This window comes from Exiguobacterium sp. s127 (genome assembly GCF_018618695.1).
GTDB lineage: Bacteria > Bacillota > Bacilli > Exiguobacteriales > Exiguobacteriaceae > Exiguobacterium_A > Exiguobacterium_A oxidotolerans.
Window position 1 is genome coordinate 1 of the sequence record NZ_JACSMO010000002.1, and the last position, 115,343, is coordinate 115,343.

The following is a 115,343-nucleotide window of genomic DNA, read 5'->3' on the forward strand; positions in this document are numbered from 1 at the left end:
CATTGACTATTACAATAGCGAACGAAGACAATGGAAACTACAAAAGATGACTCCGGCACAATACCGAAGCCATCTCATAGCAGCTTAAAACAATAAAGGTGCTTTTATTAAATTGTCCAAACTATAGGGCGCAGTTCAATAGAAAACGGAATCATCGGCGTTTTTTGATTACTGCTGTTGTTGCATCATTTGTTGCTGCATTTGTTCTTGTTCTTGTTTATCGAGATCAAATGCGTCTTTAAAGTCTTTATTTTCGACTTTGACATCGTACTCTTTCATCAATGCACGGTAGATATCGTTCGGATTGACTTGTGCTGCTTTTTCTTCAGCAAGTTCTTTTTTGATCCGGTCTTCTTCTTTTTCAAGTGTAAAGTCCTTTTGTTCTTTACGATCCGTTACCTTGATGATGTGGTAACCGAATTGTGTTTTGATTGGATCAGAGATTTTACCTTCAACGCCATCTTTGAAGGCATACGTTTCGAATTCCTCGACCATTTTACCTTTTGTGAAGTAACCGAGGTCTCCACCTTTCGTAGCGCTACCTGTATCTGTCGATTTCTCCTTAGCGATTTTTGCGAAGTCTCCACCGTCATCTAACTCTTTTTTGATTGCTTTTGCTTCTGATTCTTTTTCGACAAGAATGTGGCTTGCTTTTACTTCAACTTTTTCTTGATTGAAACGTTCTTCAATTTCTTTATCTGTTACTTTAGATTTCGCAGATTTCGCTTCTGTTAGGAGCATTTGTGTGCGAAGAACTTTTTCGAATTCTTTTTCACTTTTAATACCGGCTGTTTCCAATGTAGAGTTGAATTGCTCTTCATCCGGGAATTGGTCTTTTGTTTTTTTGACTTCTGCCTCTACTTCTTTATCCGTTACTTTTTTGCCATATTCTTTTTCAAGAAGCTCGTTCATTGTTTGTTGGAAAGCGATTTGCGCACCCGCTTTTTCATAGGCCTCTTCCTGGACATCAGCCTTGTTCACTTCGCCACCTTTATAGTTGATGACGGCTTCATCATTTGACCCACACGCTGCTAGTGTGAAAACACTTGCGACTGCTGCTGCACTTAAAAATTTCTTCTTCATACATACACCCCTAATTTACCATTTATTTCAACCGTTCTATCATATCATATCCTGGCTAGGTTGACAGCTGCACACCTTTTCAAAAGATGTTTGCTCTTTTCTATGCTATCACATTCATCATCAACAGCGTCGACTATTTTTATGGGAAATTGTGATGGGAATTCTGTCTTTGACACAGACTAGTAATGTGACCGTCACTCCACAAAACAGACAAAAAGCGTTCTAGGAAGAGGCTAGAACGCCTGATTTTTAAAAGCATCGAGTTATGCCTTTTTGATTGAATCGATGACAGGGTCTTGCGGGCGACGATCAGCTTCTTCTGTAATCATTTTCGACGTTTCAGCGAAGATATCCATGAAGCTGTCCCCGTATAAACGACGAACGATTGCAGAGATGTCCGTCAGCTCAGGAAACTTCCCGTATAATTCTTGAAGCGGGAGTGAGGCACGGAAGACACCGTTCTCTTCCGGACGGAACGCTTGGATGGTCTCAAGTAAAAGCGTTTCGCCAGCCGGTGTGAGTTGAACGTAGGTATTTCGTTTATCCGTCTCTTTCTTAGAGAATGTCAACAGACCACGGTCTTCTAATTTTTTAGAGAAGTTAAACGCCGTTGAAACGTGCATGACACCGTACTTCGCGATCTCAGAAATCGAAGCACCACCTAAAGCATGTGAAATCCAGAGGATATGATGCTCATTGATGTTTAAATCAAAGGGCTTAATCCAATTTTGCCAATCTTTTTCTACCGTTTTCCATAGTGCTTTGCTCAGCTGGACAATTTTATGACTGTATAACAGTGCTTCTTGTCCAGGATATAATTTTTCATGTTCCATATCTGACTCATCCTTTCGAAAGGTGACGATGGCTAAAAAACGCAAAATGCAAACTATACAAAAAACAAATCGAAGCAATGGACCTTACTTTTGAGGAGAGAGGTGATCCGCATCTTGTTTCGCCTCATCAGCTAATTCTTGGATACGCGAAATGGATTCTTGAATCTCGGCTTGATACACAGAGACATCTTTCGTAACTTCATCTTTGAAGGTTGTACCGGAAATTTTAGCTGTCTCTATTAAGTTCTTGCCCTCCTGTGTTAAATCCTGCACGTTCGTTACGATTGTAGAATAAGAATTTCGACGTTGTTTACCATTCGAAGAGTCACTTTTAGTACCTTGGCGAAGCGCCTTCAAACCGTAAAAAGTCACAAGCGACAGCGTAGCACCAAAAGCGACCCAGTTACGTTGGGGACGCTTCGACATAGTTTACCTCCTTCTTTAATATTAAAATATTTGTTTCATATTATTTTACCGAAAATCCGATATTGGAAACCTATTTTGACAATATTTCTAAAAAAGGGTGTATGGAATAATGCATTCGAAGGTCTTTTTACAGGTGAGTCGAGATTGAATTTGCTAAAATGGCAAGCTCTTCAGCCGTGTAGTCTTCATTATGAACTTCCCATTTTGCGCCAAAACCATCATGTTTATCATGCCGTGGGATTAAATGAATATGAAAGTGTGATACGGACTGTCCAGCGACCTTGCCCGTGTTCGATAGAATGTTGATGCCAGCAGCTTGTGTTTCCTTTTGTAAGGCACGACTAATTTCCGGAACTACGGCAAAGACTGATTGAGCATCTTCGACCGATAAATCGTATACGTGATCTGCATGTTGTTTTGGAATGATTAATGTATGACCTTTTGTAACTTGAGAAAGATCGAGGAATGCAAGAACCTCATCATTTTCAAACACTTTATGGCTAGGTACTTCGTGCTTAGCAATTTTGCAGAAAATACAGTTATCTTTTTGCATAGGGATTACTCCTTTTTTAAAAATAGAATTATCTCCATCTTAAGTGTGATTGACAACGTAATCAAACGTTTTTACACTTAGATACACAAGATTAAAGAAAGTAGGGAACTCACGATGCCGTCTCGTATGACGTTACATGAACAAAGGAAAAAACGAAATCAGCGTTTGCTCATCATCGGAATCGTTCTCCTCTTAGTTGCAGGGGGAGTCTGGGGGTACGTAAGCCAAATCAAGCCGGCTGCTGAGCGAGAGCGTACAGAAGCTGTTTTTGTGAAAGCCGTGAACGATCAGGACCGGGCTGCGTTCCAAAAACTCGTCTATGAAGACGATCAGGTTGTATCGATTGCGGAAGCAACTCGTTTGATGAAATGGTTTCAGGCAGAGGACGGACGTCTCAGCCGAGCAGCGGCGGAGATTAAAGCCGATCAGCAAAATTACCCTGAACCTACAGCAGAGAAAAATGAACAAGATTTGTTCGAGCTAAAAAAAACAGCAGGGCGCTTTTGGTATGACGAATATGTGCTTCATCTAAATAAACAGCTACTTCAAGTAACGAGTGATGTACCAGAGACGACTGTCTTCATAGATGATGAAGAAGTAGGCGTCCAGGAGGATGAGCCGTTGAAAATCAAACGTTTTCCGGGTGAGTACGATGTACTTGCAAGTGTCGAAGCCAATGGTAAGACAGGACGAGACCGTCAAACCGTTCAACTGGGAGACGAAAAAACAACGGAAGTAACGTTTAAGTTAGCGAAGCAAATCAAACCAGACGTCACGGAGCAGTATGGATTAGACATCGAAAAATTGTTAGAAACTGAAGTCGAGGCACGAACAGGCAAGTCGATCGATACGATGACGACTTATCTAGGAGGCGACCGTACGTCGTTCGAAAAAGAATTTGGTCCTCCAGTATCGCCTCCAGCATCAAATGTAGCAAATCGTGCAGTGTACGACGGTTTTGAAGTGACGTATGCAAACAATGATGTAAAAAGCATCATGATTGATTTAAATAAGACGCCGTCTGAGCTTGAAGCAGTCGCCGGTAAACCGGAATCGAAAAGTAATGAATCGATCGGGACCGTCTGGGAGTACCCGACGAGCTTCTTTGAAGATATACTAGGTTGGCTTAACTTGCGCTCAGAAAAAAGAGTGATCGAGCGTTCGGATAAAATGTGGTTAGAATTACGCTGATGGTACAAAAGAAGCACCGGTAACGACTTTGAGAACTTCGAGTCTGTTACCGGTGCTTTCATTTATTATTTTTTGTTCACTGCACGAAGAATGAACGAAACGATTAGAATCAAGATGATTGCTCCGAGTAATGCTGGAATGACGGCGAATCCTCCAAGATCAGGTCCCCAACTACCGAAGAGAGCTTGACCGATCATGGCCCCGACGAAACCTGCGATGATGTTACCGATGATACCACCGGGAACGTCTTTACCAAGAATAAGACTTGCCAACCAACCAATGATACCACCAACGATTAAAGCCCATAAGAATCCCATTTAAAACACTCCTTTTTTAGTTTGAATAAGGTCTCAAGTAATTAGTTTTTATTACCGTTTACGAACTGAACGAAGAACGAGTGATACGATGAAGATTAAGATGATTGCACCGATGATTGCAGGAATGACTGCGAAACCGCCGATGTCAGGTCCCATGTCTCCGAAAATTGCTTGTCCGATCATTGAACCGATGAAACCAGCGACGATGTTACCGATGATGCCGCCAGGAACGTCTTTCCCGATAATTAAACTCGCTACCCAACCAATTAAACCGCCGACGATTAAAGCCCATAAGAATCCCATTAAAATACACTCCTCTGAATTAGTAGTTGTAGTTACTGTTACTTATTTTTTGTTTACTGAACGAAGAATCAACGATACGATGAAGATTAAGATGATTGCACCGATGATTGCAGGAATAACTGCGAATCCGCCGATGTCAGGTCCCATGTCCCCGAAGATGGCTTGTCCGATCATTGAACCGATGAAACCTGCGACGATGTTACCGATGATGCCACCAGGAACGTCTTTCCCGATGATCAAGCTCGCTACCCAACCAATCAAACCGCCAACGATTAAAGCCCATAAAAATCCCATTAAAAAACACTCCTTTGAATTACTAGTTTTAGTGGTTACTGCTACTTACTTTTTATTTACTGAACGAAGAACGAGTGACACGATGAAGATTAAGATAATTGCACCAATGATTGCAGGAATTACCGCGAAACCGCCGATGTCAGGTCCCATGTCACCGAAGATAGCTTGTCCGATCATTGAACCGATGAAACCTGCGATGATGTTACCGATGATGCCGCCCGGTACGTCTTTCCCGATAATCAAGCTCGCTACCCAACCAATTAAACCGCCGACGATTAAAGCCCATAAAAATCCCATTTAAAAACACTCCTCTAATTTAAATTGTTATTCGATGATAATGATTACTTGCGAATGGCACGAAGAATCAATGACACGATGAAGATTAAGATGATTGCACCTAAGATTGCAGGAATGATTGCGAACCCGGCAAGATCAGGTCCCATTGAACCGAAGATTGACTGTCCGATGATTGCGCCGATGAAACCAGCAATGATGTTACCGATGATGCCACCAGGAACGTCTTTCCCGATGATTAAACTTGCTACCCAACCGATTAGTCCACCAACGATTAAAGCCCATAAGAATCCCATTTGAAACACTCCTTTTCATACTTAGATTTACCTGTTTTCAGGTTGTTATAAACACTTTGAAAATGAATGACTCATAAACGTAATTTTTGATGAGAAGTAAAACAATACAAGTAGATAAGATAGCTAGACGATTAGACCAGTTACTTCTCTATAAAACGTTTGATGTGACATACACTTTCAATTTTTGTAAATCGTTTTTCATATATTGATGTAACGATTACACTTAGAGTAATTGCCGTAATAAGATGTATTGAAACCTTTTCTTTTAAAAAAAATCATCAATAGTAGAAAAACAAGGATGAATTGTCTAGGATAGTTAATGAGAGGAGTGGCTAGATTTGTTATTAGAAATTAAAGATCTTTCAGGTGGATATGGATCGAAAACAGTGTTGCATCATATTGATATAGCAGTAAAGCAAGGGGAGTTAGTTGGACTGATTGGATTGAATGGTGCCGGGAAATCGACGACGATTAAGCACATATTAGGATTGTTACCTATTAAGTCAGGTGAAATCTTGATTAACGGTGTCAGTCTGTCAGCTGATGAACAAACGTACCGGAAACAAGTGGCATACATCCCGGAACAGCCGATGTTATACGAACAGTTGACTCTTCGAGAGCACCTTCGCTTAATGGCGCAAGGGTATGATGTCGATGAGAAAACAGCACAAGAACGAATCGAACATTACACAGAGCGATTGCGGATGACGAAACAGCTGGAATGGTTTCCAAGTGTATTTTCTAAAGGAATGAAACAAAAGGCGATGATTCTCTGTGCTTTAATCACAGGCAGTGAGTTATTGATTGTCGACGAACCGTTTGTTGGTCTCGATCCACTAGCGATCCGGGAATTGTTGCATATTTTTAGTGAATTAAAAACCGATGGAAAAGGTATTTTAATGTCCACACATATTTTAGAGACTGCGGAGCGGCATTGTAATCGATTTATTCTCCTTCACGATGGACATATCGCAGCAGAGGGGACGACCGAGGAATTGCGGAAACGTTTTGATTTAACGGGTAGTTCGCTTGATGACATTTATGTAGCTGCCATCGAGGAGGCAGAAGGATGACGAGTGCTACCTTATGGCGAGAACGCTATCAAGCTGCGATGTCGGAAATGACCAAGTACATGAAGTACATGGCGAACGGTGGATTGTTATTTACGGTCTACTTCGTCATCTTGTATGCTCTCGTCGTCTATGGGCGGTTTCTGAATCAAATCAATGGCGACTTTCCTGGAAATCTGCTGATGGGCGGTTTATTCATTATCATCGCCTTTTATCGGACGGCACGAACGTTCTTAGTCGAGGCTGACCAAGTATTTTTATTGCCGAACTTGCCGCAACTTCGTTCTTATATGAAGCGGGTCCGACTGTACAATGCTTTTTTAGGAATGGTTCGAGTTGTCATTCCGTTTTTAGCAATCGCTGTCCTTTATGTAAGAACGGAATCAACGAGTCCGCTTGAGATGATCGTATTATTTTTCGCTCTCGCGATGATTGGTGCGAGCGCGAACCTATCGAAACTAGAAGCGATTCCGCACCGGCTTGTCGTTCTGTATGCAGTGGGCGCAGGGATTTTAGTGATGATTGATATGCCGCTTTTCAGTATAGTGATTACGAGCTTACTGCTCGTCACGCTGCACTTAAAAAAATATCAGCAGTTACCGCTGATGGAATGGATTGCAATCGAGCAGGAGTCGCGTGATCGTTTCTACCGGATTGCGAACTGGTTCGTTGATGTTCCACGCTTATCGAAGACGTATAAACAACGCCGTATCTTAAGCCAACTCGTCGAAAAAATTCAATTTGATAAAAAACAAACGTTCGACTACCTTTACATGAAGCAACTCATTCGTAGCACAGACGGAATTGGATTGATTGTTCGGCTCACATTGATTGGAGCAGTCTTCATTTGGCTCGGAAAAGATAATCCATGGCTTGTCACGTTTGCAATTCCTGCCTTCAGTGGTTTGACAAGTTTCCAATTGGCACCGTTCACACGAGCGATTGACTCACACCTCTTAACGCGCTTGTTGCCTTTTGGAGATGCGAATAGCTCTCGTAAAAAAGTCATCCGGGTCGCGTCAATCCTTCAGATTATCGCATTAGCATTAATCGCTATGTTAATGAACGGACAACCTATCGTCTTGGTTGGGGCAATCATCGCCATTGCCGTTAGTGAAATGTATCTCAGAAAATGAAATGTAATGTAATGTATGACAGACTAACCCCCGATTTCTCGTTCCTAAGTAGGTACGAGAAATCGGGGGTTAGTTTCTTGTTTAAGAAAACGAGATGTTAATTCACTTTTTCAGAAGTTTCAGCATCATACGTTGCTTTTAGTTCTTTACTGATTGGAGCGGGGAGGTCATATGAAGCTTGTCCGTGTTCAGCGACATCAAGTCCGCGGAGTTCATCTTCTCGCGTGATCCGAAGGCCGATCGTTACATCGAGGAGTTTGAGGAAAGCATAACTTAAGACACTGACGACGATGACAGCGAAGACAACACCGAGTGCTTGGACACCGAGTTGACTAAAGCCACCCCCGTAGAATAATCCAGCTTGTCCAATCCCTGTGATTTCAACGAGGCGTGGTGAGGCGAAGAACCCGGTAGCAAGTGTGCCCCAAATCCCGGCGACACCGTGAACAGAGAAGGCACATAATGGATCATCGACACGGCGCGCGAGTAAAATGCTTGTTCCGTACGTGATGATACCTGCGAGGAAACCGATGACGACGGCACCCCACGGTTCAACGAATGCACAGGCTGCAGTAATCGCGACGAGTGCTGCAAGTACGCCGTTGATAATCGAAGGAATGTCTGCCACACGACGATGCCAGAAAGAAATAGCGAGTGCGCCGAGTGCGCCGGCAGCTGTCGCAAGTAACGTCGTCAAGGCGACATAACTGAAGAACCCGTCGGCAATCGTCAATGTCGATCCAGCGTTGAAGCCGAACCAGCATAACCAAAGAATGAAGGCGCCGACGACAGAATAGATGACGTTGTGACCAAGGAGCGGCGTTTTTTCAGCGCCAATCCGCTTTTTCAAAATTAACGCGGCGACGAGAGCGGCGATTCCACCTTGTAAGTGGACGACGGTCGAACCGGCGAAGTCTTGCATACCGAGTGAACCGAGGAAACCACCTGCCCAAACGGAGCGAGCGATGATTGGATAAATGATGGCGACAAAGAATGTTCCGAACAGCAGATAAACAGATAGTTTAGCTCGTTCAGCAAACCCGCCCCAGGCAATCGCTAAGGAAACAGCGACGAATGAGAGTTGGAAGAGGAACTTAACATCGATTGTAACATTTGACCAGTCGAGACTTGAGAACCCTCCTTGTAAGAAGAATCCTTCCGTTCCGATTAGACCAGGTCCGTCTCCGAACGTCAGTCCAAACCCAATCGCCCAAAAAGCTAACGCGGCGACGGAAAAACTAATGAGCTGTTTGACGGCGACGTGCCCTGCATTTTTGGCGCGTAACATTCCCGTTTCAAGTAATAGGAAACCGATTTGCATCGTAAAGACGAGTAGCGTAGCGAATAAGACATAAAACGTATCAACTGAAATGATCATTTCTTCAAGATTCATCGTCGTTCCTCCTTTATCAATTTAAAGTATGTGTTTACTTTAAACGGAAATTGTTTTTAAGGAACGACTTGTGTCAGAAAATCTGACATGGTATTTTTATCAAAAGGAGTGACGAAGATGAGTTACCGTGAAAAGAAAGTGATGTCGATCGGGATTGTCTGTGAATTGACAGGGTTATCGGAACGTCAGATTCGTTACTATGAGGAGCGGAAACTTATTTTCCCGGAGCGTACGAACGGGAAAACACGAAAATATTCATTTACAGATATTGAACGACTAGTTGAAGTTGCAGAAAAAATCGAAGATGGTTGGCGGACGCATGAAATCCGTGAAAAAGAGCGGAAAGTAACGGAGCAGCAACGAACTGATTTAATTCGGGGACAATTGAATGCTGCGTTTGGTCTTTACAAGAAACGGTGAACATTTAATGAACTGGATAAGGAACTGTAATTTTGTAACCGATTTATTGGCACAGACTTCTTCATTTCAGATATAATGTTTCTGTGTTCACAAACTTATCGTACGTTATTTTGGGGCGTTAGTAAGAGTATAAAGGGGTAGTTATGATGAAAAACTTCAATGATACGTTTTTACGGGCGGTCCGTGGCGAACAAGTGGGCCACGTACCTGTCTGGTACATGCGACAAGCAGGTCGTTATCAAGCGGAATATCGTGAAATTAAAAAGACGCGTACGCTGTTCGAGATCACACATGATCCAGAACTATGTGCATACGTCACTGAATTGCCGGTTAAACAACTTGGTGTTGACGCAGCGATTCTGTACAAAGACATCATGACGCCATTACCATCTATGGGTGTTGATGTTGAAATTAAAAGTGGCATCGGTCCGGTCATCGCGAATCCGATTCAAACGATGGAAGATGTACAGGCGCTACAACCGTTTAAAAAAGAAGATATTCCATATATCTTCGAGACCATCAAGTTATTACGGGAACGATTAGAAGTACCATTGATTGGGTTTTCAGGCGCACCGTTTACACTTGCCAGCTATATGATTGAAGGTGGACCTTCAAAAGGCTACCATAAAACGAAAGCATTGATGTATGGACATCCGGATGTATGGCATGCATTAATGGAGAAACTCGGAGACATGGTGATTGACTACATTAAAGCTCAAGTTGATGCTGGGATTCAAGCGTTTCAGATTTTTGATTCATGGGTCGGAACGACAAGTCAGAAAGATTATGTTCTCTACATCAAACCGACAATGGAGCGGATTTTCACGGAATTAAAAGAAACGGGCGTTCCGATGATTATGTTTGGTGTCGGTGCAAGTCACTTAGCAGAAGAGTGGCATGATTTACCGCTCGACGTCGTTGGACTTGATTGGCGTCTGTCGATCGACGAAGCACGCGAACGCGGGTTGACAAAAACGTTGCAAGGAAACCTTGATCCCTCTTATTTACTTGCACCATGGGAAATCTTAGAAGCGAAAGCAACAGAGATTCTTGACATGGGAATGAAACGTCCTGGATTCATCTTTAATTTAGGACATGGAATCTTCCCGGAAGTCGACCCAGAAGTCTTAAAACGCTTGACTGCATTTATCCATGATTATTCGAAAGAAAAAATGGAGGTAGCAAAATGAAAACACTTGGATTACTCGTAATGGCATACGGAACACCGTATAAACCGGAAGATATCGAACGATATTACACGCACATCCGTCGTGGGCGTAAACCGTCACCTGAAGCACTCGCTGAACTGACGGAGCGTTATGAAGCAATCGGCGGTGTCTCGCCACTTGCACAAGTCACGATTGACCAGGCGGAAGAATTACATCGTCAGTTGTCTGCAAAATATGCGGGCGAAATTGAGTTCAAACTCTATCTAGGTCTCAAGCACATCGAACCGTTCGTCGAAGATGCGGTCGAGCAAATGGCAAAAGACGGCATCACGGAAGCAGTGACGGTTGTTTTAGCACCACACTATTCGACATTCAGCATTCGTTCATACAATGGACGAGCAAAAGAAGTCGCGGACAAACACGGAATTCAGCTTGCTTCTGTCGAATCATGGTACCAAGAAGAAGCATTCATCAACTGGTGGGGACAAGCGATTCGTCAAACATTCGATGCACTGCCTGTAACAGAAGAAAAAGCGGTCCTCGTCGTGTCAGCGCATAGTCTTCCTGAGAAAATCATTGCAAACGGTGACCCGTATCCGGATCAATTGAAAGAAACGGCAGAGTTGATTGCAAAACGTGCTGGTGTCAAACATATGATTACAGGATGGCAATCGGCAGGACAAACACCTGAACCTTGGCTCGGGCCAGACGTTCAAGATTTAACGCGTGATGTTTATGAAACAGAAGGGTATGAAGCATTCGTATACGTACCAGTCGGATTCGTCGCTGACCATTTAGAAGTTTTGTTTGATAATGATTACGAGTGTAAAGTCGTATGTGACGAACTCGGTATCCACTATGCTCGACCAGGTATGCCAAACGCGGAGCCGGCTTTCATGGAGGCAGTCACGGAAGCCGTCGCAAAACAAGTTGGTAGCTATGTCAAGTAAACGTCTCGTTATCGTCGGCGGGGGTATTACTGGTCTTGCCGCTGCCTATTTCGCAGAACGTTTATTTCCTGATTTAAATATCACCGTCCTAGAAGCAGGTGAGCGACTTGGTGGTAAAGTCGCGACCTATCGAGAAGACGGCTTCATGATTGAGCGTGGTCCGGATTCTTACGTCGCACGAAAACACATCTTGACCGATTTAATTGAAGCGGTTGGATTAGGCGATAAGTTGGTTCGAAACAACACGTCGCAAGCATTCATTTTAGATCCAGGTGGTCTCCATCCGATTCCGAAAGGGTCTGTGATGGGGATCCCGACCGATTTAAACTTATTTTCAGAGACGACGTTGCTGACAGATTCGGAAAAAGCGGAGGTTGCACGATTGTTGCTTCATCCTTCTGATCAATTGACGATTCCTGAAGAAGATATTCCGCTCGGTAGTTACTTGCGTCCTCGCCTCGGGGATGCGCTGGTCGAGAAGTTGATCGAACCGTTATTGTCGGGAATTTATGCCGGGAACATTGATCAAATGAGTACGTTCGCGACATATCCGCAGTTCGTTGCGAATGAACAAAAAGCGGGATCGTTATTCGAAGGGATGCGTTTGATGCGTCCGACTGCTCAAGTTCAAGGACAAACGAAACCAGCGACAGGACAGTTCCTGTCACTTTCAACGGGACTTGAATCGCTAGTCGAACGTTTAGAAGAAGTGCTTGAACGGACTGAAATTCGTCTAGAAACGCCTTTACTCGAAGTTGCGCGTGAAAATGAACGGTATCGCTTAAAAACAGATCATGGTCCTGAGTATGCCGATTATGTACTCTTGACGATTCCTCATCCTCAAGTCGTCAGTTTACTTCCGGATGCCGATTTACGGGAACTTGAGCAGTTGAAGACCCATTCAACGGCGACGGTTACGCTGATTTTCGATGAGCAAGCGACATTACCCATTGAAGGTACAGGTTTTGTCGTCAATCGACGTGCCCCGTATTCGATTACGGCATGTACGGCGATCGATCAAAAGTGGAGTCATTCTGCACCAAATCATACGGTTTTACGCGCTTTTGTCGGTCGGCCAGGTAATGATGCGCTCGTTCACGAGACGGATGATGTCATCAAGGAAACAGTATTAAAAGATTTGGAACAAATTTGTGGTCAAACGCTTGCACCGAGACAAGTCATCATCAGCCGGTTAGTTGATGGTTTACCAGCTTATACGGTTGGTCATGCAGGACGGATTCAAATTGTCCGTGACGAAGTCATGAGTAAGTATCCTGGTGTGTATTTAGCGGGATTGGCTTATGATGGCGTCGGTTTACCGGATTGTGTTGCCAGTGCGAAAACGATGGTTGAAGAAATCGCTATACAGCACGGACACGAACAGTCGAACGCTTAAACTAACATGCCTGAAATTCAGTTACTACTGAATTTCAGGCATGTTTTTTAATGAACGGCAAAGGGACTAAAGAATGGATGCTGGGGAATAGAAGGGAGAGGAGGGATGGATATGATGGATGTACTTAGCACGTTTACAGTTGTCTTACTGTTTGGACTGGGAATCATGAATTTACTTGCAGTGTTGACGGTCATCTTCTTGGAACGGCGTGATATTGGTGCGACATGGGCCTGGATGCTCGTCCTCTATTTCATTCCGATCGTTGGATTTTTAATTTATTTATTTTTTGGACGCCTACTCAAGAAAAAGGATTTTTATCATGTTAAAGAAGAGGAGCGGTTGGAACAGTCACGACGTGTCGAGCTACAGATTGCAGAAGTGAACCATTTGGGTGACCTTCGACGGACATATCCGTTGATCGAACGATACAATCAATTGATTCAAATGAATCTGAAATCAAACGGGTCATTACTCAGCCTGAAAAATGAAGTGACGATTCTATCAGATGGTGAACAAAAATTTAATCGAATGATGACAGACATCATGAATGCCAAACATGAAATCAATATCCAGTATTACATCATCCAAAAAGATTCCCTTGGCTTAGCATTGATTGACGCATTGACGAAGATGGCGCGTCAAGGAATCAAAGTCCGTTTATTGTATGATGCAGTAGGCTCTCGTGATTTGAAACGACAAGATTTTAAAGACTTACTTCATCATGGTGGAGAAGTGTTTGCGTTTTTTCCACCGATGTTTGGAGTCATTAATTTTCGAATGAACAACCGGAATCATCGTAAGTCTTGTATCGTCGATGGGCAGATTGGTTACATCGGAGGCTTTAATGTCGGAACGGAGTATTTTGGAATTGATGAGAAATTCGGCTATTGGCGTGATACACATTTTCGGTTAGAAGGTGAGGTCGTTCACAATCAATTGGATCGATTTATTTTGGATTGGAATCAAGCGAATGACATCTACACGGATAAAACGCTCTTTTATTATGGATCTCACGAAATCAATCAGCCGTTACCCATGCAAATTGTCACATCAGGACCAAATTCTGAGACAGAACATTTAAAAAATGTATTGATTAAAATGATTTCACTTGCTAAGAAATCAGTAATGATTCAGTCGCCTTATTTCATACCAGATGCCAGTTACATGGATGCGTGTAAGATGGCGCTATTGTCTGGTGTCGATGTTCGAATCATGATTCCGAATAAACCGGATCACCCATTCGTTTACTGGGCGACGACAGCCGCAGCGGGAGAACTGATTGCCTATGGAGCGAAAATCTATACGTACGAACCAGGGTTTCTTCATGCAAAGACAATTGTCGTCGATGGAGAGATTGCTTCAGTCGGAACGACGAACATTGATGCCCGGAGTTTTCGATTGAACTTTGAAATGAACTCGATTGTATATGACCGAGCGACTGCGCTCGAGTTAGAACAATTATTTCTCGCTGATTGTGATGTATCAAAGTTGTTAACTGCTGAAATATATGCAGAACGGTCGAGGCTGATTAAATTTAAAGAGAGCATTTCTAGATTGTTGTCTCCGATTTTGTAAGGAAGAAAAAGTAAAGGTATGACTTTGATCACGATTCGTTCGAAACAGGTTTGAGAAGGCAAAGAAAAAGAGAAATGGTATAGTGGGATTGAAAAAGATAAAGGAGAGTGGAAGAAGTGGCAAAAGCAATCAAGTTATTGATTTCCGACATGGATGGTACGGTTTTATCGAGTAATCAAAAAATCGAACAGGAAACGATTGATGCGATTAAGGCGGCAAAGGAACAAGGCGTCGATTTTGCGATTGCAACAGGGCGGAACTACTTAAATGCGAAGGAATTAACGGATCAAGCAGGAATCGTTTGTCCAATCATTGCATCGAACGGTGCACGTGTCATGACGCGCGATGGTGAACAACTGAGCGCAACGACGTTGACGGCTGAACAAGCGCAACAAATTTATAGTATCATCAGCCAATATGAAGTGTTTTTCGAGATGTTCTGTGATCAAGGTCTCGTAACAGCGCAAGGCGCAACAATCGATGCAGCGTATGACTCATTAAAAGATATGAGTCGTGAAAGTGACCGTGCGAAAGAAGTTCTCGACTTTTTCTATAAACGCTATTACGTCAATGAAGATGTAAAAATGATTGATGGGTTCCGTTCCTTCATCCGGAATCAGGCGGGACAAGTCTTTAAATTCATCTCATTCTCGTTCGATCAAGACTTAATGAATAAGATTTGGAAAGAAGTCGAAGAAAAAGTTGACGGTATTTATGTGACGTCGTCTGGTCACGATAACATCGAAGTCATGGCAGTCGGTGCCGATAAAGGAACAGCTGTCAAAACGTTAGCGAAGCACTTAGGTGTATCAATCGATGAGGTCGCAGTCATCGGTGACAACTTAAACGACGTTCCAATGTTCAAAGTCGCAGGTGTTGCGATTGCGATGGGAAATGGACATGAAGATGCAAAAGCGATTGCCTCTCACGTCACAAAAACAAACGATGAACATGGTGTCGGTCATGCAATCAGTCAACTTGCAGCCGGAACATGGTCTTAACGGGAGGGTAATATGTTTAAAGCGTTTAAAGAGTTTGCCTTTCGCGGAAATGTCGTTGATTTAGCGATTGGTGTCATCTTAGGGGCAGCATTTAGTAGTATCATCAAGGCACTCGTCAACAGTATCTTCATGCCGTTGATTGGCATCGTAGTTGGTGGAGTAAATGTAAAAGGATTATCAGTGTCCGTCGGGAGTGCAGAATTATTGTATGGACAGTTTCTTCAAGCAACGATTGAATTCATCTTAATTGCCTTTGCGTTGTTTTTATTCGTCAAAGCTATCAATCGTTTTCGGAGTAAAGAAGAAGTTACGGAAGAAGTCCCGGAACCGACGACGGAAGAAAGACTGCTTACAGAAATTCGAGATGCACTCGTCAGTCGAAACGATGATCGTATTTAAGTAGAAAATTAAATCAAGAAAAAACCCGTCAGCTTTTCTACTCGTCGTAGCAGTAGAAAATGCAGCGGGTTTTTCTTATAAAATGGAAATGAGTTGATTCTCTGAACAAACTTGAAGGGAAAATTGTTTTTCGACACCTTGATCAAATTGAACATCGAGAACGTCTCCTGTTAAATGAAGAACAGTCCCTTCGCCAAATGATTTATGGGCAATCCGCATCTTTTCCTCGATTGGTAATAGTTCTACGGGAGGACGCATACTCGGTCGAACTTGTGCTTGCTGTTTCTGTCGTTTAGCGGCATCTGGATTCAGGATTTGTCGCACGTTGCCAACAAAAATCGATTCTTCGACGACTTTTGATTTGTAGCGATACGAAATCAAATGGAGTTCATGACGTGCTCGTGTCATGCCGACATAGAACAACCGAGCAGCCTCTTCCATTTCTTCGAGCTGACCATCTTTATAGGATTTGATATTATCTGATGATGGTAAAACGCCATTGATTAAATCAATCATGAAGACACGATTAAATTCGAGTCCTTTTGCACTATGGAACGTGGAAAGCGTGACTGCGTTTTGATGTTTATTGGACTTGGCATCACGCATCAGTTGCTCTAAGTGAACAATACGCTCCTTGAATGCGAGAGCGGTCGGTAAGTCACTGGCGACATTTTCAATCGTGTTCAACATCTCAAGTAAATAATCGATACTGAATCCAAGACTGTCACTCATCTTACGTAAGTTTTTTTCGTATCCGAGTTCATTACGAATCAAAGCAAGAGCAGCAGCCGGACGGGCAGTTTGAATCGAAGCGAAAACAGTTTTCATCGTTTTTAATTGTTTCTTTTGGTAAAACTTCATCTCGACATGTTGAAGTAACAAGTCAAACGCATGTTCACCATTACGTAATTCATAGAGGCGTTGCAACTGGACTTTAGAAATATAGCCGGCAAACTTCGTATGAATTTGTGCCAATACATCGATGTCGGAAGGATCCTGGGCGAATTCGATAAAATGTAAAATATCTTTTAGGACCCAGTGACTGAAGAATTTATGATCGACATCTTTAATGTAAAATGGAACATTTGCTAAATCGAGTGCATTCATGACATTGATTGACGATGCATTGTTCCGGTAAAGAATCGCGACTTCCTCAAAGTTCGTTTCCTGCCGCAACTGATTGATGACATATCGCGTTTGATCTTCATAAGAAGCAAGCTGTTCAATCGTAATCGGACGGACGGATGGATTTTCTGTGAACATTTTTTTCGGATGTCGTACTTTATTCCGTTGAATGAATTGATTCGCCGTTTCGACGATTTCTTTTGACGAACGATAATTTTGTTCCATATACAAAACCGTTGCATCCGGGTACGTGTCCTTGAAGTGGATAATCTTCGAAACATCGGCACCACGCCAGCTATATAAAGTTTGGTCATCATCAGCGACAACACAGAGATTGTTATGCGGAAGAGCCAATTTTTCAACGAGTTGATGCTGGACGAGAGAGGTATCCTGACTTTCATCCGTCAATATATATTCGAAACGTCGTTGATAGTTAGCTAACAAAGAAGCATCGTCAGCAAGAATCGTATTGGCATACGTCAACATGTCATCAAAATCCATCAAAGGATGTGAGGGATCACGCAGTTTAAATTGTTCATATGCAAGATAGATTTCTGTGAAGTTTTTAATCGTTGTTTTTAATGTACGAATATCTTTTTCGACGAGGAGGCGGTTTTTGACAAAAGAAATCATCCGTAACAACTCGTCCATTTGATCTTCTGTGATGACGCTACGGTTTATTTCCTGGAAAATACGACGTAATACCATTCGTTTATGCATCGGCTGATTCGCTGTCTTTTCCAAAGCACCTTCGATGATCGTATATTGTAACTGATTCAATGACGCATAATCTCGCACGACCTGAAAAGCGAAACTATGGATGGTGGAAAAGGACGCAGTCGTCCCAATAAGATGATGAAACCAACCGTGAAACCGTTCCGCCATTTCATGGGCTGCTGCTTTACTAAACGTCAAACCTAGAATCGCTCGTGGATTTACTTTCTTTTCTAAGATTAAATAAGCAATTTTAAAGTTTAAGGTAGTTGTCTTACCAGACCCGGGGGAAGCAAGTAACAGAAGCGGACCTTCATCATGCTCAATCGCAGCACGTTGGACGGGGTTCAACTTCGTACCAGTTTCAAGCTCCATTTTTTTAAAGAAATCATCGGACATGTCAATCTTCACCTCTAACATCTGTAAACTCGATTTTCTTTCCCTAGTTTAGCATTTCCGACATCATAATTGATTAAGGAAGTAAAAGAAGTGGAATAATATTAGAACGAAACAGAAAGTATGATATGAGAAAAAATGAGAAGTGACTTCGTTTTTCGATGAGTTATGTATAGGATAAAACTTAAAATCAGTGTAAAATGGGAATTGATGTAAGTCTAGTGAGCTAAAGTAGCTCTTTTTGAAATAGACGGAAGGATGAAAAAAACCATGTCTCAAATCAGATTATTTATGTATACGGATGAACACTATGAGCAATGCGATGCCTTTATACTTCCGGAAGAACAAGTTCAATTTACGACTTTCCCGACTCGTGTCGTAACGGAAGCGTTAGAAAATCCAGATAAGTTTCCTGTCGTCATCAAAAAAGACTTGGAAGTCGTCGGCTTTTTCATCTTGCACTTAAACCCCCCGAAAACGCATCGGACAGAAGAACAAAGTGTTCTCTTACGTGCATTTTCGATTGATGCTAAACATCAAAAACAAGGGTATGCCAAAGAAGCGATGTTGCAGCTACCAAAATTCGTTCAGCAACACTTTCCACAAGTAACTGCCATTACATTAGCTGTCAATAAAAAAAATATCGCGGCTAAATCGTTATATTTTAAAACCGGTTATGTAGATACGCTCCAATCAGTCATGGGACCAATCGGCGAACAACACATACTCGCTTTTAGCTTGCAAAAAGAAACGCAATTAGAGCGTTGAGTACCATCGAAAAGGCTTGAGATACAATCGGATGATTTTGAACAGGACGAAATTAAAGAAGGGATTGCGCATCGATTTTAGATGGCAATCCCTTCTTTAATTTTTTTTAGAGCAAATCACGTGTTTCGGACTCTCGGTCTAAAAGTGCTGTGCTTTTTATATTTACAATTCGTAGATCGCAATATCCGCTGTCAAATCACCGATTAACGTAATATCCTGACTCGTTGATTTCGGGAAAATGCGAGTGGAAGCGACAGCTTCACCGTCATTCAAAAAGATTTCGATTGATGAGCGATCAACGAATAGCCGTAGTTGATGTAACGGTTGTTCTAATTGAACAGTACGTGTCGTACCGTAATCGACAGCAGGAACTTCAGCGCCAGAACGACTACGATCAAGCGTAAAGCGTTGTGTCATCGCATCATAAGTTAGGACGGTTGCTTCCTGGTCAGCGGCTCGAACATGTATCTCGAACTGCGTTGTTTGAAGTGCTAAGTTTGATAGATCGAGTTCAAATGTCTCTGCTTGGGCCATCACCATCGCATGATTAATTTCAGTAGATTGCGCGTAAATTGTACGTTTTCTAAGAAGATCGAGTTCACGGACAGGCAATTGTTTCAAACGTCCTTCCTGCAACGTCAGTTCACGTGGAAGTGTTAATGCATGAGCCCAGTTATACATGTCGCTCGGGTATGAAATGTCTGGTAAGCCCATCCATCCGACTAAAATCCGGCGTCCATCTGCTGCTTGCGTCGTTTGGGGGGCATAAAAATCAAACCCGAAATCGAGTTCTGAGAAGGCATGGTGTTGATACGTTAACTCAGGCAAAGCTAGTTTTTCCCCAATCATGTATCCGGATTGGAAAATGTTTTGATAAGCGTCCCCGTCCGGCTCAATGCCTTGTGGGCTGAATAATAAAATACCTTTATCGTCGAGCTCGAAGTAATCAGGACATTCCCACATGTAGCCAAAGTCAGGGTATTGTGTCTTCAACTCTCCGAGGAACGTCCATGTTTCAGTATCTTCCGACTGATAGAGGACGGTGCATCCCGTTAAATCGTCGCGCTGAGCTCCGATGATGCAATACCATGTACCAGACGCTTCCTGGAAGACTTTCGGGTCGCGAAAATGTTCTGTATAACCTGCAGGAACGTTCGGAATCGCAGGAGGTAAGTGTTTGTCGATGCGACCATCCGAACGCAAATGACCGACGATTTGACTTGGATGCCGTACCCAATCTGCATCGCGTTTGTTTCCTGTATACATAATATGGACAGCATCATCCTTAATGAAGCCGCTACCTGAGTATGCACCATGGGAATCTGCATCATCGTTCGGAATAAGTGCCGCGCCTTCGTCAAACCAATGGACTAAATCTTTTGATGTCATGTGGTACCAATACTTTAGACCATGAACAGGTCCAAGTGGGAACCACTGATAAAATAAATGATACGTTCCGTCGTGATATACAAAACCGTTCGGATCGTTTAGGAGACCGGTTGGAGGTTGGATATGGTAAGAAAACCGCCAAGGAGAATTTCTTACTTCTTCCTTCATTGTTTGATAAACTTCCGGTGCGATATCTGAGAGGGGGCGATAGCGTGCCTCGCGTGTCCACTGATTCATGCTGACAGCTCCTTATGCATTTATTTATATTTTTTCTTCTATTTGCTTACATTACGGAGAGCGTTCCCTCTTGTCAATGTCTAATGTTAGCGATGGAACGTCAATCGACCTTTACCAAGTTTTTTAGAATCATATAGTGCAATATCAGCACGGTGGATGACTTGTTCAACCGATTCGTTTAATCGTCGCGTCGCAATTCCGATACTTACCCCAATCTGAAGTGTGGATTGATTGATGACATAGGAATCTGAAAGATACGCTATGATTTCTGTTCCGTACTGATCGAGTAAATCAAAGGATACGACATCGTTCAAAACGATTAAAAATTCATCTCCGCCAAGTCGTGCGATCATACTGTTCGGGCGTCTCATCTGGCTTAAACGTTCAGCTACTTCTTTTAATAATACGTCACCTGTCTGATGTCCAAATCGATCATTGATTGCTTTGAAGCCATCTAAATCAATATAAAGATAGATTTCGGGCGTTTCATTTAAAGAAATCTCATGTAAGTAGTTCGACAGTCCGTTTCGGTTCGGTAAACCGGTCAGCGGATCGATGAGCGCTAACGTCTCATACGTCGTTCGTTGCTGTTCTGTATCAGACAGCTGAGCAATCAGTTGACGTAAGGCAACCGATAGAACGGTGATTTCTCGAATTCCTTTATGGGACGGGATTGAGATTGAATGATCGTGTTGCATCTGCTCAGCAGCCAATGTAATTTTCTTGAGTGGTTTCGTAATGAGTTGCGCGATGAACCAACCGATGACGGCAGTAACGATGGAAGCAATCAGTCCAGCGAAAAAAATAAATTTCTTCAATAGGATGGCGTCGTTAAAAGCGATTTCACTTGGTTGACGGACAAGAATCGTCCAGCCGAGACCATCGTAGTTTTTGTAGCCTTGGCTTTTAGTCGAGCCGGTCAAATAGACATTTCCATCAGACCATTCCGATACATGATAACCGGACTCGACGGGTTCGACGAGATTCTGTGGGAGCGCTTTACCGCGCCACTCATTCGGTCCGAGTAAAACAGTCCGTTGATTTTCGCTGACGATGAAAAATTCTAAACCCTCGATTTGTTTGGTTGAACTCTTAAAGCTTTGTTCGATTTCTTTTGCCCAGGCGAAGCTCAGGTGCGCTGCAAGGACGCCAGTCAATCGACCATCAGTGAATAAAGGGGTGCTGATATCAACGAACTGTAAAGGTTCATTACTCGGATTGGGAAGCAGTTTTGCAAGCAAGACGGCATCATGGACATCACCAATGAATGGGCGTTCTGTCGCTTCTTGGAAGACGGGGCGTGATTGAATCGATTGCCCTTCTAAGATTTGATCCGTCGAAGCACGCACTGTACCGTTCGCATCGAGTAGACCAATCCAAGAGAAATCAGGAATTTGTTGCTGAAGTTGTTCTAACGTCGTTCGCGTGACAGGGAGGTCTGCTGAATTTTTAAGCGTCGGAAGCGTAGCAAGTAGATTAACTTCTGCTGCCCGTGACCACATGTAATGGTCGAGTTTATCAGACAACTGGTAGGCAGTCGCAGACAACGTCATTCCGACTTCTTCTTTTAGGCGATCTGTTGCACGGTCACTAATAAAAAAGGTTAAACATAAGGTCATTGTAAAAAAGAGTAGGGCAATTAGCATTGCAAGTAACACATCAAAACGAATTGATAACTTTTGCATCTAGTGAGCTCCATTTCACCTGTAAATATACGATGACGTATTCTACTTTATTTTATCATAGTTCCTCGACAGGTCTTGAAATTTGACGAAAACTTCGACCTCCTGGTTCGTATTAGAAATACTTTTCTGTTCGAAAATATAACTTAGTTTCCGCCAAAAAGATTGTCCGATTTGATTTTTTGGAAGAACAGCTAAACGAATGACGTCTTTGTTCTTTAAATAGCGTTCATGAAAAGTATGATAAAGGATTGTACCGACTCCCTGGTGATGATAGCGGCCATCAATCAAAAAGAGACCAATCCAAGTTGATCCGTCCCTTGGATGTTCAGGCAAATAGTCGATAATTGCAAAAAATCCCGCATCACTTCGACATAGAAGACTGACGGTTTCGGGGTTAAGGAACTCTTCTGTGAATGCTTGACGAGTTAAAGGAAGTTGACGATTTTCTAGCTGAGCATATGCCAGGTTGTGATTAAAAATGGTTTGAACATCTTTAAAGTGGTCCGGGGTGATTTCAATAAACGTAACGTCCATGTCGAACCTCTCTTTCATCAATTTCGTAACATTCAATGCTTTTATTATACAAAGAGCAAGTGGGTTTTGATTACATAATTGTAAGAAAAGGAACTTTTTCTTTTATTTCCCGTACAATGTAAAGGTAGAGTAAAAAAATGAGGAGGCGAAAAAAATGTTGAAGATTGAACATATCTCGAAGCGGCTCGGAAAAGAGCAAATCCTAAAAGATGTCAGCTTTGAAGTTGCACCCGGAGAAGTCTTTGGATTTTTAGGTCCGAACGGTGCAGGGAAAACGACGACAATTCGAATCATTACAGGGTTGTTAGAGCAGGACGAAGGTAAAGTGACCGTGAATGGACATGATGTCGTCGAGGAGCGTTCGAAAGCATTGACGCAAATTGGAGCGATTGTCGAAAATCCGGCATTTTATCCGTATATGACAGGGAAGCAAAACCTCGTTCATGCGAAAAACTTAATTCCAGGTTTAGGTGAAGTCGACTACGAGGCACTTTCCCGTCTCGTTGGGCTGGAAGGGAAGCTGTCGAAAAAAGTCGGCGAGTATTCTCTTGGGATGAAACAACGTTTAGGAATTGCCCGCGCTTTATTACATAATCCGCGTGTTCTCATTCTCGATGAACCGACGAACGGGCTTGACCCAGCCGGAATCGCAGAACTGCGTGAGTATTTACGGGCGATGGCTCGGGATCAACAGATTGCGATTTTAATATCGAGTCATATGTTGGGTGAAATGGAGCAGATTAGCGACCGGTATGCCATCATCGATCAAGGTGTCATCAAATCTGTCGAATCCGTCCGCAATGAGACGGGATCGAAAATTTTATTACGTGTTGCGACGGAAGAAACGGAAGACGTACTTGAAGCACTTAAAGCAGCAAACTATCAAGCGGATCTGTGGAATGATCGAATCGTCGTTACGGCTCCTGAAACGGCATGCCCGGCAATTGCTCGCCTAGTCGTTCCGATTGCTGATTTACACGAGTTAACCATTAAACGGATGACGTTAGAAGAACAATTCTTGCAAGTCACGAAAAAAGAGGGGGATTCACATGCTTTCACTCATACAAAATGAATGGATGAAATGGTGGACGATGAAAAAATCGAAAATCGTATTGGCCTTGTATGTACTCGTTACGATTGGAATCATCATAATCGCAAAGACAAATGATATCGATTTTACGCGAAGTGAATTTTATTCAATCACGTCGATGGTTTTAATTGCACTGCTTGGTATCATCACAATCGTCTTCACAGCTGAAGCGATTGGTAATGAAGTCCGGTATGATACGATGAAACATTTATTGATGAGTCCATATTCTCGGATGACGATTTATTTCTCGAAATTAGCGTTTTCCGTTCTCATCATGCTCGGTCAGTTCCTGTTTATCGTCCTGCTTTCATACGCATTGTCATTTACGTTCTCTGAAGCTGGAGACCCACTCGTCATGCGGGATACCTGGTTACAACTGGTAGGTCCAATCTTTACGATTTTCATGACGTTATTCTTTTCGCTCGTTTTCCGCTCCGTCGGAATGATCATCGGTTTTACTGTACTTGCTCAGTTCTTTACTTCGATTGCCGGGAACGTCTTGCTTGCCTTTAAACCAGAAATCGCGAAATGGATCGTCTTCATGCACCTCGATTGGTCGATGTACTTCGATGGTTCACTAATGGCAGAGATGGCTAATCAAATGGATACGACATTGACATTCTCCGTGCTCTTTGTACTTGCGCATATCTTAGTATTGCTCGGTGGATCAATTTTAATCTTCCAAAAGAAATCATATACGTAAAAAAATCCCGTCCTCATATGATTCGTGAGGGCGGGATTTTTTTAATTACTTCACTCGATTGGAAATCGGGAAAATCCGCTGGAAAAACTCGATTAATGGACCATTCAATAACAAGAACACAAAGGTTCCGACACCAATTCCAATCAATTCGTGTTCGACGATGGAAAGAACACTTGCGATGAGGAAAGGGATTGCTAAGCTGATCGTCGCACCGATTGTCGTACTGTTAAAACGACTGATTAACGATTTCATTAAGTAATCAGGCGGCATTAAGACGAAACCGATTTGTAGATAAAGGGCGAGACCTAATGAAATCATCGGCATCCCGATTATCATATAAACCGAACGGGTTACAAGGTTCGATGGCACATAGAGTAACTGATGAATAGCTAAGAAAAAGTCAATCGCAACACCAAATAAAACGACGAGCGAAAAACTTAAAATAATTGTCCACCAACTAAAACGACTTCCTAAAGCGAGAGCGCTGGCGAGCGCGAAGATATGCAGACAAACGATTGCTAACCCGACCGTTAAAGGTGAAATTCTCGCTAAAGCTTCGCTGGCGGAAGTCCAAGGAGCACTCCCGATTGCGGCGGTGACCATAAAGCTGTTCCCTAAGGCGTTGATGATGATAGAAAATAAGTAAATCGTAATTCGTTTTTGTTGACTCATGGTGGAACGTAGCAAGTGATGCTACGCTTCTCACCTCCTTTTCAGACAGTTTTACGTTAAGGTATACCCTAAAAGTGTTGACTCTTTTCATGGAAATTCAGGAAACCCCATTGCGAAACCTTTACTGGACACGACATACTGAAAACAATTCAAAGAAATGGGGAGTGACGATGACTTATTTTGGTCAGAAAATTTTACCGTCCGTCAGGAAACTTGAGGACTTTGAAAAAATGCTGAAAAGTCCGTATGAATACGGAGTGTTACTCGAGATGCACGTCTCGCGTTTGAAGTCGGTTTATGAATTAGCCAATCGATATGATAAAAAAATGTTTTTGCATATGGATTTAGTTCAAGGACTAAAAAATGATGAATATGCGACGGAGTACGTCTGTCAGGAATTAAAGCCATATGGTGTCATTTCAACGAAAGCGAGCGTCATCTTAAAGGCGCGTCAAAAGAAAGTTAAAACGATGCAACGGATGTTCCTGCTCGATTCCAGTTCACTCGAAAAAAGTTATCAATTGATGGAGCGGACTCAGCCTGATTATATCGAAGTGTTACCCGGATTGATGCCAAAATACATTGAAGAAGTTAAACGAAAAACGGGACGACTCGTTTTTGCGGGTGGGTTGATTGATACGGTCGAGGAAGTAGAACAAGCGATCGCAGCGGGTGCGTCGAGTATTACGACGTCCAATAAAGAGTTGTGGCGACATTTTGAACCTGAACGATGAAAGCGCTATGATAAAACGCACAAAAAGTGTTTGACAGCGTTTTCATCGATTGTTATAGTGACATTAAGTTAATACACAGTGACGGAGAAATCGGAGATTCACGCTTTTATTCCCTTTGAGTAATTCTCAAGAGGGAGGAAGTGTGAATCTCTTTTTTTTGTTGCTATTTTTATAAAAGGGGGAATAGAACATGTCAGCAGTACTAGCAGAATTTTTAGGGACAGCCTTACTTGTTGCGTTAGGTAACGGAGTCGGGGCAGGGGTTTCGCTATCAAAGTCGTATGCTAAAGACGCTGGATGGATTGTCATTACGTTTGCTTGGGGATTTGCGGTAGCGTTGTCCGTCTATGCCGTCGGTCAGTTCAGTGGAGCCCACTTGAACCCTGCCGTCACACTCGGATTAGCCTTTGACGGTTCATTTGCTTGGGCAGATGTACCAGGATACATGATCGCGCAGGTCTTAGGTGGAATCGTCGGTGCCAGTATCGTTTATCTTCATTACTTACCGCACTGGGCAGAAACAAAAGACCCGGCAACAAAATTGGGTGTTTTCGCAACGTCACCCGCTATTCCACATACATTCGCAAACGTAGTCAGTGAATTGATTGCTACGTTCCTGCTCGTCGTCGGAATCTTATCGATTGGTGCTAATACGTTCTCGGATGGTTTGAATCCACTCATCGTCGGCTTTTTGATTGTTAGTCTCGGTATGTCATTCGGGGGAACGACAGGCTATGCAATGAATCCGGCACGTGATTTAGGACCGCGGATCGCACACTTCATTTTACCGATTGCAGGAAAAGGATCATCGAATTGGGGTTACGCTTGGATTCCAGTACTCGGTCCCGTATTAGGCGGAAGCTTAGGTGGATTATTTTATCGGTCTGTTTTCTCAGGCAAGGATACACCGGCCTTCATTATCGTCGGACTTGTGACAATTGTCATTTTAGGTTTATGCTATAAATTCGGTATTCGTCCGAATAAAGAAACGTCAGTAGCGTCAAAGTCAGCTTAACTTACTAGATACAAAGGATGGGGAAGAGATGGAGAACTACATTTTATCATTAGACCAAGGAACAACGAGTACACGAGCGATTCTGTTTAACCAAGCAGGGGAAATCGTTCATTCCGCCCAACGTGAATTCACGCAGTATTTTCCAAAACCGGGTTGGGTCGAGCATAATGCGAATGAAATCTGGGGTACAGTCCTTGCAGTTGTCGCAACATGTTTAACAGAAGCGAACGTAAAAGCGAATCAAATCGCTGGAATCGGGATTACGAACCAACGTGAAACAGCAGTCGTTTGGGAAAAAGAAACGGGTAAGCCAATTCACAACGCAGTTGTTTGGCAATCCAGACAGACAGCTGAAATCTGTGAAGAGTTACGTGAAGCGGGTCATGGTGAATTGTTCCGTTCAAAAACTGGTCTTTTAATTGACGCTTACTTCTCAGGTACAAAAGTCAAGTGGATCCTCGATCACGTCGAGGGGTCACGAGAACGTGCAGAACGAGGAGAACTCTTATTCGGAACGATTGATACGTGGTTGATTTGGAAGTTGTCAGGTGGAAAAGCGCACGTGACAGACTATTCAAATGCCAGTCGGACATTGATGTACAACATTCATGAACTGAAGTGGGATGACGAATTACTTGAGATTCTTGATGTGCCTAAAGCCATGCTTCCTGAAGTCCGTCCGTCGTCTGAAATTTATGCGAATACAGCAGGTTATCATTTCTTCGGTGAGTCGGTTCCGATCGCTGGAGCAGCAGGCGATCAGCAAGCGGCATTATTTGGTCAAGCTTGTTTTGAAAAAGGAATGGCGAAAAACACATATGGTACAGGATGCTTCATGTTGTTGAACACAGGAGAAAAACCAGTCGTTTCGGATCACGGCTTATTGACGACGATCGCTTGGGGTGTCGACGGAAAAGTCGAATATGCACTCGAAGGAAGCATCTTCGTTGCCGGATCAGCAATTCAATGGTTGCGCGACGGCTTACGTCTCATTAATGATGCGAAGGAAACGGAAGCTTACGCAAAACGTGTCACTTCTTCAGACGGCGTCTATGTCGTTCCGGCATTCGTCGGACTCGGGACACCTTACTGGGATAGCGACGTCCGTGGAGCAGTCTTCGGCCTGACGCGTGGAACAGAAAAGGAACACTTCATTCGTGCGACACTCGAGTCGCTTGCGTATCAGACACGCGATGTCTTGACGGCGATGGAGCAAGATTCAGGAATTGAAATGTCAGCACTTCGTGTTGATGGTGGTGCTGTTAAAAATGATTTCTTAATGCAGTTCCAAGGCGATATCATCAATGCACCAGTCGAACGTCCGGAAATCAATGAGACGACGGCACTTGGTGCTGCATATCTTGCAGGACTCGCAGTCGGATTCTTTAAGGACAAAGAGCAAATCGCGGCACATTGGAAAATGGATCGTCGTTTCGAACCAGAGATGGATGGAACAGAAAGCGATGCATTATATGACGGATGGAAAAAAGCTGTCCAGGCAACGATGTTGTTTAAATGATGTGACATATGTTATATTGGGTATAAGTTAATAAACCGGTCGGAGAATATGGAGAGACCACAACAGCAGTTGGCATAGTCAGCTTGTTCGTTGTGGTCTCTTTTTTTCTTTTTCGAACCTAACAGGAGGAACTATTCATGGCTAACCAATCTTTTTCAAGCAAAAACCGTACAGACGTCTACAATCGATTGACACGTGAAGAACTTGACATACTCGTCGTCGGTGGCGGAATTACAGGCGCAGGAATCGCACTCGATGCTGCGTCACGCGGCATGAAAATCGGTCTCGTTGAAATGCAAGACTTTGCAGCCGGGACGTCAAGTCGTTCAACGAAACTCGTCCATGGTGGTTTACGTTACCTGAAACAATTTGAAATTCAAATGGTCGCTGAAGTCGGGAAAGAACGAGCAATCGTCTATGAGAACGGACCACATGTTACGACACCGGAGTGGATGTTACTACCGATGCATAAAGGTGGTACATTCGGACCGTTCAGTACGTCAATCGGACTCCGTGTCTACGATTTCCTAGCGGGTGTCAAACGTTCAGAATGGCGTTCGATGTTATCTGCAAAAGAAACACTCGCAAAAGAACCGTTAGTCAAACAAGACGGATTAAAAGGTGGCGGCTATTACGTCGAGTACCGGACAGATGATGCACGATTGACGATTGAAGTCATGAAAGAAGCCGTCAGTCACGGAGCACGTGTCGTCAACTATACGAAAGCTGAAGAAATCATCTACGAAGCAGGTAAAGTCGTCGGTATGCGTGTGACAGATCTCTTAACAGGAGATGTTCATGAAATCCGTGCTAAAAAAGTTGTGAATGCGACAGGACCATGGGTCGATGAGTTACGTGAGAAAGATGGTTCAAAAGTCGGGAAACAACTTCGTTTGACAAAAGGGGTTCACGTTGTCATCGACCAATCTAAGTTCCCACTCAAACAAGCAGTCTATTTTGATACACCAGACGGTCGGATGATTTTCGCGATTCCACGTGACGGTAAAGCATATGTCGGAACAACCGATACGTTCTTCGATAAAGATACAGCGCATCCGAAATTCACTGTCGAAGATCAAGATTATGTCTTAGACGCGATTCGCTACATGTTCCCAGAAGTCAAAGTCACGGCGGAAGACGTCGAGTCAAGCTGGGCTGGTGTTCGTCCATTGATTTATGAAGAAGGGAAAGATCCTTCTGAAATTTCACGGAAAGATGAAGTATGGCAGTCAGAGTCAGGACTCATCACAATCGCAGGTGGTAAATTGACAGGATACCGCAAAATGGCAGAGCATGTTGTCAACCTGGTCGCGAAACTATTAAAAGAAGAAACGAACCGTGCCTATGCGCGTTGTTCAACAAAAAATATGCCAATCTCAGGTGGACATGTCGACGGAGCAAAAGGTTTCGAACGGTTCTTGAAATCGCAAGCACCAGCAAACGGACTCACTTCAGAAGAAGTCTTGTTCCTTGCGCAACGTTACGGATCAAACATCTCTGAAGTATTGACGTATGCTGCAGCTTACGATCAAGCAGAAACAAAACTTCCGCGTGATGTCTATGCACAGCTCCATTATGGAATTGAGCAAGAAATGGTCGCACGTCCAATCGATTTCTTTATTCGTCGGACTGGCGCTGTCTTCTTCAATATCGCTTGGGCACGTCAGTATAAAGACGCAGTCATCGAAGAGATGAAACAACACTTGAACTGGACGGAAGAACAAACGAAACAGTATACAGAAGAATTAGAAATTGAAATTAACGATGCGTCACACGCACTCGTTACTGAAACAGCTTCTGCCGCTAACTGAATGAAATAAGTGTGTAATGCCCCCGACGACACGTCGGGGGCATTTGAGGTTGTAGACAAATGCTTATGAAGCGTGAACATGCGATATCGAGATGCTATCAACTCGCGATTCCCTGTCCCGCCTCGTTTTCCAAGTGGCAATCGATCGCGCCGCTACAGCAAAGTTGCAGGAGCGCGACCGATTGCTTTTCGCGGTCTAAAGCGATTCAAGACGGATTGTGCTCTAAACCGTATGCATGCCTTTCCCTCACGGTATCACCTAAAAAGCGTCACGTGTCGTTGACTCCTACGGGTGAAAGTGCGTGTTTAACGCACTTTCAGAGGCAGGCAAGACCCTGCTCGTTGTCCATTAGGATCAAGGCGCAATGGCTTGCGCCTCACCCGAGGAAAGCAACGAAAAAAAACGCTTTTATTTCTCGAGATTACTTTATCTACACGTTGTAATGCTCCCTACAATACGTCGGGGGCATTTTTCCATGACTTGAAATCAGATTAATTGCAAGAGGTGTCGCTGAGGATTATGCTTAGTCCATACTGAAAAATCAAAGGGAGTTGGAATGAAATGAAAGTAGAAGTATGGTCAGATTACGCGTGTCCGTTTTGTTATATCGGGAAAAAACGTCTAGAAAAAGCAATTGAAGCGAATGGAATGAAAAATGTCGAGGTCGAATTTAAAAGTTTTGAACTCGATCCGAATGCACCGGCTGAACCGACGAAAGGATTATATGAAATTCTTGCTTCGAAATACGGTACGACAGTCGAGGAAGCACGTAATATGTCACAAGGCATCGTTGAGTCAGCGAAAGCTGACGGATTAATGTACGAAATGGATCGTGTCGTTCCTGCCAATACATTTGAAGCTCATCGCTTGACTCAACTCGCGAAAAAACATGGTAAAATGGATGAGATATCGGAAGCACTCTTTCAGTCTTACTTCATGAAAGGGGAGAACTTGAACGATCCGTCAATCTTGACGCGCGTTGCGCAGGAAGTCGGACTCGACTCAGAAGAGGTTGAGGCATTCCTTGCATCAGATACTTCAACAACTGAAGTCCGGGAAGAAGAAGATATGGCACGCGAACTTGGTGTGACAGGAGTTCCCTTCTTCGTATTTGATCGTAAATATGCGATTTCAGGGGCGCAACCCGTTGAAGCGTTTAGCCAAGTGATGGACCGGATTCAAGCGGAACAAAAGATTGAAGTCGTAGCAGATGGTGATGCTTGCGGAGTCGATGGTTGTAACTAAAATCCAGGCTAACAAAAGGAGAACGTACCCTACATGAAACTTATCTTTCACCCTGAAATTCGAGATGCGCGGATTAACCTTGCTGTCGAAGAATTCATCTTGAATAACTTGAACGTCAATGAAGAAGACTATTTTTTATTTTATATCAATGGTCCTTCCATCATCGTCGGAAAAAATCAAAACACGAATGAAGAAGTCAACTTGAAGTACGTCGAGGATCATGGCATTCACGTTGTGCGTCGTCTATCTGGTGGTGGAGCGGTTTATCACGATGAGGGAAACTTGAACTTCAGTTTCTTGACGAAAGATGATGGTGATTCGTTTAATAACTACAAAAAGTTCACGGAGCCTGTCGTGCAAGCCCTTCACAAACTGGGCGTGGAAGCTGAGCTATCTGGGCGAAACGATATTCATGTCGGAACGCGTAAGATTAGTGGGAATGCTCAGTTTACGACCCGTGGGCGGATGTTTAGCCACGGGACATTGATGCTTGATTCGAATATTGAAGAAGTCGTCAATGCGTTAGTCGTCAGCGAAGAAAAAATGCGATCAAAGGGAATCAAATCAGTTCGTAGTCGTGTCGCCAATATTTCTGAATTCTTAACTGAACCGTTGACGATGGATCAATTCGTTGATCATCTGCTCGCTTCGATTTATGAAGGAAAAGAAATCGAGCGTTATACGTTGACGGAAGCAGACTGGGAAAAGGTTAATGCGATTTCAGCAGAACGGTATGGCAACTGGGACTGGAACTTCGGCAAGTCTCCGAAGTTTGATGTCATCCATAAAAAACGTTTCCCGATCGGAACGATTGATTTCCGGCTTAATGTTACGAAGGGCATCATTCAAGAAGCGAAAATCTATGGAGATTTCTTTGGTGTCGCGGATGCCTCGGAAATTGCTCAAGCATTAGAAGGAAAACGATACGACCGTGCGTCATTGCGGGAAGTATTAAGTCAGTATGAATTAAAAAAATATTTTGGTGCTGTCGAACTAGACGAAGTACTCGACGTTTTAGCATAAGCTTTTTTGGGAAAACTCTCTCTATCAACTTGCATAGGGGGAGCTTTTTTTATGGGCTACAATAAAGATAACTTTTTAGAAGGTACGTTAGAGGATTTCATCAATTTTGAACAGGTCTCAGAAGGGTTACCAAAAACAGAGGATAATCAACCGCTCCCTTACTATGAACGTGACGATTATCGTGCGGCCGGGAAATTAAAAGGCAAGGTCGCAATCATCACTGGTGGTAATTCCGGAATCGGACGTGCCGTATCGCTTGCCTATACGCTTGAAGGTGCGAAAATCGTCATCGCCTTCTATGGCGACCAAGAGGGCGCGGAAGAAACGAAAGCGCGTGTCGAAGAGCTTGGTGGGGAAGTGCTCCTGTCTAAAGGAGACATTGGAGACGCAGCTTATTGTGAAGAACTCGTTCAAAAAACAATCGACAAATTTGGCCGCCTCGATATTGTCGTCAATAATGCGAGTATGCAAAAACCAGAAGACTCGCTTCTCGATATTGAAGACAAGTCGCTGGAGAAGACATTCAAAACAAATATTTTTGGAATGATGCGTCTTGCACGTGCTGCTTTACCACACCTCAAGCAAGGATCTGCCATCATCAATACAACATCATCAACAGCATATGAAGGCAATGCCCTTCTGATTGATTATTCTTCAACAAAAGGGGCGATCGTCAGCTTCACGCGAAGTTTATCCATGAATCTCGCAAAACAAGGGGTTCGTGTCAATGCTGTCGCACCAGGTCCGATTTGGACACCGTTGATCACGGAGACGTTCCCGGATGAATCGGTAAAAACGTTTGGTAAAAATACACCGATGGATCGACCGGGCCAACCGGCAGAAATGGCATCCGCATATGTGTTCTTAGCATGTAATGATTCGAGCTATATGACAGGACAAGTGCTTCATCTCAATGGTGGTGTCATCGTCAACGGATAATGATAAAGAACGTGAAAACGTTTCCATAAAATGATATACTATCCATACTAACGCAAGCGTTATGTATGGTTTTTTTTGCGTAAAAAATGAATGGTTGTTCATTTGAAGGGGGAAGTTAATGATGATGGGATTGATTCATTCTGTAGAGGAGACCGCCCGGAGAAGTCCGGATGCAGTCGCCTACGTCTTCGAAGACACGAAAGTCAGTTATCATGAGTTTGTCGAGAAGTTCTACCGGGCAGCAGGGGCATTAGAAGCGAACGGGATTCGCAAAGGAGATCATGTTGCATTGATACTTGGGAACAGTCCAGCGTTTTTAGTTGGGTATTATGCCATCATGAAGCAAGGGGCGATTGCGATTCCAATCAACCCAACATATACACCGGATGAAATCGGGTACATTTTGATGAATGGGGACGTTAAAGGAATTCTTGGGATCGCTCCGCTCGTCGAAGCAGCAAAAGCACGGTTAGTTCATTTACCGAACTTATCCGTTGTCGTATCGGTGCCGTTTAACGGGGTAATTGGCCCAAGCGAAAAAATCGGGAATGTTGAATTTACGACGTTAGAAGACTGGCTTTCCATCGAACATCCGGTCAAAGACGTGATGAATGAACTCGATGATACGGCAGTCATTTTGTATACGAGCGGAACAACAGGGAAACCGAAAGGCGCCATGCTCTCACACCGTAACTTAACATCAAATGCACAATCGATTGGTGAATACTTAAATGTGTCAGAGCGCGACCGGACGCTCGCTGTGTTACCGATGTTCCATGTCTTTTGCTTGACGGTCGTCGTTAACGCTTCACTTGCACACGGAGCATCAATCATCATTGCACCACGTTTTTCACCGCAAGAAACGTTTGAACTGGCGAAAAAAGAGCAAGTTACGATTTTTGCCGGCGTACCGACAATGTATAATTTTCTTCTTCAGACGGTTCAAGCCCACCCGCATTTTGCAGATTACTTTGCGTCGAGCCGATTATTCGTTTCCGGTGGAGCGAGCTTACCGGTTCCTTTACTTGAATCATTTGAAAAGACGTTCAACTGTCACATACTAGAAGGATACGGCCTATCAGAAGCCTCACCCGTCACGTGCTTCAATCCGTTAAATGGAATCCAAAAGCCGGGGTCGATCGGTCCGTCCATCATCGATGTCGAAAATAAAATTGTGAACGAACTCGGACAAGAATTACCGGATGGTCAAGTCGGAGAGTTAATTGTCCGTGGACCGAATGTCATGACGGGCTATTATAAGATGCCGGAAGAGACACAAGCGACGCTACGCGACGGTTGGTTATATACGGGAGATCTCGCGAGAAGAGACGAGGACGGTTATTTTTATATCGTCGATCGGAAAAAAGATATGATTATCGTTGGTGGTTACAATGTCTATCCACGTGAAGTCGAAGAAGTGCTCTATAAACATCCAGGGGTCGTCGAAGCTGCCGTAATCGGTGTACCAGATGAAGAGATGGGAGAAGCCGTCAAGGCATTTATCGTGTTAAAAGATAGCGTCACAGAAGCAGACCTTCTCGATTTTTGTGCGATTTCACTCGCGAAATACAAGTGTCCGACACGTCTCGAATTCATTGATCAATTGCCACGCAATACGACCGGAAAAATTTTACGGACCGTGTTGAAAAAACAACCATCCAATTCATGACATCCTTCTTAACCGACGACGTTCAAGCGTGAACATCGTCGGTTTTTTAGTCTATTCATGAAAATGAGAGGTTTTTGAAGGCGCGTTTGAGTGCATATACTCTAGAGAGGAGGACGATAAAATGAACATTGCATTGATTGCACATGACGAGAAAAAAGATGAGATGATCATGTTTGCCCGGGCCTACCAGGACTATTTAGCAAAGAATCAATTGTACGCCACGGGGACGACAGGGAAGCGGATCGTCGAAGCGACGGCGCTCGACGTACACCGCTGTAAATCTGGACCACTTGGTGGCGATCAAGAAATTGGCGCGATGGTTGCTCGAGGGGAAATTGACATCGTGATCTTTTTACGTGATCCGTTGACGGCACAGCCTCATGAACCGGATGTATCGGCCTTGATTCGCTTATGTGATGTCTATGACTTGCCGTTAGCGACAAATGTCGGGACGGCTGAGATTTTAATTAATGGGCTTGAACAAGGTGATTTTAAATGGCGTGAAATTATTCAAAAGCGACGGGAAGAGGAACAAGATAAATTTTCTTCGTAACAAACTGCTTGAGAACGCTTCTCATTTTCGTTTCATCGTGTTATAGTCGTATTGAAGATGATACTGATTATCAATTGCGATAGAAAAGGGCGGCGAAAACAATGGAAATCATTTTAATGACAGGTGTCACGGTCTTACTCGGTGGAGGAGCAACCTTCTTAGCACATATTGTAAAGACGGAACGTCGTCATATTGCGACAGATGTTAAAACGAACGTAGAACGTGCAACCTATCCATCGTTGCGCCTCGTAAAATAAATAGTGTTACTGACTAAACGCGCCTCTTTTTGGATAAAAGAGGGCGTTTTTTTCACATTTGGAGTGTTCTCACATAATTGTGCGGAATTCCTTTGATACACTACAAAAAAAGGACTTAGTCAGGAGTGACAGTGATGCATACGATTTATTTAGTGGATGATGAAGTGAATCTGAACCGCGTGCTCGTAAAATATTTAGAACAAGAAGGATGGCAAGTGAAATCGTTCACCTCTGGGGAAGCGGCAGCTTCAGCGATTATTGAAAAGCCTGATTTATGGGTGCTCGATATTATGTTACCGGATATGGACGGATTTCAGTTGATTAAACGAATCAAGGCACATGATGAGACGACACCTGTTATTTTCATCTCTGCCCGAGACGAAGATATCGACAAAATCATCGGCTTAGAAATGGGCTCGGATGATTACATCGCGAAACCGTTTTTGCCAAGAGAACTTGTCATTCGTGTCAAAAAAATCTTAGCGCGCGCCTATGCGACACCAAAAACAGGAGTGATTCAGTATGGCGATTATACAATCTATCCTGAAAAACGAGTCATCGAAGAAAATGGTCAAGAAATTGATTTGACCTCAAAAGAGTATGATTTGTTGATTTTATTTGCGACACAAATCGGGACGCCAATGTCCCGTGAACAGATTCTTGTCAGTGTCTGGGGTGATGATTACTTTGGTTCCGATCGTGTCGTCGACGATTTAGTTCGACGAGTCCGGAAAAAATTATCCAAACTTGAACTAGAGACGATTTATGGGATTGGCTACCGGTTGGTGTCTGCATGAAGAATCGGAGTTTGGGATTTCAGATTTGGGCGATGTTTCTACTCGTCATCGCAACGCTCTCGATCGTTATCCTTGTCGTCATGCGGTCATCGATTGGAAACTTTATTGATGAACAGGTCTATTCGACGTTAGAAAACAGTGAAGTCTTCTTTTCAAAAGATGCTTCTGTCATCGACATGTTGCAGGACAATCCAATTGAATTTGATCGTCGAAAACAGGAGTCGCGTTCCGTTAATATTTTGTTGCTTTCGAAAAATGGGAAACTCTATTATGGGGGAGCCCCGCAACAATTGATTGATCAGATGTATCGTGATGCGATCAATCAAAAAGCAGAAACGGAAAAATATACGACGCAACTTGATAAAGAAGACGTCTATTACAGCATTCTCAAGATAGAATCGGAAGGGGAGACGTATTATCGTGTCTCTTATGTCTGGGATGCCTATCGTCAAGAACTGATTACGCAATTGTTTTCAAAAATTGGCTGGGTCGTCGTAATTGTGAGTATCTTGACATTGTTCATCGCTTTTTGGTTAGCACGTCGCTTGACGCAACCATTGATTGAAATTGAAGGTGCAGTCGGAAAGATTGCAGCGCAACAGTGGAATACGCCACTTCCTCTTGATCGCGGAGATGAAATTGGTCGTTTGGCACGATCGGTCAATGCCATGCGCGTCGATTTAGAAAAGCAGGATAAAGCACAAAAAGCATTGCTACAAAATATTTCACATGACCTGAAGACACCAATCATGGTCATTCGCAGTTATGCACAGTCCATTTCTGACGGGATTTATCCGGATGGTGATTTGACGGGTTCGGTCTCGGTAATTGAGGAAGAGGCCGAGCGGTTAGAAAAGAAAGTCGCTGCCTTGCTTTATGTGACGAAATTGGATTACTTTGAATTAGATCGTTCTACATGGGATACGATTGATTTAGACCGAATGGTTCATTTACTACAAAGTCGTTTTTCAAGTACAAAGCCGCTTTCGTGGACGATTACAGGGGAAGCCGGTCTTGTACTTGGCGAAGGAGAACAATTACGGGTTGCACTTGAAAATGTAATTGATAATGCGATGCGATATGCTGAGACATCGATTGATATTCGTTTATCCGGGACCGAAGAGATAGCTCAAATCGAGATTGAAAACGACGGTCCACCACTCGATTCATCATCACCACTTTTTCATCAATTTTCACGTGGTAAAGAAGGTAAATTTGGTCTAGGTCTTTATATCGTAAAACGTATCGTTGAGCGTCATGACGGGGAAGTTTCAATCGAGAACCAAGCAGTGGGAAATGGAAAAGATAAAGTTTGTGTGATTTTCAAATTCCCACGTCATTTTAAGCCAGAGATGGACCAATCAACGAAAGAACTTTAAAAACGAGATAGCGATATCTCGTTTTTTATATTGGGAAATATCGAACAGTCGAGGGCGTACAGGTGGGTTCTTTGATATAAACAAAGTAATAGAAGAAGGGAGATAGTAGGATGCCACATAACATCACGGAAGAAACGTTAGCTCTTATTCCTCAGTACGGTCAATACGGGGAACCGCAAACACTACTTATTAAAGAACGGTCGGAACTTGTGCTCGAAGGACATCCGATCAAACTGATTGAAGAATCATGTTTGTATTTTGGTTCTTCGATGCGAGGAAGAATTGAAGCAGCACGACATATCTTAGGACCAAACCGAAAAACGCCGGTTTTAATTGATTGGCAAGCACAAACCATCTTCTTTCCGACGACAGCTAAAGAAAAGGCGGAGTGCATCTGGATTAACTTTAAACAAATGAAGACCGTTAAGAAGAGTGGCGGAAAGGTGCAAGTCGAGTTTCAAACAGGACAGCGGATTGATACGGCCGCATCTGCCTATAGTATTGAACGACAGCGGATTAAAACCCTAGAATTAGCTTACGAAATGCAACGACGCTTCCAGGGGACGGGACATGAACACGTTTAAAAAGTGCAGAAAAGTGGAACACTCTAACAGGAAACGTTACCAATGAGAGCGAAATGAACTTGAGTAGAAACTGAATGCGCATTGAAGGGGAGGTGAAGCGGCCGATCTGGTCGCTACACGATGAATGAATCATATGAATGGTTAAACCGTAGAAAATTACAGCCGGGCTTCGGTGTTAATGGAGGACGCCGTTTTATTAGTTCACGGATCGTCCGTCCAGAAAACACGCCCGGCAAACGAATTAAAGATATTAAGCGAACACGCCAACTCATCGTCGACGAGGCAGGAAATCGACGTTGGGTGACAAAGCGAGTAGTCGTCACAGATGCATCAAAACATATGACGATTAACCGCCGCACATCGATTGCGCAAAAAGAAGTAACAGAATCTCGCTTAGAGCAAGTGAAGCAAAAATTATCTTCGAAGAAAGTATTGATTCCCGTTTTAGCGGCGACAGGGCTTGCCGTTGCCGGAGGGGTACTCGCATATGTACTTCGTCGCAAAAAAAGAAACACTCCCGAGAGTGAATAAACAAGCGTATAAGAAAAAAGCCGCGTCCCTCATTTAATCCAGGGACGCGGCTTTCTCTATACATAACCTATCTTAAAGGAAACGTTTTCGAATCGAAGTTGAGAGTGCTTTCTCTGCAATTTCTTCGAGCTGTTTCAAATTCGTCGCGTCAAAACTATCATTATAGAAGCGACCAACGAATTCGACACGATCATAATCGAGTTCCTTGAAAATCAAATGCTTGTGGTCATCATAAAAGACGACACGGAAGTAATCAGAACCGCGCTCTAATGTGACGAGTCCTTTAATATGTTCGAGTTTCTTTTGCTCGTCAGACTTTTCTTCTTCAACCGGTTCCTCTGCAGTTTTCGCCTCTGCTTGTTCGAGTGCCGATTTCACTAAATCAGGTTTCTTATCTTGTTCTTCAGTCATAATTATCGCCTCCATCTTTCATTTTACATGGAAATGGACAGATGAGAAAGAAAAATCCCTCACGGTTCCTGATGAGCCTCACAAATCCGTAAGACGTTTAATGCACCAATTCGTAAGCGCTCCATCAAACGTTCAGCTACAGCTCGATTGGAAAGTGTCTCATAGATGGCCACTTCCATCAACTCCATCCAGCGAAAGGCGTGTTGCTGTTCAATTGGTAAGAGTCGGTGAATCATCGCTAAATTCGTCCGCGAATCATCTAACTCATATTGGCGTGGACCACCTGTTAAGTGTGTCAAAAAAATAACTTGCGCCTGCTCGACACGTTGACGATCATCAGGAAAAATCGGACGAAGTATGGGGTCGGCATAAACAAGTTGATAAAAGCGAGCGACTAGCTGTTCAAGCATCGGTTGTTTTCCGATGTCATCATATAGCATGGTATTCCTCCTGTCTAACTAATTTTAATTGGCTTCAGTGTAGCAAAAATAAGTAGAAAAATATAGCTTCAAAAACGGACGTTTGTTCGTGTTTTATGAGATAATGACGTATACAAAAACGAGCTAAGGGAGGAACTGATGACCATGAATCATATGCACCTCGGTCGTGCCGGAACCGGAAAAACCACAAAATTAATAGAGACTGTAATCAATGAGCTCGAGGAGCGACCACTTGGAGAGCCGATTTATTTTATCGTCCCCGATCAAATGTCATTTGAGATGGAACGTCGAATTGCGACGGATGCCCGCCTATCTGGATTAGTACGGATGGAAGTCATGAGTTTGCGGCGCTTTGCTTTTCATATCATGCGGGATCATGGCAATCAGGCGATTCCGTTTTTAGACGAGACAGGGACACAGTTGTTATTACGTCAAGTCGTCGAAGAAGTTGAAAATGAGTTAAAGATTTTCAAACGGACAAAGAATATGCCCGGGTTTTACAAGGGGCTTGATGAACTGATCGCTACGTTCAAACGTTCGCTCGTCGCTCCAGACATGTTACGTCAAATTAGCGGACTTTCTCCGGAACGCTCGCCGAAACTAAATGATTTAGCTCTGATTTATGAGCGGTTCTCAGAACGCATCGTGGATAAAGCGCTTCATGCAGATGATTACTATACAACGTTACTCGACTTGTTACCGACAGCAGGTCTTGGTAATACACAATTCTTTATTGATGGTTTCTATGAGTTTTCGTTACAGGAACAACAGGTGTTGCTTAAATTGATGGAACTAGCAAAAGAAGTGCATATCAGCTTTACAATCGATGTGAGCGATCCCTATGCGAAACAGACGGAGTTTGGGGTCTCCCAACGTTGTTATATGCAATTGCTCGAACAGATGCAAGACCGACAGCTCGAGCATGAAGAGGTCCATTATGAACGGACGATTAAGTTCAAGTCGGAAGGACTACAAACATTAGAACAATCATTGATGAGTCCTGCCTATCCTCCTGTCGATCATGAAGTGGACGGGGTCACGGTGACAGCTGCCGTCAATCGCCAAGTCGAAACGGAAGCCGCTGTCCGCCAGGCAATCCAACTCGTGCGCCAGCATGGTTACCGGTTCAATGAAATTGCTTTTATCGTACGACATCTTGAACCGTATGCGGATCATTTAGAACGTGCGTTTCAGCTCTATGATATTCCGTATTTCCTTGATAAGCGGGAAACGATGATTCATCATCCGATTGTTGAATTGATTCAGTCTGCTTTAGAGCTCGTCGTCGCCGGTTACCGTGAAGAAGCAGTCTTTCGTCTGCTGAAAACGGAATTGATGCCACTCCCGGCAGATGATCAACGGCTCGCGCTTGATCGATTGGAGACGTTTGTCTTAGAACGTGGCATTAAAGGCACGATGTGGCAAAAGCCGTGGCAATTGAAACGACGCTTAACGGATGAAGTCAGTCTGACGGCGGAGGAACTCGAAGAAGAGGATGAGTTAAACCGGATGCGTCAATTCGTCGTCGATGCGATTACCCCGTTACAAGACCGGTTGAAGAAATCAAAAACAATGAGTGAACATACGCGTTCGCTTTATCAGTTCCTTGAAGAACACCAGTTGACAGATCGGCTGTTCAGTTGGAAACAAGAGGCGCTCGAGCGCAATGAGCTCAGTCATGCCCGGGAACATGATCAAGTATATGAAGCGGTCTTACATTTACTTGAACAACTCGAAGCAGCAGCTCCTGAGACGGAACTGTCGACAGACTTATTCGTACAAATGGTCGAAACCGGACTTGAGAGTCTGCGCTTCTCACTCGTCCCACCATCGCTCGATCAGGTCATCGCGACGGATTATGTCCGGGGGCGTTTACAACGAGTAAAAGTCGCATTTTTACTCGGCGCGAATGATGGTATGATTCCGTTCGTCGAAGACCAGTCGAAACTATTGTCGGAAGGAGATCATGATTTCCTTCACAATCATGGAGTTCCGGTCGGTAAAGCGTCACTGGATGTCTTTGATGACGAATTATACTACCTGTACCACGGAGTGACGGCACCGAGTGAATCGTTGTATATCAGTTATGCTCTTGTTGATGAGGACGGGAAGGCATTACAACCAGCCTCCATCGTGAAACAAATCAAGTACCAGTTACTGCAAGACCGTCCTGTCAAAACACACTTCGCAGAAGCAGGAGAGCATGCACCAAATGATCAATTCGATTTCGTAACTGATCCCGACCGAGCGGCGGCTGCGACGGCAATCGAGTTACGCCGTTTACAGCGCCGGTATCCGATTCAATCGTCATGGTTTGATGTCTACAATGCATTGCTCGAGAATGGTCAAGGACGAGAACGAATGGCGTTACTCGTCGATGCGTTATTTTATCAAAACCGAGCAGATGAACTTCCAGACGACTTAGCACGTTCCCTTTACGGTGACAGCATCAAGGCGAGTGTCTCTAGATTTGAGACGTATAATGCGTGTTCCTATAAGCATTTTGCACGGTATGGGCTACGTTTGAAGGAACGAAAACTATATAAATTCGAGGCACCCGACATTGGAAATCTATTTCATGGCGCGTTAAATGATTTGTCCGTCAACATCAAGGAGTCCGGCAGAAAATGGCGTGATTTAGATGATGCATCGTGCACAGAACTTGCGAAAAATGCCGTGGAAAAAGTGACACCAGACATTCAAAATGCTATTTTGATGAGTTCGAATCGGTTCGGATACATTCAGAAAAAATTAACGGATGTCGTCGAACAAACGGCGAAGATGCTCGTCAAACAAGCAGAACGGTCTGACTTCGAACCTGATTTATTTGAAATCAGCTTTGGGAACGCGATGTTCCCGCCGTTACGGTTTACTCTGCCGGATGGAACGGAAATCGAATTCACTGGTCGAATTGATCGAGTCGACCAAGCGACGATTGGTGACCAATTGTACGTCCGGATTGTCGATTACAAGTCGAGTGCCCGAGCGCTTGATTTTGCTGAAATTTATTATGGTCTTGCGATTCAGATGTTGCTCTATTTAAAAACGGTCGTCGAACAATCAGAAGTCTTATTTAATCAACAAGCGAAACCAGCAGGCGCCCTGTACTTCCATGTCAAAAATCCGATGTTACGAAGTGATTTGTCGGCGGCTGAAGAAGAACGGAATCGTTTATTGCTCGAATCCTACCAGATGCAAGGTGTGATTGTCGAAAATGATGATGTGTTACGGGCGATGGATCAAATTGCGTTTGATGAACGGAAAAAATCGCCACTCGTCAAAGTGACGTTTACGAAGACAGGACTGCATAAATCACATACGAAAGGGGTCGTCAAAGAAGCGGAACTGAACGCGTTGATGGATCATGCCTGGGACGAATTGAAAACAAGCAGTGCCGAGATGTACACGGGAGATATCGCCATCGATCCGTTCGACTATCAAGAGCGAACACCGTGTACGTTTTGCGAATACCGTTCGGTCTGTCAATTCGACGAATCGCTCGGGAACAGTTATCGTCAACTGGACCCTTTATCTGAAAAAGAAGTATTGGACCGACTGAAGGAGGAAGAGGAATGAGCGTCAATTGGACGGATGAGCAACAACAAGCAATCGATGCGCGCGGAGGACACATTCTCGTTTCGGCAGCAGCCGGTTCAGGGAAGACCGCCGTACTCGTTGAACGGTTGACGCAACGCGTCATCGATCAGGAAGATCCACTGACAGCAGATCGGATTTTAGTCGCGACGTTTACAAACGCTGCCGCAAAAGAAATGAAAACGCGTGTCATCGAGGCGATCGAAGCGAAAATCAAAGAAGCCCCAGACGATGTTTATTTGAAGAAGCAGCGTCAGATGATGAACCGGGCACAAATTACGACAATCCATTCCTTCTGTTTATCAATCTTACGGGAAAACTATTATCGAATCGGGCTGGATCCGGCTTTTCGAATTGCGGATGAATCCGAATTATTGTTGTTACAAGATGATGTACTGGAAGAGGTCTTTGAAGAATTTTACGCTGCCGCCAATCCGGCATTTTATGAATTGATTGATAGTTATACTTCCGATCGGGACGATCAGGCAATGCTCTCTCTGATTTCAAACTTGTACCGGTTTTCGCGTTCGCTACCAGATCCAGACGGTTTTTACGAGCATCTGCTTGCACAATACGACCAGCCGGTTGATCCTGATGAATCTTCGTTGCTGACACGACTCCTTGAATTAGAATGGCAAAAAATCGCACCGCTTTTAGAACGTTACCTTGAGCTCTCCTATCGTTTGCATCAGTCCGGCTATACAGAAATGGCGGAGCTCCTAATGCGTGACATTGAACCGTTACGCCGTATTAATCCGGCGACTGATCGTTGGACGACGGTCGCACTGACGTTCCAAGCTGTCGAGTTCGGACGCTGGAAAAGTCCGCGTGGGGATGAGGCGATTAAAACATTTCAAACGGAACGGACGCGTCTCGTCAGTGAGTTGAAAAAGCGTCAGGAACTATTCGTTCAAAAAGAGGGTGTCGACTACCTCGAAGATCTTCGGTCGCAACTTGGACATGTCGAGATGATCGTGACACTCGTCCGAAAGTTTGCTGAAGCCTATCTCGAAGCCAAACAAGAACGGGGGCTTGTCGATTTTTCCGATTTGGAACATTTTGCTTTAGCCGTTTTAGAAGAAGACGGGGCACCGACCGATGTCGCCCGCTTGCTTCAAGAACGCTTCGTCGAAGTGCTCGTCGATGAATACCAAGATACGAACGAAGTGCAAGAACGTATCTTGACGTTAGTCTCCCAATCAGACGAACAAACCGGTAATTTATTTATGGTCGGTGACGTTAAACAATCGATTTATAAATTCCGTCATGCTGAGCCGGGACTTTTTCTTGATAAGTTCAAGCGATTCCGGCAAACAGATTATGGAACACGAATCGATTTGACGAAAAATTTCCGGAGTCGTCTTGAAGTCCTTGATGGGACGAATCATATTTTCAGACAAGTGATGGATGCCGCCGTCGGTGAAATCGATTATGACGACGCAGCCTATCTACGGCTCGGGAATCTGGGTTACTTCGAATCAGAACAAGTCGAACCGGAATTGATTTTAATCGATCAACAAGATGAAAATAAGGAAGAATTAGAGGCCCGTGCCATCGCAACCCGAATCATCGAGATGGTCAATGATGACAATCCCTATCTCGTCTTCGATGCTAAACAAAAACGTTTTCGAAAATGTGAATACCGTGACATCGTTGTGCTCGTTCGTTCACGTGGGAAACGCGTTCAAGCGCTCGTTGAAGTGTTTGAACAATATGAGCTGCCGGTATACGCGGACACGACAGGCGGTTACTTCCAAGCGACGGAAATTCAAATCATGATGGCATTATTAAAAACGATTGATAATCCGTTACAGGACATTCCATTCGCGAGTTTGCTCCGGTCGCCGATTTTTGGTCTGACCGATCGCGATTTAGGACGGATTCGTGCAAAATCGAAGGATACGAGTTTTTATGAGGCTGCCGTCCATGTGGCAGGCGAAGCGACACCACTCGGGATTCGAGTCGATGAAGCGTTACAACGTGTCAACCAATGGCGGACAGAAGCCCGTGGTAAGTCACTTGCTGCACTCATTCGCTCACTGTTTGATCAAACCGGGTATTTCGAATACGTCGGGTGTCTCGCAGGAGGACGAAGTCGTCAAGCGAATTTGAATGCGTTATACGAACGTGCAAAACAATATGAAGGAGCAGGGTATCGCGGGTTGTATCGTTTCCTACGACTGATAAATCGTTTGATTGAGCGTGGCGAAGACTTTTCCGAAGCTCGTTCACTAGGAGAAGACGAAGATGTCATTCGCATCATGACGATTCATCAATCGAAAGGGCTCGAGTTTCCTGTCACGATTGTCAGTCAGCTCGGAAAGCAATTTAATAAACAAGATCAAATCCAAGCCATACAATTACACAAAACGTATGGGATTGCGCTTGACGCGATTGATCCAATCAAACGCTTGCGGTCAGGTACATTGTTAAAAGAGGTCATTCGCCGTGAGATGGATCGTGAAATGAAAGCGGAAGAAATGCGAGTTCTTTATGTCGCGATGACCCGAGCAAAAGAAAAGCTGGTATTAGTCGGTTCAATCAAGGGATTAGATGAACAGTTGGTAAAATGGCAAGCTGCTCCACACGACGAATTATTGTTGCCGGAAATCGACCGTCGTAATGCGAAAACGTATGCAGACTGGGTAGCACCAGCTGTACTTCGAAACTTTATGTTACAAGAAGGAGAGCAACAATGGGCATTCCGGATCATGGAACTGAACGAAATTGCCCCATACCAAGAAATTTCGACGATGATTGAACAACTGGAACATGTCCGCTCACTTGAAAAAATTGATCGTCCTGAAAATGACGCTTTCAAAGCGCGAATCGAAGAAAGTTTTGCTTATCGCTATGCGCACCAGCTTGCGACCGAGACGGCAGCGAAGCAAACCGTGACTGAACTCAAACGGACCGAACAACTGGAGCGGGCAGCGTTTGAAGCGACAGAACGTCAAGCGACGTATTACCGGACCCCACAGTTCTTAGGCCCGGTCTTAACGGGAGCAGAACGTGGGACTGTCTTACACTTAGCGATGCAACTTTATGAAGCGGATCTGCCGCTCGCTGAACAAATCACGAAGTGGGAGACAGGTGAACGAATCTCAGAACAAGAAGCTTTGACGATGCGTGATGCGCAAAATCAGCTCGAGACATTCCTGTCCTCAAGCATCGGACGATTATTTGAGGAGCGTTTACGGACGGGAGACGTCTACCGTGAACTACCTTTCACGTACAAAATCGATGCCTCACGTTTTCGTACGGATTGGCATGGTCCCGTTGATCAAGCAGTCATGCAAGGGATTGTCGATTGTTTAATTCAAGACGGGGAGGATTATATTCTTCTCGACTATAAATCGGACCAAGTCTTCGAGACGAGCGCTGACCAAACGCCAGCTGAGATTCTTCATGAACGTTACGCGACACAATTGAACCTGTATCAAGAAGCTCTTGAATCCATTTTGAACATTTCTATCTCTCGAAAATTGATTTATGCATTTTCCTTAGAGCAAGTGATTGAAGTTATTTAACGAGTAAATAAGAGTAGGATTTCTTTTCCAGTAGGCGTCGAGGATGGAAGGTTCCGCTTTACCGCAATCAAATGGCCGATGATCCGATGAAACAGGGGGGATCATCGGTCATTTCTATGTGGATTTTTCCCAATCCTGACGTTCGTTTCTTTAAGGCATGCCTGCAAAAAACCTCTTCCCTTGTATATGAGGAAAAGGAAGCGTATCGCCTTACACGATTCCTACAGGAAAAAGCACGTGAAAGGAGTTGATTCCTTTTTGAATCAACTCCTTTCAGCTAGGCACATGAGACGACTCGCATTTAAAAACAATAGTCATCGAGTAATTTCCATTTCCTATTATGAAGGAACTGTGTAGAATGAAGGAAGTATGGTTGAACTTCCTCCATCCATGTGTATAAGTGAGGATGGAGCGAGTACCGCCAAGATGAGTAGATATTTTAGGAGGAATTATAGATGGCACGTATTTTATTAGCAGAGGACGAAGACGTATTACGGATGTTGGTCCTTGATACGTTAGAAGATGAAGGGTACACGATCGATGAAGCGACGGATGGCGACGAAGCCTATCAAAAAATCATGAGTCAGCATTATGATCTTGTATTACTTGATTACATGATGCCTGGAATGACGGGAATCGAAGTTATCGAAAAAGTACGACGTCATCCGGACAAACAACAATTAAAGATCATGATGTTAACGGCTAAAAGTCAACAATCTGACCGTGAGCGTGCTGAAGAGATCGGGGCGAATTACTTTTTCTCAAAACCGTTCAGTCCGTTAGAGTTGATTGATGTCGTAGGAGGGATATTGAGTGATCATCAAGTGGATTAATCGAAAAATCGGACGCCAATTGATGGCTTCCTTTTATGTCGTTTTAGCTACGCTGATGATTTCTTCTTTGGTCGTCTACAACTATACGGACACAAGGTTACAAGATACCCGCGCGAAGCTTGAAGATATCAGGGATCGTAGCGCCCGGGCCGGTGCACTATGGGAAGAGTGGCAAGACCTTCAGTTTAATATGCGTGGTTATGCGTTAATGGGGGATGCCACCTTATATGAAAAAATCGCTGCGCAACAAACAACGATTGATCGTCAAACACGGTGGTTCGAAAAAAATGCGATTTATGAGCAAGGAAAAGTCTATGCGACATCTTCACGCGAATTGTATAGCTATTACTTCGATTCGGTTTTGCCGCTTGTGCAGTCCTATGTAAAAGGTAAAAAAGATGGGGACGTAACGGAGACTTTTCTTCGCGGGACGACTTTAACAAATCTTCCATTAGGGAAAGAACTTGTCGCGGATGGAAAAATTTCATTAGATGACGCAGGCAATATCGATGTCCTCTCGGAAATCGATAAAAGTGAGTTGGCACTTGGAGGATACCGTGAATTTCTTGATGAGTGGGCAGAGAGAACGAGCCAGCAGTTAGGACGAGAGATTCGAACGACACAACTGATTTGGTTGTCGAATATCATCGTCGTCATTGCTGTGTTGATTTTCTTTATCTACCCGTTCATTCGAAGAATCACCTCTGAGCTTTTAGGACTCGTTAAAAATAGTCAGCGCCTTGCAAATGGAGAAGACATTTCGAACATTCAAGTCCCAAAACGAAAAGACGAAATCGGAATCCTAGCTTTGTCATTCAATCAAATGGCCAGTTCAATCTCAGAAAATAAACAACACTTACTTGCAAAAAACGAAGAACTGCAAGCGCAACAAGAAGAACTGCAAGCCCAACAAGAAGAACTACAAGCCCAACAACAAGAGTTGGAAGAAGCGCTAGAACTGACGATGCGAAACGAACAGCATCTTCAATACCGAAATGATTTAACAGAGACGCTGGCGGCTCGGGAAGCATTGACAGCCTATCCGGAAATTATCGAAAAACTTGTAACGATTACAGATTCAGAAATTGGTGCCCTCGTTTTCGTCGATGAAGGACAAAGTTATTCTGTCGTCACACATGGTATGACGGAGCAATTGACGGAACAATTGCTAGGTAGCGATTTCTCATTGTTGAAGCGAGCAGATACTTTGAAAAAAGCAGTCCATTCGTCTAAACAAGTATCGAGTAATCACCCGTTGCCCTACCCGTACTATATGTATGAGACAGCAGTACCGATTTTAGATCCGTCATCGGATGAAGTGATTGCTTTCATCTATCTCGTTCGTTACCGCGACCAATTTACGAATGAACAAATGCGGGATGTCATGTCGTTCTCACGTCAATTGTCACTCTCCCTATTACGGATGCGGTTATTTGATGAGATGAACAAAGAGAAAACGAAAACTGAACGTATTCTCGATTCGATCCGTGAAGCGGTCATTTACATCGAACCCGGTAAAGAAGAGGTCTTCGTCAATCAGCCATTGTATGATCTATTTCCAGAGTTGCGCTATGGAGCGAACGAAGAAGTCGAGACACTTGATTTCTGCCTAGAAGCAATTCATTCCATCGTCGATGACCAAGCGGCATTTTCACAGTACGTTGAAGCCGTTCTAGAAGGAGATGTCCCGACAGAAAGTCTTCAATTCTCAATCCGACAACAAACGGTCTTCATTCAATTTTATGTCGAGTCGATTGAAATCCTTGGTGTTCACAAAGGGACGATGCTCGTCTTGCGTGACGTGACGAAAGAGACGGAAATGGATCGACTGAAGTCGGAGCTTGTTTCGACGGTTTCGCATGAATTACGGACACCGCTATCGTCCATCTATGGATTTACGGAGTTGATGTTGAATCGAGATATCGATACGACCCGTCAAGATAAGTATTTGCAGACGATTCACTCCGAGACAGAGCGCCTTGCCAATCTCGTCAATGATTTTCTTGACGTACAACGGATGGAATCGGGGACACAGTCGTATAAAAAAGAGCCGCTTGATTTGCGTCTACTCCTCGAAGAGACTACACAATTTTATGCAGCATCGACGAAAAAGCACACGATTTCTTTCCGGGCGATGAGTGAGGCACTTCCGCTCATAGAAGCAGATGAAGAAAAGATGAAACAGTTGATGAATAACCTATTGAACAATGCCGTCAAATATTCACCGTTCGGTGGAAACATTGATGTGACCCTGTCGATTGAAGAACAACATGTCTTGTTCGAGGTCCGTGATCAAGGGATTGGTATTCCGGCGGCAGCACTCAACCACTTATTCGAGAAGTTTTATCGTGTCGATAATTCAGATAGCCGTAAAATTGGCGGGACTGGACTGGGACTCGCGATCTGTAAAGAAATCGTCACGGGTCACGGCGGAGAAATTCAAGTCGAGTCCATCGAAAAACATGGAAGTGCGTTCATGGTTAAACTTCCATTACTGGTAGAACGTGTGACGATTTCTTGAATAAATGATATGTTACGAAAATAACCCTATGTCTAGCAAGGGAAATCAGCTACCATGAAATAGGAACTAGAAAAAGGGGGAAATCATCATGCCAATCACTGCTTTTGTTCATACCCATGTTTTACTATGGGTGTTACTACTCGTTGCGTTCTTTGTCGCCTTTTCAATGTATAAGAAGGGGAAGCCTGCAGCTAAAGGAATCCATATGGCCTTTCGCCTCTTATTGGTGTTAACGTTTGCGACAGGATTGTATCTGTATATCCAAATCATGGGGATGTCTGAAAATCCGGACGGTTTATACCATGCAAAAATCACCGGTGGTTTATTGTCACTCATCTTGGGTGAATTGACATTAGTTCGACTGAAAAAAGGAAAATCGTATTCTGGGTTCTTGCTCGGATTTGCGGTGCTCATACTCGTGACGATTTTCTTAGGATATTCGTTACCATTCGGTATGGAGTTCTTCTAATTCACTGTCCGGTTGAGAGTCGACCATCATTGTGTTCCGGCACAGCGATGGTCGACTCTTTTTATTTTGCGTTTTCCCGCCTCGATCGAGGAAAACAACGAAAAAAATGCTTTTATCTCCAGATAGCACTTTGTATACAGTCTGAAGCAAAAGTTTGATGCGTTTTTTTTGTTTACAAGTTGTTGTTATTTGGGAAAAGGGATGTATTACGTGGTAGAGAGGGGAACGCTTGTGGCACAGTTGAAAGAATGGACAAAGGTTTTTCGGGCGAGAAAATGGATGAAACGGGCGGAACCGGTTTTACCATTATGGCATGGATATATTGGCTATAAATATGGGTTGTTCGATGTCTTAGGTGCTGGCGCAACACAAGCAGAAGCCCAAATACGACTGAAGCAACCGCTTACAACAGAGGCATTATCGCGTTGGTTCGAGGTTGGTCTGGCAGTCGGACACCTCAAAAAGAAAGATTTACGGTACACGGCAACACGGCATGTCCTTCCAGAACTCTCGAAATCAGATGACCGCAGTATCGGCTTCATGTTATCAGAACTGATGGAACTTCATTTGCCGGCTTTATTTTCCTATCCGCAATTTTTAGAGGATGGTCAACAGAAGACCTTTAATGGAGAGGAACACGGGGACATCGTTGCTGAGACGTCCGCACTTGTCGAAACGGTTGCTTTTCCGGCAGTACGTCATATCATTCGAAATGAAAACGTTACGTCCTTACTTGATATCGGATGTGCGTACGGAGGATACTTACGAAAAATCCATGAAGCCTTACCGGAACTCCGTCTGGCTGGAATTGATATCGAAGAGTCTGTCATCGCTGAAGCGAAGCGACGCGATACGACAGGAGAAATTGATTTTGTTGTCGGAGATATTAAAACCTTTGAAGTAACGGAAACATACGATGGTGTCATGATGAACAACATTCTTTACTATTTCCCGAAGGAAGAGCGACTCCGTCTCCTCGAAGGTGTCCGTCGCTTCGTCAAGGACGATGGAACAGTTATTCTTGTCACACCACTTCGGGATAGTGAATACGGGGCGCCGTTCTCAGCTGCCTTTAACGCCTTCATGACGTTACACGAAAATTTATATCCGCTTCCTGGAAAAAAAGAATTGACTGAACAATTACATGCAGCCGGTTTTGAAAATGTATCGATCACACCATTTTTGAAAGAAGGAGCTTGGTATATCGTCACTGCAAACGCCACTTCCTAATCGGAAGCTTGGCGTTTTTACAGTTTGAAGGCACTTTAGATTTGTGGGCATAGTATGTGATTAGTATAATAGTTAAAACGACCAGAGAGAAAAAGGAGAGATTCGTGTGAAGCAGCGTGTAGCCGTTATTGGAGCAGGACCCGGAGGACTCGCCTGCGCTATGTTATTAGCAGGGCGAGGGGTAGATGTGACTGTGTACGAGAAACAAGCAGTCGTAGGTGGACGGACGTCACGTGTGCAAGTTGGTGATTATCAATTTGATCGAGGACCGACCTTCTTAAATATGCCCCATATTTTAGAAAATCTATTTACGAGCATCGGATTGAATTTGCACGATTATTTGGAACTGAAGGCACTGGATCCGATGTATACACTCTATTTCAATGGAGGAAAGGATCAGTTCACGATGACGACGGACCGAGACCGGATGAAGCAAGCAATTGAAGACCAGTTCCCGGGTAATGGAGAAGGGTATGATCGCTTTATGGCGGAACAAGCATTAAAACTAGGGAAGTTGATGCCTATCCTCCAAACGAAGCATGATCGATTGACGGATTATTTATCACCACGTGTGTTGACGGCGTTACCTCGGCTATCGTTAGGACGCTCGTTATATGATGTATTGTCGGACTACTTTACAAGTGAAGAATTAAAGTATTCGTTCACGTTCCAAGCAAAATACCTTGGTATGTCAGCTTGGGAATGCCCAGGCGGCTTTTCAATTCTATCTTACATGGAGCATGCTTACGGCGTTCATCATCCGATTGGCGGAATGAACCGCATCCCGGAAGCGATGAAACAAGCAATTGAGGACTTAGGCGGGAAAGTTCATCTGAATGCTGGAGTCGATCAATTGATTTTAGATGGAAAAGAAGCAACCGGTGTTATTCTAGAATCGGGAGAACATGTGTTATATGACGATGTAGTCGTAGGTGCGGATTTCGCTCATGCGATGAATCATCTCGTACCGGAAGGTGTTCTCAAAAAATGGTCCCGTCCGAAAATCGATCGTAAAAAATTCTCATGTTCGACATTCATGTTGTATTTAGGTGTCGATAAACGGTTTGACGCTCCGCATCATACGATTTATTTTGCGGAAGACTACGAAAAAAATGTCCGTGAGATGACGCAGACTCTTGAATTATCAGAAGACTTTTCGTTTTATGTTCAAAATCCTTCAATCATTGACACGACGCTTGCTCCTGAAGGCAAGTCATCTCTATATGTGCTCGTCCCAGTCCCGAATAATTATTCAGATCTTGATTGGGCAGTTGAAGGACCGAAGTTACGCCGGAAAGTCCTCGATGCACTAGAAGAACGTTCTCCTTATAAAGGTGTGGAAGGGGCAATTGAAGTCGAAGAAATGTTCACGCCTGACGATTGGGAAGCGATGGGGGTCCATCAAGGAGCGACGTTCAACTTAGGACATCAATTGACGCAGATGATGTATTTTAGACCACACAATCGGTTTGAAGAATTAGATCATGTCTATCTAGTTGGAGGCGGGACACACCCAGGTAGTGGCCTTCCGACGATTTTTGAGTCCGCTCGTATCACTGCCGATTTGTTGACTGGTGAAGTAGGTGTGACGAAATGAAGATTGGATTTGTAGGCGCGGGCGTCGGGACACTGCACGCGGCGCTCTTATTGACGAAACGCTATCCAGAGATTGATATTACAATCTACGAAAAGGAAGGGCGGGTCGGTGGTCGACTCGCTTCTGTCGACTTTGAGTCAGGCGGTCGGATTGATCAAGGGCCGACGATTGTCTTGATGCCTGGAAAATTACAGGAACAGTTAGCGGAAGCAGGACTCGATGGAGTCGAATTGTTACAAATCGATCCCTTGTACGATTTACATTTTGATGATGGGACGGTCGTGACGAAATTAGGTGATGTCGTCGATCAGGCAGTTGCGATTGAGCGACAGTTTGGAGAAGGCCGTGGCTTTTCTGAATTTATGCATCAAAAATCAAAGGATTATGACATCAGCGTCTCGAAATTTTTAGAGCGGAGTTATTTCCGTAAAACTGAATTGTTACAGCCAGGCATGTTGAAACCATTAGTAAAGATGCATGCACTTGAGACAGCGCATGATCATTTGAAGCGATATTTTAAAAATAAATACTTGCGAATGGCCTACAGTTTTCCGACGTTTTACATTGGTGGGAATCCTTACACAACTCCCTCGATTTACGGTTTGATTCCATATCGTGAACAAGCAGAAGGTGTCTGGTACGTTAAGGGCGGCTATTTCTCTTTAGCTGAACGCATGTATGAAGTATTGGTTGAACGCGGTGTTCGTTTTGAATTCAATCAGTCCGTTGAACGTGTCACGATTCAGGACGGGCAAGCGACAGGTATCGTAGTGGGTGATGCAGAATATCATTATGATAACGTTGTTTTAAACGGTGAGTTTCCATTGATGGAATACCTTGTCGAAGGGAAAAAACCGAAAGCCTATACGCCTTCTGGCGGAACGTTACTCTTGTATTTTAAAATGCGAGGAAAAGTCAATCTGCCGGTTCATCGTTTTTTGATGCCGAATGACCTAGAACCGTTGATGAACTCGATTTTCCATCAAGATGAACTACCAGAACATCCGGCTGTTTATTTGTTTAATCCGAGCAAGGTTGACGATTCGCTAACGGATCGTGAGGATAGTGTCGTCTATGCGTTAGTTCCTTCTCCGCGGAATTTTAATCGGGAGAAGTTCGAGCAACACGGTTTTATTGAAACCATCTTAACGAAAATTGAGAATCATCATCCAGGATTCCGTAATCAAATCGAAGAGATGCAAATCCGAACACCGCAAGACGCAAAAGAGTTTGGATTGTATGAAGGCGGAAGCTTTGGTATCGCACCGACGATTCGCCAATCAGCAGCCTTGAAAACGCAGGCGCGTCCTTATCCTGATATTGAACGATTATATGCAGTAGGTGCATCCGTCCATCCATGTGGAGGCGTTCCGATCGTCATGATGGGAGCGACATTACTTGTCAATCGTATGGAACAAGAGATGAGGTGGAAAAATGAATACAGTGACGCAGGCATACGCAACGTGTGAAGAAACGATTCAGAACGGATCAAAAACCTTTTATAAAGCATTTTCGTTATTACCAAAACAAGATCGATTAGCCGTTTATGCCATTTATACATTCTGTCGTTTTTTAGATGATGCCGTTGATGAATCCGACACACCTAAAGAAAGTTTGGAAGCCTTTTTAGAAGAATTTCGTTTGTTCCGTTCAGGATACCCTATAAAAAAGCCACTTTGGATTGCATTGACGGATGTCTTTGAACGGTATGAAATGGATGAGACGCCTTTCCTTGAGCTGGCGGAAGGTATGCGTTGGGACATCGAAAAAAATCGATATCAGTCACTCGAAGAAACAGAACAATACAGTTATTATGTTGCGAGTACGGTCGGCTTGATGCTGCTGCCGATTTTAGCACCGGGTCAACCGGAACTCCGTCAATCTGCGATTGAGTTAGGCATCGCGATGCAATTAACGAATATTTTACGGGACGTCGGTGAAGATGCAAAGCGTGGCCGAATCTATTTGCCGAAAGAATGGATGGATGAATACGACGTCACGCCACATTCTTTGCTCGCAGGAACGCCGTCTGGGGACTTCGTAGGTCTTTGGGAGGCATTAGCTCTACGCGCAGAGCATCTCTATGATGCAGCAAGTCCTTCGTTCGAGCGTTATCCAAAAGAAAGTCGACGGGCCTTAAAAGTGGCAGCATTGCTTTATCGTGGTATTTTGGATGCGGCACGCGATAACCAATATGATGTTTTTACGAAGCGGGCGTACGTGAGCCGCTGGCAAAAGATGAAGTTACTCGCAACGATTTAAAAGTCCATAAAAAAAGACCTTGGCGGGGACCAAGGTCTTTTTTTTATGTTTCGTCTAGACCGGGGAGTCTAAGACGTTTCTGAGCGATTTTTGAAACAGTTGAGCAGTTGCTAACAAGGCAGGTCAACAATTCACGGGGATGAACTGTATTTCAACGAGCTGCCTGTGAACTAATCAGGATGAGACGATCTAAGGGGGAACGTCGTAAATCATGCTGACAGTTCAAACGTAGAACTACTTCGTTTAAGTGGGTCTTAAACGATGAATCAAATAACCGCTGCAAGTGTGTTAAGTTCCTAAACGCTCTTGACTCGGGGAAGTCACCTTGCGCTTGATTGAGGATGTGGGGTCAATCACTACCTCTTGAACTCGAAGTAATCGTATCAAATCTTAGTTGTCCGTACAAGTAATCGATTTGCAATTCACATAACGTTCACAGGGATTGGGCAGCGCTTGACACGATTCGTTCACTTGCCAGTTTTCCTGAAAGCGTCACCATTGGACTACCGCCACCAGGATGGGTCGATCCTCCCGCGAAAAACAAATTGTGAACATTTTTTGAACGGTTGCTTGGGCGCATGAACGCATTGCGTGTACCATTCGAAGAGAGTCCATAAAGAGACCCATGATACGCAGAAAATTTTTGTTCGATATCGGTCGGTGTGATGCGTTGTTCGAAGACGACGTCCGATTCGATATCGATTCCGAACTGTTTCAGCCGTTGATTAATCAAGTGATCATACGTGTCGAAGTCGATGACGTTGCCTTCATTCGTCGCGGGTGCGTTGACAAGTATAAAGAGGTTGTCCCCAGCTTCGCCCATCTCAGGTGCCGTAACGGAAGAATTCGAAATGTAGATGGTCGGTTCTTCCGCGTAACGGTGTTCTTCAAAAAGGGCACGAAATTCTGCTTCATAATCCGATGAGAAGAAGACGTTATGATGGGCAAGCCCTTCAATTCGTCGCGTGAGCCCGATACAACGAACATAGGCCGAAATCGAAGGTTCCATTTGACTGGGTGTCGGGTTTTTAAAATCGGGTCGAATCGTTTCCGAAACGAGACGCGGGTATTGTGTCAATAGATCACCATTCATCACGACGAAGTCGACAGGTAAGTAATCGACATGGTTCAGTTCGATTTCTGTCGCAAGTCCATCCGTAACTTCGATTTGTGTGACTTCCTCGCCTAAGCGGAAAACGACGCCCATCTCTTGCGCCCGGCGTGCGAACCCTTCTGCGATTGCCGTATTTCCGCCACGAGTAAAGTAGACGCCGTCATTCAGTTCGAGATGAGCGATTAAAGCAAATGTCGCGGGCGCCTGATACGGACTACTACCAATATACGTCGCGTAACGATCGAGTGCCTGAATCAGTTGAGGATCCTTGAAATAGCTCTTGTGCAGCGAATGGATCGTTTTGAACGGGTGAACTTTGACCATATCTCGTAGTAAAGAGAAATTGAAATATGAATCGATATTGATAAAAAATTGCTGTTTAGCGATTCGGAATAATTCGGCGGCCTCTTCTTGATAGCCTGTGATATCATTTTTTGCTAATTGTCCGTTCGTAAAACGATCGATTTCCGTCCGCATTGCTTCTCGGCCATGCGTAAAAGTTAAGGTCCGCCCGTCAGGAAAGTGATTGGCGGTATGGCGTGCTAATTTTTCGAACTGGAAGTAATCATCGGGATCTGCTCCCGACTCCCGGATGACAGATTGAAAGACTTCGGGCATCGTGATGGTATTTGGACCGAAATCAAACCGGTGTCCTTCCGTGATCAGCGGCATCAATTTTCCACCAATATGATCATTTCGTTCAACGACAGTAACTTTAAATCCTTTTGAAGCGAGTGAAATAGCGGCACTTAAACCACCTAAACCGGCTCCGATGATAGCGACATGTTTCATAATGAACAATTCCTCCTTAAGAATAGGCCCGACCTTTCCAAGTGATTTCCCGTTTCCGAGCTCTTCGAATCATCGCCGTTGCAAGTAAGAGGACATAAAGACCGGTTGCGAACGGGTGCAACAACCAAACATGGCGAATCCGCGCCATCCGATCAATCCTGTATCGTGCGAGCAACAAGAGAGCAAGTCCACCAATCGTCTCCCAAGACGGAAAGAGGAGGGCAGCTGGTAGTAAAGAAAACTGTACGAGATAGAACAACAGGAAGTAACTGCCGACGAAGTAGGAGTCGTTCATTCCCCGAAAGACATTTTTGAGAAATCCCTGCCATACTTCACCGTTCGTAGCATACATGTCACAACTGACATAAGGGGCGACATGAACGAGTGTCGTCGTATGACCGTGTTGCTTAAACGTCCGACAGAGCTCTAAATCATCGACGAGTGCCGTTTGAATCGCTTGATGTCCCCCGACGTGTAAATAAGATGCACGTTCAACGATTACGACCATCCCGTTCGCAGCGGCAAAAGCAGGGTGCTTTACCTTGCGAAAAGCAAGCGGGAGATGTTGCGAAATTAAGACATGTTGCATCGGAATCAAACACTTGCCTAAAAACGTTGGTACAGGAAATGACGGAAAACCAGATAAAAAGCTAGCTTTTTCCTGTCGCATCGTCGCATATAGTCGAGGAATCGTATCCGGCATCAATGTAATGTCTGCGTCAAGAAATAACAGATAGTCTTCCTTTGCGACAAGTGATAGTTGATGGCAAGCATGAACCTTTCCCGCCCAATCTGAGGGGAGGTCGATTCCGTCAATGATTGTAAAGCGGTCATCCTGATGTGTCTGTTGCAACAGTAGGTTACGTGTCTCATCCGTTGAGCGATCTTCATAAAGATAGACATGCATATTCGGTCCGAGTGCGCGTTTGAGTGAATCAAGCAACTTCACGACATTTCGTTCCTCGTTCCGCAAGGGGATACAAATTGCGAGACTCGGTGGTGGAACGGGTGCAGCGAGTTTAGGGAGAAACATCAAGTTAATGAACGTATAGAGGCAAACAAGGAGCGAGAATATGAATAAAATCATGCTCATCGTCGAACCGCCTTTAGCCAACGCTCCGTTTTAACAGGAAGCGGGTCTGTTCGCTGCGTCAATACTTGATAAGCCTCGACATTTTCTGACATCGCATCAAGCCGGACATCATCATATAAGCGAGTCATTGCTGCTGTTAGAAATTCAGTCTGGTTTGAAGTACGACCAGGTGGTATTTCGATTTGGCGTGTTCGGATATAGACATCCGGTTGTTGTTCATGACTGAACGAATAATAAAATGAAAAAATGGAGACAGACCGGGCTGCTTTAGCAAGATAAGTCGCGCCGCTCGCGAGTTGAAGCGGTCGTTCTTCTTGATGGCGTTCTTCGCCTTGCGGGAACATCCAAACACTACTGCCTTCCTGCAAACGTTCCTTTGCGTAGTTGAGGCTCATCTTTACATCCTTTAAGGAGTCCCGGTTGATGGAAAAGGCACCGAGTCGTGAAAAGAAAGGGAAGCGCTTTAAGCCATGTTCATCAATCATGACGTACGGGTTTTGATGGAGTACGGATTGATCGAGATGAAATAAGATCATCCCGTCCCACCACGAACCATGTGTTGCAAGCATCAAACCAGGTACCGGTAAATCATCAGGGCGATACAATATTCGATGGAACTGTTTGCGGATGAGCTGCTCTTTCAAGTACAGATGAAAGGCTTGTTCAGCTAATTTGTTTTTTTGCGCCTTTTGCATGTAGTGCTCCTCCTTTCGTCAGCCAGTAAACAAGCAATGCTAGGCTACTGATTATCGTCACACCATAAAGGCCTGCGACACCAGCAGTCAGTCCAAATAAACCATGAAGCATCAAAAATAAGTACTGGTTGTTTCGTTCGAGCTCGGTGAACGTTGGCTTTTGTTCAAATCGTGCCATCAAAAGAGCGAAAACAAGTGCTGTTCCGTACCAACCGATAAAGTTTTGTGTTGGGATATCATAGTACAGACCCCCATCTTGCCAAAGCCAATACGATTTGACGTTCGCTGAGACCGGATCAATGGCCAAGTCGAGCCAAACAGCAAACAAGGGGACGAGGATCAGGGTGTTGTAACGAAACGGAAAACGCTTCGAGAATGCAAGACTTGCCCCCATAACGGACAACCAAGCTGCACCGATCGTGATTGGAACACCGAGTAACTGAACACCGAAGTCCGATTCATACCGATAGGTCCCGAATGGCCATCCGGTGTGGACACCAATTGATTCGATTAAAATAGACCCAAAGAAAATAAAAGGAATAATGAAGCGTCCTTTCGGTAAGACATCCCATAAGTAACAAGCGGCATACAGACCAGAAGCGAACAAAAAAACGGCATTTGCCCATTCGAGCCAAGGGGGTAATAATGAAAATCCGACTAAAATGAGCCCGATGACGAACCAAACTGTAAAGAATAACCAAAGGCGGCGCTGAAATATGGCCATGACGTATGTAAACCTCCATTCATTAGCATGATGTCACTAGTATACCCATATCCATCTGACTCGAGCGAGCATGGAGGGGCAGATCAAAAAAACAGACCGTCAAAAGACGGTCTGTTCAGCAGTAAAGCGTTTAATGTTGCTTTTGTTTTTTTCGTTTGACGAATGAAAAGAGTAAAAAGGCAATATAAAGGGGGACGGCAATAAACCAAAACGTCGACCATTCGTTACTCCGGGCAATCATGACATACGTGACATAGAGTAACGTGAACGTGATGACGAATGTATGGCGCGGCACTGGAATATCTTTGAAACTCGGAATCTTGACGCGACTGACCATCAAGAAGGCAAGTCCCGTAAAGGCGAGCGGAACCATTAAATCATTCATTCGTCCACTAAACAGCGTGACGACAGCTAAAATCCCACCTGCTGCCGTAATCGGTACACCTGAGAAGTAGGTGGACGCGACATTTGTTGCTGAAAGGTTGAATCGTGCCAAGCGAAATGCTCCGAATAAAGGGAACAAAGCGGCAACGAGTAAGCCGATTTCACCAAAGTCGTAAAAATAAGTGTAATATGCCATCATTGCGGGGGCGACACCGAATGTGACGACATCGGCGAGCGAATCAAGTTCCTTCCCAAAATCGCCAGCGACACCGAGCATCCGTGCAATCCGACCATCTAAACTATCCAACATCATGGCGATGACAATCAACAGTGTGGCATTTTGAAAATCTCCCCGCGCCGCCATGACGATTGCGAGAAAACCACAATATAAATTCCCGAATGTAAAGAGATTCGGGATTGAGTTACGAACACGTTCTTTCCACAAAATGATTCCTCCTGCCACTTCTTCGATACTACTCATCATATCATATCTAGCTGTTCGTATCAGCGGTTTCGATAGAGAATCCCACTAGTAAATTCCAATAAATCATCCGGAGACAATTTGATTTGCTGTCCCCGTTTACCAGCTGAGATGATGATGAACGGTTGACCGATGGCACGGTCGGACAGGAAGACGGGAAAAGCTTTTTTAGCTCCGATTGGAGAAACACCGCCACGGACGTATCCTGTCAGACTTTCTAATGCCTTCATTGGAACCAATGACATTTTCTTCGCACCAGATGCCCGAGCGACCGCCTTCAAGTTAACCTCTTCTTCGCCAGAGATGACAGAGAACAAGTAGTTTTTTTGATCGTCCTCTAAAACTAATGTTTTAAAAACCGATGAAAGCGGGAATTTAATTTTTTCAGAGACGGCTTGAGCGGACAAATCGCTCAAGTCGACCGGATAAGAAATAGATTCAAAGGAAACGTTAGACTGCTTCAGTAGCCTTTCTGCGTTCGTTTTGCTCATGAGATTCTCCTTTAGTGAGGGAATATTGAACCCACTTACGACCGTTCCAGCGTTTCAGTGCGAAGATACCACGGAACCATTCGTCGGCTGAGAAGGCAATCCAGATACCGAGAAGTCCGAGACCGAACTGAAGTCCGAGTACATAACTGACAACGACAGCGATTCCCCACATCGATAGGACACCGATTGTGACCGGGAAGCGGACGTCTCCTGCTGATTTCAACGTTCCCATCAAGACGATATTCAGCGCGCGTCCTGGTTCGAGGATGACACTTGCCCAGAGCAACGGAATACCGATGGCAATGATTTCAGGGCTCGATGTAAAGAGTGACATGATGGATGTCCCGAACGCTGCGATTGCGACGGCTGATACGAAACTTGCGAAGACAGCGATTTTTAATGTCTTGATGCCACGTGCATGTGCCTGTTCAAATTGTTGTGCTCCAACTTGGCGGGCGACTAACAATTGTGTTCCTTGGGCAATTGCGAGACTGAACAAGAAGCAGAGCATTGTGATGTTTGAGACGTAAACGCGTGCAGACAAGGCAGCTTCACCAATTGTTGCGATGAAACCAGTGATGATGAGCTGTGAAAACTGATAAGAAATTCCTTCTCCGGCTGATGGAATTCCGATGTTCATGATGCTCTTAATGTCTTGACGGTTGATTTGAATTAAATCTTTTAAACGAAAACGTAGTGATAATTTACGGTAAACGACAAAGAATAACAGTGTGACGGCAAAAGCACGTGCGATGACGATCGACCACGCGACACCTGCGACGCCGAGTACCGGAATACCGAACAGACCGAGTACGGCGATGACGTTACCGAAGGCACTGACGAAGTTCATCAAAAGAGTGACGTACATTGCATTTTTTGTGAAACCATGACTCCGGAGGATTGCTCCGAGTGTTAACGAAATGGCTTCTAAAAATAGGAATAAGCCAACAATCTTTATGAATGTTTCGCCGTAAACTAATGTTTGTCCTTCTAATGAGAAGAAACCTAATAATTGTTTCCCGGTTAGGGCGACGAGTACAGATATGATTAATCCGATGTAAAGATTAATCGAGAAGGCAGAGCGGGCGGTTTGACGTGCATCTTGGACACGTTTTGCACCTAGGTACTGACCGATGATGATTGTCGCTCCGACAGATGTGATATTAAATAAAATAATAAAGATGTTCAAAACCTGGTTCGAGACACCGACAGCGGCTGCTGCACTGTCGGAGTAGTAACTTAAGATTAATGTCGCGATGATCCCTAAACTCATATGCAACGCGATTTCGATGAATAATGGCCAAGTGATTTGGAATAATGTTGGTTGTTTTACAGTTTTCATAAAATTAAATTCCCCTTCTAAGTCCTTAAAACATTTTGTCTTACTGTATCTTTTGGAAACTATACGCCTTCAATTTTCATAATGAAAGTGAAAAACAAAGCTTTCATAAAAAAAACGGGGATTTAAAAGGATTTTCATAAAACATCACGAATACATCATAATGAATCGTTGTTCACTTTTGAAAGGTAGGGGAATGTGATGAATTCTGAAGTAGAGTACACGGTAGCATCGAGCGTAGCAACGGTGACGTTAGCTCGTCCGGAACGATTAAATGCCTTAACATCAACACTTTTAAATGAATTAGCAGATTCAATCGAGGAAGCCAATCAAGATGAAGCAGTCCGTGTCATCGTATTAACTGGAAAAGGACGCGGCTTTTGTGCCGGTCAAGATTTAAAGACGGTCTCACCAGGAATGGACCATGGCGATTATTTGAAAAGCTATTATCATCCCGTTGTCCGTGCATTAGCCGGATCGAAAAAGCCGATCATCGCAGCAATCAATGGTGTGGCAGCAGGAGCAGGACTGTCGTTGACACTCGCATGTGACTTCCGGATTGTTCAGGAAGATGCAAAATTGTCACTCGGCTTCATTAACATCGGTCTCGTCCCGGATGCTGGAGCACCATACTTCTTACCGCGTTTAATCGGTTCGGCGAAAGCACTCGAATTAGCGCTACTTGGTGATACGATAACAGGAAAGCAAGCAGTCGAGTTTCAACTCGTGACAAAAGCGGTCGCAGCTGACCGGTTTGAAGAGGAAGTAATGGATTTTGCTCAGCAGCTCGCAGCGCGACCGACAAAAGTAATTGCGTATATTAAACAACTTCAATCAGCAAGTTTCGAGTCGACGCTCGATGATATGTTGGCACAGGAAATTATCTACCAATCACGTGCCGGTAAAACGGAAGACCATCAACGTGCGGTTCAAGCATTTCTTGAAAAAAAACCGCCTGTTTTTACCGGACGTTAAAACGACTTATTTTAATATCAGTGAAACAAGCAGGACCACTTCCGTTGTAATCGGAAATGGTCCTGCTTGTTTTAGCGCATTTTTTGTTTGATTTTTTGGGCCGTAGCATGTGTTTGATCGGTTAACCTACTCGAGAGACGAAATAGTAAAATTCCTAGAAAAGCGGAGACGAAAATATATAACCCCGTCAGCGTGATGAAGGCGCCGCTAGCGAGTGTAATAAAAAGAATTGAAAATTCTCCGCGTGGTCCTAAGCAAAAACCGGATTCGATGGCATGGTAGTTTGACAGCCCGAATGAACGGCCACCGAAGAATCCGACCAAAAATTTAGATAACAGCCCCCAGATGACGAGTGCCAAAAAGAACCAGTCTAAAGGCAGTCCTTCCGTCAATTCAAACGACATCCCGAATGCAATGAAAAAGAGAGGGAGCAGTAAATCTTGAAAAGGTGTGACGAGCCGCTTCAAGTAGCGTGTTTCCTTTAGTTCAGTCAACAAAATCCCGACGATGAAAGCACCGAGTACTTCTGATAAACCGAACATGATACCGACACCTGAAAAAGTTAAAATCAAGCCGATGATTCCAATTCCGGCGTCAGGATGCCGGTACAAGGAACCAATGATCCGTTCTTTTCTGCGAATAAAGACGGTTAGTAAGATTAAAGCACTGAACAGAAAGAGAAAACCCGCGAAAATGGACCCTACTTTGGCAAATGTAAAAGGTTCTGTACCAAGTATAAACGGTGCCGTCGTCAAGAGAAGCGGGGCAATCAAATCTTCAAAAATAAGTAACGATAAGACAAAGCGATTAACGTCCTTGTGTTTGTCTGGCTCACGATCGAGCAAACGGGCAGAAATCGAAGAACTCGTCGCATATAAAACGCAGCCGATTAAAAAGGCTTCAGGAATGGAAAAGCCAAACGCAAGCGTCAGGAGGAATGTTCCACCAAAAGATAACGCAACATCAATTAATCCGGCTTTCCACACGTGGCGTAGTTGACTGAGCAAGTCAGCAATTGAAAATTTAAGTCCCAGCAAAAAAAATAGAACGATGATTCCCGCTTCACCGCCTAACTTCAATTCTTCAGGTGCATCGTAATAAAGCCCGATGGCAATCCCGATTAAAATGAAAGCGAGGATACTCGGAAGGTGGAAACGTTCACTCAAATAACTGATTGCAAATAAGCCGATGAGAATAAGACCGGCATAAAAAAATAATTCCATAGCGAGCACGTCCTCCTTTTATGTTTTCCTTTACCCTAGAAAAGCATCAAAATAACTATTAGATGAGTTTCAAGGGACAGAAAATGAAGTAGGAGGGAAAACTCGCTGATTTTGTTTCTTCCTTCCTGTACTTGCCCGTGACAGTACTTGTCCCCGCATAGCTAGAAACAGGTAAGAATGGGATTAAGAAGCAACAGCTTGCGCTTTGTCCGAGAAAAGTAACGAAAAGGACGTGTCCAATATTACTTTGTCGACACGTCAAAATACGGCATCCATCTCGAAACGAGACAGATACCGTATTGATTAAAGGACTTGGACGATTGTTCCTGCATAAGGTGGAAGTGTTACTTCTAAAGAAGGAAGTGGTGAATTCGAGAACAAATCCATGCCTTGTCCTGCCGCTGGTGCGGGAAGTGTTACTTGCTGATTCGAGTTGTTGAAGTAGATGTAGTAAGTTCCATCTTCGCTCGTTCGACGCATGACGATCGAATTCGTCTCGTCATCCGCATGAACGAATGAAATGTGTCCGTTATTCGCAAGAGTCTTATGCTGTTGCCGCAGTTGAAGTAAATGTTTTGTATACATCAAAAGGTTTAAGTCCTGTTCTTCTTTGTCCCATGGCATACATTTACGGCAACCCGGATCTTGATCCCCATCGAGTCCGATTTCATCGCCATAATAGATGACGGGACTACCGGAAAACGTCAACATCGATAGTAAGAGGAGACGCATCTTATTTTTGTCATGGCCGGCACGCGTCAAGGCGCGCGGTGTATCATGTGAGCCGATTAAGTTAAATGTCACTTCGTTGACGTTCATCGTATTCGAGAAGAGAACGTGTGACATTTCATTGGCATACGCCGTCGCCTTCGTTTTATCAAGGGCAAAGAAGTTTAACGCTGCGTTCGTAAACGGATAGTTCATGACGGCATCAAATTGATCACCGAGTAACCACTCTTGCGAATCATGCCAAATTTCTCCAAGTATATACGTTTCAGGATTTGCTTCTTTGACGACCCGACGGAAATCACGCCAAAAAGCGTGGTCGACTTCATTCGCGACATCTAATCGCCAACCGTCGATTCCGAATTCCTCGACCCAGTAGCGGGCGACGTGAAGAAGGTATGCTTTTACTTCAGCATTTTCTGTATTGAATTTCGGCATCTCAGGCACAAAGGCGAACGTATCATAGTTCGGCATCGGTTCTGTGACGAGTGGGAAGTCGCGGAGGTGGAACCAATCACGGTAAGACGAGTTGCTACCGTGTTCACGGATATCAGCGAAGGCTTCGTGATGGAATCCGGCATGATTGAAAACGGCGTCGAGCATGATACGAATGCCATTTTCATGTAGAAGGTCGACCATTTGTTTAAATTTTTCTTTTGTTCCGAACTGTGGGTCGATTTCGAGATAGTCGATTGTATCGTATTTATGATTTGATTTCGCTTTAAAGATAGGACAGAAATAAATGCCCGTAATACCAAGCTCAACCAAGTAGTCGATGTGATCAATCACCCCTTGGAAATCCCCACCGAACAGATTCGTTGTCGTCGGTTCTGTACTATTCCAAGGCAATGTACCGGTAGGATCGTTCGATGGATCACCATTCGCAAAACGATCAGGGAAAATTTGGTACCAGACCGTATCTTTGACCCAAGCGGGTGATGTGAAGACATCGATTTTATTTAAGTAAGGTACACAGAAGTAGTAACCGGTATCATCAAGTGGTTTTTCATTGAACCACCCACGTTCTGTGAAAACTTGTGTTGTTTGCCCATCGTGTAACCGGAAACCATAGCGAAGACGACGGAATGGGGGGATGACATCAATAAACCAGTAATCATATAATTCGTCTGAACCACTTCTTTTCATTGATGTTTCGAATGTGTTCCAATGATTTGTTTTCGATGGATCGAAGTTCCAGTCCGCATCATCGGGATTTTCAGTATGCCAATCATACGGGTCTCCCCAAATCAGTTCGACATGCTCAACATCATTTTTCTTAGTTTGGAGACGGATATGAATCGTGTTTTCGTCGTACTTATAGACGAACGGAGACATGGCGCGATGGAATACGGCTTCTTTGAGCATAATGGTCACTCCTCTAGTGCAATCGATTGCACTCTAATGTAATGGTCCTCGAACTAAGAATAGTAAAGCGCTTTCTTAAAGTCAATTAGAATTGGTGAAAACGAGAATTCCAAAAGATAATTTTATGATTTAATGCAATCGATTGCATTAAAGTGCGCAATTAAATTAAATGTAAACGTTTTCTTTTTTGGGTAATAAAAATTTTAGGGAAGTTTATTCGATTAAATACTTTTTTAGAATGTTTTTAAAATGTAGGAAAATAATTAATAAAAAGGACTTGTCAAAAGGGATTTAGATTGTATAATAAAAATGTAAAGGTGATGCAAACGTTTTCATAAAACGCTTACAACTACTCAGTTGTTATCATGAGAAAATGGTTGTGCCTTTATGCAAACGTTGTGCATTAGAACTTATCATTCGTACGTTAACTTGGGGAGGAATTTTCAATCATGGAAATGAAAAAACTTGTAGCAGGTCTTTCGGTATCGGTAATGGCAATCGGTGCTCTCGCAGCATGTGGTGGCGGAACAGATTCAGACTCTTCATCGAATACATCAGGCGATGGTGGCAAACCAGATAAAATCGTTATTTGGGAAGATACTGAAAAAGCCGAAACAACAAAAGCAGCGGCAAAAGCGTTTGAAGAAAAAGAAGGCGTAAAAGTTGAAGTTAAAGAAGTCAAAATGACAGATCAACAGAAAAAAGTTGCACTTGACGGACCTGCTGATAAAGGACCAGATATCATTCTTCTTCCACACGACCAGATTGGGACAGTCGTTGACCAAGGATTGATCACTGAACTTAAAGATGGTGAAAAAGCACTTGAGCCATTCATCGATACAGCAAAATCTGCTGTCACATTTGATGGTAAAGTGTACGGCTATCCAAAAGCTGTTGAAACACCGATTCTCCTTTTCAACAAGGATGAGTTAAAAGAAGCACCAGCTTCAATGGATGATCTCTATAAAGTATCAACGGAACAGAAAAAAGACGGCAAGTATGGTTTCCTCGCACTTTGGGATAACTTCTACTTCGCACACGGTCCGATTGCTGGGTACGGTGGATATGTCTTTAAAGATAACGGTGGAAAACTTGATCCTGCAGACATCGGCTTGAACAATGCTGGCGCTGTCGAAGGAATGGACTACATCGGCAAATGGTACAAAGAAGGTCTCTTCCCGAAAGGGTTGATCGGCGGTGGCGGCGGTCAAGCGATGGATCAATTGTTCGGTGACAAGAAAGCAGTCGCTGTCATGAACGGACCATGGGCAGTCTCAAGCTATAAAGAAAAAGGCATCAACTTAGGAGCATCGGCGCTTCCGAAGCTTCCGAACGGTGAAGCAATCAAAACATTCGTAGGAGTTAAAACGTATGCGGTTTCTGCATATTCTAAAAATCCGGAATGGGCTGAGAAATTCCTTGCTACATTAACAGGTGAAGAAAACGCGAAAGCGATGTTTGAGAAATACAACGAGATTCCACCGGTCACTTCACTCCAAGAAGATGCATCGATTAAAGATAACGAAGTTGCAGCAGCAGTCTTCGCTCAGTCTAAAGACGGTGTGCCAATGCCGAACATCGCCGAGATGGGGCAAGTTTGGGAACCAATGGCAGCAGCACTTCAACTTGTTGCAACAGACAAGCAAGATGCTCAAAAATCAGCAGATGACGCTGTCAAACAAATCAAGCAACAAATCGAAGCGAACAATCAATAAGTCGTCGTTTCCCAATTGAATCACTAAAAAAGAATTAAAGAGAGGGGGATCATTGATTCCCCCTCATCTTTATGGTTGGAAGAGAAGCCTGAGGTCAGACATGACCTTTGGAAAGGAGAACAGACGATGGCTGCCATTACGACACCGAAACAAACGGACCCGACACCGGAACTACAAACGAATCACCGCAAAATTGCTTCGTTGATTTCAATTGTCCCAGGTTTAGGGCAACTGTATAATAAACAATTTTTAAAAGGCGCGATATTCTTTATCGTCGTCCTGTCATATTTTTTAGTCAATTTTGATTTGTTTTTTAAAGGAGCCGGGAATGGACCAGGGGATCGCGGTGCGATCTGGGGTCTGATTACACTCGGTGAGGTAGCAGGCGTAAGGGGAGATCACTCGATTTTCTTAATGGTCGAGGGAATCATCGCGTTGATTTTACTTGTGTTTGGTATTGCCATTTACGTCTGGAACTTTATCGATGCGTATCGAATCGGTAAACTGCGTGATTTAAGTGTAGAAGTACCTTCACTGAAGATGCAGCTACGGAATTTCCGTGATAACGGGTTCCCGTATGCTATGCTGATTCCATCGTTGGTACTACTCGTCTTCACAGTCGTTTTACCGTTGATTTTTACATTCTTGATTGCTTTTACGAACTATAAATTCAATAACTCGCCACCAGCCAAGCTCGTCGACTGGATTGGCATTCAAAACTTCTTAAACATTTTCACGGTCGATATTTTCCGTGATACGTTCATCAGTGTGTTAGGTTGGACGCTCGTTTGGACAGTTGCTTCGACGACAGGCGTCATCGCAATCGGAATTGGTCTGGCTGTTCTCTTGAACCAAAAAGGTCTTAAAGGGAAACGCTTCTTCCGTTCAATTTTGATTTTATCGTGGGCGGTACCGGCTTTTATCACGATTTTGATTTTCCGTTCAATGTTCAATGAAACATTTGGCGTCTTTAACACGACGTTGCTCCCGGCAATCGGAATAGGCGGTGGTGTCGAGTGGATGACTGACCCGACGTACACACGTCTCGCACTGATCGGGATTCAGTGGTGGCTCGGATTCCCGTATATCATGACGCTCACGACAGGAATCTTACAGTCGATTCCGGAAGATCTATATGAAGCGGCGACGATTGACGGGGCGACTTCAGGTGAAAAATTCCGTTTGATCACGTTACCGATGATTTTATTCGCGACAGCTCCAATCTTAATTACGCAATACACGTTTAACTTCAATAACTTCAACATCATCTATCTCTTTAACAATGGTGGACCGGCTGTACCGGGACAATCTGCGGGTGGAACCGATATCTTAATCTCCTGGATCTATAAGCTATCGCTCGGTTCAAATCCACAGTATGGTTTCGCAGCAGCAATTACACTCGTACTGTCGTTCTTCATCATGACGATTGCCGTCATTCAGTTTAAACGTTCAAAATCATTCAAAGATGAGGATATGATCTAATGAGAAAACAAAACCGAATCAATATGGCGTTGTCATACCTCATTTTGACGATCGCCTCGATTATTATTGTCTATCCACTACTTTGGGTTGTCGGGACTTCGCTCAACCCGGGGAAAAGCATTACTTCGGACATCTTCCCGAGTAATCCGACACTCATCCATTACTTCGATCTGTTTGATGCGACACAAACGGATTACGGCATGTGGTATTTGAACACCATCAAAATCGCTGTCATTACAATGGTCGTCTCGGTCGCATTGATCACGTTAACGGGCTATATCTTCTCACGTTACCGGTTCGTCGGGCGAAAAAATTCGTTGATTTTGTTCCTCGTCTTGCAGATGGTTCCGCAATTCGTCGCGATCATCGCGATTTATGTGTTGCTCAACATGCTCGATTTGTTCGATACACATCTTGCGTTGATTCTTTTATACTCTGGTGGAGCGATTCCGATGAATACGTATCTCGCCAAAGGATATTTTGATACAATACCAAAAGAGCTAGATGAAGCGGCACGAATGGATGGGGCAGGTCATCTTCGGATTTTCTGGCAAATCATCCTTCCGCTTGCTAAACCAATGGTTGCTGTCATCGCTTTGTTCAATTTCATGGCACCGTTCAATGATTTCATCCTGGCGTCACTTGTTCTCCGTTCGCCGGAGAAACAGACGCTTGCGGTCGGATTATACAACATGGTTTCTGAGCAATTTGATAACAACTTCACGTTGTTTGCGGCAGGTGCCGTTTTATCTGCAGTCCCAATCGTCCTTCTGTTCTTCGCCTTCCAGCGCTACTTCGTATCTGGATTGACGGCAGGTGGAACGAAAGGGTAATAAAGGAGGAATTAGCGGCATGAGACGAGGCGTGATGCTTCTCTTCTTGCCGCTTCTCTTGTCTTTCGGACTTTTTCCGCAGACGAGTGAAGCAGCAAATTGGGAAAAGGAACGAATGTATTTTATTATGATCGACCGGTTTGAGAACGGGAAAACGAGTAATGATATCGATGTGAACAAGGACGATCCGAAAGCTTATCATGGTGGTGATTTGGCAGGGGTGACGAAACGCCTTGATTACATAAAAGATGAAGGATTCACGTCAATCTGGTTGACACCGGTCTTTAAGAATCGACCGAATGGCTATCATGGTTACTGGACGGAGGATTATTATAAAATCGATCCCCATTTCGGAACAAAAGAAGAATTTAAAACATTGGTCGACGAAGCACACGAGCGTGACATCAAAGTTGTTCTTGATTTAGTTGTCAATCATCTCGGACCAAATCATCCGCTTGTCGAAGAAAAGCCGGATTGGTTCCATGAAGAACAACCGATTATGAATTGGAACAATCAAGTCGAAGTCGAAAACAACTGGTTATTTGATTTGCCAGATTTCAATACTGAAAATCCAGAAGTCGTCGATTATTTGGTTGACGTCGCGAATTACTGGGTCGATGAGACAGGAATCGATGGGTATCGTCTCGATACGGTCCGTCATGTTCCGCCGGCATTTTGGAAGGAATTCATTCCGGCCGTCAAAGAAAAACATCCGGACTTATTTTTACTCGGAGAGGTATTCGATGGTGATCCGCGAAAGATTGCGACCTATTCAGAGCTTGGATTTGATTCCGTGACAAACTTTCCTTTCTATTACGGGATAAAAGATCAATTTGCCCGCAAAAATGGTTCAGCGGAAGAACTCGATTCAGTTTATAATCGAGATATCACATTTAATCCGAAAGCGATGTCGCTCGCGACATTCATTGATAATCATGATTTGAAACGATTCATTACAGAAGCGAAAATCGGTGGAACTTCAGATGAAGAACGCCAATTACGCCTCGCGTTATTCGCCCTATATGCTGCTCCAGGTATGCCGGTCGTCTATCAAGGAACGGAAGTCGCCATGCCGGGTGGTGAAGATCCGGGGAACCGAATGATGATGGAGTTTGATAAAAATGAAAAGATGCAGGAGTATGTAAAAACGTTGAATCAGATGCGTCAAGACTACCCAGCGTTCGCGACAGGGAAGCAACGCTTGTTAGGAAAGACGGATCATATGGCCGTATACGCTCGAGAATCAAAAAATCAGACGGCGATTTACGCAATCAATCTAGGAGAGAAGAAAACGACGATGCGGATTAAAGCTTCTGAAATCGGTGATGATCAACGTCTGCGAGGATTATTATTTTCCGATCTCGTCCGACAAGATGGAGATGCCTATGAAATTACATTGGATGGCAGTAGTGCGAATGGATATATCTTAGAAGATTCTCAAGTGAACTGGTGGTCACTTGTTGCGATTGGATCCATTGCCCCAATCCTTGCGTTGATTCTTCTCTTGGTCCATCGCAGACGCGTCAATCGTTCGAACGAAAAACAATAAAATACATTTGTAGGGAAATGATGAGGTGAAGGGGATGCAAGTCACAATTAAAGACGTCGCTAGGGAAGCGAACGTCGCACCATCGACGGTCTCACGTGTCATCGCGAATAGTCCGCGAATCAGTCAAAAAACAAAAGAACGTGTTCGACAAGCAATGGAAGATCTCGGTTATTATCCGAACGTCCATGCTCGGAGTTTAGCGAACCGGACGACGCAAGCAATTGGTCTCGTCATGCCGAGCGCAGCGACGAAAACACTTCAAAACCCATTCTTTTCAGAAGTCATCCGTGGAATCAGTACGAAAGCGCATCAAAATGGGTACTCGCTTTATATGACGACAGGCGTGTCGGAAGAAGAAGTATATGAGGGCGTCGTCTCGATGGTTCAGGGCCGTCGCGTCGACGGAGTTGTCGTTTTATATTCAAGAACCGATGATAAAGTCGTACAATTTCTTCAAGAATCGAAGTTTCCCTTCGTCGTCGTCGGGAAACCGTTCAGTGACTCATCGCAAGTCACGTATGTCGACACGGATAATTATCTTGCCGGTCGTGAAGTGACAAAGTATTTGCATCAGCTCGGACATGAATGTATTGCCTTCGTTGGCGGGTCACAAGACTTAGCGGTCACGCAAGAACGCGTCGGTGGGTATAAAACGGCTTTAATGGAAGAGGGTCTTCCGGTCGAGGATAACTATATCGTCAGTGCACCATTCATGACGACTGGTGGGGCTGACGCCGTTAAACGATTGATGTCACTCGATCATCCGCCGACTGCCGTCGTCGTCAGTGATGATATGATGGCGCTCGGCGTCATGAGTACGTTGAATGAGATGGGGATTAGTGTCCCGGACCAAATGGCGGTCGTCAGCTTCAATAACCTGTTCATCGCTGAGTTTTCGAGTCCGCCATTGACCTCGGTCGAAATCAACATCTTTGGTCTAGGATTTGAAGCGACGAATTGTTTGATTGAACAAATCAATGAAGATGCGACGCCGTATGGTAAACGTGTCATCGTCCCGCATTACCTCGTCGTTCGTCAGTCTTGCGGGGGTCCAAAAAACGAATGAAAACCAGTGACTTCATCTCGCCCGGAACGGGGCTCGAGATGAAGTTTTTTTTATGCTATGAACAAAAAAACACAAAGAAACTAAAGTGGAAAGTAAGTTATTAGGAACGGTTTCACAAAAAGAAATTTATTTTCGTGCAAACGATTGCATTAAGCTGTTTTATGTGTAAAATAAAGAATGTACAGAAACGTTGAAACGCTTACAAATGACGATGAAAACGTTCGAAATCGGCAATGATAAAAGGAGCGACTGATGATGAAACGATTATTTGATATGAATGAATGGAAAATTATAGAGCAGGGGTTCCATCCTGAGGATAACCGTCTCGCCGAATCGATGACTTCGATTGGGAATGGCCATATGGGGATGCGTGGTAATTTCGAGGAAGATTACTCAGGCGATACACACCAAGGAATGTATGTGGCAGGTGTCTATTATCCGGATAAAACACGTGTCGGCTGGTGGAAAAATGGCTATCCCGAGTACTTCGCAAAAGTATTGAACGCAGTCAATATCATGGGTATCCGTGTTTCGATCAATGGTAAGAATGTCGATTTGAATGAGTGGGAAGTCGTCGATTTTAAGCGTGAACTTGATATGCAACATGGTGTTTTGACACGAACGATGTTACTTAAGAATGGCGTCGAAGAGACGAAGATTGAATCGACGCGATTCTTCTCAATCGTGACAAAAGAAATCGCAGCACTCCGTTATACGGTCACACCGATCAACTTTGAAGCGGAAATCATCATCGAGTCGTATCTTGATGCGGATGTCGAGAACGAGGACTCGAACTACGATGAAAAATTTTGGCTCCCGGTCGAACATGGGACGGAAGAGCGTTTCGGATATGTCACGTCGAAAACAAAAAAACTCGATTGGCACGTAACGGCGGCGATGATTACAGATGTTGAAGGCGCATTTTGTGAAGTCGTTGAAGGGACGTCACAATACGTGGCGAACCGCTTTACGAAACAAGTCGAACCAGGTGAAGCGGCGACGGTAGAGAAAGTAGTCGCGCTCGTGACAAACCGTGATTATGAAGTCGAACATTTACTGGAGCAGGCAATGAAGCGTGTCAATGAAGCGTTCGAACTGGGATTCGATACCGTCCTCGCACAGCATGAGGCCGCTTGGTTGAAGCACTGGGAAGAAGCAGACGTTAAAATCGAAGGTGACGTCGAAGCGCAACAAGGGATTCGCTTCAACATCTTCCACATGTTCCAAACCTACACAGGAGAAGACTCCCGGTTGAACATCGGACCAAAAGGATTCACCGGCGAAAAATATGGTGGCGCGACCTACTGGGATACGGAAGCGTATTGTCTCAACTTCTACCTTGCGACATCAAAACCTGACGTCGCGTGGAACTTGTTGAAATACCGTCATAATCAATTGCCGCAAGCAAAAGAGAATGCAGACAAGAACGTCGGTATGAAAGGTGCACTCTATCCGATGGTCACGATGAACGGGGAAGAGTGTCACAACGAGTGGGAAATCACCCATGAAGAAATTCACCGGAACGGCGCGATTGCGCATGCGATTTATAACTATACGAACTATACAGGGGATACGTCATATCTCGGACAATACGGGTTTGAAGTCCTTGTCGAAATTGCGCGGTACTGGGCGAGCCGTGTCAACTATGTCCCGCAAAAAGACGTCTACATGATCCTCGGTGTGACAGGACCGAATGAATATGAAAATAACGTCAACAATAACTGGTATACGAACTTGATGGCAGCATGGTGCCTTGAATACGCGCAAACCGTCCATCGTCATTTAGCGGACAACGAGCCGGACCGTCTCGCCGAGTTGATGCATCAATTAACATTGACGGATGAAGAGCTTGCGCAGTGGGCCGACATCGATCAAAAAATGTATTATCCAAAAGATGAGACGGAGCCGGCAGTTTTCATGCAACAAGACGGCTTCATGGATAAAGAACAAATCATGGTTGCTGATCTTGATCCGAAACACTTGCCACTCAATCAAAACTGGTCGTGGGATCGTGTCCTCCGGTCTGTATTCATTAAACAAGCAGACGTCTTGCAAGGCCTTTACTTCTTGACGGATCGTTTCTCGATTGAGCAAAAGAAAGCGAACTTCGACTTCTATGAACCACGTACGGTGCATGAATCGTCGCTCTCACCTTGTATCTATTCCATCATTGCCGCTGAAGTCGGATATGAAGAAAAGGCGGTTGAATTGTATCAACGTTCTGCACGCCTCGATCTGGATAACTACAACAATGATACGGAAGATGGTCTTCACATCACGTCAATGGTCGGATCATGGATGTCGATCGTGCATGGTTTTGCCGGACTCCGTGTTCAAGAAGGAGTATTATCCTTCAATCCGATGTTACCGCAAGGCTGGACGAGTTATTCGTTCCGGATGCAGTGGCGCGGTCATCATATCCATATTCACGTCAAACAAAATGAAATCTCGATTGAGCAATCTGTAGGTGAAGCATTCTCGTTGAAACTCCATAATCAAGTCGTTGACGTACCAGCTGAAGGTAGCGTCACGGTTCCTTCTTCAATGACGGTCTAAAAATTAGAACGAATCAGGTGTATATGATTGACACAAAACCGGACGATTTTCGAAATTCTTGATGAATCTCGAAAATCGTCCGGTTTTTCGAGTTGTTTTCGTTCAGTCATCGCGCGGACACATGAGAGCGCTACCAAAAAAAGAAATCAATTTCTTTCGCATTCTTGACTATCCGCTGTCATTTGTTATGTGCTAAAGTGTTCCAAGATAGTTCAAGCAGGAGAGGAGAACGAGGTGTGACAGCAGTTGTGAAGGAAAATATTTTAAAGGTAATGGTCGCTTCGATTGGTGGGTTCGTCATTGCGGTCGCAATGAACTGGTTCTTGATTCCAAGTGGCGTTTATTCGACAGGGTTTACGGGGCTTGCCCAAATCCTGACTCAGGTTTTACAGGACACGGCATTTGCGTTCGGTGAGAACGTTTGGTTTTTAGCCCTTAATATTCCATTGATTATATTGGCGTGGATTATGCTCGGTCGTAGCTTTACAATCATTACGCTGATTTCTGTTTTAGCGACAACGATCTTTATCGGTTTGATTCCACAATATGCTGTCATTCCGGGTGACCAAACATTAAACGCAGTGTTTGGTGGTGTCTTGCTTGCGATTGGAACGGGGATTACGATTAAATTTGGTGCGTCGACCGGTGGCTTCGATATCGTCGCCTTGATTTTTGCCCGGTTCTCGGACCGAAGTGTCGGTCTTTATTTATTCGTTTTGAATTTTTTGATTGCAATCCTTGCCGGCGCATTGTTCGGTTGGTCGACAGCTCTCTATACGATTGTCTTTATCTACGTGACGTCGAAAGTGGTCGATGAGATTCATACGAGCAATCAGCGCCTGACAATCTTCATCATCACGAACCATGCCGACGATATCACGATGGCACTGCATCAACATATCATTCGTGGAATCACACAGATGCCGTCGATCGGAACGTATTCACGGGCCGAGAAATCGACGCTGATGATGGTCATCGAACGACATGAACTGCGGGATATCGAACGGATTTGCCGTGACGCGGATGAAACCGTCTTTATCAATGTCGTACCAACCGATTCAGTCGTTGGTTACTTCCGAAAAGGATAGAACAAAAAACGCATCCTCTTGAGTAACGACATTTGTCGGTCAAGGAGATGCGTTTTTTTTACATCAAGCGAGTCCGAGGACATGCTTCAAGTAATAGGCGATACCATCGTCTTCATTTCGTTTTGTCGTCCCGTTCGCAAGTAATTTGAGTGGTCCAATCGCATTGCCCATCGCGACACCGTGCCCCGCATACTCAATCATTTCTAAATCGTTTTCTTCGTCACCAAAGGCAACGATTTGTTTCTGTTCAATTCCGAGATGTCGTGCGATTTGCTCAAGACCAATCGCTTTGCTCGTTCCTTTACGCATGACTTCGACCATATACTCGGGCTTGATCCACTGACGGTTCAAGACGGTCTCGGCATGAACATGCGACAGCTCTGACCGGATTTCGTTAACGTGTTCACCCTTGGCATGAATCAACAGCGAGGTCGGTTCATGTTGGAGCAGCCTCCGCAAATCACCGGTCGTTACGGACAGGGCATGGTCTGTATAAAATTCGTAAATCCCGACCGGATCACGTTGGAAATAGACATGATCGGTCACTTCACAGACGATGTTTTGTGTTTTCGTATCAGCAACGGATTCGAGAATATGCTGGACGGTCTTTAGTGGGATCGGATGATGACTGACTTGAAAGTGGGGATCATTCGGATGATGAACGAAACCTCCGTTGAAATTAACGAGTGGTGTCGTTAAACCAAGTTCTTCATAGTAGCGTTTCGCGTGGCGAAACGGACGACCTGTCGCGATGACGACTTCATGACCATTTTCACGCGCTTTGTGCAGTGCGGCAATATTTGCAGGACTGATTGTCTTGTCGTCTTTTAAGAGTGTACCGTCGAGGTCGACGGCAATAAGATGACGTTTCATACATTCACCAACTTCGCTTTAGATTCTTTCCTCATTACTTTAGCATATGGACCGGTAGAAAACAGGGAAGTGACTGTTTTGAGCAAAAAGGAAAACGCTTAAAAAAATCCGATTAAAGCTGTCGGATGATTTAAAAAATGATATACTACGAGACGTAGGACTAATAAAAGTAAGCTATGGAAATGGAGGGGAAAGAATGCGTTTTCTCGTTACATTCTTTTGGTCGTTCTTACTCGTGAACACAGCTGTGTTCATCGTATCAGCGGTCGATGCAGTTACGTATAACTTTGGATTTGCGACAGCGATGTCAGTCGTGACGTCACTTGTTGTCTTCGCACTTGATGCAGTCAACGAAGATCTTGGTCTTGGTCAAGGGACAAAGGCAGAATAACTTGAAAGCGAGGTATCGTCACTGGGCGATATGCTCGCTTTTTATCGTTTATAGTGAGGGGGAAGAGGCTTGATTTTAATTAAACAAGCACTTGTTAACGAGATCCCGACGGATGTACTTGTCGGAGGTGGAACGATTCTAGGAATCGGGACATATAATATCGATCAGGATTTGCTTGAACAAACGATTGACGGTACGGGGAAGCGACTCGTTCCAGGATTGATCGATGGTCATGTTCATCCGATTGGCGGAGGTGGGGAAGGCGGATTTGCTTCTCGGACGGCTCCGTTAGTCGCTAGTGATTTCTTGACGGGTGGTGTGACGACGGTCGTCGGATTACTTGGCACGGATGGTTGGACCCGGACCGGGATTGATTTACTGGCACACGTCCGCGGGTTTGCACGACACGGAATTCGACCTTTTCTGTTAACGGGCAGCTACGCTGTCCCGCCCGTTTCGATTACGGATACGATTGGTCGTGATATCGTCCTTATCAATGAAGTCATCGGACTCGGCGAGATTGCGATCAATGATCATCGTTCGACTCAACCGACTGTTCAGGAGCTGACGCGACTCACAGCTGAGGCGCGCATCGCCGGGATGGTCAAAGGGGTCAATGGAACGATGAACGTCCATATTGGAGACGGGAAACTAGCGTTACATCTCCTCGAAGAAGTCGTCCGGACGTCGGATGTACCGATCGAACAATTTTTACCGACACATATCAATCGAAGTGAACGGATTTTTGAAGCCGGTCTTGCTTGGGCGAAACAAGGGGGACGGATTGATTTTACGACCTGTACGACAAAAGCCTTCATCGAAGAAGGCGAGGTGCCGGCTGGACTTGCGCTGAAACGGGCACTTGAAGCAGGGATTCCCTTACGGCAGATCACGATGTCGAGTGACGCCGGTGCGAGTCTGCCGGCGTTCGATGCGGCAGGTAAACTTCTACGAATGGAATCAGGAAAGCCGACCTCGATGTTGCAAGCGGTCGAGGAAGCGGTTCGTCATGGGGTAGCGTTTACGGACGCCATTCAGACGGTCACACGAAACGTTGCCGAAGCTTACGGGATTTCTGGAGGGACAATCAAACCGGGTGAACGTGCCGACCTGTTACTGATTAGTGACGCTTTTGAAATCGATACGATTCTAGCGGGTGGTCATGCTATAATGATTCAGAAAAAATGGCTTATGCCAAAATGATGGAGGGATCGATTTGTCGAAAAAGTCTACGCGCGTGAAGCCGTCGAAAAAGTCGCAATCAAAAGCGAATTGGATAACGGCCGGCGTCATCGCATTGATCGTCATACTGGGAGCAACATTGCTGCTCTTCATGGATAATGAAGATTCAGCAACGAAAGATGGAAATCTAACAGCGAGTCAAGTCGCTGAAAAATTAAAGTCAGGTGACGAATTCTATACGTACTTCTATCAGACAGGGTGCGTCCACTGTGAAAAAGTAAAACCGTACTTAGTACCGCTCGGCGAGCAACAGGATATTCCGTTTGAACAGATTGATCTTGCTGTCGAACAGTCGGCGTGGGATACATTCGGTATCGAAGGAACACCAACTGTCGTCCACTTCAAAGATGGGAAAGAAGTAAGCCGTGTCGCAGGCGAACAGACAGAAGAAAGCTATAAGGAATTCTTCGAAGGTAAGGATATTGAGGATTCAAAAGAAGAATCATCGGGTGATTTAAATGATTAAAAAATGGTTTTTTAAAAATCTATTCGAATTAAATGGACGCCCGTTCGTCGCACATCAATTGCGGCGCTTTGCGATGAGTGAATTGAGCCGGCCTTTCATCAAACCGTTTATTAAGCTGTATGATTTACAAATGGACGAAGCGAGTCAGCCGGTCGACGCGTACCCGACTCTACATGAGTTGTTCGTCCGTCACTTAAAAGAAGAAGTCCGACCGATTACGCAAGCTGAGCACGCATTCGTCAGTCCGTGCGACGGTGTTTTATCTGTCGTCGACGACTTGATGGAAGAGAGTCGCTTCACGGTCAAAGGACAAACGTATTCAGTCGCGGAATTGATTGGTTCACACCATGAAGCGGCAACGTACGTTGGTGGCCGTGTCCTGATTTTTTATCTCAGCCCACAAAATTATCATCGCGTTCATGTTCCAATCGATGGGACAGTTCGGACGAGTTATACGCTCGGGCGGGATTCTGCACCGGTCAATGATCTTGGATTGGCTTACGGAACGCGACCGCTGACACGAAACTATCGACGGGTGACGCGAATCGTCCAAGGTGCACATGCGCTTGAACACGTCATGGTCGGAGCGTTGAACGTCAACACGATCGTCCAGACGAATCATGCACGTGACATTCGTCGTGGCGACGAGTTCGGGTATTTTTCATTCGGTTCGACGGTCGTTTTAATTGCTCCAAAAGGTGCGCTTGATTTAGAAGGTGATGTAACTGGTCCTGTCTTGATGGGACAAGCACTTGGTATTTGGAATTCATGAAAGCAAAAGCGCCCTTAAAGTGAAAGGGCGTTTTCTTTTGTGCATCGCTCTACGCCATTGATTGTGCTATAATCGAACGATAAGAACATAACTGTTTCTTAAACTTAACTATAGAGCTAGACCATTATCTGGAGGTTTTATTCTTGTTCAAACGACTTTATCCGAAACATTTCGTCGCATCCATTTATGATATCGATTTAGAGATGTTAAAACGAAACGGTGTCAAAGCAATTTTGACGGATCTTGATAACACGCTTGTTGCATGGGATATTGCCGATGCTCCAGACGAATTGGTGTCATGGCTGGATATGGTGAATAATCAATACGGATTTGACGTCATCATCGTCTCGAATAATAACGGCGATCGTGTCAAAAAGTTCGCGGATCCACTCGGACTTCACTATATTGCACCTGCCCGAAAACCATTACCAATCGGTTTCAAACGAGCATTAACGGAATTCGGTTACCATGCAAAAGAAGTTGTATTTCTTGGGGATCAGCTGTTTACTGATGTGCTAGGAGCAAATTCCGTAGGCATCGAAGTCATTCACGTCCAACCCGTCGTTAAAACAGACGGTGTCGTCACTAAATTCAATCGCTTGATGGAACGTCTCGTCTTCCGTCGCATGAAACGTAAAGGCATCTATAAATTGACGCAACGTGTCAAAGAAGAGTCTGAAACGGAAAAGCGGCAGATCGAGTCACTGCGTCAAGATAAGCAACAATGACCCTGTCATACCGGTAGATGAAAGGATAGGCAGTAGTCGCAACATGTACGGCAATAGGTCGGAAGTTACGCTCTTGGAGTAGCGTGCAGGGTGCTACGTTGAATAGAGAAGGGAAAGTTCCCGATGCGGCTCAACACACATATGAACGAAGAAATTCATTGCGCCGGCTGTGGTGTCGAGATTCAAACAGAGGATCCGAAAGCACCAGGTTATGCGCCTAAATCTGCACTTGACCGTGAAATGGTCATTTGCCAACGTTGTTTTAAACTGAAACACTACAACCAAATTCAAGACGTTGCATTGACGGACGATGATTTTGTCAAAATTTTAGACGGAATCGGTCAAAAAGATGCACTCGTCGTTAAAATCGTTGATATTTTTGATTTCAACGGAAGTTGGTTACCAGGATTACACCGCTTCGTCGGAAAAAATGATGTCCTGCTTGTCGGGAATAAGGCAGATTTGTTGCCGAAATCACTTAATCCGAATCGTTTGATGAACTGGATGCGCCAAACATCGAAGGAACTGGGCTTACGTCCGGTAGATGTTCACTTGATTAGTGCGAAAAAAGGGCATGGCGTCGATGAATTAGCCGAGAAGATTGACTACTATCGTAAAGGGCGCGACGTTTACGTCGTCGGCTGTACGAACGTCGGGAAATCAACGCTCATCAACCAAGTCATTAAACGTTTTGGTGAAGAAGAAGAGGCCGTCATCACCGTCAGTCACTTCCCAGGAACGACACTCGATTTGATCGACATTCCGCTAGATGACAACTGTAACCTGTACGACACGCCAGGAATCATCAATCATCATCAGATGGCGCACTATGTCGATGCGCGCGACTTGAAATTGATTACGCCGAAAAAAGAAATCAAACCACAAGTCTTCCAAATCCACCCGCAACAAACGTTATTCTTTGGTGGTTTAGCACGCCTTGACTACATGGAAGGGAACAAACGTTCATTCGTCATCTATATGTCAAATGAACTCAAGGTTCACCGGACGAAGTTAGATAAGGCGGACGATCTTTATGCAAATCATAATGGAGAGTTATTATCGCCTCCGAATGAAAAAACGCTTGAGATGTTACCACCGCTCGTCCGTCATGAGTTCAGCTTACGTGACAACATGAAAACAGATATCGTCTTCAGTGGACTCGGTTGGGTTGCAGTTCACGGAAAAGGTGGACGAGTAGCTGCCTACGCGCCTAAAGGTGTTGCTGTTTCCTTACGTGAGGCGCTCGTCTGATGCGTTTCGCTGTCATCGGTCATCCGATTGCCCATTCACTTTCACCCGTGCTGCACGAGGCATGGCTGGAAGCGGCTGGGCTTTTCGGCTGTTATAGTATGATAGATGTCGAAGCAGACGATTTAGAGCAGGTCGTCCGGCAATTACGGATGCGCGAGCTCGACGGGATTAACGTCACGATTCCCTATAAGACGGCAATCATCCCGTTTCTTGATCGACTCGAGCCTTCTGCTGAAAAAGCAGGGGCGGTCAATACGGTCTATTTTGACGGGACGGAACTGGTCGGTGCGAATACGGACGGGACGGGATTCGTTCGTGCCTTGTCCGCAAGACAATCGTCAGAAAACATTCTTGTGATTGGCGCGGGCGGGGCGGCGCGAGGAATCGTCGCAGCGCTCGACGGGACTGTCACACTCATGAACCGGACGAATCAACGCGCGCGCGCGCTTGCCGCTGAATTTCAGGCGCAGGCAATCGACTGGTCGGGGTCACCAGATTTAACGCCGTATGACACAATCATCAATACGACATCGGTCGGTATGATGCCACGCATCGAAGCAACACCAATCGTATTGACCGAGACGACGGCACTGATTTGTGATATTATTTATCGACCGACTCCGACGCAACTACTACGTGATGCCTCGGCTCGAGGACTCGCGACACTAGACGGCGTCCCGATGTTCGTTTTACAAGCGGCTGAAGCATTTGAACGCTTCACCGGTCATGCACCTGATCTTACGCTTGGTGAGCAGGTGATTCGAAAGCAATTGGAGGAATATTGATATGTTAACAGGTAAACAAAAACGATTTTTACGTGCGACAGCACATGATTTAAGCCCGATTTTCCAAGTAGGGAAAAATGGCGTTGGAGAAGCGATGTGTGCGGATTTGATCGATGCACTCGAAAAACGTGAATTATTGAAAGTCCAAGTTTTGCAGAACTGTGCCGACACACCAAAAGACGTAGCGGCTGAACTCGTCGACGGAACAAATGCTGAACTCGTTCAAGTCATCGGTAAAGTTGTTGTTCTCTACAAAGAATCGAAAGAGAATAAAACGTTACAATTACCACGATGAAGATTGGTTTGATGGGCGGAACGTTTGACCCGCCCCACATCGGTCATTTATTGATAGCGGAACAAGCAAAGGAACAACTGCATCTTGATGCGGTTTGGTTTTTACCTGCGAACGTCCCTCCGCATAAAGCGGCGAACGTGACGAGTGCTGCGCAACGGTTGAAGCTCGTTGAAGCCGCTGTCCAGGCAAACGATGCGTTTTCCGTCTCGACGATTGAGTTCGAGCGTCAGGAAAAATCGTATACGCTTGAGACGGTTCTCGAATTGAAAAAACGGTATCCGACAGACGAGTTCGTGTTTCTACTCGGGGCAGACTCGCTTGCGAGCCTTGATACATGGTATCAAGCAGACCGCCTGTTTGAGGCAGTTCAATTCGGAGCGGTCGCACGTCCAGGCAGTCGTTATTTGATTCCGGCAGGTGCGCAGGTGACAGCAGTCGACTTACCGTCGCTTGAAGTGTCTTCGACGGACATTCGAAAACGTGTCGCCCGCGGTAAAAGTATCCGTTACCTTGTTCCTGAAGCTGTCCGACAACTAATCGAGGAGTGGGAATTGTATGTTACTTGAAGAAGCAGACGATATCATTAAACGAACACTCCCGCATAAGCGTTATGTGCATACGCTTGGAGTTGTTGAAACAGCTCGTCAACTCGCGCGGCGAAACGGTGTCGACGAGGAGACGGCAGCGTTCGCTGCGATGCTGCACGATTATGCGAAGTATCGGGACACCGAAGAAATGCGGACGCTCGCTCGCGAACTCGGACAGCTCGAGTTGCTCGATTATGACGATGAGCTCTTGCACGCGCCAATCGGCGCAGAACTCGTCAAACGTGAACTCGGTATCGAGGATACGGTGATTTACCAAGCAATCGCGAATCATACGACCGGTGCTCCGGATATGCCGTTGCTCGATCAAGTGATTTTCGTCGCCGATGCGATTGAGCCGAATCGTACGTATCCAGGCGTTGAAACATTACGTAAAATTGCAGACGCCGATTTAACGGACGCCGTCATCGCGACGCTTGCGCATACCATCCAATTTTTATGTAACAAACAAACAGTGATTTTTCCGTTGACGATTGAAACGTATAATGCGTTCGTCACGGCTAAACGAAAGGGGACCGTCCTATGACAGTCGAACAAGAATTAAAATTAATCGTAAATGCAATTGATGATAAACGGGCAGAAGATATCATCGTTTTAGATATGAAAAACATCTCTCCAATCGCAGATTATTTCGTGATTTGTGAAGGTGGATCAGAAAAGCAAGTTCAAGCGATCGCACGTGAAGTGAAAGAAGTTGCGCATAAAAATGAACTTCCGATCAAACGTCTCGAAGGACTTGACGCAGCGCGTTGGGTACTCGCCGATCTTGAAAATGTTGTTGTGCATGTCTTCCACCGTGATGACCGTGACTACTACAACCTTGAAAAACTCTGGTCAGACGCACCTAAAGTAGAAGTCGAGATCGACTGATGGCGTACGAACAGTTTGCATACGTCTATGACGAGTTGATGCAAGATGTTCCCTACGACGAATGGGTCGCCTGGGTATCGCAATACGTCGAAGCAAACAGTACGATTGCTGACGTCGGTTGTGGGACAGGAACGGCGACGTTGTTACTCGCTGAGCATTACCGCGTGACAGGTATCGATCTATCGGAAGAGATGCTTGAAATTGCACAAGAAAAAGCGATGGAACAACAGCAAAAAATCGATTTTTGGTGTCAAGACATGCGCGAAATCGAATTGCCTGCTCCAGTCGATGCGCTGACGATTTTGTGTGACTCGCTCAACTACCTGAAGACAGAAGCGGATGTGCAACAGACGTTCGAACATGCGGCACGGACGTTAAAAGAAGGCGGGAAGTTGTTGTTTGATGTGCATTCCCCGCATAAGATGGAAACACTCTTTAACGGGAAAACATATGCGACACACGCCGAACAAAGTTCTTATATTTGGTTTGCCGATCCCGGAGAAGCACCACTGTCCGTCGTCCACGAATTGACGTTCTTCATCGAAGACGAAGATGGACGTTACGACCGTGTTGACGAGACACATCATCAACGGACGTATCCGCCGGAACAATACGTGACGTGGCTTCGTGAAGCAGGATTCCGGACGCTCGCCGTAACAGGTGATTTCACGAGTGATGCACCAACACCGACGGCCGAACGAATTTTCTTTGTAGCTGAAAAAATATAATGGATGGACCGTTGCAAAAGGAAACTTTCGCAGCGGTTTTTTGTGCTGTATGTTAAAGAAAAATACACGATTTACATGAAAAAGATTTCTTGAGGAATTGATTTGTCAGTTAACACCACGAGAAAAACGAATTACTCAAAGCTACGTGACGACTCGAGCCTGGTAAAGTCGAGGCAAGAGGAGGGAGACCGATGACTATTCCCCGGATTCAACAAATCGCGAGTGTTGTTGTTGTCGTGTTACTGATAATCGTACTGTTCGTCCCGTTACCATCGTGTTCGAAAGAAGCGCTCGTCGACAAACCAGCAATCGTTAAGCATGAGCAAGACGCCAAAGCAGAAGATCAAGGGTCCACGGAGCAGACCCTCTTAAACAAAAAAATCATGGTTGATGTGAAAGGGGCAGTCAAGCGACCGGGACCCTATTCCTTTAAGTTAGGCGACCGGATTAAAGACGCAGTCGTTCGTGCGGAGTTGACACAAGCTGCTGATGTGACAGAAATGAATCTCGCGGCACGGTTGATTGACGGTCAGGAAGTCATTGTTCCGACAAAAGAAAAAGTGAAACTTACACAACCGAAAGAAGAAGTGCCACAAGCAGATGTGCCGACTGGTCTGCTCGACTTGAATGCTGCGACGGAGCAACAGTTACTTGAAATCCCTGGAATCGGTCCAGCTAAAGCGAACGCGATTTTAGCCTATCGTGAAGAAAAGGGCGGGTTCGCGCGTTATGAAGACTTAGGAGAGGTTAAGGGATTTGGTGACAAGACGCTTGAAACATTGAGAGCCTATTTCATTGTTTACTGATGCCGTTATTCCCGTTATTTTTCATGATTGTATTGATCGCAATCAAAGAGTCACTTTGGCTCGTAGGTGTGATTTGTCTCGTTTTGACCATTAAAAGCTGGTCTTTTACTTCGACACGCCTTGTCTTGATGAGTCTGTTGGTCGTAGTGCTCATCGTGTACGGACAAGATTTCGTTGATACGACACCGATTCAGACAATTGATATTTTGGACGCGAAGCAAAATGGAGATCGGATTCGGTACCTGGCGACTGCGAATCAACAGGAGTTGATCGTTTCGGCGACGCTAGATGAACATCAGGATCTCGATTACGAGCGAATTGGAAGACGATGTCAAGTCGAACTGACGGAAAAAATGGTTTTACCCCGTGTCAATCGTGGCGGCTTTGACGAGGCGCGCTGGATGCGTACAGAACGATTAGCAGGAAAATTCGAAGTGAAAGAATGGGGATCGTGTACCGATACACCTGGATTTGACGCGCAGGGACGCAGGATGCGCCAAGCATGGATGGACCGGATTGAACGACTTCCGGCGAAACAAGCCTTGTATATCGAAGCGCTCGTGCTAGGTGAGGACCGATTGATGGATCAGTTGACGCTTGATCGCTTCAAGAAGTTTGGATTGTTACACGCAATCGTCATTTCAGGTTCACATATCGCCTTTTTGATTTTTACGATATTATGGATTTTGAAAAAGTGCCGATTGACGCGTGAACGAAGAGCGGAATTCGTCCTTGTCTTATTACCGTTATATGGTTGGCTGACGGAATGGAGTGCGCCGGTCACGCGTGCAGTCTGCGTCGCGTTCATCTTGATGCTCTATCAGCGTCTCGGACGACGGACAGACCCGCTCCTCGTGGTTGCCTATGTTGCAGCAGCGCAACTCGCCTATTCTTATACGAGTCTTTATGATATCGGCTTTCAGTTGACTGTCGGACTAACGATTTTTTTATTATTGTCGCGCAAGATCTGGCAAAAAGTAAAACGTCCTTGGAACTGGTTGTTAATTAGTGTCTGGGCGCAAATCTTAACGAGCCTAGTCTTGCAAATGGCGGAACAAACGGAAGTTTCGCCATGGTCGCCTCTGTTGAACCTCGTCATTGGAGCCTGGATCGAATGGATCATCCTTCCGCTTTCCTTTCTAGTAGGCTTACTCTTGTTTTTCCCAGTCACGGATACATTCATGACGCTCCACGAGCGAGCAGTTGGTGTACTTGATCTTGCCCTCGCGCAAGCGGAGCAGTTACCTGTTCCGACCGTTGCTGTCCACTTATTGTCGTTACCACTCTTTTTGCTCGTTATAGTCGTCGTCTTAATCGGATGGTATGTAGCGGAACAAAAGTGGTGGGGGCATCTTCTTCCCGTCTGTGCTCTCCTTCTTGGAAGTGTATCGATGGATTTAAGGACGGAAGAACAGGTGATATTTCTCGACGTCGGTCAAGGCGATAGTACGGTAATCGAGAAGGATGGAGAAACGTTCGTCATCGACACAGGCGGGGCGTTTACGTTATCACAACGTCCCACGTTACGTCCGTTCGACCCTGGTAGTCAAATCGTTGCGCCTTTTCTTCATACGCGCGCGGAGACAGTAATCGACGGACTCATCTTGACTCATGCTGACAATGATCATATTGGAGGTGTCATCGGGTTATTAAAGAAAATTCGTGTCGATACGATTTATTTCGGAAGATACGATAATCAGGATGAAAAGCGGCATCGTTTGCTGGAGCAGATTGAAGCGACAGGGACCAAAGTGGAGTTCGTCAAGGCAGGGCGAGAGATACGACCTTGGCTTACTGTTGTTGCACCTGACGAATCAGAAGCAGAGGAGAATGACCGTTCCATCGTGTTGCTTGCGGACGTTGCAGGAAAACGGGTTTTGTTGACGGGTGACGCGAGCATTGAACAAGAAGAAGGTTGGAACCTTGGACCAATCGATATTTTGAAAGCGGGTCATCATGGCTCGAAGACGTCGACGGGACTCGACTTGTTGCAACAAACGAATCCAGAAACAGTCATCATCTCCGCGGGACGGAATAATCGTTATGGTCACCCGCATGAAGAAGTGTTAGATCGCATCGGAAATCAGCGGACGATTTGGCGGACGGACAGGGACGGGATGATAACTTGTTCTTCAGCAGGCTGTGAAGCTATGATAAAATAAAAAACAGCAACCCCCCAAGGTTGCTGTTTTAGTGATTATAGACTTAAGAATTTGATTAAAACGCCAATGATGAATAAAACGGCGAAGAAACCAAATGAAGCGCCAAAACCGACGGCTGAGTCAAGCGCGTCATTACGTTTTGATTGAATATCGTTTTCAAACGCATTTTCACTTGGTGGGCGTACTGAATGTGCCATGCTGCATTCCCCCTTAATAGATTCCGCTTCTAGTATAGCGGAATAAAAGAGGATTATCTATGATGAAGTTAAGAACAAACTGTGAAATGTGGTGGGAATGATGAAAACACCTTGGCTTGTCAACGGAAAGTTGGCTAACCTTTATTTATTATATGGGACGGAGCGTCATCTTTTAGAGGAGTGGGAACGTGAAATCGTGAAGGCGGCATTACCAGATGGCGAACGATTTGACTACATGAAGATCGATTTAAACGATCAGCCTCTCGATGCCGTGTTAGATGAGGCGGAAACAGTTCCTTTTTTAAGTGATTACCGTGTCGTGGTTGCAAAACCAGCGACTTTTCTGACGGGCGCGAAAGATAAAAAAACGCATAACGTTGATCGATTAGCGGAATATGTCTTACAACCGGCAGATTATGCAGTCGTCGTTTTAATTGTCGAAGCGGAGAAACTGGATGAACGAAAAAAAATCGTCAAGCGGTTGAAAGATCGTGCGACGGTCCTCGAAGCAAAAAAGCCGACTTCGGAAGAATTATTCCGCTTTACGATGGGTACTGTTAATGACAAAGGATACCGGATGGAGCGACCGGCAATTGAACGGTTAATCTTTTTGACAGGAGAAATGTGGGGAACGCTAGCGCATGAGCTCGATAAGCTGATGCTTTATGCAGGCGATCATCCGACGATTGAATTGGCGGATGTTGATTTGTTAGTACCGCGGACACTTGAAGACAATGTCTTTCAATTGACGGATTACTTAATGAAACGTCAACTTGAGCCTGCGATTCGCCTGATTCGTGACTTAGAAAAGCAAGGTCAGGAAATATTAGCGCTGCTCGGTTTGATGGCACGTCAGTACCGAATGATGTTACTGTCTAAGCGCCTGGCGGAACAAGGTTATGGTGAACGACAAATTGCTTCAAAGGTCGGGGCGCATCCATATGCGATTAAATTAGCATTGCAGTCCGGGAAACGATTTACGTTCGCCCAACTCGAACAAGCATTAATCACCATCACGACGACTGATGAAGGGATGAAGACTGGGCGTGGTGATAAGCGAATATTGTTTGATTCACTAATCGTCCGACTAGCGACTTTGTGAGGAGCTGACTAACTAATGGAAATTCGAATGATTCAAGCAACAGAAGTGATTCCACTTCGTCATGGCGTCTTACGTCCGCATCAACCGATTGAGGCGTGCACGTATCCGGACGACTTGGCGACAGATACGTTTCACCTCGGAGGCGTCAAGGACGGTAAAATTGTCGCAATCGGCTCATTTGCAAAACGGTCATATGATACAGCTCCCGAATTGACATATCAATTGCGAGGAATGGCGACGAGTCCGGATGTACGTGGTGAAGGATACGGGATTGCATTGCTTGAAGAAGCACGACGAATTTTAAAGGAACGGCAAGCTACTGGTTGGTGGTGTAATGCCCGGCTAGTCGCAGTTCCGTTCTACGAACGATTTGGAATGAAGATTGCGAGTGAGCAATTTGAAATCGAAGGAATTGGTCCGCATCACGTGATGGTCGATCGATTGACGTATTGAAACGAAGTATTCAAATCAACTGAGACTGACTCGAAAGGAAGCATTCTTTTGGAGTCGGTCTCTTTTTTAAGCACAAAAAAATCGCCACCGGGGAAGCCCCTAGTGGCGATCGATCACCGTATTCTTCGGAAAGAATTAAAGTGCGTTTACGAGTTTAGCGAGACGTGATTTGTCACGACCAGCTTTGTTGCTGTGGATAAGACCTTTAGCAGCAGCTTTGTCGATTTTCTTAGACGCTGTGTTGAAAGCTACGAGCGCTTGCTCTTTGTTACCTTCAGTAGCGAAAGTTTCGACTGCTTTGATAGCTGAACGCATTGACGATTTACGTTGTACGTTAGCGACGCGGCGTTTTTCAGCTGTTTTAACACGCTTGATTGCTGATTTAATGTTAGCCATGGATGATTCACCTCCAAGAAAACTCATTCGAGATTTATATTCGCATATCTGCATTTATCGTTCAACAGAACAAACACAATTGTAGCAAACGTTTTTCTTAAAAGCAATAACAGCTCTAGGGTTTCTTTGGATTTTTGTTTTTCGGTAAAACAAAACGGGATGGTACAGCTCGTCTGATTTTTGTTATAATGAAGCGTATGTACGTTTGAATATAAGGTAAGGTGACTATAAACATGAATAATGCAGACCGTTTAAAACGGCAAAAGAGCATTCGGAACTTCTCGATTATCGCCCATATCGACCACGGGAAATCGACGCTCGCTGACCGTATTCTAGAAAGAACAGGCGCTTTGACGTCACGTGAAATGAAAGACCAAACGCTTGATGCCATGGATCTCGAACGGGAACGTGGAATTACAATCAAGTTGAATGCCGTCCAATTGAAGTATACAGCAAAAGATGGTGAGGAATATATCCTCCATCTGATCGACACACCTGGACACGTCGACTTTACTTATGAAGTTTCGCGTTCACTCGCAGCGTGTGAAGGTGCTGTTCTCGTCGTCGATGCGGCGCAAGGGATTGAAGCACAAACACTCGCGAACGTCTACTTGGCGTTAGATAACGATCTTGAAATTTTACCGATCATCAATAAAATTGACCTGCCGTCGGCGGATGTCGAACGTGTTCGTCAAGAAATCGAAGATGTCATCGGACTCGATGCATCTGAAGCGGTTCCGACGTCAGCAAAAGCAGGAATCGGAATTGAAGAGATTCTTGAACAAATCGTCGAAAAAGTGCCTGCACCAACCGGTGATCCGGCTGCACCGCTTGAAGCGTTAATTTTTGACTCGTTCTATGACCCGTACCGTGGTGTTGTCGCATCAATCCGAATCGTCAACGGAACGGTCAAAGTCGGTGATAAAATTCGTATGATGTCGACCGGTAAAGATTTCGAAGTCTTAGAACTTGCCGTTTCGACACCAAAGGCACTTCGTCAACAAGAATTAACGGTCGGAGATGTTGGTACATTGTCAGCGTCGATTAAGACCGTTGGAGACGTCCGAGTAGGGGATACGATTACACTCGCGAAACAACCGGCAATCGAAGCGTTGCCGGGTTACCGGAAAATGAATCCGATGGTGTATTGTGGACTGTATCCAATCGATGCCGCCCGTTACAATGATTTACGTGAAGCGCTTGAGCGTCTCCAGTTAAGTGATGCAGCACTCGAGTTCGAGCCGGAGACATCGCAAGCACTCGGATTCGGTTTCCGCTGTGGATTCCTAGGTATGTTGCACATGGAAATCATTCAAGAGCGAATCGAACGTGAGTTCAACATCGATATGATCACGACAGCACCGTCGGTTATCTACAACGTGACGACGACGTCTGGCGAAGTCTTGCATGTCGACAACCCGTCGAAGATGCCCGATCAACAAAAGGTCGAGTTCATCGAAGAACCTTTCGTCAAGGCAGCTGTCATGACGCCGAACGACTATGTCGGGGCAATCATGGAACTTTGTCAAAAGAAACGTGGGACGTTCATCGACATGGAATACATCGATACGACACGTGTTAAAATCACGTATGAGTTACCGCTTTCAGAAATCGTTTATGATTTCTTCGATCAATTAAAATCGAGTACAAAAGGATATGCTTCACTGGATTACGAATTGATTGGCTACCAACAATCACGCCTTGTGAAGATGGATATCCTATTGAATAACGAAAACGTCGATGCCCTGAGTTTCATCGTTCACCGTGATTTTGCGTACGAACGTGGGAAAGTCATCGTTGATAAATTAAAAGAATTGATTCCACGGATGCAATTCGAAGTGCCGATTCAAGCTGCGGTCGGGACAAAAATCGTTGCGCGTTCGACGATTAAAGCCCTTCGGAAAAACGTTCTCGCAAAATGTTATGGTGGGGATATCTCACGAAAACGTAAATTGCTTGAGAAGCAAAAAGAAGGTAAGAAGCGCATGAAGATGGTAGGCTCGGTAGAGGTACCTCAAGAAGCCTTCATGTCGGTTCTGTCGATGGATGAAGATTAAAGTCAAAAGGGGGCGTTTAACGCACCCTTTTTCTTGTTTATATAGAAAGGATGAGGCGAAATGACTCCACGCGCCGCATATGTCCACATTCCGTTTTGTGAACATATCTGTTACTACTGTGATTTCAATAAAGTATTTTTAAAGAATCAACCGGTTGCGGAATATTTAGATGCGTTAGAACGTGAAATCGAACTGACACTACAACAATACCCGACCGATCGACTTGAAACGATTTTCATTGGTGGCGGAACACCGACTGCCCTGAACGAACAACAGATGCAACGTCTGATGGACATCATCAGCAAACATCTCTTGCCGCTGACGGATGAGACGCTTGAATACACGGTCGAGTCGAATCCGGACGGCGTATCGCCTGAAAAACTCGATATCATGAAAGCGGGTGGTGTCAACCGTGTCAGTTTCGGTGTCCAGTCGTTTGATGACGGATTGCTTGAACGGATCGGTCGGACGCACCGGGAAGCGAAAGTCGCAGAGACGCTTGACGAAGCGGCTAAACGGTTTGATAACATTTCCGTCGATTTGATGTTCGGCTTACCGAATCAAACGCTTGAGCAAGTTAAATACGATGTCGAGCGCGCCCTTCGCTTACCGATCACCCATATTTCGTCGTACTCGTTAATTTTGGAACCGCACACCGTGTTCGCGATTCAAGAACGAAAAGGAAAACTCCCGTTACCGACACAAGATCTTGAAGCAGAGATGTATCGTTTGATGATTGAGACGATTGAAGCCGGTGGTTTGAAACAATACGAAATCTCGAACTTCTCGTTACCGGGGAAAGAAAGTCGGCATAACCGGGTCTACTGGGAAAATGATGAGTATTACGGTTTCGGCGCAGGCTCGCATAGTTACATCGCTCAAACACGTCGCGCGAACATCGCACCGATTCCGCATTACATCAAGGCGGAAGGTTTACCGGTCCGCAACGAGACACCACTGACACGTGTCGAGCGAATGGAAGAAGAGATGTTCCTCGGACTTCGGATGAAACAAGGGGTGTCAATCGAACACTTTGAGCAAAAGTATGGGATAGCGTTAGATGCTGCTTTTGGTAAAACAATCACGAAGTTATTGCCGCGCGGATTAGTCGAACGGACGGATACACACTTGCGATTAACGGAGGCGGGTGTCCCGCTTGCGAATGAAGTATTCGCCGAGTTCATCGGTGAAGCGGAAGTTGAATGATTTCAGGACGACAAAAAAACCAATCCACAGTAGCGGGATTGGTTTTTTGCGTACAGACAACGTGCTATTGGGAGATAAAAGCGTCTTTTCTCGTTATTTTCCTCGTACGCGTCTATTTTTTAGATTTTCTTGCGAAATAAGCAGTCGTTCCGATGATGGCAATGAACAACCAAACGAACACACCGGCCATCGCAAACATCTCAAGCATCTTGATCATCCTTTTCATCATTTGTTTCACTGTATCGTATAATGGGAAACTGTTCAAAGGGTTCAGCAAATCTGTTGACATCATTTCCACTATTCCTTATAGTAAAGATGTAATTAGCACTCGTTAAAAGTGAGTGCTAACAAAATAAGGTGGTGAAGAAGGTGCTGACGGATCGTCAATTGTTGATTTTGCGTGCAATCGTCGATGATTATATCAAAACCGCTCAACCCGTCGGCTCACGGACGCTCTCGAAACGAGACGACGTGACGTTCAGTTCCGCGACCATTCGAAATGAGATGGCGGACCTCGAAGAGATGGGATTGATTGAAAAACCGCATACTTCTGCGGGACGAATTCCATCTGAGCTTGGATATCGATTTTATGTCGATCATCTGATTCGTCCGGAAAGCATCTCACCGCAAGAGGCAAAAGCATTAAAATCATTATTTGCCCATTCCGTGAATGAAAATGATCGCTTGATCAGACATACGGCGGACTTGTTGAGCGAATTGACGCATTACACGACACTTGTATTAGGTCCTAAAGAAGAAGGACAACGGCTCCACCATTTAGAATTAATTCCGTTAGCAGAAGGACGCGTCGTAATCGTTCTCGTAACGGATACAGGTCATGTTGAGCATAAGACACTTCAGTTAGCGGAAGCTCTCTCACGTGAGGCAGCGAGTCGACTGATGGAACGTCTGAATAAGACGTTACGAGGAACGCCACTGAGCAATCTTCGTATTCGTTTGCTGGAAGAAATCAGACGTTTTCGTTCCGAACATTCGGAGCAGACGTCGTTACTTTCGAAAGCACTCGATATCGTTTTGATGGATCAACAGGATGAGCGTCCCTTGATTTATCTGGGTGGGAAAGCAAACATGTTCGACCAACCGGAATTTCAAGACGTCGCCAAACTAAGACCTGTCTTAGAATTGATTGAACAGCAGGAAGCATTGTTTGATTTCTTGAGTCCGAATCTCGATAATCAAATCTTGATTACAATCGGAAGTGAAAACAATGTCGATGCCCTGAAGGATTGTAGCGTGATTCGTGCCCATTACTCCGTTGATGGCGTTTCGCTCGGGACACTTGCGCTGATTGGTCCAAAACGGATGGATTATAATCGAGGCATCAATTCGATCATTCATCTTTTGCAAGCATTCCAAACCGAGCTGCGTAAGAACAGCTTGGATTGAATATAGAAAGGGGCTCGATTCAGAGTGGAAGAAAAAGAGCAGAATCAAAACCTCAGTAATGAAGAAACAACCGAGCAACAAGCAGAAACAGTTGAAGTAACAGAAGAGGAACTCGTGCAAGCGGACCTCGTCGAAGAAGAAGCAACACCGAATTTTGAAGCGCAACTTGCTGAAGCAAAAGCATCAGAATTACGGTTGCGTGCCGATTTTGATAACTTCAAGCGCCGTAACCGGATTGAAGCAGAAAATCGTGCGAAGTATTCATCACAATCTATCGTCGAGAAGTTACTCCCACTCGTCGATAACCTTGATCGCGCACTTCAGATTGAGTCTGACAACGAAGAAACAAAGTCCGTCTTAGCGGGTGTCGAAATGGTCAAGCGTCAGTTAGCCGAAACCCTTCAAAACGAAGGTGTCGTTGAAATTCCAGCGGTTGGCGAAGCCTTTGACCCGAATCTGCATCAGGCAGTCGTTCAGGAAGCAAGTGACGAATTCGAGTCGGGCATCGTAACGGCTGAATTCCAAAAAGGGTATAAGTTACATGACCGCGTGATTCGTCCAAGCATGGTCAAAGTCGCAGAGTAATCTCGAATCATCCGAAACACAACAATTAACTAATCGAAGGTGAGGAATTTATCATGGCAAAAATCATTGGTATTGACTTAGGTACAACGAACTCATGTGTAGCAGTAATGGAAGGCGGAGAGCCGGTCGTTATCGCAAACGCAGAAGGTAACCGTACGACACCATCTGTCGTCGCTTTTAAAAACGGAGAGCGTCAAGTCGGGGAAGTCGCGAAACGTCAAGCAATCACGAACCCGAATACAATCATGTCGATCAAACGTCACATGGGTACAGACTACAAAGTTGAAGTTGAAGGAAAAGATTACACGCCACAAGAAGTATCAGCAATCATCCTTCAAAAGTTGAAAGCGCAAGCTGAAGATTATCTCGGTGAAAAAGTAACGGAAGCGGTCATCACAGTTCCTGCTTACTTCAACGATGCAGAACGCCAAGCAACAAAAGACGCGGGTACAATCGCTGGTCTTGACGTAAAACGGATCATCAACGAGCCGACTGCAGCAGCACTTGCATACGGACTTGAAAAAGGCGAAGACCACACAATCTTGATTTATGACCTTGGTGGCGGTACATTCGACGTTTCAATCCTTGAACTTGGTGATGGTGTCTTTGAAGTTGTTTCAACAGCCGGTGACAGCCGTCTTGGTGGAGATGATTTTGACCAAAAAATCATCGATCACCTTGTTGCAGAATTCAAAAAAGACAATGGTATCGACTTAGCGCAAGATAAAATGGCACTTCAACGTTTGAAAGATGCTGCTGAAAAAGCGAAGAAAGATCTTTCAGGTGTCTCTTCGACACAAATCAGCCTTCCGTTCATCACGGCTGGCGCAGCAGGTCCACTTCACCTTGAAATGACGTTATCACGTGCGAAATTCGACGATTTGACTGCTGACCTCGTCGAGCGGACGATGGAACCAACGCGCCGTGCCCTTAGCGATGCTGGTATGTCACCAGATAAAATCGATAAAATCATTCTTGTCGGGGGATCAACACGAATTCCTGCAGTCCAAAAAGCAGTTCAAGACTTCACAGGTAAAGAATCATTCAAAGGCGTTAACCCGGACGAAGTGGTTGCCCTCGGTGCAGCAGTTCAAGGTGGCGTATTGACTGGTGACGTCAAAGACGTTGTTCTTCTTGACGTAACACCACTTTCACTCGGAATCGAAACAATGGGTAGCGTGATGACGAAGTTGATCGATCGTAACACGACGATCCCGACATCGAAATCACAAGTTTTCTCTACAGCAGCTGATAACCAGCCGGCAGTAGACATCCACGTCCTTCAAGGGGAACGTCCGATGGCAACAGATAACAAAACGCTTGGTCGTTTCCAGTTGACAGACATTCCACCAGCACAACGCGGCGTGCCGCAAATCGAAGTTAAATTCGACATCGATGCAAACGGAATCGTTAACGTATCGGCGAAAGACCTCGGTACAAACAAAGAACAATCGATCACAATCCAATCATCAAGCGGCTTGACTGAAGCGGACATCGACCAAATGGTCAAAGATGCTGAAGCGAACGCAGATGCAGACAACAAACGTAAAGAAGAAGTTGAACTTCGTAACGAAGCCGATCAACTCGTCTTCGCGACAGATAAAGCAATCAAAGACCTCGGCGAACAAATCGATGCTGCCGATAAAGAAAAAGCAGAAGCTGCAAAAGAAAAAGTAACAACGGCTCTTGCTGGAGAAGACATCGAAGCGATTCGTACGGCGAAAGATGAATTATCAACAGTCGTTCAAGAACTCACACAAAAAGTCTACGAAAACATGGCTCAACAACAAGCTGGCGCTGAAGGCGCACAAGCTGACGGACAAGACGACAACGTCATGGACGCAGAATTTGAAGAAGTAGACGATAAAGACAACAAATAATTCGAATCGACCGATTTTTCGGGCGCTAGAGAGAGCCAAAGCGTGATCCGCGCTTTGGCTCTTTCCATGTCGCACGAAGTTCGGTAAAATCAAACAGTATGAAGTGAATCGGAGCCAAAGAGAGGGAGACTGAACGTGGAAAAACGCGATTATTATGAAGTGTTAGGTGTTGCACGCGACGCCTCAGCAGCAGAAATTAAACGAGCTTATCGGAAACTCGCCCGGACGTACCATCCGGATGTCAATAAAGAATCAGATGCCGATGCAAAATTCAAAGAGATTTCGGAAGCGTACGAAATTTTGTCTGACGACAATAAACGAGCACGTTACGATCAGTACGGTCACCAAGATCCATCGCAAGGTGGTGCAGGATTCGGCGGCGCAGAAGGATTCGGGGACATCTTTGACATGTTCTTTGGTGGTGGTGGACGCCGTCAAGATCCGAATGCACCGCGTAAAGGACAAGATCTCCAGTACGTAGAAGAAATTGATTTCATGGAGGCATTCTCGGGTGTTGAGAAAGTCATCACGATTCCAATCGAGGAAGATTGCGAAACGTGTCATGGATCAGGTGCAAAACCAGGGACGCACCCAGAAACATGTAAACGTTGTGCTGGATCAGGTCACATCAACGTCGAACAAAACACGATGTTCGGTCGTGTCGTCAACCAAACAACATGTTCGACATGTCACGGGCGTGGACAAATCGTCAAAGAACCATGTGAAACATGTCGTGGTGCAGGTCGTGTCCGTAAAAATAAAGACGTTCGTGTCAAAATTCCAGCAGGGATCGACAATGGACAACAAATTCGCTTAGCTGGTAAAGGGGAAGCAGGCGTCAACGGCGGACCGTTCGGTGATCTCTACGTCGTCGTCCGTGTCCGGGAACACGAATTGTTCGAGCGCGTTGACGATCATATCGTCATGGACATGCCGTTAACATTCGCTCAAGCGACACTCGGGGATGAAATCGAAGTGCCAACCGTTCATGGAAAAGTTAGCTTGAAGATTCCGGCCGGTACACAAACTGGATCACGGTTCCGCCTTCGTGGTAAAGGGATGCCGAACGTTCGTTCAGGTCATCATGGTGACCAGTATGTCAACGTCGTCCTTATCACACCGAAGCATTTGACAGATCGTCAAAAAGAAATCTTACGTGAATTCAACGAAATCAGTGATGAAAAAGGTGTCGAAGAGCAGCATGAAGGTGTCTTTGGCCGTATTAAAACATTCTTTAAAGGGTGATTCGCTAAAGGAGCGTGACAGGAAATGAAATGGTCAGAAGTTTGTGTCCATACGACACAAGAAGCAGTCGAAGCAGTCTCGAATATTTTACATGAAGCAGGAGCGAGTGGTGTCGTCATCGAGGATGTCGAAGATTTCGAGATGATGTCGCATCGTGAAGACAACTTCGGTGAAATTTGGGATGAGAAAAAACGAGACGAATATCCGGATACAGGTGTCCTCGTCAAAGCTTATCTTGCGGAAAGTAGCGATTTGACGGATATGATTAAAGGAATCGAACGTGATATCCAGATGCTGACGCAGTTCGGACTGACGATCGGTTCAGGTACTGTCACGCTCACACAAGTCGATGAAGAAGACTGGGCCCATTCGTGGAAACAGTTTTATAAACCGGTCAAGATCAGCCGTCACTTGACGGTTGTTCCGATGTGGGAAGACTATACACCACAACCGGATGAAAAAATCATCGAACTTGACCCGGGTATGGCGTTTGGGACAGGAACGCATCCGACGACAGTTCTCTGTATTCAAGCGATTGAAAACTACTTGCAAGAGCAAGATCGCGTCGTCGATGTCGGGACGGGTTCAGGTGTCCTCGCAATCGCCGCTGCGAAACTGGGAGCAAAAGATGTGTTCGCGCTTGATTTAGATGAAGTCGCTGTTAAATCAGCGACGGATAACGTGGCACTCAATCAAGTCAGTGACCGGATCACAGTCCGTCAAGGTGACTTGATGAAAGCATTAAATGAGCCTGTCGAATTGATTGTCGCAAACATCTTAGCTGAGGTCATCTTATTGTTTGTGAACGATGCCTACGAGCTGACACTGCCAGGCGGGCACTTCATTGCTTCAGGCATCATCAGTCAGAAGAAAGACATGGTTGTCGAGGCGATGACCGAGGCCGGCTTTACGATTGTTGAAACAACAAAACTGGAAGACTGGGTCGCAATCATTGCGAAACGCGAGGCCTGAGCCGATGCAACGATACTTTGTAGAACAGGCAGCTCGCTCGGGAGAACGGTTTACCTTGCAAAAGGATGACGCCCATCATATGAAAAACGTCATGCGGATGGATGTCGGGGATGAAATCTTGGTCCTTGATGGAACCGGCCTATTTCGTTGTGCGCTCGAAGAACTCGACAAACAACAGGCCATCGCACGGATTGTCGAGTCGTCATCAATCGATACAGAATTACCGATTCGGGTGACGCTTGCTTACGCCTTGCCGAAAGGTGATAAAATCGAGCTTGTCGCTCAAAAAGCGACCGAACTCGGGATGAATCAACTACTCATTTTTGAATCCGCCCGTTCGGTCTCGAAATGGGATGCGAAAAAGGTCCTGAAAAAAATCGAGCGTCTTGAAAAAATCATCAAAGAAGCATCCGAGCAATCCTACCGTGCTCACTTGCCGCAAGTTGACTATGTGACGTATGATGAAGTCCTACAAGAAGCACCGCAATATACGGCATGTTTAGTCGCATACGAAGAAGCAGCGAAAGAAGGCGAAGCTACGGCTTTTGCCTCGACCCTTGCGCGGCTACAAGCAGGGGATTCACTCCTCGTCGTGATTGGTCCTGAAGGTGGACTGACGGAGACGGAGGTAACACGGTTGACCGATGCCGGCTTCTTACCGGCATCACTCGGACGACGGATTTTACGGACGGAAACGGCGCCGCTGTATGTCCTATCCGCCGTATCGTATCATTTTGAACTGAAAGGGTGAACGAAATGGCTACTGTTGCCTTTCAAACGCTTGGCTGTAAAGTCAATCATTATGAGACAGAGGCCGTCTGGCAGCTGTTTAAAGATGCAGGTTACGCGCGTGTCGATTTTGCAGATCATGCAGACGTCTACGTCGTCAATACATGTACCGTTACGAATACGGGTGATAAAAAAAGTCGTCAAGTCATTCGACGGGCGATTCGTCAAAATCCAGACAGTGTCATCTGTGTAACGGGTTGTTATGCACAGACATCGCCTGCTGAAATCATGGCGATTCCAGGGGTTGACGTCGTCGTCGGGACACAAGACCGCCACAAGATGATTGGGTACATCGAACAGTTCCGCGAAGAACGGATGCCGATTAATGCAGTTGGGAACATCATGAAGGCAAAAGTCTACGAAGAACTGGACGTTCCAGCGTTTACGGACCGGACACGTGCTTCGCTGAAGATTCAAGAAGGCTGCAATAATTTTTGTACCTTCTGCATCATTCCATGGGCACGTGGGTTGATGCGTTCTCGTCAACCGGAAGATGTCTTAAAGCAAGCACAACAGCTCGTTGATGCCGGTTACAAAGAAATCGTCTTGACGGGGATTCATACGGGTGGCTACGGTGAAGATTTGAAAGACTATAACTTAGCGAAGTTACTCAAAGCACTCGAGTCCGTCACAGGTCTTGAACGCCTTCGGATTTCTTCGATCGAAGCGAGTCAAATCACGGATGAAGTGTTAGACGTCTTAAAGGATTCGCCAATCGTCGTCCGACACTTGCATGTTCCGATTCAGTCAGCATCGGATACCGTTTTACGGCGGATGCGTCGTAAGTACACGATGGCGGAGTTCGGGGAACGGATCACGCGTCTGAAAGAAGTGTTACCGGACTGTGCCATCACGTCAGATGTCATCGTCGGTTTCCCGGGTGAGACGGAAGAAGAATTCATGGAGACGTTCAACTTCATCAATAATCATAAGTTCAGTGAGCTGCATGTCTTCCCTTACTCGAAACGGACAGGGACACCAGCTGCGATGATGGACGATCAAGTGGAAGAGTCGATGAAAGAACAGCGTGTTGCGCGTTTGATCGCTTTATCGGATCAACTCGCAAAAGAATATGCTTCAAAATACGAAGGGGAACTGCTTGAAATCATTCCGGAAGAGTTTTCGGAAGAAGCAGGCGGTCGTCTCGTCGGTTACACGGACAATTACTTACGTGTCGCGATCGAGGGAGACGAATCTTTGATTGGTCAACTCGTGCGCGTCAAAATCAATAAAGCCGGCTATCCAATGAATGACGGACAATTCGTCCGCATCATGGAGACATTAAAAGAACAAGCGATCTGAAATGAGTTCGTCTTCCTGCTTCAGGGAGGCGAACTTTTTTAGCGAGTAGACAACGTGCTACCGGGAGATCAAGCGTCTTTATTCGTTGCTTTCCTCGGGCGAGGCGCAAGCCGTTGCTCCTTGGTCCTAACGGACAACGAGCAGGGTCTTGCCTGCCTCTGAAAGTGCGTTGAAAACGCACTTTTTCCCGTAGGAGTCAACGAAACGTGACGCTTTTTAGGTAATATCTTGAAAAAAAGCCAGACAAGCAGACGACGATTTAGAGCGCAATCCGTCGCGACCCTGCATAGCTTTGCTATAGTGGCGCGGAAGATTGCCGCTTTGAAGACGAGGCGAGACAGGGAAGCGCGAACGGATTGCCTCTCGATATCGCATGTTCACGCTTCATAACAGGCTGTACGAAATAAATTATTTTGTTTTCAAGTAACGTATACGCTACACTGAGGAAAGATTCTAACAAGAGAAAGAGGACAACCTATGCGAATTAATAAATTCATCAGTGAAACAGGATACTGCTCAAGACGGGCAGCGGATAAATTAGTCGATGCCGGTCGCGTCACAATCAACGGTGTCGTCGCGGAACTCGGTTCACAAGCGGAAGCGACGGATGCCGTTGAAATCGATGGACAGCCGCTCCAAACAAAACCGACGCTTGAGTACTTGATTTTGAACAAACCGGTCGGCATCACATGTACGACCGAACTCGACATCGAAGGAAATATCATCGATTTCGTCAATCATCCGAAACGGATTTTCCCGATCGGGCGCTTAGACAAAGACTCAGATGGACTGATCATTTTGACGAACGATGGGGACATCGTCAACCGGATTTTACGGGCAGAGAATAATCACGATAAAGAATATATCGTAACGGTTGATGCCCCGATCACAGAGACGTTCATCGAAGGAATGGCGAGCGGCGTCGATATCCTTGGAACGACAACGAAAGAATGTATCGTCGAACAACTCGAGTCACGGACATTCCGAATCGTCTTGACGCAAGGCTTGAACCGGCAGATTCGTCGCATGTGTAAAGAATTTGGTTACCGCGTCAAACGGTTGCAGCGGGTCCGTATCATGAATATTGAGTTAGGTGATTTACCGATTGGTGAATGGCGTGACTTGACGGAGTCAGAAATGAAAACCTTATTTACGACGCTCGATCAGGAATAACGAAAAAGTCGCCATGATGATGGCGGCTTTACTTGTATACATAAGGAGGTTCATTGTGGATAAACGGGGAATGAGCGCGACGTTCGTCGCCTACGTGATTGGCGGGTTGTTACCGATTTACAAATTATTTGCAGACACTGTTCCGGCATGGACGGTCGTGTCGATTCGCATCATCAGTGCGTTCATCTTCGTCACACTATTATTACGTTTGTCCGGCAAATTTACGCAAGTCGGTCGATTATGGCGGAATAAAAAACAACGTCTGACCGTTTTAGCTGCTGGTCTTGTCCTCGGTGGGAATTGGACGCTCTATCTCTATGCAATCGGTGAAGGGTACATCGTCGAATCGTCGCTCGGCTATTACATCAATCCGCTCGTCAGCGTATTGTTTGGGTTGTTATTTTTCCAAGAACGTTTGAACCGGCCCCAATTGATTGCCATCATCAGTGCCATCATCGGTGTCTTGATTTTGACATTCGGCTACGGGAAGTTTCCAATCATTGCTTTTTCGCTTGCTGTTTCGTTTGCTTTTTATGGTGTGTTAAAGAAAAAGGCAGCGGCAGAACCGTTATCAGGGTTATTCCTAGAGACGTTAGTGACATTACCGTTCGCGTTGTTGACGCTTGGTGTGACGGGAGCGAATCCGCTCGCTTTACCGACCGGAGCCTTGATTGCCATCATCATGCTTGGTGTTGCGACAGCTGTTCAGTTGATGCTGTTTGGGTACGGTATGCCGAAGATTCCATTTGTATATGTCGGTATCTTGCAGTACATCGCACCGACGTTGACGTTAGTACTCGGTGTCTTTTTGTTTAATGATGTGTTTACATCGATTCACTTCGTGGCCTTCCTGTTCATCTGGATTGCCGTCGCACTGTTTACGATCAGTGGTTTATCGGCAGGACGAATGAAGATGAAAAAGGTCTCGTAATTCAGAAAAGAGGAATGGAACGATGAATAAACCTGGCCTGTTTGCCACATTAGGAGCATATGTCATTTGGGGATTACTTCCGATTTATTGGAAGCTGTTAGCTAGCGTCTCAAGCGAGGAAATACTCGCCAATCGGATTGTCTGGTCGTTTTTGTTTTTATTACTGTTATTGTATTTCCAAAAAGCATTACCTAAATTGACGACGGCGTTTAAAAATCAACGGACACGAAGATTGTTTTTCTTGAACGGAATCATCATTAGTATGAATTGGTTTATCTACATCTGGGCAGTCAACCATAATTTCATCGTCGAAGCCTCGCTTGGCTACTACATCAATCCGCTCGTCAGCATCGTGTTCGGGGTGTTCTTCTTTAAAGAGAAATTGTCACGGATTGAATGGATTGCAATTTTGCTCGCGACGATCGGTGTCTTGATTTTAACAATCGGTTATGGCGAGTTCCCTTGGATTTCGCTTGCGCTCGCATTTAGTTTCGGCTTTTATGGTGTCGTCAAGAAACAACGTCCGCTCGAAGCGACGGTCAGTCTGACACTCGAAACGCTCGCACCGCTACCGCTCGCACTCCTTTTTATCAGTTATCTTGGTGTACAAGGAACGTCGACCTTCTCGCACACACCGTTCGTCACGGCAGGATTATTGTTGACAGGTGTAATCACGGCCGTACCGTTACTTTTATTCGGTTTTGGTGCCCAACGGATCCCATATACAGTCGTCGGTTTTCTACAGTTTGTTGCTCCGACGCTATCACTTGCCATCGGTGTTCTCTTGTATGATGAACCCTTTACACGTACACACTTGGTCGCGTTTACATTTATTTGGTCGGCTGCGCTCGTCTTTACGTTAAACAGTTTATTGATTCGAAAAAAACAACTGCGGAAAGTAGCGTAAAAAGATAGAAGTCTGACCTCTTGCGTGATAGAATAGAAAAAGAGTATAAGGGATATCCTTAAGGAGGAAAACTAATCATGAACTTAGCAGCTATGATCGACCACACGGCACTCAAGCCGGAAACATCACGCGCCCAAATCGAAACACTTTGCAAGGAAGCACTCGAGTACAAATTTGCTAGCGTCTGTGTCAACCCGACGTATGTCGCACTTGCAGCAGAACTTTTAAAGTCTGACGACGACGTTAAAGTTTGTACAGTAATCGGTTTCCCACTTGGTGCGAACACACCAGAAGTCAAAGCTTTCGAAACGAAAGATGCGATCAAAAACGGTGCAACTGAAATCGACATGGTTCTTAACATCGGCGCACTAAAAGACGGTGACGTGGAACTCGTGGAACGTGATATCCGTGCAGTAGTCGAAGCGGCGAATGGTACACTCGTTAAAGTCATTTTTGAAAACTGCCTCTTAACAAAAGAAGAAATCAAAACAGCTGCTGAACTTTCAGTCAAAGCTGGAGCGAACTTCGTTAAAACATCAACTGGTTTCTCAACTGGTGGTGCAACGGTTGAAGACATTCGCCTCATGCGTGAAACAGTGGGACCTGACATCGGTGTGAAAGCTTCAGGTGGCGTTCGTGACTTCGAAGGCGCTAAAGCGATGATCGATGCTGGTGCATCACGTATCGGTGCATCTGCTGGTATCGCCATCGTAACAGGTGGTTCTTCAGACAGCGATTATTAATTCGCAATAAATACATCATCAGACACGTCTTTCCTATGTTAGGAGGGGCGTGTTTTTTTGTTGTCAGGAAAATTCTGAATTTAATCTAGCTATTAAGAAGTCAGACATCACTTCCGATAATCAGATGTAGAACGTTGGAAGGAAGTGTAGAGATGTTGAAACACTGGAAACTAGCAATGCTTGCGACGACGATCAGTTTAGCAGGTTGTGGAAGTATCATCGACGATCCAGATCAAGCAGTGAAGGAACGTCAAAAAATGGCGGTTGTCTTATCAGATGTCGGTCTTGGTGATCAATCGTTTAGTGATGCCGCGATGAGTGGGATGGCCTTACTACGTGAAAAAGAAGATTGGTTCATTGATTATCGTGAACTAGGGGAAACGAAAACATATAAAGTGGCGTTTGATACGTTGGCAAAAGAGAAGCCGACCGTCGTCGTCGGATTAGGTTTTATGGGACAAGCGGAATTAGAAGAAGTCGCGAAACGTTATCCATTGCAACAATTTGCGTTGATTGATGCCGTATCAGAACTACCAAATGTCTTATCGGTTACATTTAAAGAAGATGAAGGCAGTTATCTTGCAGGAGCTGCTGCTGCGCTTCAATCGGAAAATGAGACGATTGGGTTTGTTGGAGGAATGAAGTCGCCTTTAATCGAGAAGTTTGAAAAAGGATACACGGCAGGAGCAAAAGCCGTCAATCCGGACATCAAAGTTTTAGTCGATTATGCAGAAGACTTTGCAGCACCCGAAAAAGGACGGACGATTGCGAACGATCAAATGAAACAACAAGCAGATGTGTTATTTGCCGCAGCTGGTTTGACGGGCAGTGGTGTCCTCGAAGCAGCGCAAGCAAAAGGCAATAAAGCGATTGGTGTCGATAGTGATCAGACGGCAATTGCGCCTGACGCCGTCATGACCTCGATGTTAAAACAAGTCGATCTCGCGATCACGACGATTGGCGATACGGTAAAAGAAAAAGGGTTACAGTCGGGTCAAATCGTGCTCGGTGTCAAAGAAGGTGCGATTCAACTAGCCCCGATTCGAAATGTAACGTTTTCAGAGAAAGATTTAAAGCAACTTGAGCAACTGAAACAAGATGTATTAGAAGGGAAGGTTGACGTACAATGACGTTACGGACACGCTTTTTAATTTCGACACTCGTGACGATCATCAGTGTCGTTGCCTTGATGGGATGGACGTTGGTTGAACTCCGGCAAATTCAATCGTACAACGAAGATTATGGAAAACAGCTTGTCGAAATCTCGGAACTTGAAACAAAACTACTGTACGAACAAGCCGCATGGAACCGTCTTGCAACTCAACCGTCTGACAGTCAAGTCGAGCAAGTACTCGCTTTAAGTCAAAAGAACGAGAAGGCGCTACAGTTGCTTGAAAAAACGTATTTAATTGATGCATTTAAAACGGAAATGGACCGGGCGGAAGCAAAATATACTGCGTTATCAGCTGAACGAAATGATTTGGTCGAGGGGCGTAACCCGATTGAAATCCGATCATATGCTGCCCGAATCGAGGGTGTACTAAGTGATTTGTATACACTACATACAAAAAACGGTGAGTTTTATGATGTACTGCAACAAGAAGCGAAGGACCAGACCGTCAATTTGACACGGACTGTGTTAATCGCAACGTTTGTTTTATTGATTGCGTTAGCACTATATAATTGGTATTTCGCACGGAGCATTACGCGTCCAATCAGCCGTGTCGTTAAAACAGCGGAGCAAATTTCGGCTGGTGATTTATCGGAGCAACTGGAGACGTCAGGACGAGCAGATGAAATCGGTCGTCTCGAGTCAGCGATTGCGCAAATGCAACAAACGTTACATGGTGTGATTGGGACGATTAGTCATACTTCGAATACAATCAGTCAAATGAGTGAACAGGCAACGTCTGAAAATGCGAACATCGTCGAAGTGTCTGGTAATATGACGCATGCGATCAATGAGATGGCGAGCGGAACACAGACAGTATCGGATGATTTACAGACGACGGTCAGTACGATTACAGACATGAGCTCCTCATTCGACCAAAGTGAACGTCGGGCTCAGCTTGCATTAAGCCAAGGTCAAGTCGCAGACACGACGATGGGGCAGAGTGCTTCGGTCATGGAAGAACAAACAGCCTCACTCGCTGCGTCGACGGTTCAAAACCGCGAACTTGGACGTCAGCTAGAAGGTTTCCTTGAACAGACACAACAAATCGAAAAAATGGCAGAACTTGTTTCAGGTGTCTCGGCGCAGACAAACCTCTTATCCTTGAATGCAGCGATTGAAGCGGCAAGAGCCGGAGAAGCAGGACGTGGCTTTGCCGTCGTCGCAAGCGAAGTGAAAAAACTTGCGGACGAGACGCACCAAGCGACACGATCAATCTTCTCACTCGTACGTTCGATTCGCCAAGATGGTGCTGTCTTGCAAGAAGCATTGTTGCGTTCTGAAAAAGAACAAGAGAATCAGGTCGCAAACTTTGCTCAAGTCAAATCGGCATTCGAAGAGACGCGGAAAAATGTAGCCGATGTCACTGAAACGCTCAATTACGTGACATCACAGCTTGTCCGCTCGAAAGAACAAGCGAATGATGTCGTCAATCAGGTCAGTTCGGTTAGTGGCGTAATGGAAGAGTTAGCGGCAGGGAATCAAGAGGTCGCAGCTTCGATGCGTGATCAACAAGCTTCGTTCGAGCAAATTCATCAATTGATGTTAGAGCTCGAGACGACAACAACATCACTTGATCAACAAACAAATCAATTTAAAATTTAATGACCTCTCATGTTCTCAATATAAAAAATAAGCCCCGACACATCAATCGACGTGTCGGGGCTTATTCATTTTAAAAGAAACTTTCTGGGTTTAGTTCGTTTGTCCGTCCGTTCGCATTATATTGGTAGCCACCTTCATGAATCTCGAAGTGAAGATGGGGACCGGTTGAATTCCCCGTACTACCGAGTTTTCCGATTTGTTGGCCTTGCTTGACTTGTTGTCCTTGTTTAACTGTCAAGGCATTCATATGCGCATAAACAGTCGTATATGTCTTACCACCGATGTTGTGTGCGATATAGACATGATTACCATACGGACCACCGGAGCTTGCTTGAATGACAGTTCCAGCAGCTGATGCGACGATTGCAGAATTGACCGGTCCAGCGAAATCGGTCCCGTTATGATAAGCATAGCCATTATTTCCGCTCGCGGCACCCATACCTTGTGAAATGGAACCGTTCGCAGGTTTGATGAATTTTCCGGTTGCATTTGAGATAACTTTCGTACTTGCTTTACTGATTGAAGCAGGTTGCGCCGATTGCGCGGCTGCTTGTTTTTTAGCTGCGAGAGCAGCGGCTTTGGCTGCCGCTTCTTGTGCCTTAAGTTGAGCAGCGGCCTCTTTTAGACTTAAGATGTTTGATTCGATTGAACGCTTTTGTTTCTTCAAGCGTTTTAATAAGGCTGTTCGTTTGTCCTTTTCAGCATTCAACTCGTGTTGCTTCTTTTTTAGAACTTTCCGGTCATGGATGAGTGCGGTACGTGTATCTTCAAGTTCTTGTTTTGCTTCTGCCAACTCTTGTTTACTCGTTTCGTAATCTTTTAATAATGAAGCATCACTTTCGGCAATCGTATTGAATGCGTTGAAGCGACTGATCATATCACCAATGTCTTCTGCACCGAAGACAGCTTCGAGCAATGGATCTTTATCAGATTTAGCTTGTCGAACTGCCAGCCGATCGCCGAGCATTTTTTCTTGTTTTTTGATTTTCTTCTGTAAAGCTGTAATCTTTTGTTTAAGTTTCGTTAACTGACGTTCATTTTGATCAATCTTTTGTTCATTTTCGACGACTTGAAGCGTCAATCCATTGATTTGTTGGTCAATCGCGTAAACTTTCTCTTGGGCTTTCGATAATTGTTGATTGTTTTCGTCGAGTGCTTCTTTTTGTTTTGATTGTTTTTGTTCGTTTTGTTGTTGTTTGTCTTTATATGAAGTCGCAGCACCTACGGATGTAACGAATGGTGTTGTGAGAAGTGTGAGTGTCATCAGGGAAATTCCCATTGAGTGCATGAAAGATTTTTTCATAAGTGAATCGATCAGTCCTTCCTTGTTGTTGAGTGATACTTGTACTACTCTAACAACAATTTTTACGGAGGGACGTTACAGTTTATTTAAAATAATAAGGAAAATAATGATAGAAAGGATGTACTTTTTATGAAAATAATTGATAAGTATCGTAAAGAAGACAATGAAAAGACTGGTATAAAGCGGTAAAAAAGGAATGGTAGACGTGATAGAAAGATAAAATTCAATAAAAGACCATTGATATGTTTTTGTAATATTTTATATTCATTATTAAAAAGTGGTTTGATATATGAATGATTTGGTTATTTAAATTAGTTTTGGACTAAATGGTCAGACACAAAAAAAGGAATTACTTTTTTAAGCGCTTTGCTCGGCAAGACAAGATACGTTGGGACTTTTTCCTGAAGGAGTCACGTGAAACAAGAGGGGAGAATGCAATAACTCCCACCCTTGTAGTCGCATGGTTTTCAATCAGTCGATCGGTACTCATTCTTCATAGATCATTTTTCGCGTCATCCCACCATCAAGGACAAGTGTCTCTCCCGTCAAGAAATCATTTTCGGGGTTCGTTAAGAACAGGGCGGCACGAGCGACATCTTCTGGCTTACCGACGCGTCCAGACGGGTGTTGCGAATGATCCTCCGGGGAAAGTTCATGATAATTCCCGGTCTCGATCCACCCTGGTGCGATTGCATTGACGAGAACGCCTTTGGGACCTAACGAAACGGCAAGAGCATGTGTCAAAGCGACGATTCCACCTTTTGTTGCGGCATACGATTCTGTATCAGGCTCCGACATATAGGCACGAGTCGAAGCCAAGTTAACGATTCGACCACCGTGTTTTAGATGTGGTGCAGCTGCCTTTGTTGTCAAAAAGATACTGCGTAAGTTCGTATGGTTGACGCGGTCCCATTCTTCGAGCGTGAGTTCAAGAAGGGGTTTTCGAATGATGATGCCGGCGTTATTGATGATGATGTCGATTTTACCTGTATGTTCTAATGCTTTTTCGATGAGTAAGTTGACATCATGTTCGTCTTGAACGTCCAACCGGTAAAAGTAAGCCGTTCCACCAGCTTCTTCGATTTCTTGAGCAATGACTTCACCCGTCATTTGATCAATATCTGCTAAAATGACGACGGCACCTTCATTTGCATATGTTTTAGCAAGCGTTGCACCAATCCCGTTTGCAGCACCAGTAATAATGACCGTTTGATTGACTAAATCCATGTCTTTCACTCCTCTTCTTTGCAACTTTCCTTCTAAATGGAATAGCCTGAATCGGATTGATTAAAACCTAACGTTTCAAGTACGGTTGAGGATTATCAATCAAGTGTAGAGGGAATAGTATTAACGTTAAAGACATTAAATCGTCGAATGGGGGATTTACGGATGGATTTATCGAATGAGAAATTAAAACAACAACAAGATCAATATGCGGAAGAAGCAAAGGACTATATCGATCGTCCGAAAAAAACAAAATCGATTTTAAAACGAGCGAACAATTCAATTCAAAAAAATTCAAGTCTGTCACTTGTCTTTTCGCCGGTTCGCTTATTCATTGATATGGTACGTTCGTATCAATCAGGAGAATACCGAAATATCCGCCGGACAACAATTCTAAAAGTAATCGGTGCGTTGATTTATCTGGTTTCACCAATCGACTTGATTCCAGATTTTATTCTTGGTTTTGGGTTCGCAGATGATGTCGCGATTATTCTGTTCGTCACGAAAACGATTTTTGAAGAGTTGACGCGATATAGTGATTGGCAGGATGAGCAACAAAAAGCACGAACGCAACCTATCCAAAGTGAAGATGCCTACTGAAACATAGACGGATTGTTGAGCCTGACACTGATTGATTCAGTGTCAGGCTTTTATAATGGAAAAAAGTTGTTTTCTGTACGCTACTCGTAAAGTTCGTTACACTGGGAAGAGGAAACGAACGGAGAAGAGGAGGTATGTGATGGCCTGGCATGCATGGATGGAGTCCTATGGTTATCTAGGGATTATGGTGACATTAATGTTTCCGTTTTTACCAAGTGAAGTTCCGCTCGCCTATGCGGGTTACTTGGTGCATACGGCACAATCAAATATTGTCTTGATGTTACTTGTCGCCGTCTTCAGTTTCGTCGTCAGCCAGAACATCTTCTTTACGATCGGTCAACTCGGAAGTGAGCGGCTACTTGGACGCGTTTTTAAATTGTTTCGGATTTCTGAAACGAGAATGGTTCAATTTCAACAGCAAATGGAGACGCGCGGACGATTTATTTTACTCCTGTCACCGATGTGGCGAATGGGTTTTGCGGTTGGAGCAGGTCTGACAGGTGTGTCTCGTTTGACGTTCACAATCGCAACGACAGTGTCCTTTTTTGTGTGGTCCGCGTTTTTCATCTGGGGTGGAAAAAAGCTCGGGCATGGTATGAATGGACGACATCATGATTTTCACCAGTATACTCCGTGGATTGTCGGGCTATTACTTCTTCTCGGGGTTTACCTATATGTTAGAAAAAAGAGAATGCTAAAAAAATAGAGGAGTGTTTTCATGGCAGTTATTTTATTCGATATTGACGGTACACTGATTGATTCAACAAATCAGATGACAGAGGCGATTCATCTCGCGATGGCAGACATGCCGCATCTTGAAAAACCTTCAAAAGACCGCGTCCGGGCAAGTTACGGACTGGCGGGGGGTGCGTTTTGGGAAAAGGCGATTCCGGATGCTTCAGAAGAGGATATTCAACGGATTCGCCAAAAGCGCCATCATCATTTAGAACAGACAATGAAGGATCAAGAGGTGTTGTTTGAAGGAGTCCGGGATTTACTCCGCACCTTGACGGAACAAGGGCATATTGTCTCGACGGCAAGCAATTGCGGGGTCCACTACATGAATCTTGTCCTCGACAGTCAAGCCATCCGACCGTTTTTCACGAGTCCGAAATGTTTAGGTTCAGTGAACGGAAAACAAAAAGCTGATATTTTAGCGGCACATCGAGCAGAGTTTGGAGACGTCGAGTACTTGATGGTCGGTGACCGGTCGTCTGATATCGAAGCAGCACGAATTGCAGACATGCCGGTTGCGATTTGCCGGTTCGGTTTCGGGACGACGGATGAATGGGAACTCGCAGACCACCAGCTTAAACAACCGTTAGATGTCTTAAAGTTTGTTTAAAGTATGTTAATTAAAAGAAGCGGATTGCCGGTACCGGCAATCCGCTTCTTTTAATTATTCAAAATCGAGTCGGTAGTCTTCCTGGTTCGTCCAGGGGCGGAAGCGACGGAATAACTGATGGAAGGATAAGCAGAGGACAATCGGGAGTAAAATGAATAATCCGAAGACGAGCAGTCCATTTGCCCATGTCCATCCACCTGCCATCAAATGCAAAGCATTGATTGGACCGATCAACCCGGACATACCGAAGCCGGCGCTAAACGGTGTTCCTTGAATCCCTAAAATCCCGGCTAACCCGCCGAGAACAGCGGCACTACACATGACGGGAACGATCATGATGGGATTTCGAATGAAGTTTGCCATCTGAATTTTCGGTGATCCTAAAAAATGCGCAATCGACGTTCCGCGAGAATTTGCCTTCCAGCCTGCGATTGCAAGACCGAATCCAGCTGCACAGACACCGAGGTTCGCAGCGCCTGCCGCAATGCCGGAGAGGCTGATGGCTGTCGCAATCCCGACGGTCGATAGGGGAGAGACAATCAAAACAGAAAACGTGACCGCTAACAGGACGCCCATCAAGATTGGTTGCAGAACAGTGAACTGAGTGATCATTTGACCGATCGCCGCAGTGATTTTAGTGACGAACGGATATGTAAGGACGCCGATCCCACCTGCACCGACAATGATCAACGTCGGCATGACGAGAACAGTGTAGGTTTTAAAACGATTT

112 protein-coding genes (1 of these 112 running past the window's edge) are annotated in these 115,343 nt (G+C 44.8%); 79 read left to right on the plus strand and 33 right to left on the minus strand.

Going from position 1 to position 115,343, the window contains the following annotated elements; all coding sequences use genetic code 11:
- Position 1: 1 nt before the first annotated feature.
- The gene (locus KNP98_RS03105) at positions 2-88 is read left to right on the plus strand and encodes an IS3 family transposase (protein WP_353048409.1); all 87 of its coding nucleotides are present in this window, start codon (positions 2-4) and stop codon (positions 86-88) included.
- 80 nt (positions 89-168) lie between these two features.
- Here the strand turns inward: KNP98_RS03105 and KNP98_RS03110 are convergent, their stop codons facing one another.
- From KNP98_RS03110 to KNP98_RS03125, 4 genes are all read right to left on the minus strand, one after another.
- Positions 169-1,083: a peptidylprolyl isomerase gene (locus KNP98_RS03110; protein ID WP_214765550.1), complete on the minus strand. Its 915-nt coding sequence runs from the start codon at positions 1,081-1,083 to the stop codon at positions 169-171.
- A gap of 263 nt (positions 1,084-1,346) precedes the next feature.
- Positions 1,347-1,916: an HTH-type transcriptional regulator Hpr gene (locus KNP98_RS03115; RefSeq protein WP_029332813.1), complete on the minus strand. Its 570-nt coding sequence runs from the start codon at positions 1,914-1,916 to the stop codon at positions 1,347-1,349.
- A gap of 84 nt (positions 1,917-2,000) precedes the next feature.
- Entirely contained in the window at positions 2,001-2,342 is a 342-nt protein-coding gene (locus KNP98_RS03120; RefSeq protein WP_029332814.1) for a hypothetical protein, read from the minus strand.
- A 127-nt stretch (positions 2,343-2,469) separates the two neighbouring features.
- The gene (locus KNP98_RS03125) at positions 2,470-2,895 is read right to left on the minus strand and encodes an HIT family protein (RefSeq protein ID WP_214765547.1); all 426 of its coding nucleotides are present in this window, start codon (positions 2,893-2,895) and stop codon (positions 2,470-2,472) included.
- 114 nt (positions 2,896-3,009) lie between these two features.
- Here KNP98_RS03125 and KNP98_RS03130 point away from each other — a divergent pair, with 114 nt between their 5' ends.
- A complete protein-coding gene (locus KNP98_RS03130) occupies positions 3,010-4,086 on the plus strand; it encodes a TcaA second domain-containing protein (protein WP_214810682.1) in 1,077 nt (358 codons plus the stop codon).
- Positions 4,087-4,151: 65 nt separating this feature from the next.
- On the opposite strand, the gene KNP98_RS03135 is transcribed toward KNP98_RS03130, so the two are convergent.
- From KNP98_RS03135 to KNP98_RS03155, 5 genes are read right to left on the minus strand one after another with little or no spacing between them, the layout of a single operon-like run.
- Positions 4,152-4,403, minus strand: coding sequence for a GlsB/YeaQ/YmgE family stress response membrane protein (locus tag KNP98_RS03135; RefSeq protein WP_088836456.1), 252 nt, complete (start codon positions 4,401-4,403; stop codon positions 4,152-4,154).
- A gap of 51 nt (positions 4,404-4,454) precedes the next feature.
- Positions 4,455-4,706 carry a GlsB/YeaQ/YmgE family stress response membrane protein gene (locus tag KNP98_RS03140; RefSeq protein WP_159172723.1) on the minus strand — a complete coding sequence of 84 codons (252 nt, stop codon included), beginning with the start codon at positions 4,704-4,706 and terminating at the stop codon, positions 4,455-4,457.
- Between the two features lie 42 nt (positions 4,707-4,748).
- Positions 4,749-5,000, minus strand: a complete 252-nt coding sequence (locus KNP98_RS03145) for a GlsB/YeaQ/YmgE family stress response membrane protein (protein WP_088836458.1) — start codon at positions 4,998-5,000, stop codon at positions 4,749-4,751.
- A gap of 45 nt (positions 5,001-5,045) precedes the next feature.
- Positions 5,046-5,297 (minus strand): GlsB/YeaQ/YmgE family stress response membrane protein, encoded by a 252-nt coding sequence (locus KNP98_RS03150; protein ID WP_159172722.1) that lies wholly within the window; start codon positions 5,295-5,297, stop codon positions 5,046-5,048.
- 44 nt (positions 5,298-5,341) lie between these two features.
- Complete coding sequence (locus KNP98_RS03155) at positions 5,342-5,590, minus strand: GlsB/YeaQ/YmgE family stress response membrane protein (RefSeq protein ID WP_088836460.1); 249 nt, start codon at positions 5,588-5,590, stop codon at positions 5,342-5,344.
- A gap of 338 nt (positions 5,591-5,928) precedes the next feature.
- Here KNP98_RS03155 and KNP98_RS03160 point away from each other — a divergent pair, with 338 nt between their 5' ends.
- Positions 5,929-6,663 (plus strand): ABC transporter ATP-binding protein, encoded by a 735-nt coding sequence (locus KNP98_RS03160; RefSeq protein WP_214810684.1) that lies wholly within the window; start codon positions 5,929-5,931, stop codon positions 6,661-6,663.
- On the plus strand, positions 6,660-7,796 hold the full coding sequence (locus KNP98_RS03165; RefSeq protein ID WP_214810685.1) for an ABC transporter permease: 1,137 nt from the start codon (positions 6,660-6,662) through the stop codon (positions 7,794-7,796). The genes KNP98_RS03160 and KNP98_RS03165 overlap by 4 nt, the downstream gene beginning before the upstream one ends.
- Positions 7,797-7,893: 97 nt before the next feature.
- Here KNP98_RS03165 and KNP98_RS03170 read toward each other — a convergent pair whose 3' ends face one another.
- The gene (locus tag KNP98_RS03170) at positions 7,894-9,189 is read right to left on the minus strand and encodes an ammonium transporter (RefSeq protein WP_214765535.1); all 1,296 of its coding nucleotides are present in this window, start codon (positions 9,187-9,189) and stop codon (positions 7,894-7,896) included.
- A gap of 117 nt (positions 9,190-9,306) precedes the next feature.
- Between KNP98_RS03170 and KNP98_RS03175 the strand changes: the two genes are divergently transcribed.
- The 7 genes from KNP98_RS03175 (at position 9,307) to mscL (ending at position 16,099) form a co-directional block, all read left to right on the plus strand.
- On the plus strand, positions 9,307-9,609 hold the full coding sequence (locus KNP98_RS03175) for a MerR family transcriptional regulator (RefSeq protein ID WP_088836463.1): 303 nt from the start codon (positions 9,307-9,309) through the stop codon (positions 9,607-9,609).
- A 143-nt stretch (positions 9,610-9,752) separates the two neighbouring features.
- Entirely contained in the window at positions 9,753-10,799 is a 1,047-nt protein-coding gene (gene hemE / locus KNP98_RS03180; protein WP_088836464.1) for a uroporphyrinogen decarboxylase, read from the plus strand.
- The gene (gene hemH / locus KNP98_RS03185) at positions 10,796-11,728 is read left to right on the plus strand and encodes a ferrochelatase (protein ID WP_088836465.1); all 933 of its coding nucleotides are present in this window, start codon (positions 10,796-10,798) and stop codon (positions 11,726-11,728) included. The genes hemE and hemH overlap by 4 nt, the downstream gene beginning before the upstream one ends.
- The gene (gene hemG, locus KNP98_RS03190; protein WP_214765529.1) at positions 11,718-13,124 is read left to right on the plus strand and encodes a protoporphyrinogen oxidase; all 1,407 of its coding nucleotides are present in this window, start codon (positions 11,718-11,720) and stop codon (positions 13,122-13,124) included. The genes hemH and hemG overlap by 11 nt, the downstream gene beginning before the upstream one ends.
- A 111-nt stretch (positions 13,125-13,235) precedes the next feature.
- Positions 13,236-14,699: a cardiolipin synthase gene (gene cls, locus KNP98_RS03195; RefSeq protein ID WP_214810686.1), complete on the plus strand. Its 1,464-nt coding sequence runs from the start codon at positions 13,236-13,238 to the stop codon at positions 14,697-14,699.
- A gap of 116 nt (positions 14,700-14,815) precedes the next feature.
- Complete coding sequence (locus KNP98_RS03200; RefSeq protein ID WP_214765523.1) at positions 14,816-15,700, plus strand: Cof-type HAD-IIB family hydrolase; 885 nt, start codon at positions 14,816-14,818, stop codon at positions 15,698-15,700.
- Between the two features lie 12 nt (positions 15,701-15,712).
- Entirely contained in the window at positions 15,713-16,099 is a 387-nt protein-coding gene (mscL, locus tag KNP98_RS03205; RefSeq protein ID WP_029332829.1) for a large-conductance mechanosensitive channel protein MscL, read from the plus strand.
- 75 nt (positions 16,100-16,174) lie between these two features.
- Here the strand turns inward: mscL and KNP98_RS03210 are convergent, their stop codons facing one another.
- A complete protein-coding gene (locus KNP98_RS03210) occupies positions 16,175-18,337 on the minus strand; it encodes an ATP-dependent helicase (RefSeq protein ID WP_088836468.1) in 2,163 nt (720 codons plus the stop codon).
- A gap of 267 nt (positions 18,338-18,604) precedes the next feature.
- Between KNP98_RS03210 and KNP98_RS03215 the strand changes: the two genes are divergently transcribed.
- A complete protein-coding gene (locus tag KNP98_RS03215) occupies positions 18,605-19,102 on the plus strand; it encodes a GNAT family N-acetyltransferase (protein ID WP_088836469.1) in 498 nt (165 codons plus the stop codon).
- 162 nt (positions 19,103-19,264) lie between these two features.
- On the opposite strand, the gene KNP98_RS03220 is transcribed toward KNP98_RS03215, so the two are convergent.
- The 3 genes from KNP98_RS03220 to KNP98_RS03230 form a co-directional block, all read right to left on the minus strand.
- A complete protein-coding gene (locus KNP98_RS03220; RefSeq protein WP_088836470.1) occupies positions 19,265-20,728 on the minus strand; it encodes a glycoside hydrolase family 32 protein in 1,464 nt (487 codons plus the stop codon).
- Positions 20,729-20,814: 86 nt separating this feature from the next.
- The gene (locus tag KNP98_RS03225; protein ID WP_088836471.1) at positions 20,815-22,413 is read right to left on the minus strand and encodes a sensor domain-containing diguanylate cyclase; all 1,599 of its coding nucleotides are present in this window, start codon (positions 22,411-22,413) and stop codon (positions 20,815-20,817) included.
- Positions 22,414-22,455: 42 nt separating this feature from the next.
- Positions 22,456-22,947 (minus strand): GNAT family N-acetyltransferase, encoded by a 492-nt coding sequence (locus KNP98_RS03230; protein WP_088836472.1) that lies wholly within the window; start codon positions 22,945-22,947, stop codon positions 22,456-22,458.
- Positions 22,948-23,101: 154 nt separating this feature from the next.
- Between KNP98_RS03230 and KNP98_RS03235 the strand changes: the two genes are divergently transcribed.
- Together KNP98_RS03235 and KNP98_RS03240 are read left to right on the plus strand one after the other, a co-directional pair.
- Complete coding sequence (locus KNP98_RS03235; protein WP_214810688.1) at positions 23,102-24,019, plus strand: ABC transporter ATP-binding protein; 918 nt, start codon at positions 23,102-23,104, stop codon at positions 24,017-24,019.
- Positions 23,997-24,740: an ABC transporter permease gene (locus tag KNP98_RS03240; protein WP_088836474.1), complete on the plus strand. Its 744-nt coding sequence runs from the start codon at positions 23,997-23,999 to the stop codon at positions 24,738-24,740. Before KNP98_RS03235 ends, KNP98_RS03240 begins: the two co-directional genes overlap by 23 nt.
- 45 nt (positions 24,741-24,785) lie before the next feature.
- On the opposite strand, the gene KNP98_RS03245 is transcribed toward KNP98_RS03240, so the two are convergent.
- Positions 24,786-25,427 (minus strand): YczE/YyaS/YitT family protein, encoded by a 642-nt coding sequence (locus KNP98_RS03245; RefSeq protein ID WP_239456834.1) that lies wholly within the window; start codon positions 25,425-25,427, stop codon positions 24,786-24,788.
- 155 nt (positions 25,428-25,582) lie between these two features.
- On the opposite strand from KNP98_RS03245, the gene KNP98_RS03250 reads away from it, so the two are divergent.
- From KNP98_RS03250 to KNP98_RS03315, 14 genes are all read left to right on the plus strand, one after another.
- Positions 25,583-26,146, plus strand: a complete 564-nt coding sequence (locus KNP98_RS03250; RefSeq protein WP_088836476.1) for a glycerol-3-phosphate responsive antiterminator — start codon at positions 25,583-25,585, stop codon at positions 26,144-26,146.
- A 190-nt stretch (positions 26,147-26,336) separates the two neighbouring features.
- The gene (locus tag KNP98_RS03255) at positions 26,337-27,161 is read left to right on the plus strand and encodes an MIP/aquaporin family protein (protein ID WP_214802676.1); all 825 of its coding nucleotides are present in this window, start codon (positions 26,337-26,339) and stop codon (positions 27,159-27,161) included.
- A gap of 28 nt (positions 27,162-27,189) precedes the next feature.
- Positions 27,190-28,680 (plus strand): glycerol kinase GlpK, encoded by a 1,491-nt coding sequence (gene glpK / locus KNP98_RS03260; RefSeq protein ID WP_214765506.1) that lies wholly within the window; start codon positions 27,190-27,192, stop codon positions 28,678-28,680.
- Between the two features lie 137 nt (positions 28,681-28,817).
- Positions 28,818-30,491, plus strand: coding sequence for a glycerol-3-phosphate dehydrogenase/oxidase (locus KNP98_RS03265; RefSeq protein ID WP_088836478.1), 1,674 nt, complete (start codon positions 28,818-28,820; stop codon positions 30,489-30,491).
- A 561-nt stretch (positions 30,492-31,052) separates the two neighbouring features.
- On the plus strand, positions 31,053-31,736 hold the full coding sequence (locus KNP98_RS03270; RefSeq protein WP_088836479.1) for a DsbA family oxidoreductase: 684 nt from the start codon (positions 31,053-31,055) through the stop codon (positions 31,734-31,736).
- A gap of 33 nt (positions 31,737-31,769) precedes the next feature.
- Positions 31,770-32,759, plus strand: a complete 990-nt coding sequence (lplA, locus tag KNP98_RS03275; protein ID WP_029332843.1) for a lipoate--protein ligase — start codon at positions 31,770-31,772, stop codon at positions 32,757-32,759.
- A 51-nt stretch (positions 32,760-32,810) separates the two neighbouring features.
- Positions 32,811-33,698 (plus strand): SDR family oxidoreductase, encoded by an 888-nt coding sequence (locus KNP98_RS03280; RefSeq protein WP_159172707.1) that lies wholly within the window; start codon positions 32,811-32,813, stop codon positions 33,696-33,698.
- A 124-nt stretch (positions 33,699-33,822) separates the two neighbouring features.
- Positions 33,823-35,367 (plus strand): fatty acid--CoA ligase family protein, encoded by a 1,545-nt coding sequence (locus KNP98_RS03285; protein ID WP_214810806.1) that lies wholly within the window; start codon positions 33,823-33,825, stop codon positions 35,365-35,367.
- Positions 35,368-35,488: 121 nt separating this feature from the next.
- Positions 35,489-35,920: a methylglyoxal synthase gene (locus KNP98_RS03290; protein WP_088836481.1), complete on the plus strand. Its 432-nt coding sequence runs from the start codon at positions 35,489-35,491 to the stop codon at positions 35,918-35,920.
- A 101-nt stretch (positions 35,921-36,021) separates the two neighbouring features.
- Positions 36,022-36,177 carry a hypothetical protein gene (locus tag KNP98_RS03295; protein WP_167331094.1) on the plus strand — a complete coding sequence of 52 codons (156 nt, stop codon included), beginning with the start codon at positions 36,022-36,024 and terminating at the stop codon, positions 36,175-36,177.
- Positions 36,178-36,308: 131 nt separating this feature from the next.
- Positions 36,309-36,974 (plus strand): response regulator transcription factor, encoded by a 666-nt coding sequence (locus KNP98_RS03300; protein ID WP_088836482.1) that lies wholly within the window; start codon positions 36,309-36,311, stop codon positions 36,972-36,974.
- 11 nt (positions 36,975-36,985) lie between these two features.
- Positions 36,986-38,353, plus strand: a complete 1,368-nt coding sequence (locus KNP98_RS03305; protein WP_239456836.1) for a HAMP domain-containing sensor histidine kinase — start codon at positions 36,986-36,988, stop codon at positions 38,351-38,353.
- Positions 38,354-38,463: 110 nt separating this feature from the next.
- A complete protein-coding gene (locus KNP98_RS03310) occupies positions 38,464-38,937 on the plus strand; it encodes a competence protein ComK (protein WP_034801199.1) in 474 nt (157 codons plus the stop codon).
- A 120-nt stretch (positions 38,938-39,057) separates the two neighbouring features.
- Entirely contained in the window at positions 39,058-39,468 is a 411-nt protein-coding gene (locus tag KNP98_RS03315) for a hypothetical protein (protein WP_029332849.1), read from the plus strand.
- A gap of 72 nt (positions 39,469-39,540) precedes the next feature.
- Here KNP98_RS03315 and KNP98_RS03320 read toward each other — a convergent pair whose 3' ends face one another.
- Positions 39,541-39,879 (minus strand): hypothetical protein, encoded by a 339-nt coding sequence (locus tag KNP98_RS03320; protein ID WP_029332850.1) that lies wholly within the window; start codon positions 39,877-39,879, stop codon positions 39,541-39,543.
- A gap of 59 nt (positions 39,880-39,938) precedes the next feature.
- On the minus strand, positions 39,939-40,319 hold the full coding sequence (locus tag KNP98_RS03325; protein ID WP_088836484.1) for a truncated hemoglobin: 381 nt from the start codon (positions 40,317-40,319) through the stop codon (positions 39,939-39,941).
- Between the two features lie 144 nt (positions 40,320-40,463).
- Between KNP98_RS03325 and addB the strand changes: the two genes are divergently transcribed.
- From addB to KNP98_RS03370, 9 genes are all read left to right on the plus strand, one after another.
- On the plus strand, positions 40,464-43,895 hold the full coding sequence (addB, locus tag KNP98_RS03330) for a helicase-exonuclease AddAB subunit AddB (protein ID WP_214810690.1): 3,432 nt from the start codon (positions 40,464-40,466) through the stop codon (positions 43,893-43,895).
- Entirely contained in the window at positions 43,892-47,443 is a 3,552-nt protein-coding gene (gene addA / locus KNP98_RS03335; protein WP_214810692.1) for a helicase-exonuclease AddAB subunit AddA, read from the plus strand. Before addB ends, addA begins: the two co-directional genes overlap by 4 nt.
- Before the next feature lie 455 nt (positions 47,444-47,898).
- On the plus strand, positions 47,899-48,276 hold the full coding sequence (locus KNP98_RS03340; protein ID WP_029332854.1) for a response regulator: 378 nt from the start codon (positions 47,899-47,901) through the stop codon (positions 48,274-48,276).
- Positions 48,257-50,797, plus strand: coding sequence for a HAMP domain-containing sensor histidine kinase (locus KNP98_RS03345; RefSeq protein WP_214765498.1), 2,541 nt, complete (start codon positions 48,257-48,259; stop codon positions 50,795-50,797). The genes KNP98_RS03340 and KNP98_RS03345 overlap by 20 nt, the downstream gene beginning before the upstream one ends.
- Before the next feature lie 88 nt (positions 50,798-50,885).
- On the plus strand, positions 50,886-51,266 hold the full coding sequence (locus KNP98_RS03350) for a DUF1516 family protein (RefSeq protein ID WP_088836487.1): 381 nt from the start codon (positions 50,886-50,888) through the stop codon (positions 51,264-51,266).
- A 231-nt stretch (positions 51,267-51,497) separates the two neighbouring features.
- Positions 51,498-52,496, plus strand: coding sequence for a class I SAM-dependent methyltransferase (locus KNP98_RS03355; protein ID WP_088836489.1), 999 nt, complete (start codon positions 51,498-51,500; stop codon positions 52,494-52,496).
- 106 nt (positions 52,497-52,602) lie between these two features.
- Positions 52,603-54,093, plus strand: a complete 1,491-nt coding sequence (locus KNP98_RS03360; protein ID WP_088836490.1) for a phytoene desaturase family protein — start codon at positions 52,603-52,605, stop codon at positions 54,091-54,093.
- The gene (locus tag KNP98_RS03365; protein ID WP_214810694.1) at positions 54,090-55,562 is read left to right on the plus strand and encodes a phytoene desaturase family protein; all 1,473 of its coding nucleotides are present in this window, start codon (positions 54,090-54,092) and stop codon (positions 55,560-55,562) included. The genes KNP98_RS03360 and KNP98_RS03365 overlap by 4 nt, the downstream gene beginning before the upstream one ends.
- A complete protein-coding gene (locus KNP98_RS03370; RefSeq protein ID WP_088836492.1) occupies positions 55,528-56,355 on the plus strand; it encodes a phytoene/squalene synthase family protein in 828 nt (275 codons plus the stop codon). Before KNP98_RS03365 ends, KNP98_RS03370 begins: the two co-directional genes overlap by 35 nt.
- Positions 56,356-56,788: 433 nt before the next feature.
- Here KNP98_RS03370 and KNP98_RS03375 read toward each other — a convergent pair whose 3' ends face one another.
- The 7 genes from KNP98_RS03375 to KNP98_RS03405 form a co-directional block, all read right to left on the minus strand.
- Positions 56,789-58,261, minus strand: a complete 1,473-nt coding sequence (locus tag KNP98_RS03375) for a phytoene desaturase family protein (protein WP_088836493.1) — start codon at positions 58,259-58,261, stop codon at positions 56,789-56,791.
- A 16-nt stretch (positions 58,262-58,277) separates the two neighbouring features.
- Complete coding sequence (locus KNP98_RS03380; RefSeq protein WP_088836494.1) at positions 58,278-59,354, minus strand: glycosyltransferase family 2 protein; 1,077 nt, start codon at positions 59,352-59,354, stop codon at positions 58,278-58,280.
- Positions 59,351-60,049: a lysophospholipid acyltransferase family protein gene (locus KNP98_RS03385; protein WP_214810697.1), complete on the minus strand. Its 699-nt coding sequence runs from the start codon at positions 60,047-60,049 to the stop codon at positions 59,351-59,353. Before KNP98_RS03385 ends, KNP98_RS03380 begins: the two co-directional genes overlap by 4 nt.
- The gene (locus tag KNP98_RS03390; RefSeq protein WP_029332864.1) at positions 60,018-60,773 is read right to left on the minus strand and encodes a carotenoid biosynthesis protein; all 756 of its coding nucleotides are present in this window, start codon (positions 60,771-60,773) and stop codon (positions 60,018-60,020) included. The genes KNP98_RS03385 and KNP98_RS03390 overlap by 32 nt, the downstream gene beginning before the upstream one ends.
- A 130-nt stretch (positions 60,774-60,903) precedes the next feature.
- Positions 60,904-61,641, minus strand: a complete 738-nt coding sequence (gene pssA, locus KNP98_RS03395) for a CDP-diacylglycerol--serine O-phosphatidyltransferase (RefSeq protein WP_200872399.1) — start codon at positions 61,639-61,641, stop codon at positions 60,904-60,906.
- 20 nt (positions 61,642-61,661) lie between these two features.
- The gene (gene ybaK, locus KNP98_RS03400) at positions 61,662-62,129 is read right to left on the minus strand and encodes a Cys-tRNA(Pro) deacylase (protein ID WP_214765488.1); all 468 of its coding nucleotides are present in this window, start codon (positions 62,127-62,129) and stop codon (positions 61,662-61,664) included.
- On the minus strand, positions 62,089-63,471 hold the full coding sequence (locus tag KNP98_RS03405; RefSeq protein ID WP_088836498.1) for an MATE family efflux transporter: 1,383 nt from the start codon (positions 63,469-63,471) through the stop codon (positions 62,089-62,091). Before KNP98_RS03405 ends, ybaK begins: the two co-directional genes overlap by 41 nt.
- A gap of 198 nt (positions 63,472-63,669) precedes the next feature.
- Between KNP98_RS03405 and KNP98_RS03410 the strand changes: the two genes are divergently transcribed.
- The gene (locus KNP98_RS03410; protein WP_214765482.1) at positions 63,670-64,443 is read left to right on the plus strand and encodes an enoyl-CoA hydratase/isomerase family protein; all 774 of its coding nucleotides are present in this window, start codon (positions 63,670-63,672) and stop codon (positions 64,441-64,443) included.
- A 71-nt stretch (positions 64,444-64,514) separates the two neighbouring features.
- Here KNP98_RS03410 and KNP98_RS03415 read toward each other — a convergent pair whose 3' ends face one another.
- A complete protein-coding gene (locus KNP98_RS03415) occupies positions 64,515-65,666 on the minus strand; it encodes a cation:proton antiporter (RefSeq protein ID WP_088836500.1) in 1,152 nt (383 codons plus the stop codon).
- Positions 65,667-65,969: 303 nt separating this feature from the next.
- Positions 65,970-67,757: a glycoside hydrolase family 13 protein gene (locus KNP98_RS03420; protein WP_088836501.1), complete on the minus strand. Its 1,788-nt coding sequence runs from the start codon at positions 67,755-67,757 to the stop codon at positions 65,970-65,972.
- A 455-nt stretch (positions 67,758-68,212) separates the two neighbouring features.
- Here KNP98_RS03420 and KNP98_RS03425 point away from each other — a divergent pair, with 455 nt between their 5' ends.
- The 7 genes from KNP98_RS03425 to KNP98_RS03455 all read left to right on the plus strand — a co-directional run bounded on the left by KNP98_RS03425 (position 68,213) and on the right by KNP98_RS03455 (position 78,046).
- Positions 68,213-69,472: an extracellular solute-binding protein gene (locus tag KNP98_RS03425; protein ID WP_204251432.1), complete on the plus strand. Its 1,260-nt coding sequence runs from the start codon at positions 68,213-68,215 to the stop codon at positions 69,470-69,472.
- A gap of 126 nt (positions 69,473-69,598) precedes the next feature.
- Positions 69,599-70,954 (plus strand): carbohydrate ABC transporter permease, encoded by a 1,356-nt coding sequence (locus KNP98_RS03430; RefSeq protein ID WP_214810699.1) that lies wholly within the window; start codon positions 69,599-69,601, stop codon positions 70,952-70,954.
- Positions 70,954-71,787, plus strand: coding sequence for a sugar ABC transporter permease (locus KNP98_RS03435; protein ID WP_029332873.1), 834 nt, complete (start codon positions 70,954-70,956; stop codon positions 71,785-71,787). The genes KNP98_RS03430 and KNP98_RS03435 overlap by 1 nt, the downstream gene beginning before the upstream one ends.
- Positions 71,788-71,806: 19 nt before the next feature.
- Positions 71,807-73,336, plus strand: coding sequence for an alpha-amylase family glycosyl hydrolase (locus tag KNP98_RS03440; protein WP_088836504.1), 1,530 nt, complete (start codon positions 71,807-71,809; stop codon positions 73,334-73,336).
- Between the two features lie 34 nt (positions 73,337-73,370).
- On the plus strand, positions 73,371-74,402 hold the full coding sequence (locus tag KNP98_RS03445; RefSeq protein WP_088836505.1) for a LacI family DNA-binding transcriptional regulator: 1,032 nt from the start codon (positions 73,371-73,373) through the stop codon (positions 74,400-74,402).
- Positions 74,403-74,657: 255 nt separating this feature from the next.
- On the plus strand, positions 74,658-76,958 hold the full coding sequence (locus KNP98_RS03450; protein ID WP_088836506.1) for a glycoside hydrolase family 65 protein: 2,301 nt from the start codon (positions 74,658-74,660) through the stop codon (positions 76,956-76,958).
- A 236-nt stretch (positions 76,959-77,194) separates the two neighbouring features.
- Entirely contained in the window at positions 77,195-78,046 is an 852-nt protein-coding gene (locus KNP98_RS03455; RefSeq protein WP_029332877.1) for a YitT family protein, read from the plus strand.
- A 63-nt stretch (positions 78,047-78,109) separates the two neighbouring features.
- On the opposite strand, the gene KNP98_RS03460 is transcribed toward KNP98_RS03455, so the two are convergent.
- Entirely contained in the window at positions 78,110-78,919 is an 810-nt protein-coding gene (locus tag KNP98_RS03460; RefSeq protein WP_214810700.1) for a Cof-type HAD-IIB family hydrolase, read from the minus strand.
- 196 nt (positions 78,920-79,115) lie between these two features.
- On the opposite strand from KNP98_RS03460, the gene KNP98_RS03465 reads away from it, so the two are divergent.
- From KNP98_RS03465 to KNP98_RS03530, 14 genes are all read left to right on the plus strand, one after another.
- Positions 79,116-79,310 (plus strand): YjzD family protein, encoded by a 195-nt coding sequence (locus tag KNP98_RS03465; RefSeq protein ID WP_012369663.1) that lies wholly within the window; start codon positions 79,116-79,118, stop codon positions 79,308-79,310.
- Between the two features lie 69 nt (positions 79,311-79,379).
- A complete protein-coding gene (gene iadA / locus KNP98_RS03470) occupies positions 79,380-80,513 on the plus strand; it encodes a beta-aspartyl-peptidase (RefSeq protein WP_088836509.1) in 1,134 nt (377 codons plus the stop codon).
- Positions 80,514-80,526: 13 nt separating this feature from the next.
- Positions 80,527-81,018, plus strand: coding sequence for a thioredoxin family protein (locus tag KNP98_RS03475; protein ID WP_214810701.1), 492 nt, complete (start codon positions 80,527-80,529; stop codon positions 81,016-81,018).
- Complete coding sequence (locus KNP98_RS03480) at positions 81,011-81,790, plus strand: phosphatidylserine decarboxylase (protein WP_214807464.1); 780 nt, start codon at positions 81,011-81,013, stop codon at positions 81,788-81,790. The genes KNP98_RS03475 and KNP98_RS03480 overlap by 8 nt, the downstream gene beginning before the upstream one ends.
- A gap of 143 nt (positions 81,791-81,933) precedes the next feature.
- The gene (locus tag KNP98_RS03485; protein ID WP_088836511.1) at positions 81,934-82,518 is read left to right on the plus strand and encodes a YqeG family HAD IIIA-type phosphatase; all 585 of its coding nucleotides are present in this window, start codon (positions 81,934-81,936) and stop codon (positions 82,516-82,518) included.
- 141 nt (positions 82,519-82,659) lie between these two features.
- Positions 82,660-83,769: a ribosome biogenesis GTPase YqeH gene (gene yqeH / locus KNP98_RS03490; RefSeq protein ID WP_029332883.1), complete on the plus strand. Its 1,110-nt coding sequence runs from the start codon at positions 82,660-82,662 to the stop codon at positions 83,767-83,769.
- Complete coding sequence (gene aroE, locus KNP98_RS03495; protein WP_088836512.1) at positions 83,769-84,554, plus strand: shikimate dehydrogenase; 786 nt, start codon at positions 83,769-83,771, stop codon at positions 84,552-84,554. Before yqeH ends, aroE begins: the two co-directional genes overlap by 1 nt.
- 1 nt (position 84,555) lies before the next feature.
- Entirely contained in the window at positions 84,556-84,849 is a 294-nt protein-coding gene (gene yhbY, locus KNP98_RS03500) for a ribosome assembly RNA-binding protein YhbY (protein ID WP_088836513.1), read from the plus strand.
- A complete protein-coding gene (locus KNP98_RS03505) occupies positions 84,846-85,415 on the plus strand; it encodes a nicotinate-nucleotide adenylyltransferase (RefSeq protein WP_088836514.1) in 570 nt (189 codons plus the stop codon). Before yhbY ends, KNP98_RS03505 begins: the two co-directional genes overlap by 4 nt.
- The gene (gene yqeK, locus KNP98_RS03510; protein WP_214765466.1) at positions 85,405-85,980 is read left to right on the plus strand and encodes a bis(5'-nucleosyl)-tetraphosphatase (symmetrical) YqeK; all 576 of its coding nucleotides are present in this window, start codon (positions 85,405-85,407) and stop codon (positions 85,978-85,980) included. The genes KNP98_RS03505 and yqeK overlap by 11 nt, the downstream gene beginning before the upstream one ends.
- Positions 85,977-86,324 (plus strand): ribosome silencing factor, encoded by a 348-nt coding sequence (gene rsfS, locus KNP98_RS03515; protein ID WP_029332888.1) that lies wholly within the window; start codon positions 85,977-85,979, stop codon positions 86,322-86,324. Before yqeK ends, rsfS begins: the two co-directional genes overlap by 4 nt.
- Entirely contained in the window at positions 86,324-87,052 is a 729-nt protein-coding gene (locus KNP98_RS03520) for a class I SAM-dependent DNA methyltransferase (protein WP_214765464.1), read from the plus strand. Before rsfS ends, KNP98_RS03520 begins: the two co-directional genes overlap by 1 nt.
- Positions 87,053-87,243: 191 nt before the next feature.
- Positions 87,244-87,858 (plus strand): helix-hairpin-helix domain-containing protein, encoded by a 615-nt coding sequence (locus KNP98_RS03525; protein WP_214810702.1) that lies wholly within the window; start codon positions 87,244-87,246, stop codon positions 87,856-87,858.
- Positions 87,859-87,881: 23 nt separating this feature from the next.
- Complete coding sequence (locus tag KNP98_RS03530) at positions 87,882-90,020, plus strand: DNA internalization-related competence protein ComEC/Rec2 (RefSeq protein ID WP_251135133.1); 2,139 nt, start codon at positions 87,882-87,884, stop codon at positions 90,018-90,020.
- Positions 90,021-90,055: 35 nt separating this feature from the next.
- On the opposite strand, the gene KNP98_RS03535 is transcribed toward KNP98_RS03530, so the two are convergent.
- Positions 90,056-90,217 carry a YqzM family protein gene (locus KNP98_RS03535; RefSeq protein ID WP_029332892.1) on the minus strand — a complete coding sequence of 54 codons (162 nt, stop codon included), beginning with the start codon at positions 90,215-90,217 and terminating at the stop codon, positions 90,056-90,058.
- 100 nt (positions 90,218-90,317) lie between these two features.
- Between KNP98_RS03535 and holA the strand changes: the two genes are divergently transcribed.
- Both holA and KNP98_RS03545 read left to right on the plus strand, forming a co-directional pair.
- Positions 90,318-91,319: a DNA polymerase III subunit delta gene (gene holA / locus KNP98_RS03540; protein ID WP_214807470.1), complete on the plus strand. Its 1,002-nt coding sequence runs from the start codon at positions 90,318-90,320 to the stop codon at positions 91,317-91,319.
- A 15-nt stretch (positions 91,320-91,334) separates the two neighbouring features.
- Positions 91,335-91,772: a GNAT family N-acetyltransferase gene (locus tag KNP98_RS03545; RefSeq protein WP_088836521.1), complete on the plus strand. Its 438-nt coding sequence runs from the start codon at positions 91,335-91,337 to the stop codon at positions 91,770-91,772.
- A gap of 135 nt (positions 91,773-91,907) precedes the next feature.
- Here KNP98_RS03545 and rpsT read toward each other — a convergent pair whose 3' ends face one another.
- Positions 91,908-92,168, minus strand: a complete 261-nt coding sequence (rpsT, locus tag KNP98_RS03550) for a 30S ribosomal protein S20 (RefSeq protein ID WP_014969761.1) — start codon at positions 92,166-92,168, stop codon at positions 91,908-91,910.
- A gap of 233 nt (positions 92,169-92,401) precedes the next feature.
- Between rpsT and lepA the strand changes: the two genes are divergently transcribed.
- A complete protein-coding gene (gene lepA / locus KNP98_RS03555; protein WP_029332895.1) occupies positions 92,402-94,225 on the plus strand; it encodes a translation elongation factor 4 in 1,824 nt (607 codons plus the stop codon).
- 60 nt (positions 94,226-94,285) lie between these two features.
- Positions 94,286-95,431, plus strand: coding sequence for a radical SAM family heme chaperone HemW (gene hemW, locus KNP98_RS03560; RefSeq protein WP_088836523.1), 1,146 nt, complete (start codon positions 94,286-94,288; stop codon positions 95,429-95,431).
- Positions 95,432-95,543: 112 nt separating this feature from the next.
- Here the strand turns inward: hemW and KNP98_RS03565 are convergent, their stop codons facing one another.
- Positions 95,544-95,723: a hypothetical protein gene (locus tag KNP98_RS03565; protein ID WP_088836524.1), complete on the minus strand. Its 180-nt coding sequence runs from the start codon at positions 95,721-95,723 to the stop codon at positions 95,544-95,546.
- 77 nt (positions 95,724-95,800) lie between these two features.
- Here KNP98_RS03565 and hrcA point away from each other — a divergent pair, with 77 nt between their 5' ends.
- From hrcA to KNP98_RS03630, 13 genes are all read left to right on the plus strand, one after another.
- Positions 95,801-96,838: a heat-inducible transcriptional repressor HrcA gene (hrcA, locus tag KNP98_RS03570; protein ID WP_214805130.1), complete on the plus strand. Its 1,038-nt coding sequence runs from the start codon at positions 95,801-95,803 to the stop codon at positions 96,836-96,838.
- 24 nt (positions 96,839-96,862) lie between these two features.
- The gene (grpE, locus tag KNP98_RS03575; RefSeq protein ID WP_029332899.1) at positions 96,863-97,423 is read left to right on the plus strand and encodes a nucleotide exchange factor GrpE; all 561 of its coding nucleotides are present in this window, start codon (positions 96,863-96,865) and stop codon (positions 97,421-97,423) included.
- Positions 97,424-97,476: 53 nt separating this feature from the next.
- The gene (dnaK, locus tag KNP98_RS03580) at positions 97,477-99,303 is read left to right on the plus strand and encodes a molecular chaperone DnaK (RefSeq protein ID WP_088836525.1); all 1,827 of its coding nucleotides are present in this window, start codon (positions 97,477-97,479) and stop codon (positions 99,301-99,303) included.
- Between the two features lie 135 nt (positions 99,304-99,438).
- Complete coding sequence (dnaJ, locus tag KNP98_RS03585) at positions 99,439-100,548, plus strand: molecular chaperone DnaJ (protein ID WP_088836526.1); 1,110 nt, start codon at positions 99,439-99,441, stop codon at positions 100,546-100,548.
- A gap of 24 nt (positions 100,549-100,572) precedes the next feature.
- Complete coding sequence (gene prmA / locus KNP98_RS03590; RefSeq protein ID WP_029332902.1) at positions 100,573-101,520, plus strand: 50S ribosomal protein L11 methyltransferase; 948 nt, start codon at positions 100,573-100,575, stop codon at positions 101,518-101,520.
- 4 nt (positions 101,521-101,524) lie between these two features.
- Complete coding sequence (locus KNP98_RS03595; protein ID WP_214810707.1) at positions 101,525-102,271, plus strand: 16S rRNA (uracil(1498)-N(3))-methyltransferase; 747 nt, start codon at positions 101,525-101,527, stop codon at positions 102,269-102,271.
- Between the two features lie 5 nt (positions 102,272-102,276).
- Positions 102,277-103,611, plus strand: a complete 1,335-nt coding sequence (gene mtaB, locus KNP98_RS03600; RefSeq protein WP_214802707.1) for a tRNA (N(6)-L-threonylcarbamoyladenosine(37)-C(2))-methylthiotransferase MtaB — start codon at positions 102,277-102,279, stop codon at positions 103,609-103,611.
- Positions 103,612-104,088: 477 nt separating this feature from the next.
- Positions 104,089-104,784 carry a 23S rRNA pseudouridine(2604) synthase RluF gene (gene rluF / locus KNP98_RS03605; RefSeq protein ID WP_088836530.1) on the plus strand — a complete coding sequence of 232 codons (696 nt, stop codon included), beginning with the start codon at positions 104,089-104,091 and terminating at the stop codon, positions 104,782-104,784.
- A 55-nt stretch (positions 104,785-104,839) separates the two neighbouring features.
- Positions 104,840-105,715, plus strand: coding sequence for an EamA family transporter RarD (gene rarD / locus KNP98_RS03610; protein WP_029332906.1), 876 nt, complete (start codon positions 104,840-104,842; stop codon positions 105,713-105,715).
- A gap of 22 nt (positions 105,716-105,737) precedes the next feature.
- Positions 105,738-106,622: an EamA family transporter RarD gene (gene rarD, locus KNP98_RS03615; protein ID WP_214810709.1), complete on the plus strand. Its 885-nt coding sequence runs from the start codon at positions 105,738-105,740 to the stop codon at positions 106,620-106,622.
- Positions 106,623-106,699: 77 nt separating this feature from the next.
- Positions 106,700-107,365, plus strand: a complete 666-nt coding sequence (gene deoC / locus KNP98_RS03620) for a deoxyribose-phosphate aldolase (RefSeq protein WP_029332908.1) — start codon at positions 106,700-106,702, stop codon at positions 107,363-107,365.
- Positions 107,366-107,517: 152 nt separating this feature from the next.
- Positions 107,518-108,495, plus strand: coding sequence for a BMP family lipoprotein (locus tag KNP98_RS03625; RefSeq protein ID WP_088836533.1), 978 nt, complete (start codon positions 107,518-107,520; stop codon positions 108,493-108,495).
- Positions 108,492-110,141, plus strand: a complete 1,650-nt coding sequence (locus tag KNP98_RS03630) for a methyl-accepting chemotaxis protein (protein WP_088836534.1) — start codon at positions 108,492-108,494, stop codon at positions 110,139-110,141. The genes KNP98_RS03625 and KNP98_RS03630 overlap by 4 nt, the downstream gene beginning before the upstream one ends.
- A gap of 70 nt (positions 110,142-110,211) precedes the next feature.
- On the opposite strand, the gene KNP98_RS03635 is transcribed toward KNP98_RS03630, so the two are convergent.
- Positions 110,212-111,405 carry a murein hydrolase activator EnvC family protein gene (locus tag KNP98_RS03635; protein ID WP_239456840.1) on the minus strand — a complete coding sequence of 398 codons (1,194 nt, stop codon included), beginning with the start codon at positions 111,403-111,405 and terminating at the stop codon, positions 110,212-110,214.
- A gap of 525 nt (positions 111,406-111,930) precedes the next feature.
- Positions 111,931-112,671, minus strand: a complete 741-nt coding sequence (locus KNP98_RS03640; RefSeq protein ID WP_088836536.1) for an SDR family NAD(P)-dependent oxidoreductase — start codon at positions 112,669-112,671, stop codon at positions 111,931-111,933.
- Positions 112,672-112,833: 162 nt separating this feature from the next.
- On the opposite strand from KNP98_RS03640, the gene KNP98_RS03645 reads away from it, so the two are divergent.
- From KNP98_RS03645 to KNP98_RS03655, 3 genes are all read left to right on the plus strand, one after another.
- Positions 112,834-113,268 carry a YkvA family protein gene (locus tag KNP98_RS03645; RefSeq protein WP_088836537.1) on the plus strand — a complete coding sequence of 145 codons (435 nt, stop codon included), beginning with the start codon at positions 112,834-112,836 and terminating at the stop codon, positions 113,266-113,268.
- A gap of 139 nt (positions 113,269-113,407) precedes the next feature.
- Complete coding sequence (locus KNP98_RS03650) at positions 113,408-113,974, plus strand: DedA family protein (protein WP_088836538.1); 567 nt, start codon at positions 113,408-113,410, stop codon at positions 113,972-113,974.
- Positions 113,975-113,986: 12 nt separating this feature from the next.
- Entirely contained in the window at positions 113,987-114,613 is a 627-nt protein-coding gene (locus KNP98_RS03655) for an HAD family hydrolase (protein WP_214810710.1), read from the plus strand.
- Between the two features lie 54 nt (positions 114,614-114,667).
- On the opposite strand, the gene KNP98_RS03660 is transcribed toward KNP98_RS03655, so the two are convergent.
- Positions 114,668-115,343, minus strand: the 3' portion of a protein-coding gene (locus KNP98_RS03660) for a PTS sugar transporter subunit IIC (RefSeq protein WP_251135134.1). Its footprint extends 428 nt past the window's final position; only the last 676 of its 1,104 coding nucleotides appear in the window; the start codon falls outside the window, past its right edge; it ends in the stop codon at positions 114,668-114,670.

Coding starts and splice junctions, on each gene's coding strand:
- KNP98_RS03125 (WP_214765547.1), bottom strand. CDS start 2,895: ATGCAAAAAGATAACTGTATTTTCTGCAAAATTGCTAAGCACGAAGTA.
- KNP98_RS03130 (WP_214810682.1), top strand. CDS start 3,010: ATGCCGTCTCGTATGACGTTACATGAACAAAGGAAAAAACGAAATCAG.
- KNP98_RS03315 (WP_029332849.1), top strand. CDS start 39,058: ATGAATGAATCATATGAATGGTTAAACCGTAGAAAATTACAGCCGGGC.
- KNP98_RS03385 (WP_214810697.1), bottom strand. CDS start 60,049: ATGCAAAAGGCGCAAAAAAACAAATTAGCTGAACAAGCCTTTCATCTG.
- KNP98_RS03405 (WP_088836498.1), bottom strand. CDS start 63,471: ATGAAAACTGTAAAACAACCAACATTATTCCAAATCACTTGGCCATTA.
- KNP98_RS03115 (WP_029332813.1), bottom strand. CDS start 1,916: ATGGAACATGAAAAATTATATCCTGGACAAGAAGCACTGTTATACAGT.
- KNP98_RS03410 (WP_214765482.1), top strand. CDS start 63,670: ATGAATTCTGAAGTAGAGTACACGGTAGCATCGAGCGTAGCAACGGTG.
- KNP98_RS03625 (WP_088836533.1), top strand. CDS start 107,518: ATGTTGAAACACTGGAAACTAGCAATGCTTGCGACGACGATCAGTTTA.
- KNP98_RS03165 (WP_214810685.1), top strand. CDS start 6,660: ATGACGAGTGCTACCTTATGGCGAGAACGCTATCAAGCTGCGATGTCG.
- KNP98_RS03465 (WP_012369663.1), top strand. CDS start 79,116: ATGCGTTTTCTCGTTACATTCTTTTGGTCGTTCTTACTCGTGAACACA.
- KNP98_RS03595 (WP_214810707.1), top strand. CDS start 101,525: ATGCAACGATACTTTGTAGAACAGGCAGCTCGCTCGGGAGAACGGTTT.
- KNP98_RS03460 (WP_214810700.1), bottom strand. CDS start 78,919: ATGAAACGTCATCTTATTGCCGTCGACCTCGACGGTACACTCTTAAAA.
- KNP98_RS03450 (WP_088836506.1), top strand. CDS start 74,658: ATGAAACGATTATTTGATATGAATGAATGGAAAATTATAGAGCAGGGG.
- addB (WP_214810690.1), top strand. CDS start 40,464: ATGAATCATATGCACCTCGGTCGTGCCGGAACCGGAAAAACCACAAAA.
- KNP98_RS03170 (WP_214765535.1), bottom strand. CDS start 9,189: ATGAATCTTGAAGAAATGATCATTTCAGTTGATACGTTTTATGTCTTA.
- KNP98_RS03155 (WP_088836460.1), bottom strand. CDS start 5,590: ATGGGATTCTTATGGGCTTTAATCGTTGGTGGACTAATCGGTTGGGTA.
- lplA (WP_029332843.1), top strand. CDS start 31,770: ATGAAACTTATCTTTCACCCTGAAATTCGAGATGCGCGGATTAACCTT.
- lepA (WP_029332895.1), top strand. CDS start 92,402: ATGAATAATGCAGACCGTTTAAAACGGCAAAAGAGCATTCGGAACTTC.
- KNP98_RS03525 (WP_214810702.1), top strand. CDS start 87,244: ATGACTATTCCCCGGATTCAACAAATCGCGAGTGTTGTTGTTGTCGTG.
- KNP98_RS03220 (WP_088836470.1), bottom strand. CDS start 20,728: ATGAATCAGTGGACACGCGAGGCACGCTATCGCCCCCTCTCAGATATC.
- rpsT (WP_014969761.1), bottom strand. CDS start 92,168: ATGGCTAACATTAAATCAGCAATCAAGCGTGTTAAAACAGCTGAAAAA.
- KNP98_RS03120 (WP_029332814.1), bottom strand. CDS start 2,342: ATGTCGAAGCGTCCCCAACGTAACTGGGTCGCTTTTGGTGCTACGCTG.
- KNP98_RS03290 (WP_088836481.1), top strand. CDS start 35,489: ATGAACATTGCATTGATTGCACATGACGAGAAAAAAGATGAGATGATC.
- KNP98_RS03150 (WP_159172722.1), bottom strand. CDS start 5,297: ATGGGATTTTTATGGGCTTTAATCGTCGGCGGTTTAATTGGTTGGGTA.
- KNP98_RS03505 (WP_088836514.1), top strand. CDS start 84,846: ATGAAGATTGGTTTGATGGGCGGAACGTTTGACCCGCCCCACATCGGT.
- rarD (WP_214810709.1), top strand. CDS start 105,738: ATGAATAAACCTGGCCTGTTTGCCACATTAGGAGCATATGTCATTTGG.
- KNP98_RS03375 (WP_088836493.1), bottom strand. CDS start 58,261: ATGAAACATGTCGCTATCATCGGAGCCGGTTTAGGTGGTTTAAGTGCC.
- KNP98_RS03480 (WP_214807464.1), top strand. CDS start 81,011: ATGATTAAAAAATGGTTTTTTAAAAATCTATTCGAATTAAATGGACGC.
- KNP98_RS03630 (WP_088836534.1), top strand. CDS start 108,492: ATGACGTTACGGACACGCTTTTTAATTTCGACACTCGTGACGATCATC.
- KNP98_RS03255 (WP_214802676.1), top strand. CDS start 26,337: ATGTCAGCAGTACTAGCAGAATTTTTAGGGACAGCCTTACTTGTTGCG.
- KNP98_RS03415 (WP_088836500.1), bottom strand. CDS start 65,666: ATGGAATTATTTTTTTATGCCGGTCTTATTCTCATCGGCTTATTTGCA.
- cls (WP_214810686.1), top strand. CDS start 13,236: ATGATGGATGTACTTAGCACGTTTACAGTTGTCTTACTGTTTGGACTG.
- KNP98_RS03230 (WP_088836472.1), bottom strand. CDS start 22,947: ATGGACGTTACGTTTATTGAAATCACCCCGGACCACTTTAAAGATGTT.
- aroE (WP_088836512.1), top strand. CDS start 83,769: ATGCGTTTCGCTGTCATCGGTCATCCGATTGCCCATTCACTTTCACCC.
- KNP98_RS03435 (WP_029332873.1), top strand. CDS start 70,954: ATGAGAAAACAAAACCGAATCAATATGGCGTTGTCATACCTCATTTTG.
- KNP98_RS03140 (WP_159172723.1), bottom strand. CDS start 4,706: ATGGGATTCTTATGGGCTTTAATCGTCGGCGGTTTAATTGGTTGGGTA.
- yqeK (WP_214765466.1), top strand. CDS start 85,405: ATGTTACTTGAAGAAGCAGACGATATCATTAAACGAACACTCCCGCAT.
- rsfS (WP_029332888.1), top strand. CDS start 85,977: ATGACAGTCGAACAAGAATTAAAATTAATCGTAAATGCAATTGATGAT.
- KNP98_RS03445 (WP_088836505.1), top strand. CDS start 73,371: ATGCAAGTCACAATTAAAGACGTCGCTAGGGAAGCGAACGTCGCACCA.
- KNP98_RS03325 (WP_088836484.1), bottom strand. CDS start 40,319: ATGCTATATGATGACATCGGAAAACAACCGATGCTTGAACAGCTAGTC.
- KNP98_RS03250 (WP_088836476.1), top strand. CDS start 25,583: ATGACTTATTTTGGTCAGAAAATTTTACCGTCCGTCAGGAAACTTGAG.
- KNP98_RS03210 (WP_088836468.1), bottom strand. CDS start 18,337: ATGTCCGATGATTTCTTTAAAAAAATGGAGCTTGAAACTGGTACGAAG.
- KNP98_RS03240 (WP_088836474.1), top strand. CDS start 23,997: ATGCTTTCACTCATACAAAATGAATGGATGAAATGGTGGACGATGAAA.
- KNP98_RS03520 (WP_214765464.1), top strand. CDS start 86,324: ATGGCGTACGAACAGTTTGCATACGTCTATGACGAGTTGATGCAAGAT.
- KNP98_RS03175 (WP_088836463.1), top strand. CDS start 9,307: ATGAGTTACCGTGAAAAGAAAGTGATGTCGATCGGGATTGTCTGTGAA.
- KNP98_RS03390 (WP_029332864.1), bottom strand. CDS start 60,773: ATGGCCATATTTCAGCGCCGCCTTTGGTTATTCTTTACAGTTTGGTTC.
- KNP98_RS03645 (WP_088836537.1), top strand. CDS start 112,834: ATGGATTTATCGAATGAGAAATTAAAACAACAACAAGATCAATATGCG.
- KNP98_RS03295 (WP_167331094.1), top strand. CDS start 36,022: ATGGAAATCATTTTAATGACAGGTGTCACGGTCTTACTCGGTGGAGGA.
- KNP98_RS03565 (WP_088836524.1), bottom strand. CDS start 95,723: ATGATGTCAACAGATTTGCTGAACCCTTTGAACAGTTTCCCATTATAC.
- KNP98_RS03530 (WP_251135133.1), top strand. CDS start 87,882: ATGATTGTATTGATCGCAATCAAAGAGTCACTTTGGCTCGTAGGTGTG.
- KNP98_RS03110 (WP_214765550.1), bottom strand. CDS start 1,083: ATGAAGAAGAAATTTTTAAGTGCAGCAGCAGTCGCAAGTGTTTTCACA.
- holA (WP_214807470.1), top strand. CDS start 90,318: ATGAAAACACCTTGGCTTGTCAACGGAAAGTTGGCTAACCTTTATTTA.
- KNP98_RS03420 (WP_088836501.1), bottom strand. CDS start 67,757: ATGCTCAAAGAAGCCGTATTCCATCGCGCCATGTCTCCGTTCGTCTAT.
- KNP98_RS03285 (WP_214810806.1), top strand. CDS start 33,823: ATGGGATTGATTCATTCTGTAGAGGAGACCGCCCGGAGAAGTCCGGAT.
- hemE (WP_088836464.1), top strand. CDS start 9,753: ATGATGAAAAACTTCAATGATACGTTTTTACGGGCGGTCCGTGGCGAA.
- KNP98_RS03225 (WP_088836471.1), bottom strand. CDS start 22,413: ATGCAAAAGTTATCAATTCGTTTTGATGTGTTACTTGCAATGCTAATT.
- yhbY (WP_088836513.1), top strand. CDS start 84,556: ATGTTAACAGGTAAACAAAAACGATTTTTACGTGCGACAGCACATGAT.
- KNP98_RS03145 (WP_088836458.1), bottom strand. CDS start 5,000: ATGGGATTTTTATGGGCTTTAATCGTTGGCGGTTTGATTGGTTGGGTA.
- KNP98_RS03430 (WP_214810699.1), top strand. CDS start 69,599: ATGGCTGCCATTACGACACCGAAACAAACGGACCCGACACCGGAACTA.
- KNP98_RS03265 (WP_088836478.1), top strand. CDS start 28,818: ATGGCTAACCAATCTTTTTCAAGCAAAAACCGTACAGACGTCTACAAT.
- rluF (WP_088836530.1), top strand. CDS start 104,089: ATGCGAATTAATAAATTCATCAGTGAAACAGGATACTGCTCAAGACGG.
- KNP98_RS03365 (WP_214810694.1), top strand. CDS start 54,090: ATGAAGATTGGATTTGTAGGCGCGGGCGTCGGGACACTGCACGCGGCG.
- KNP98_RS03635 (WP_239456840.1), bottom strand. CDS start 111,405: ATGACACTCACACTTCTCACAACACCATTCGTTACATCCGTAGGTGCT.
- KNP98_RS03350 (WP_088836487.1), top strand. CDS start 50,886: ATGCCAATCACTGCTTTTGTTCATACCCATGTTTTACTATGGGTGTTA.
- KNP98_RS03310 (WP_034801199.1), top strand. CDS start 38,464: ATGCCACATAACATCACGGAAGAAACGTTAGCTCTTATTCCTCAGTAC.
- KNP98_RS03270 (WP_088836479.1), top strand. CDS start 31,053: ATGAAAGTAGAAGTATGGTCAGATTACGCGTGTCCGTTTTGTTATATC.
- KNP98_RS03650 (WP_088836538.1), top strand. CDS start 113,408: ATGGCCTGGCATGCATGGATGGAGTCCTATGGTTATCTAGGGATTATG.
- KNP98_RS03545 (WP_088836521.1), top strand. CDS start 91,335: ATGGAAATTCGAATGATTCAAGCAACAGAAGTGATTCCACTTCGTCAT.
- KNP98_RS03280 (WP_159172707.1), top strand. CDS start 32,811: ATGGGCTACAATAAAGATAACTTTTTAGAAGGTACGTTAGAGGATTTC.
- mtaB (WP_214802707.1), top strand. CDS start 102,277: ATGGCTACTGTTGCCTTTCAAACGCTTGGCTGTAAAGTCAATCATTAT.
- KNP98_RS03370 (WP_088836492.1), top strand. CDS start 55,528: ATGAATACAGTGACGCAGGCATACGCAACGTGTGAAGAAACGATTCAG.
- KNP98_RS03640 (WP_088836536.1), bottom strand. CDS start 112,671: ATGGATTTAGTCAATCAAACGGTCATTATTACTGGTGCTGCAAACGGG.
- yqeH (WP_029332883.1), top strand. CDS start 82,660: ATGAACGAAGAAATTCATTGCGCCGGCTGTGGTGTCGAGATTCAAACA.
- hemG (WP_214765529.1), top strand. CDS start 11,718: ATGTCAAGTAAACGTCTCGTTATCGTCGGCGGGGGTATTACTGGTCTT.
- KNP98_RS03425 (WP_204251432.1), top strand. CDS start 68,213: ATGAAAAAACTTGTAGCAGGTCTTTCGGTATCGGTAATGGCAATCGGT.
- KNP98_RS03340 (WP_029332854.1), top strand. CDS start 47,899: ATGGCACGTATTTTATTAGCAGAGGACGAAGACGTATTACGGATGTTG.
- addA (WP_214810692.1), top strand. CDS start 43,892: ATGAGCGTCAATTGGACGGATGAGCAACAACAAGCAATCGATGCGCGC.
- deoC (WP_029332908.1), top strand. CDS start 106,700: ATGAACTTAGCAGCTATGATCGACCACACGGCACTCAAGCCGGAAACA.
- KNP98_RS03235 (WP_214810688.1), top strand. CDS start 23,102: ATGTTGAAGATTGAACATATCTCGAAGCGGCTCGGAAAAGAGCAAATC.
- prmA (WP_029332902.1), top strand. CDS start 100,573: ATGAAATGGTCAGAAGTTTGTGTCCATACGACACAAGAAGCAGTCGAA.
- pssA (WP_200872399.1), bottom strand. CDS start 61,641: ATGATGAGTAGTATCGAAGAAGTGGCAGGAGGAATCATTTTGTGGAAA.
- KNP98_RS03215 (WP_088836469.1), top strand. CDS start 18,605: ATGTCTCAAATCAGATTATTTATGTATACGGATGAACACTATGAGCAA.
- hemW (WP_088836523.1), top strand. CDS start 94,286: ATGACTCCACGCGCCGCATATGTCCACATTCCGTTTTGTGAACATATC.
- KNP98_RS03320 (WP_029332850.1), bottom strand. CDS start 39,879: ATGACTGAAGAACAAGATAAGAAACCTGATTTAGTGAAATCGGCACTC.
- KNP98_RS03535 (WP_029332892.1), bottom strand. CDS start 90,217: ATGGCACATTCAGTACGCCCACCAAGTGAAAATGCGTTTGAAAACGAT.
- KNP98_RS03655 (WP_214810710.1), top strand. CDS start 113,987: ATGGCAGTTATTTTATTCGATATTGACGGTACACTGATTGATTCAACA.
- KNP98_RS03440 (WP_088836504.1), top strand. CDS start 71,807: ATGAGACGAGGCGTGATGCTTCTCTTCTTGCCGCTTCTCTTGTCTTTC.
- hemH (WP_088836465.1), top strand. CDS start 10,796: ATGAAAACACTTGGATTACTCGTAATGGCATACGGAACACCGTATAAA.
- glpK (WP_214765506.1), top strand. CDS start 27,190: ATGGAGAACTACATTTTATCATTAGACCAAGGAACAACGAGTACACGA.
- KNP98_RS03380 (WP_088836494.1), bottom strand. CDS start 59,354: ATGAGCATGATTTTATTCATATTCTCGCTCCTTGTTTGCCTCTATACG.
- ybaK (WP_214765488.1), bottom strand. CDS start 62,129: ATGAGCAAAACGAACGCAGAAAGGCTACTGAAGCAGTCTAACGTTTCC.
- KNP98_RS03135 (WP_088836456.1), bottom strand. CDS start 4,403: ATGGGATTCTTATGGGCTTTAATCGTTGGTGGTATCATTGGTTGGTTG.
- mscL (WP_029332829.1), top strand. CDS start 15,713: ATGTTTAAAGCGTTTAAAGAGTTTGCCTTTCGCGGAAATGTCGTTGAT.
- dnaK (WP_088836525.1), top strand. CDS start 97,477: ATGGCAAAAATCATTGGTATTGACTTAGGTACAACGAACTCATGTGTA.